Raw genomic sequence first — 115,343 nt, 5'->3', positions numbered from 1 at the left:
TTCATGGTTATACCTCAACTCGATAAACTTGATTTATCTGCGTTACAACCACTTCCTTTAATACATCTGTTGTTCATTAACTTACAATCATTATTCACCATGAATTTTAAAATAAAATTAAATATTCAAACATCATTTCACCATTTATTTCTTTATACTATTATTCTTTTCTGAAACAGAACATTTCAAAATTGAGACGTAAATTGTAGATATTTACGATACTATAGTCCTTGTTAACAAATAGGTAATATGTGGTCACATATAAAAAAACTGAAAGGGTGTAATTATTGAAAACTAAATTATTTTCAGTTTCAGTGATATGTATATTATCCATTATAATAGCAATGCCCTCTTTTGCTTTTGCAGCAACTAACGCTTATAGCTTTACAATGAATCTTCGTATAGTTGATGGAAGTAAAAACGGTCAATATTTTAAATTAAATAAAGGAACTGCAAAATTAAGTGGTACACATTATCAATATAGCTCTGACCCTAGCCCTGTAGGTCCTAACCCCATAACTTATCAATTATGGAATAAGACCTCAGGTAACAGTTTTGGTACAATAAAAGCTACACCTAATAAAAATGGTACTTCTTCTAGTGTGTCAGGTAGCTATTCTGGACTAGGTGGGGGTACTAAGTATTATTTGCAAATTTTTAGAGTTGATGACGGTAGAAATATAAAAGGTTCAGGAAAAATATCAAATTAAAAACTGGAAAGAGCTTATAATTCTTTATAAGTTCTTTCTTTATTAAGATAATATTTTTACGATAGGAGTCTCTAAAATGGTTTATCATTTCAGCGGTTGGATTCTTTACAGTTTTATAATTTTATATATCATTTTGGCACTAATACTAAAATTAAGTTTCAAAAAAAGTTATACCTATCTTTTATTCTATACAATTATGTATGTTTATTTATGTAATGTTATAAACCTCACTCAATTTCCCATTTATGTAGATGATGATCAAAGAGAAGCATTTGGGGGGCAAAATGTTTGGAGAGAAATGAATTTAATCCCATTTAAATATGAATTTACCAAATTGAGCTTTTTTAATATTTTAATGACTGTCCCACTAGGCTTTGGATTACCCTTCTTATTTAGAGCCTCATTTAAGAAAATTTTAATAGCTGGTGTATTAACTGGAATAATTCTCGAATCAGGTCAACTACTAACAGCTTTATATGCAGGATATACTTTTAGATTTGTTGATATTGATGATGTAATCTTTAATATATCAGGGACATTATTAGGATACTTCATTTTATTTAAGTTATTTAAATTAACGTTTCATATCCTTGTGAGAAAGTGGCATATAAAGTTTAATTCCATAGTTAAACATATCAATAATACATAATAACGATTTATCCTGTGAAAAACGCCATTTCAAATCGTTATCCGACTACACAGACACGGGTATGATGAAGCATCATCAGCGGGTCTCTATTTGGCATGAGAATTCAAGGAGCAACAGCCATTTTCGCAGTCAACCTCAAACGAATTTTCACGAAAATCAAAGCAGAAAAGTAACTAAATATGAAAGAAATAGATCACTTCCTGTTCATTATCGTACAGGAGGTGATCTATTTTTGTTAAAAAAACAATAACTCATTCAAAACCGTTAGTCTTTCAGCAGCCTCGCTGAAAGCCGATGCGGCTCCCGTACCGCCTCTGGAAAGCTTAGTGCCTCTCGTTACAACCACGCCCACATTGTACAAGCCATAAAAAAATGTAGACAAACCCCTTTTTGCTTTTAAAAGAAACTGATATATTTTCACTTGATTGTGTAGAGAATAAGAAAAAGCTTTTTTTGGTTCAACAGTACTTTGCTTTTTGGAGAAGCCTTAATAGGACTTAACGCATGCAATGTTACATAACTTGTGTTATAATGTAATTATGTTACATTGGCAAGAGGAGAAGATCTATGGAATATGTAGAAGCCTTTAAGGATATCAATCAAATCAGCAAAATAAAAACATACTTACGCGCTCACTCCAGTCGGGATTATTTATTGTTTGTACTCGGCATCAATACAGGTATGAAGATAAATGAAATGCTTGAAATCACCGTGGCCAGCGTTCTGGATGAAACGGGCAAAATCAAGGAGTTCTATGAACAACGGACGGAAAATGACGAAGTCAATCAAATTTATTTGAACCTGAAAGTCCGTACCGCGTTACAAGAATACCTTAAAGGCTCTAAGGTTATCGAAGGTCAATTTTTATTTCTTTCCCCTAAGACAAAAAAGCCGATAACACGTCAACAGGCGCACCGAATCATCCATGATGCTGTCGAAGGTGCAGGGCTGACAGGCAAATTCGGAGCAAGTTCGATGCGTAAAACTTTTGGCTACCATGCCTATAAACAAGGAGTTTCACTGGCCTTGATACAGAAGCATTACCATCATTCCAGTCCATCGGAGACATTAAAATACATCGGCATATCCAAGGAGAAGAAATTCAATACGAATATTGACGTTAACTTATAAACATCCTGCTATCTTCTATATAACTCTAACCAACATTTTAAGGAGGAATTCCAGTGAGAATTAGAGAAAGTGAACTTCCTGGTATTGGCCAAAAATTCGAAATCATAACGAGAAATGATGAAAAGTTAGTAATCGTCATTCACGATGACGGCCGTCGGGAATTATACCATTTTGATAATGAACATGAGGACGTCATATCGAGCATCACCCTTAACGATCAGGAATCCCGGCAAATGGCTTCCATCATAGGCGGCATGGTTTATAAACCACAAGCACTTGAAACAATTGAAATGTCATTGGGTGACTTGGTGATTGAATGGTTCAAAGTCGAACCAGGTTCAAAGGCCATCAATCAAACGATCGGTTCGATTGATATCAGGAGCAATTATAACGTGACCGTTATCGCCCATTCTAAAAAAGGAAAAAAACAATTGAGTAATCCTGGTCCTGACTCCATCATCGAAACAGGCGACACTCTTGTGATATCCGGTGAAAGAAAAGATATCCGTAACCTGACAAGAGAATTATTGACTGACGAAAGGAGTGACTAAGCTCATATGGACCATTTAGTCTTTGAAGTGGGTACTGCCCTACTTCTAGTGGCATTAGCCGCTCTCGTTGCAGGTAAATTCAAAATATCAAATGTTCCACTATTAATTATCATCGGGATGCTCGTTGGCCCCCATGCCCCGCACTTCGGATTAATTGACCTGCGTTTCATTGAAAGTGATGAAATAATAGCATTCCTCGGTCGTGTCGGTATTTTATTCCTTCTGTTTTACCTTGGGCTTGAATTTTCCGTGAAAAAGCTCATGAAGTCCGGGAAAAATATCGTGACAGGCGGAACCTATTACATTTTAATCAACGTGGGAATGGCCTTGCTGTACGGTTTCCTGCTCGGTCTTCCCTTAAAAGAGGTTCTGATATTAACCGGGATCATAAGTTTTTCTTCAAGTGCCATTGTGGCAAAGGTACTTGTGGATCTTAAAAGGACCGGTAACAATGAAACGGAGCTAATCCTTGGCATCATCATGTTTGAAGATATCTTCCTCGCCGTTTATTTATCAGTCGTATCCGGATTGGTATTAAGCTCTTCTGGTTCCGTTTGGGGAACATTACTTTCTACATTTATCGCGATAGGGTATATGCTGATATTTTTCGTTATCGCCCGGAAAGCATCTGGGGTCCTTAACAAATTATTCAATATAACCTCCGATGAGATTTTTATCATCGTCGTTTTCGCATTACTATTCTTCATTGCCGGTTTCTCGGAAACGATTCATGTTGCGGAAGCCATCGGTGCATTACTGCTCGGCCTAGTCTTTTCTGAAACGGAACATAGCGACAGGATCGAAAAACTTGTCATTCCCTTTAGAGACTTCTTCGGGGCCATATTCTTCTTCAGCTTTGGCTTGAGTATCGATCCGACGACCCTTGGGGGAGCTGTCTGGATGGTTCTTGGAGCAGTCATCATCACCATAATCGGTAACTTTGCAGCTGGTATGATTGCCGGACGCAAATCCGGTTTATCTCACAGAGCTTCCGCAAACATCGGTTTAACGATCGTTTCACGCGGCGAATTCTCCATCATTTTAGCCAACTTAGGCATTGCAGGCGGTTTAATGCCTATACTAACCCCGTTTGCGGCACTTTATGTTTTAACCTTAGCGATTCTTGGGCCGATCCTTACAAAAGAATCCAAACACATCTATAATATCCTAAATAAAGTATTCAAATGGACCCCTCCAAAGGTTCAAAAGGAACAGGGAAAAGAAGTGCAATAGAGAAAAAAGGCCAGACATTGCTGTCTGGCCTTTTTTCTGTTTACCTTCCATAACTTGCTACCATAATTATTATTATACTTGTTATAAAGAAGGCATAAAATCATACCTAGTAGTAGTGTTTGGCCGTATTATTCATAGGCTTGAAGCATCAACAGCACCTATTTACAGTTAATCGCAAAACCTTCCAAAGGGTATCGGAATAAATAGGCTAAGGTTGATCATCCTTGGCTTGCCATTTCTTCACCTTTCCATCATTCCGATTTTGCACTTTGCTGGAGCATTTAAAATTGATTTGCCTCTCCTCAAATTTGTTTTGGTTATTATCACAAGCTTCTACATGCGCGCGGATTACTTTCAATTTCTTTTCTTTTGAGGATTAACTTACATGAACAGAGGGAAAAGAAGAGATAACCTAAGTAACTATTCAGGAGTGATGCCCAGATGAATAAGTCGATAAAATTTTCAAAGAAACTGATTAAAGAAATAAAGGAAGATCGTGTAACCGGACTGGCAGCAGAACAAGCTTATTACTATTTACTGGCACTATTCCCTTTGCTCATTTTACTTCTGTCCATATTACCTTATCTGAACATCGATATTCAGACAGCCCTTAACACGATAAAAACCTTCATGCCTGCGGAAACGATGGAAGTCGTCGAGAAAAATATCATCAACATATTATCTGAACGGAACGGCGGCTTACTGACTTTTGGTTTCCTTGGAACCATTTGGTCGGCTTCCAACGGAATGAATGCGTTCATCCATTCCATGAATATTGCCTATGATGTAGAAGAAACAAGGAATTTCATCAAAGCCCGCATCATTTCCATTGTATTGACATTAAGCCTTGTTGTAGCATTCATCGTCATGTTGGGTCTCCCCGTCTTCGGAAAGGTCATCATTGATTTATTACAGCAAGTCATTCCGATCCCTGAAGAAATGCAAATATTATTCAGCTTATTACGGTGGGTTATCGCGGTTGTGGTCATCTCACTTGTCCTGGCCTTTTTATATCGCTTTGCACCGAATAAAAGTTTTCCCATTAAACATGTCATCCCTGGGGCAGTGACCTCAACTGTACTTTGGCTGGGAATATCACTTGGATTTTCATTCTATGTCAGTAACTTTGCCAACTACTCTTCCACTTACGGCAGTTTAGGAGGCGTGATCATCTTGATGCTTTGGTTGTATTTGAGTGGTCTGATTTTTGTGATCGGCGGAGAAATCAATGCAATTCTACATCGCCAAAATATCATTCCGAAAAAACAGTCCCGCACGATCGTTCATCCTGTCCCGCTTAAAAGGTAAATCATGAATGACAATGGAAGATTGAAAAGCGGCTGTCCCATTTGGACAGCCGCTTTTAATTCATCCCTTATTGATAAACTCTTCATATCTTTCATCATGGGCCAGCCATGCAGCGTATTTCCGCTTCATGTATTTTTCCGCTTCCGCAAATGTATCGAATGTTTTTTTCTGTTGTTTTCCGTTGATTTCAACAATCCATTCCTCTTCTTCATCTTCATAGATGAATATGTCCTGTTTGTCTCTCGTTGAATATAAGCAACCCTCTGGGGAATCCTTTACATTCAATTGATTCTTATGTGCGTCTCGTTTAAGGGGCTCGGCATGGAAGGTCTTTTCGACATATTGGCTATATGCCTTTTCGGACATGGTGCAACCGGCGGCTTTTTGGTGACCGCCCCCATCGTACTTGCCGGCAACCTCAGAAACATCTATATCATCGTGGATTGTCCGGAAGCTGATTCTTTTACTTCCTACCATCAGGATGGCTATATAATCCAGATGCGAGAACTCTTTCGACAGTTCATTACCCAATTCCGAGTGGTATGACTCTGCATGGACCACACCAGCTGTATGGGGACCGACAGTAGCCTGATAGACTTCTCTTTTTTTCCTGTTTATGTACCGATCTACTCGACTCTCTTCAACATTCAGAAGGGTTTGCTCCACTTCGTCAAAAGTAAAACTTTCAGCCGTGGACAGCTTATTTGCGATCTTCATTTCGAATTCCTCTATCGGAATCATGAAAAACAGGTCATTCAATCGTTTTGCCGTTGTATTTTTATTGACTTCCCATTCCCAAGTATCGTATTGACGAACCAATTCAACGAATTCAGCGACAATGCTTGAAGGTTCCAGCAATTTATTTTCAACTGCATACTGATAGAATAATGATGTCGCTGCCGTCTGTTTACCATCTTCCTGTTCGACAGTTACAGATGCCCAATCATGTTCGTTTAAATGCAGTGCTGACTTATGATGATCAATCAGCAGTGCCTTGCCTCCATCTTCCACAAACTGAGTAATCATTTTTTCGTTATCTTCATCAACCGATAAATCAGTAACGATCAATGTATCTTCAATCTTAGCCTGCTCAAGAAATGCTCCTACATTCTGATTAAGGCGGCCAATTGAATTATAACTAACCACTACTTCTTCTCCGAATGCCAGCTTAGCTACAATGCCGCAGCCGACTCCATCTAAATCATTATGTGTAAAGAGATGGTACACACAAACCCCTCCTAATAACTAATAAAATTACTTTTCCCTAAAGTCATGAATTTCAATTGCAATCTTTACAATTGTAGCATAATCATATCCGCATATTTTATCATGCTTCCATTACGTGATGCTTTTGTTCGTTTTTTTTTTTGAAATTCCCTAATTATTCTTTATTTCTCAAGATTTATACCTTAAAACACATTACTTTGAAATCGAGGTATTTCCAATCTAACAATTAAAAAAGCCGCAGGAATGTTATTCCCTGCGGCTTCCTTATGTGAAATCACTGTTCTATTAATTTTCCAAGGTTGGCCATTTCAATGGCACTAACCGCAGCTTCATAGCCTTTGTTACCCGATTTTGTTCCTGCACGTTCAATGGCTTGTTCAATATTCTCAGTTGTCAGCAAACCGAAGATAACCGGTACACCTGTTTCCAATGAAACGGAAGCCATGCCTTTAGCTGCTTCATTGCAGACATAATCATAATGTGAAGTGGCACCCCTGATTACCGTTCCAAGACCGATTACAGCATCATATTTACCTGTATTCACAAGTTTCTTAGCAATTAACGGAAGTTCAAAAGCACCCGGGACCCACGCGATGTCAACATCATTCTCATCAACGCCATGACGCTTAAGGCCATCCAATGCCCCTCCTAAAAGCTTGCTTGTGATAAACTCATTAAATCTTCCTACCACGATTCCGACTTTCAATCCTGATCCGATCAATTGTGCTTCAATAGTTTTCCCCATGTCCAATTCCTCCTAATTTTAAAAAACAATATCATTTTTTTCACGTTAAGATTTAATTCCTAATAATCCTTCAAGCTTTCGGGATGTTCAGTTCAAGTTCCTGTTTCCCAATTGAATCATTTTGTTCAAGATACCGAATCAAATCGGCTATCGTAATGAATTTCAGGTTAAATTTATCAGCGATGACTTCTAAATCGGATACGCGGGCCATCGATCCATCTTCATTCATGATCTCACAAATGACACCCGCTGGAGCGGCACCGCATAACTTCGCCAAATCCACCGATGCCTCCGTATGTCCTGCCCTCCTTAATACGCCGCCTTCTTTAGCGACTATCGGAAAAGTGTGACCAGGCCTTTGGAAATCTTCAGCGACAGAATCATCATTAAGAAGTTCAAGGATGGTCAAGGACCGTTCAAAAGCACTGATTCCTGTAGAGGTGCTTTTATGATCGACACTTACCGTAAAAGCAGTGCCATGATGATCGGTATTTTCACCTACCATAGGATGCAGTTTCAATTTCGCTGCCAGTTCTTCAGTGATGGTTGTACAAATCAAACCACGTCCATGAGTCGCCATGAAATTAATCGCTTCCGGTGTCGCCTTTTCGGCCAACACTACAAAATCCCCTTCATTTTCACGGTCTTCATCATCGGATACGATTACTACCTTGCCAGCCTTCAAATCTTCTATTGCTTCTTCTATTGTATGGAACATCATTACACCGCCCTTTTATTAGAATCCATGCTCTGCCAAAAACTCTAAATTCAGTCCTGGTTTTGGATTGCCATTTTTCATTTGATGTATTATATATTTCCCTATCATGTCGTTTTCGATGTTAACGATATCGCCAGCCGCTTTTTGTCCCAATATGGTGTCCTGATGAGTCAATGGAATCAATGATACAGTCAAAAGGTTCCTTTCGATCCCAAATATCGTCAAGCTCGTTCCATCAATGGCCACGGAACCTTTCGGAATGCAGAAGGTACTAAGCCCTTCTTCCAATTGGATTACATAATATACGGCATTTTCTTTCCGTTCTTTTTTTATGATCGTTCCGGTTCCGTCGATATGACCTGAAACAAAATGACCGCCAAACCTTCCCTGTGCACTCATTGCTCGTTCGAGATTAACAGGTGATCCCAATTTTAACGTCCGGATCGTGGAAGCTTTGACCGTTTCCGGCATCACGTCGACCGTAAACAAACTTTTCGTGAAGGATGTTACCGTTAAGCAGACCCCGTTGACTGAAATACTATCCCCCAGATGCACATCTTCAAGGATTTTTTCAGAACGAATCGATAACTCCATACTGCTTTTTCCTTTTTTCAAGGAATGTACGGTACCGATATCCTCAATGATTCCCGTAAACATGTTTTTCCCCCTTTTATAAAATATAAAAAACCCCTTAGGATGACCTAAGGAGTTAGCAGGAGAAATGAGTGAAAAAAATTGTATACCTAAAAAGCCTAATAATTTCATTTTCGAAAAATTAGGCGTACGTATACACTTGGGTTCCACACGTCCTTCTCCCATCCAGACTGTACTGTCGGCTTTGGAATCTCACCAAATCCTGCCTTTATCAGGCTCGCGGGCTTAGAATTTCTTCATCACCGCCGGTTGGGATTTTCACCCGACCCCGAAGGACTAAAATAATATGAATCTTTGAATATTTTATCACCATAAAGTGAAGATGTAAAATTTCTAACCTTAAATGGTTCAATTGTTACAGGAACTTCCTCTCTTTATGGAAAAATGACCCCCAAGTACCCCCGATGTGCTCCGAAAAGGTTAGCCAAGCTAAATATGTGGAATAAGGTTAGAAGGATCACAAATCATACAAGGAGGAAGCCCATGATTATTTCCATCATTAACTTGATTTTCTACCTGTTCGTCGTCACGATGAATTTTTTAGCCAATTTCCTGCCATTGAACGGCCAAACATCGGGAGAGATTTCCGATAAACTGGATGTCCTTTTCACTCCTGCCGGTTATGTATTTTCCATATGGGGCTTGATCTATTTCTCGCTTGCCACCTGGGTATTCAGGCAGTTTTTAAGTAAACATCAAAACAGCCCTGCTTATAAGGCATCCTTCCCTTGGTTCGCTTTAAGCTGTGTCCTGAATGGCGCTTGGCTTTTGGCTTGGCACTATGAACGCTTTTTGTTATCCGTATTCATTATCATTGCCCTGTCGGCTACTTTAATGGTCATTTATACAAGAATGAAAAAAGTGGAGCATGCTGCTTTCGACCTATTTCCGTTTTCTGTTTATACAGGCTGGGTAAGTGTTGCAGCCATAGCTGACATTTCTTATTACCTCACCTATATCAAATGGGACGGTTTTGGGGTTTCCCGTATAACCTGGACGATCGTCCTGCTGATTGCAGCAACAGCCTTGGCCTTTGTCTTTGCAGGTAAAAACCGGGATTGGTGCTATCCTCTCGTATTCGTTTGGGCATTCATAGGCATCGGGATACGAAATAGCGACGCCTATCCGATAATCACAGACATTTCTTATATCCTGGCTGCCATCACTTTTATCGTATCCATCACCATCTTCATTAATAATCGGAGGAACAAATGAGGGATATGTTACCCTAAAATGCTTGCTTAAGATCTTGCCAGATATCCCCCCAAGCCTCAAGGCCAACTGAGAGACGGACCAGCTGGTCACTGATGCCCATTTGTTCCCGTGAATCTTCAGGAACGGCAGAGTGCGTCATGGTAGCGGGATGCTGGATCAATGTTTCGGCATCACCTAGACTTACGGCAATTTTGATAAGTTTCAATTTATTGAGGAATTCCTGTGCATCCTGTTTTGTGCCATGCAGTTCGAAAGAGATAAGGCCGCCGCCATGTTTCATTTGTTTTTGCATTATATAATGATCCGGTGAAGCTTCATCACCTGGATAATAGACCTTTTTCACCTTTGGATGTTTCTTAAGTTCTTGAAAGATTGCCATTGCATTGGCCGAATGACGGTCCATCCTGACAGGCAAGGTCTTTAGCCCCCGTAATAGTAACCAGGCATCGAATGGTGAAATGATTCCACCGATATCCTTCTGTGTAGTCCCGGCTACCTGATTCATGAATTCCTTCTTACCGACGACAAGGCCTGCAACGACATCACCATGCCCGCAAAGATATTTCGTAGCGCTATGAAGGACGATATCACAGCCATATTCAAGCGGTCTCTGTAGGTAGGGAGTCGAAAACGTATTATCGACTACGACCGTCACATTATATTCCTTCGCAACTCTCACCACCATCTGTAAGTCAATCATTTTCATCGTCGGATTGATCGGGGTTTCTACATATATACAGGTCGTTTCCGGCCGGATCATTTTCCTTACTTGTTCTTCTGAATCCATTTCACAAAAATCATGTGTGATGCGGTATTTATTTTTCATTAGCTGCAGGAGGCCAAATGTACAACCATATAGCCCCTGTGAGCACAGGATGTGGTCATCTGTTTTTGTTAATGCAAAAAGCACTGCTGAAACGGCAGCCATGCCTGAACCGAAAGCAAGGCCAGCTTCCCCGCCTTCCAAAGCGGCAATCTTTTCTTCAAGCACTTGTACCGTTGGATTTCCTAGGCGAGAATAAATGTATCCTTCTTCCATACCGGCAAAACGCCTTTCCCCTTGCTCGGCATTTTCGAAAGTGAATGTTGAGGTTTGGAATAAGGGTGTTGCCAAGCTTCCTAAATGCTTCTTCGAGTCATATCCTTCATGGATGACTGCCGTTTCAAACTGTTTATACTTTCCTGTCATACCGTCTCCTCCTAACCTATGTCTATTGCTATCATATGTCAAAAAACCACATAAAGGAAGCGTTTTCATTCATGATTATCCCCCATTAACGAACTCCTGAATTTAGTATAATTTCACAATCGAATATTTATAGTATCAAATGCTATGAGGGGATATTATCCTGAGCTTTATTGGATCATTTCAGCCCTTTTGCCGAGGCACCCATCGTTAAATTTGATTTAGCAAAAACAATCACTTTTCTACTGGGAATCCCACCATATTCAGAAAGTGGAAAAGCATGTATTGGGAATTCTGTACAATAAGCAACTTTTTAATTTTTAATCTTAACGGGCATTGGCAAAAAAAAGACAGCCGCCATGGCCGTCCCTTTTTTCGTATCATTCATCGACTACGATGTTTCCACCATAGAAGGTTACTCTCGTTAATGGAATCTCCAGTTCACGACCCATTTTTTTCAACTCTCGCTCTTCTCTTTCCGTTACGATCGAAATGACAGTGCCATCTGCACCTGCTCGCCCAGTTCTCCCAGATCTATGGATATATTGTTCGATGTTGTCAGCCATATCAATATGAACGACCGCAGTAAGACCTTTAATATCAAGCCCCCTTGCCGCTACATCCGTTGCTATCAGCATTGGGGATTTTCCGGAACGAAGCTTACGCAACGCTTTCTCCCTGTCGACTTTATTGGATTCACCGTGAAGCACGCCCATTTCAATACCCTTATAACTCAGCTTTTCATGCAAGACGCTCAGCTCTGCTATATCATTCAGAAAGGCAAGGGCCTTCACATCTTTAATTCTTGTTATTTTCTCGAGGATTTTGGACTTTTCCCGTCTCTCAACAACAAAGTAAAGATGGTCCACCTTTGATTCCATTTTTTCATGCTTATCGACCTTGATCATTTCGGGTTCATTCATGAATCCCCGGGCGGCTTTTTCCGTTTCCTCCGGCAAGGTCGCTGAAAACACCATGATTTGCCGGTCTTTTAGCGTTGTTTTGATAATATTATTGATCGTTCCCATATGCTCTGGAGTGATCAATTGGTCACCTTCATCAAGTACTATCGTCTTAACTTCATGCATCTTCAATTTCTTTTGGGCAATCAATTCGTAAATACGCCCCGGTGTTCCAGCAATCACCTGGGGACGCTTCTTCAGTTTGTCCAACTGCCTTTTCACATTAGCACCGCCGATGAATGCTGCACCCGTAATGCCGCTTCCCTCTGACCAAATGCGAATCTCTTCATTGATTTGCATGACCAGTTCTCGTGATGATGCCAAAATCAAAGCTTGGGGCGATTTCTTTTCAGGATCTATCTTTTCTAATAATGGCAATAAATATGCTAATGTTTTTCCCGTACCAGTCGGTGATTCAGCCATGATGTCTTTTCCCTCGACAATCACCGGAATCGCTTTCGTTTGAATCGGGGTAAGTTGTCCGAATCCGGACTTCTTCCAGACCTCTTGTATATATGGTTTTCTATCGTTCACTAATTCAGGTAATTCGCTCATATCGTTCTCCTTTAAAATATAACTTTTCCTATCTTTCATAGTACCATTTATTCTTGTCCAGTAGCCAACGGAATACGAATTGTAACCGTCGTCCCTTTGTTTAACTCACTTTCAAAATGCATTTCCCCGTGAAGTCGATGAACGATTTTCCGGCAAATTGCTAGCCCGATCCCTGTACCCTTTTCCTTCGTCGAATAAAAAGGCTCACCAATCCGTTCAAGGCGCTCGGGCACCATACCCATGCCATTATCACTCACGCTGACTACAGCTTGTCCATCGCTGGTTTGCAGCGATATATCAATTTTTCCATTATCCTCAATCGCTTCAATGCTGTTCTTGACGATATTGATTATCAACTGTTTAATTTCAATTGGATCAGCCATAATATAAATCGGTTCGGCGGTTTTAACCCTGAACCCCATTTCGATATTATTCAAATTCGTTTCTGCTTTCATCAACGTGAATACCTGTTGTAAACTGTCGGCAAGATCGATCCTGCGGAATGCTACATCCTGTTTCTTCCCAAGAATCAAAAGTTCACTTGAAATAATATTAATTCGGTCAATTTCCTTCAACATGATATCAGAATGCAGCGGGTTTACCTCCTGCGTCATATCCATTAACTGTACGAATCCTTTTAACGATGTCAGCGGATTCCTTATCTCATGTGCTACCGCTGCAGCCAGATGTCCGATTACAGATAGCTTTTCAGACATGATCATCAATTCCTCTTCGCGCCGCAATTCAGTAATATCCCTAACGATTGCATATACTCCCAGCATTTCCGCGTGAACGATGATCGGTAAAAAAGTTACACGGATTATCCGTTCTTCATCACTGCCATTCTGAATGGTCGTTTCGAATTTTACAGCCTCCCCTTGAAGGGACTGTTTAAAGAATACAGATACTTTATCACCTTCATTCCAGTTAAGGAGATGATTCGCATTCTTGCCTTTCAAATTGTCACTGTTATGACCTAATAGTTTTTCAGCTTCAGGGTTTATCGAAACGACATTTCCTTCGAGATCCAGCTCAAGCACACAATCCGGGTTATGCTTGAACAGTGACCGATACTGTTCATCCTTCAGAATGAATTCCTGTTGGGACCTCAACATTTTCCCCGTCCAATACCTGATTATGAAGTATAGGAAAAGCCCGGTTATGAAAATGAACATCCACCCTTTGGAATGTTGGAACATTGCATATATCTGAACATCTGCCCTTGCCTGTGTCATAGAGATGTAATCCGTAACGAAAATCCATAAGACCCCAATGATTATATATATAAAAGCCACTTTACATGCAATTTTATGAGATTGGTTCATATTTTTTCCTTTGTATTGTTTTTTGGTTTATTATTCCCAAATCACTCAAAAAAAGCCCTCATGTTTTCAACATAAGGACTCTATCGGTATTGTACCATATATATTGCATTCATTGTTTTATATCGCTAAAAAAACCAGCAGCATTTTAACTGGACCTTCAATGATCAAGAGAGGTTTTTAATGGCTTGATTGAATTCTTCTTCTATATCTTTTGTAGGCTTGGCCGATAATAAGCTGAAAACGACTACCGCTATTGAACCAGCGATGAAACCAGGTATGATTTCGTATACTTCAGCGAACTTATCGATCATATCCCAGACGATCACGGTTGCCGTTCCGACAATCATTCCCGCCAGTGCTCCCCATTTCGTCATCCGTTTCCAGTACAGGCTTAACAGAATGACAGGACCGAAGGCCGCTCCAAAGCCAGCCCATGCATAACCCACCAATTTAAGGATCGTACCGCTTGGATTAAAAGCCAACAATAGGGCAATGGCAGATATCGCCAATACACCAAACCGGCCTACCAGAACTAATTCCTTATCAGATGCATTCGGCCGAATGAACTGCTTATAGAAATCATCGGTCAAAGCACTTGCCGAAACTAAAAGCTGTGATGCAATCGTACTCATTACCGCTGCTAAAATAGCAGCCAACAAGAAGCCTGTAATTAAAGAAGGAAACAGTTCTTTAGATAAAATGATGAAGACGGACTCAGCATTTTTTTCCCCTAAAGGACTGTTTGTCAGGTTAAAATAAGCTATCCCCACCAATCCAGTGAACATCGCTCCGACGATAGCAAAAATCATCCAGCCCATACCGATCCGGCGTGCACTTTTCAATTCTTTAACAGATGAAACCGCCATGAATCGAACGATAATATGAGGCTGCCCGAAATAACCAAGCCCCCATGCCAGAAGAGATATGATTCCAATGGTTGATGTTCCTTCAAAGACATGCAATAAATTCGGGTTGATCGATCTTATTTCATTGAAGGTAGGATCCCAGCCACCAATATTTACAATCGTGACAACTGGCACTAGAATTAAGGCAATGAACATGATTGTACCTTGTACGAAGTCGGTCCAGCTAACAGCTAGGAATCCGCCAAATAATGTATAAAGAATAACAACACTCGCCGTCAGCCAGATGCCCCACCGATAATCCAAATTGAAAGCGGAGCGGAAAAGCTCACCGCCTGCTACCATGCCTGAAGATGTGTAAAAGGTGAAGAAAATTAAAATGACCGATGCTGATACCACTTTTAAGACCCTGGAGCCATCTTTAAACCGATTCCCCAAAAAATCGGGAATAGTAATCGAATTGCCGGCCACTTCCGTGTAAGTCCGAAGTCTTGGTGCCACGAATAACCAGTTTAAATAAGACCCTGCACAAAGGCCGACGACAATCCAGCCAGCACTTAACCCGCTTATGTACATAGCACCGGGAAGACCCATCAACAGCCAGCCGCTCATATCGGAAGCTCCTGCACTCAATGCAGTTACAGCCGGGCCCAAGTTCCGGCCGCCAAGCATGTAATCGGTTAAGTTGGCCGTTTTCCGATAGGCAAAATAACCAATTAACAGCATGCCTGCCATGTATATTCCAATTGATATTATAATTCCATAATCCAAAAATGAATCCTCCTATTTATAGGTTAATTTTCATCTTGTAAGCTTATCAGAAAAAAAAACATATGTTAAGAAGTTCTTGCACCTTTCAACGATTTCACTTTCAATATAATTAAGAAAATTCTTTTTATTAGATTAAATTATTAGGAGGAATACGCCATGCAATCCTATATCAATCAGCCAGATGGAGTCTTTCCCTCTGTTTGCTCTCTTGACTGTCCTGATCAATGCGGTTTACTGCTGCACAAAAAAGACGGGAAAATCATTAAAGTTCAAGGAGACCCTGATCATCCAGTAACAAAAGGGAATATTTGCAACAAAGTCCGAAACATGACCGCTCGCCTATATGACCCCAATCGCTTAAAACAGCCATTAAAGCGCATCGGTCCGAAAGGAGAAGGGAATTTTGCTCCAATCAGCTGGGAAGAGGCCATTGACACAATCACTTCCAAATGGAAAGACCTGATTGAAATGCACGGATCGGAAAGCATACTTCCCTACAGCTTTTACGGAAACATGGGCAACCTCAGCGCTGAAGGGATGGATCGCCGTTTTTTCCACAAACTCGGTGCAAGCACGCTCGAGCGTTCCATTTGTAATGCGGCAGGCTCAGTCGGATACAGCTATACAATGGGTGGTTCATTCGGCATCGATCCAGAAGAAACGATTCATACAAAGCTTTTCATCATGTGGGGCATTAACGCTGTGAGCACAAATATGCACCAAGTAACTCTTGCCCAGCAAGCCCGAAAAAACGGGGCCAAAGTAGTTGTCATTGACGTACATAAAAACCAAACCGGCAAGTGGGCAGATTGGTTCATTCCGATTCTGCCTGGCACCGATAGTGCGCTTGCCCTCGGATTAATGCATATACTATATGCCGAGAATCTAGTCGACCAGCCCTTTTTGGATGAATACACAGTTGGTGCTGCCGAATTGCGCGAACACGTCCGCCAATATGACCCTGCGACCGTCTCCGTGATCACTGGCGTTCCAATTGATGACTTATATGAATTAGCCAGGATGTACGGCACCACAAGTCCATCATTCGTTCGGATAGGCAATGGCCTGCAGCACCATGACAATGGAGGCATGGCGGTACGTACCATCGCCTGCCTGCCTGCACTTACCGGCCAATGGATGACCGAGGGGGGCGGAGCCATCAAAGGGAATTCTGGATATCTGGCTTTTAATACAAATGCCTTAAGACGTCCTGATTTATTGCATAATAAAGCTACCCGGACCATTAATATGAACCAAATCGGTCAAGCTCTCCTGGAAAAGGAAAACCCGATTCGCTCCATGTTTGTGTACGGCTCTAACCCAGCACTTGTCGCTCCGAATGCAAATAAGGTGCAGGAAGGCCTAATGCGGGAAGATCTATTCACAGTTGTACATGATCTATTCTTAACCGAAACGGCCATGTTTGCCGACCTCGTCCTTCCTGCCACATCATCTTATGAAACGGAGGATTTTTATAATTCATACTGGCATAATTACGTGCAAATACAAAAACCTGTAGTCGAAAAATATGGCGAGTCGAAATCGAATGTTGAATTGTTCAAGCTGTTAGCTGCTGGAATGGGATTTGAGGAACAAGCATTTAGAGATTCTGAGGAAGATATGATACGTCAGGCGCTGGATTTTCCCGATAATCCGCATTTAGAAGGCATCACCTATGACTCCCTTTCAAGGAATCAATTTGTCAAAGCCAAGATGCAGCCGATGTTCCCAGGAAAACTCCCGACACCAAGCGGTAAAATCGAACTTTATTCCGAACGGATGAAACAGGATGGATACGAGCCTTTGCCAACATATACGCCAATCATAAAAGACAGCGACCTGCCATTTTTATTCATTCCGGCACCTAATCACAATTTCTTGAATTCAACCTTTTCAAATAATGCCAAACATATCTCCATGGAAAAGGAACCGAAACTGCACATGAATGCCGCTGATGCCAAAACAATGGGGATATCCTCCGGAGATATGGTTAAAATCTGGAACGATCGCGGTGAATGTTTGCTTACCGCTGCTCCCGGTGAAAATGTGTTACCCGGCGTTCTTGTCAGCCAAGGCTTGTGGCAGAATACACCTGAAACAAAACAACACATCAATTCCCTTACCCCAGATCGCCTCGCAGATATGGGTAATGGCGCCGTTTTCTTTTCAGGACGGGTTGATCTTGAAAGAGTCCAGCAAAAGTAAATCAATGTTTAGCAATCTTTGAATATATCTCCGGTTTCGGCATTTTATCTGCACTTTCCGGAGTTATATCTCCGGTTTCGGATTATATCTCCGATTCCGGCATTTTATCTGCGATTTTCGGATTATATCTCCGATTCCGGCATTTTATCTGCGATTTTTGAAATATATCTACGATTTCCGGCATTTTATCTGCGATTTCACAAATAAAGGCTGTTCCACAAGGAACAGCCTTTTCGTCAAGCTATTTACTCTTCATCAAACCAGCCTGTTGGCTGGATATCCAAGTTGTTATTGATTTGCTTCACTTCGGTGTAAGCTTCGTAACCGAAAGTTCCCAGTTCGCGTCCATTTCCACTTTGCTTGAACCCTCCCCAAGGAGCTTCGTTATAAGTCGGATGATATGAGTTTATCCACGTGATGCCTGCACGCACTTTTTTTATGACACGGTACGCTTTTGCGATATCATTCGTGAACACCGCTCCCGCTAAACCATATTTCGTATCATTGGCCAGTCGAAGTGCTTCCGCTTCATCCTTGAACTTTTGAACGACAAGCACCGGTCCAAAAATTTCTTCCTGCACAATCCGCATGTCCGGTGTCGTATCAACAAAAATAGTAGGTTCGACAAAGTAACCTTTATCCAAGCCTTCTTCTTTTATTCGATTTCCACCGACGATTATTTTGGCACCTTCTTCTTTTCCGATTTGGATATACGATAATATTTTGTTCATATGGGCTTCTGAAACAATAGGACCCATCTGACTGCTTTCATCAGAACCTGAACCTACTTTGATCTTTTTCGCCTTCGCAGTAAGACTTGCAATGAACTGATCGTAAATGGACTCTTCCAACAGTAAACGAGAACCTGCTGAACACACTTGTCCTTGATTACAGAAAATCCCGTATAGAGCATAATCAACGGCAGTCTCAAAGTCAGAGTCGGCAAATACGATATTTGGCGATTTCCCGCCGAGCTCCAATGTCACCTTCTTTAGGTTACCGAGTGAAGCCTCCATGATTTTACGCCCTGTTTCCGTCCCTCCTGTAAAGGCCACTTTATCGATTTCCTCATGTTCGGCAATGGCTTGTCCAACAACCGGCCCCGCTCCTAACACAAGGTTTGCGACACCTTTTGGCAATCCGACTTCATCCATGATTTCGAATAGTTTGACCGCTGTCACAGGGGTGATCTCAGATGGTTTGAACACAACGGAATTTCCTGCTGCAAGCGCCGGGGCGAGTTTCCATGCTGACATCATTAGCGGAAAATTCCATGGAACGATCTGCCCGCATACACCGATTGGTTCCCTTACGACCATCGCTTGCTGACCGTCAGGAACTTCAAAAGTTTGACCTGTCGGTTTTGTAGCCAATCCTGCATAATATCTAAAACAGGCTGCTGAATCCGCTATATCATAACGAGCCTCACGTAATGGTTTCCCATTATCCAATGTTTCCAACGTAGCTAATTCTTCAGCTTTTTCTTCTATTTTGTCGGCTATTTTGAATAAAATGCGAGCTCTTTCCACTGCAGGAGTTCCCCACCAACCACCTTCATAGAAAGCATATTTTGCTGCCTCGACCGCTGCATCCACATCTTCCTGTGTTCCTTCCGCAGCTTTGGCAATAACTTCCCCGGTGGCCGGATTCAATACATCCCTCTTCTCTCCTGAAGTCGAATTCACCCATTCCCCATTGATGAACATCTTTAAGTCCAGTGCTCCCGTTCCCTCTTTTTTCGTGTTATTTTGCAAAGTTTCCTGCATGTAAATTCCTCCTCGGTTTTAAGTTATCTACCTATATATAAGATATGAGCAAGATTCATGCCAGTTTGAAATGATAGGTAAAACACGTTTTTTTACCCTTTCCTGTCTCATTTAAATTCAACCGTGAATTACCTATTCATTTTTGCATAACACATGGCCAATCCTTCATCTCAACCTCTTTCAAGATTCACAGAAAAATAAACCTGCAGCTCAAAAAAAGAGATGAGCAGCTGCTCATCTCTTTTTTGATTAATTTCGGTTAATAATGACCAGTTTCATTTCCGTCATTTCTTCAATGGCATATTTTAACCCTTCGCGGCCAGTCCCGCTTTTTTTGACTCCGCCATACGGCATGTTGTCGACACGATAAGTTGGGATATCATTAATGATAACACCGCCGACTTCCAATTTTTCTGCGGCAGAAAGAGCCAGATTGATATTTTCTGTGTAAATCCCGGCCTGCAATCCGAATTCGGAATCGTTGACCAAGTCAATCGCTTCCTCAACAGAAGAAACCTTATTGATCAAAACAATGGGAGCGAAGACTTCCTGACAAGATACTTTAAGCATTGCATCCACTTCCAGCAACACAGTTGGATGCAGGATATTCCCTTCAGATTTACCTCCTGCTGCAACGATCGCACCGTGTTGTTTAGCTTCCCCGATCCAATCCAGGCTTCGTTGTACATCACCAGCACTGATTAATGCCGAAAGGTCCACAGACGGGTCCAAAGAATCTCCTAGTTTCAAGCCATTCGTTGCTTCTATAAATTTTTTGACGAACTCATCATATACCTCTTCATGAACATATGCGCGCTGTAATGAAATACAGACCTGCCCTTGAAAAGCGAATGCTGCCGATACACAGCGTTGGATGATTTTATCGATATTGATCCCTTTATCAACGATGACAGCCGCATTCGAACCTAGTTCAAGACTCACTTTCTTTAATCCTGCCTTATTACGGATCCCGATTCCGACAGCCGGACTTCCAGTAAATGAAATGCTCTTCACCCGTGAATCGGTGACTAATTTATCACCAATAACCGAACCGCTTCCGGTAACTAAATTAAACGCACCTGCCGGCAATTCAGTTTCGGCTAATAGTTCAGCAAGAAATAGCGAAGATAGCGGTGTTTGGCTCGCAGGTTTCAGGACAAGTGTATTTCCGGCAGCAATGGCCGGGCCTACTTTATGGGCAACCAGGTTCATCGGAAAATTAAAAGGGGTAATCGCACCCACAACGCCTAGAGGTTCACGGACTGTGTATCCTATCCTTCCTTCTCCGTCAGCTGTAGCATCCATCGTCAATGTTTCCCCATGAATCCTTTTTGCTTCCTCTGCTGCAAATTTATATGTGGCAATCGTCCGGGATACTTCAACCATTGCCGTTTTGATCGGTTTCGCTGCCTCTTTAGCAATAATTTCAGCTGCCTCATCTTTGCGGCTCTCCAAAAGGCTCGCAAGCTTTTCAAGTATTGCAGCGCGTTTATGACTAGGTAAAGCTGCCATTGTTTTTCTAGCTTGATAGGCTGATTCTATTGCCAACTCTACATCTTCAAGGCTTGCCGAAGGAATCTCCGCTAGAACTTCCCCGCTATAGGGAGACTTTAGTGTCGTGAACTTTTCAGCTTCTTGCCATTTACCATTAATGAATAATTTCTTTTTCAGCGTTTCCGTCATGACCATCACTTTCACCTCTTATAAAATTTCTTTTTCGACAGCAGTAAATGTCTCATCAAGGATTTCAATTATTCTTTCGACTTCCGATTTAGTAATGATTAGAGGCGGTGCGAATACGAGTGTATCTTGGTCAAACGTAACAGACCGGCAAATCAAACCATTCTTCGCCGCTTCAGCAACCAGTCTTGGAGCAAGCTGTGTCTCAAAGCCTTCGCCTGTTTGTTTGTCCTTTACGATGGAGATGCCTCCAATTAATCCAAGTGCCCTGACATCACCAACAATCGGGTGTTTGCTTTGAAGCTTCTTAAAGCCGGCAAGCAACTCTTCACCACGCTTCTTCGAGTTTTCTATCAAGTTTTCACGTTCAATTATTTCAATATTTTTCAAAGCAACCGCACATGCCATAGGATGGCCACTGTATGTGTAGCCGTGTAAAAGCGTGCCTTTTGAAAGGGCAATGAAATCCTGATGCATCTTATCATTCAGGACGACCCCGCCTAACTGTGCATATCCGCTCGTCACACCTTTTGCGAAGCACATCATATCAGGTACAACACCAAAGTGTTCAATCCCAAAATAAGTCCCTGTTCTTCCGAAACCTGTAATGACTTCATCCGTCACCATTAAAATGCCGTATTCATTACAAATCTCCCTTACTTCCTTAAAATAGCCTTCAGGAGGAAGGTTCACGCCACCAGCCCCTTGAATCGGTTCAGCAATAAATGCCGCAATCGTTTCCGGCCCTTCCTGTTCTATAACCTTACGCAACTCCTCAATGGAGGAACCGTCCACATGGTAAAAATCCGGTGCAATTGAATTCGTGAAGTCTCGGAACGGCTTCAGGCCAGTCGCACTTGTAGCTCCCATTGCCACTCCATGATAGGATTTCGAGCGGGAAATGATTTTTTGACGATTAGGCTGCCCTTTCAAAAGCCAGTAATGACGAGCAAGTTTGATGGCCGTATCATTCGACTCCGATCCACCTGAAGTGAAGAAAACTGCATTCAGATCCCCAGGAGCGATGGAAGCGATTTTGGCCGCCAACCGGATTGCCGGCTCATTGCTGAAAGTGGCGAAACTTGAGGTGAAAGCTAGCTTCGTCATTTGTTCCTTCGCGACTTCAGCCATCTCTTCTTGTCCATGTCCAATATTCACATTCCAAAGTGAAGCCATGCCATCAATGACAGTCCTGCCCGTGACATCCGTAAGATATATTCCCTTCCCTTCCTTAAAGATGAAACTTGGACCATCTGCCTGCTGTTGCTCGATTGCCGTAGTCGGATGAATAAAATGCTTTTTATCCAAATCGATTAATTCCTGAATATCCGTCGTTTCTTTGATCATGTAAAAAACACCCTTCTCTTGTAGTGGATTTTTTCAAGCTAGTTTATTTTTTTATTTATATATTTAGATATAGCAAGATGCATGCCAAATTATATGAGCCTTATATTAAAGGCATTCAGGTTAAAATGATTCATATATAAATCATTAGGAGTTTGTGTTGATTCGAATATAAATCGTTCGATTCATATTCGAATCACCCAACACCCATTCATTAGAATAACTTTGTCCCCCTCTTTATTTACTAATTGATGTTACAAAACCTGACACACTATGTTGAATTTTCGGAAGATTTGTATTATTATCATGTTAATATTTTTTAGCCCTCTTGAGCCGCCATGTTAATCTAAACGAAAGAAGTTGATATATATGCAGGTAGGATTTGAACTATACCAAAAACAAACTATGAAATTGTCATTAACCCCTGAATTACAGCAATCGATCAAGATCCTTCAATATTCGACCCATGAACTAATAGGTTTCCTAAACCGACAGGCTTACGAAAATCCCGTTCTCGAAATAAGCTTTAAAGACCCCCTCGCATCACTTTCTGAATCTAGCATTCGTACACCTAAAATAAATTCTCTGAAACGGTCCTCTAAAAGTAAAAGTTTCAACGGAGACAATGATTACAATCCAATCAACAATTATTCAATCAACACAGAAACATTGGAAAGCCATTTACTGGAACAAGTGAGTTTACTAAGTTCATTGAAAGCAATTGAAAGGAGGATTCTCCAATTTTTAATTGGGAACTTAAATGAATATGGATTTCTTGAATTGGATACCAATTGGACTGCCTCGCATTTTTCCATGTCCGTCGAAGAAATAGAAAAAATGATTCAAGTTTTGCAATCCCTTGACCCGATTGGAGTCGGGGCTAAAGATCTGGCCGATTGCTTACTCATTCAGCTGCGTGAGCATGAGGATCGCAATGAATTGGCGGTTAAGATCGTTAAAAAGCACTTAACGGACTTAGCAGAAAAACGCTACAGGAAAATTGCCGCCCTATACAAAGCGACCATTCAGGAAGTACAAGAAGCGTCGGATTTCATCCGTACGTTAAACCCGCGTCCCGTCAGTCACTTTTCCAATGATTTGACTCATTACATCATTCCGGACGTTTACGTGGAAAAAGAAAAAGAAGATTTTCTGATAACGGTCAATGATAGCTGCACACCTAAACTTTCCATCAGTCCTTTCTACAAGGACCACATCGCTCTGAATCCTGTCAATCCAGCTAAAGATTATATAAAAGGGCACATAAATGATGCCCAATTACTTTTAAAAGGAATCGAACAAAGGCAAATGACACTTTACAAAGTGGCAGCGACAATCGTGGACGAGCAGCAAGAGTTTTTCATGAAGGGAATCACGGGGTTAAAACCTATGACACTGAAAGACATTTCGGAAAAACTTCAGGTTCATGAATCAACAATCAGCAGGGCGACGAGCAATAAATATATCCAGACACCGCATGGCCTCTTTAAACTTAGGAACTTCTTTACTAGAGGGGTAAACCGCGCGAACAGCCAAGCAACCGAATCAACGACCACCATCAAAGAAAAAATAAAGGTCTTGATTGCCGATGAAGATAAGATAAAGCCTTTTTCAGATCAGAAACTTTGTCAAATATTCGAAAATGAAGGGATGAAGATCTCCCGCCGCACTATTGCAAAATACCGTGAAGATCTCGGTATACCGGGATCTTCAAAACGGCGTAGATTTTAAATTCAAACCAAATTTTGTGTCCATATTACGGAATGTTATATTTTGAAAGACTCTTACAAAGGATGTATCTATCGTAAGGGTCTTCTATTTTTTCACTGCTTCATTTCATTTTTTATGTAAAAAAATCAATTCCTTTCAACAAAAAACCCCTGAAACAGGGGCTAGAATCATAATATATAGTTTTATTTATTACCCCATTTATCTTTGAAAATAAGTTCATCCATCGGCCTTCTTTTTTCCCAATTAGCAAGTTCAAGAATGGGTTTATCCGGATATTGATCCGTATAGCCAATCGACAGGAGTGCGACGGGTTCTATATGCGGCGGAATCTCCAAAATATCACGAATATCATTTTTCTTATAAAAGCTTACCCATCCCATTGCCAATCCTTCCGCACAGGCAGCCAGCCACATATTTTGAATCGCGCAGGCTGTGGATAGGATATCCGTTTCCGGAATGGAGTTCCTCCCTAAAACATGGGAGCCGCCCCGTGTCGGATCGCATGTAACACAAATGGTGTAAGGTGCTTCTTTTAACCCTTCCACTTTCAAGCTAAGAAACTTATTTTCTTTATCTCCTTCATAATGAATAGCTAGTGCCCTTCTTTCTTTATCCGCTGCCCATGCCAAACTGTTCTTGGTTTCCTGAGATGAAATCACGATGAAACTCCAAGGTTGCATGAACCCTACAGACGGCGCATGATGTGCAGCATCCAAAATTCTGCGGAGTATATCCTTTGAAATGGGCTTAGGCAAAAAACTCCTGATATCCCTTCGGTTATAAATGGCTTTATATACGGCAGCTTGTTCTTCATTAGTAAACATAGTTTCCCCCCAAGTTTCCGGCTTTATCTAAACATACATACAATTTTATAGGTAAACCCTTACAATTAAAAGCGAGTTCCAGAAATCCAAGGATTCAGCTCGTTCCGTCCACAACAAGATTCGCTCTTTCTTTAGGCCTTTGCGCACCCACATAGAGATCTTCATGCACCATCCAATTATCCTCCCACATTTGCCGCGCTTCTTCACCATCCCGCTCAAGCCCCCGTTTCAAACGCTGATCGCGGGTACATTCCACCCAAATCGTAAAATCATGGTACCCTGCCAATTCTTTACGGATGGAATATGTTCCTTCTATAATAACAAGGCCTCCAGCAGGAACATCATGCCATTCGGCCATAGTGTCCGTTTTCCAATCATACCTTTGATACCTTGCATCTCGCCTATTCGTAAGCGGTTTCAGAATTTGATTTAACACCCGTTCCCAATCATAATCCGCACCAACCTGCTTTTGGGATGGAGGCAGTTGGACCCTATCCGATGATGGCAAATAAAAATCATCCATATGAACGACCGCGCTACCCGGACACTCAGCTTGGATACGGGAAGCGAGTGTACTTTTTCCAGATCCGCCCCGGCCGTCTATGGCCAATATATATGGAGATCGTTTTTTGGAAATTTCGTGAATTTCAGCTATAAGACTGCTAATCGTATACTGTCCATCAAGTGTTGGAAAATTCATGAGCATTCCTCCTATACTACTTATTTCTATTCATCCTCCCTGAAATTCCTTCCTTGAGAGGATAAAATGAAAAAAACTAGAAGAAGGTGCTGGCAATGTTATTGAATGATTATCGAATTGAGTACGCCATTCCGATTTGCGATCGAAATCGACATCGAGTCAGCAAATAAAATGGCTCATCGGCTGCATTCTGCCAATTCGGATTTGCCGAAGAAAATGAATTGGCAGATGCCCATCTGTTTCTAGCAGATTTCCCTGAACTTCAAACTTTGTTTTCCAAATGAATACTAAAGGTCACCCCCCAACCGGTTTTCCTTTTCTGCGAGCATCACGGCTATCTTATCCTGGATTGCCGTAATTCCTTTATCTTCTACAAAATTATTCAAGATGATCGAAAATATGACTTTTTCCCCTCTTTTGGTCGTAACATAACCTGATAAGGAGCTCGTTCCTGAAATCGTCCCTGTTTTAGCGCGAACATTCCCGGCTGCATATGTCCCTTTCATCCTCTTTCTTAGCGTACCGCCCACCATCCGATTTTCGTTGCCTGCAATCGGCAAAGCATTCAAGTAAGCAGGAAACCACGTTTTTTCCTGTACGGCATACAGCAGCTTCGTTATTTCATTCGCTGGAATCATATTGACTTGGGAAATTCCAGATCCATCACGCATCATGATCGTTTGCATATCGAGACCCATACTCTTCAGCTGATTTCGAGCAACCTTCAAACCATCCTTCCAGCTTCCCTCCCCTTCTGCCTCTTTGCCCATTTCCTTCACCAAAACCTCGGCATGGCTGTTATTGCTCAATTTCATGAAAGGAATAAGCAGTTGTGAAAGCGGCATGGACTGATGAGTGGCAATCATGTCCGCTCCTACTGGCGTTTTCCCTTTTTTCCTTTTTCCCAACACTTTAATTCCATGTTTATTCATTGAGTTTTCAAATAGGCTCAGGGCATATTCTGTGGGATCTTTCACCGAGATCCACTCTTTGGTCACCCCGGCATGCTCCGGAATGGTTCCCGTCACCGTAATGACTTGTGTGCCATGAGACCGTTCGACTTCAATTTTCTTATTGCCGTCTTCCGATTCAGTTTTCGTTTTGTTGATGACCTTCACATAATCCGTTTCCGGCTTCAGCTTCACCGTTGCCTTTTTACCAGCCTTTTTCCCAGGGGATATCTCCACAATGATGGTACCGGTATCGTAGTCTTCATTCGGGGAAGCAGTTAAAGCTGAAACGGCCGCCCCGTAATATTCCTGTTCATCGCTCCAAACTAAATCTTGGGAATAGCGAACATCGTCATACCAAGAATCATCGCCTATAAGATCCCCATGAACCACCTTAACTTGTTTGTGCTTCAGTGAGGCTGCCAGCTCATCGAAATCCTTTTCCAATAATGTTGGATCTCCTTTTCCTTTCAGGTACACATTGCCCTGCAGAACATGGCCAACTTGTACTCCTTTTATGTATAGTTCCGTTTGAAAAGCATGATCTTCCCCTAAAGTTTCCAGCGCAGCTGCTGCAGTCAATAGCTTAAGGTTCGAAGCAGGACGCAATCTCGTTTGCGACCCCCGTTCATAAATCATTTCCCCCGTTTCAGCTGAACGGATGGAAATTCCCGTTAATGCGCCAGACAATCCCGGCGATTCATCCAATATTTGTTGAATTTCCTGCCCTAGGTTTCCATCATCATTCGCAGCTTGCATCGATTCTCCATTAAAAAAACAAATCAAAAACAGGAAGAATATAAAACTCAACTTCCTTTTGTATGTCAAACCTATCACTCCCACTCTAAAAGCTCACCACTTCTATCTTGTCCAATTTACAGTCATATAAAAAGAAAAGATCCACTAGAAGTCCTTATATATACATACTCAGGAAACTGGAGGATTATTCGGCCGCCACTCCACGGAATCGATAGGAACCCCGACTTCATGATTTCTTGGCACAAAAGGATAATAGGAAACTTTCTTGTCGGTTAATCCGTATAAGTATAAAGACATAGTAAGGAGTGAATATATGTATTCAAAGATACAGCCACCAACCAAGAAAATTTCCAAAGAATCAGTGAAGGTTTGGCGGATTACTGAAGCCATTACCAATCTCATTATCCTCGCCGTCCTTGGCATCCTATTATTTGTTGATGATTATTTCACTTGGAAAGAATGGATTGGATGGATTTTAAACGGACTTATCGTATTATCTTTTTTTCATGCAATCTGGTCCATCTTCATTGAACCGATCTTATTGCAAAAGTATTGGCGTTACGACGTGAACGAAGAATTCATTCAAACAAAACATGGAGCCTGGAGTGAAACGCATGAACTCATTCCGATGACGAAGGTCCAATCCGTCGAATTGAACCAAGGACCGTTTTTGCGAAAATATAACCTTTATTCCCTTAGCATCGGAACAATGGGGGACTCTCATGACATACCTGCCATCCCCGAGAAAGAAGCATATGAATTACGAGATAAAATTGCCCATTTCGCAAAAATTAAGGAAGTGGATTAATGATGGAAGAACATACAAAACGATTACACCCTTTCAAAATCCCTTTCGAGTTTTGGAAATTGCTGAAAGGAAATGCGTTTTTCATCATCATGCTTTATGTCCTGAATTTCGGTTCTGAAAAGACGTATATGAAGGTACTCCAAATCGGTTTTCTAGTTTATCTGATTTGGAAAGTCATTTCCATCATCCTAAAATGGTATACGTATAAATACCAAATCAAAGAAGGAACCATATATATTACTTCAGGGCTTATCTCGAAATCGTATCGAACGGTCCCGCTTCATAAGGTACAGAATGTTCAGCAACGCACGACGTTATTTCATAAAATTTTCAGTTTAACCTCTTTAACATTCGAAACGGGGATGACTGGTGATCAGGGTACCGTACCTTTTGAGGTGATTTCCCGAAGAGAGGCCGAACGGCTTGAGGGGGAATATGCTTCAAAACAGGAAATTCCGGTTATCGAAGTGGATATTCCCGAAGAACGAATAGCAGAACCAACCCATGGAAAAACGATCCATTTCACACCAACCAAACAAGATGTGCTGAAAGCTTCCTTTACATCACTCAGCTTCCTTGCTCTTATCCCAATATTGGCTACGTTATATAATACACTCGATGATTTTATCAATTTGGAGAATGCCGAAGGGTTTCTTGCCAAGTTATTGGATACGTGGTGGATCATAACCATCGTTCTTGCAGGCCTCATATGTGTCGCAGTTGCCTTCGGAATCGTTTCCACATTCGTCAAATATGGAAAATATGAAATTTCATCCGATCACGAGCGCATATATATAAAGAAAGGTGTACTGGATGAATCCGCTTTTTCCATTCAGAAAGAAAAAGTACAAGCTGTAGAAATCACCCAATCAATCATTAAAAGATTGCTAGGCTTGGCAGAAGTGAAACTGGTAAGTGCAGGAAATACGGGCGATGAAGAGCTGGAAACGAATACACTCTATCCTTTTTTATCGATTGAACGGGCATATGGGATGGTAGAAGAGATTTTACCCGCTTACAAAGTGGAACGGTCAATGAAGCCGCTATCGAAACAGGCCTTCAAAATCCGAATGCTGCGGCCCAGCTTTTTCTGGATTCTCACAACATTGGCGATCTATTATTTCAAACCCTCCCTATGGTATATCTCGCTGATTTTACTCGTCCTCATTTATTCATTGAGAATAATGGATTACAAAAATAGCCGTTACTTGTTAAATGATGAGTTCATTCAGTTCAAATCCGGAAGTTTGGAAACATCACTATTCATTACCAAAAGAAGCAAGGTCATTCAAATTGAGGTGGAACGTTCGAAGTTGCAAAAGCTTTTCGGTCTTGCCACAATTGAAACGATCAACCGCTCCAAGCCTGTACACCATACAAAGCTCCAAGATGTAACCGTTGAATATGCAGACGAGTTTTACACATGGTATATGGGCAGGACAAAAAATATCCAAGTCGAATAGCAATCAATGAATGAAAGAGTTGACCATGGCAGTCAGCTCTTTTTTTATCCTCTATATCCCCCACTCATGTCAAAATTAATATTGGGAATTTTCTAACTTAAACTTTAAAAAAGACAAAGCAGACCGAAATATCTTAGAGAACCTAAATTATTTTGAGGAATATAAGGAGAATTGTCCAAATGAAAAGACTGACAGACTGGTATTTTAATTCGCTAAAAAAACAAATTTTGATTCCTTTTTTAGCTTTGATCATGATTGCATCCATTATCGCGAACACATTCAGCAATTTCGACGAAATAAAAAAGATGATGAACGATATGGTAAACGAGGTCACACTAATGGAGAGCAATGCAGAAAGATTAAATTCGATCAGTCAGGAAACTGCGGCAGGAACTGAAGAAGTATCAGCTTCCGTAGAACAAACGAATGCTTCCATGGAACAATTAAATGCCCTGCCTAGTGAATTGGATGCCCTATCCCAGGAAATGCACAAAGAAATAAAGAAATTCACATTCTAATCAAAAAAAGGGACGGGTCCTAAGGGATCCGTCCTTTTTTACCTTACGATTTATAGAGTTCTTCTACTGTTCGTTAGCGTTTCATCGGTTTCAGTTATTCCTGAGTAAGAAGAACTGGTTTTTCTCGCATCCGAATCGACTAACACAAGCAGCTTGCCACTCTTTACATCCGCTTCATAACGATTAGCTTCGTCTTCAGGTATGCCCATACCGATTAATGTACCGGCCAATCCTCCTGTACCAGCACCTACTGCCGCTCCGGCTAATGTTGCAGCAAGCGGCCCAGCTGCCAGTACCGGTCCGATTCCCGGAATAGCCAGCGCACCCACACCAGCTAATAATCCGGCAGCACCGCCCAAAATACCTCCGGTCGCCGCACCAGCTGCGAGCCCCTCTTCAACTTTTGTACCCGTTTCTTCATTCACTGTATTTAATTCTTCTTTATCTTTAGCTACCACCGAAATATCTTCACGATCATACCCTTGGGCCTGTAATGATTCAACAGCCTTTATGGCTTCTTCTCCAGTTTCATATACACCAATTATACGTTTATCCATATCTATCATCCTCCTTAAAGAATGTAAATTGTCGCTCCCCCTTTACATACCCCAGGGGATGAAAAGGCTAAACGTTATTTAACAGGAAAATATTTTTGAGTTAACCCTTACTTAGAAAGGGTATATATAATAATAGTATGCACATTTTTAGGGGGTTTTCTTTTTGCTCATCGATTTACTTAAAGATTTAGTATCTATTGACAGTTCAGCGAAAGCAGGAGCTAACCAAGCAGTTGATTACTGTGCGGACTGGCTTAAAAAACAAGGGCTTACCGTGAATGTGATCGTAAATAACGGTTATAAAATGCTTGTTAGCGAGATTGGCAGCGGAGATAAAACCGTAATTTGGAATGGCCATGTCGATGTTGTCAGCGGAACGCCGGATCAATTTTTCCCTGAGGTTCATGAGGGAAACTTATATGGACGCGGGACAGCCGATATGAAAGCGGGAGTTGCAGGGATGATGTGTGCATTTACCGAACTGAAAGATAAGGACTTAGGTTTGAAAATCCAGCTACAGATCGTATCGGATGAAGAGATTGGCGGGTTGAACTGTTCCGGATATTTAGCGAAACATGGTTATAGAGGGGACTTTGTAATCTGTGCTGAACCTACGCAATTGGGAATCGGACTCCAGGCAAAGGGTGCCCTTCGTCTCGATATTGAAGTATCCGGCAAATCCGCCCATGGAAGCCGTCCATGGGAAGGCGTGAATGCAATTGAAAAGGCCTATGATCTCTATCAAAAAATAAAGGAACTTCCTTTCACCCGGGATCATACTCCCCTTTACTCTTCCCCATCACTTAACCTAGCAAAAATAAAAGGCGGGGATGTTTATAATAAGGTACCGGATGCCTGTTTGCTAAGTCTTGATATACGTTATCTTCCTACGCAAACAATGGAAGATATCATTGCTCAGATCGAAAGTGTGACAGGAAATAATGTCCACCTTAATATGTATAGTAAACCTGTAAAAACCGAAGAGTCAGACCCATTCATCACTCTGCTCCGCCCGATTATCGAAAGGAACACAAAGCAGGACGCTGTCATTTTTGGGCAGCACGGCTCCGCAGATACCGTGTTTTTTGCGGCATATGATATCCCAGCCATTGAATTCGGTCCAAAAGGTGAGAACTGGCATGGAGATAGGGAATGCGTCAACCTTGAATCAGTAGCAGTCTATCAAAAAATGCTAGTCGATTTCGCTTCTGAATTTGTTTTAAATTAATCCAAATCATGAAAAAAGCCGGCATCACATAGATGTCGGATCAGTTTGTAGACAAAAGGAATTCAATTATAAAACACAGTTGATTGGAACGGAAGGTTGCGAGACTCCTGCGGGAAAAGCGCGTTCAAGGGAGACCCCACAGGCGCAAAAGCGCCGAGGAGGCTCCCGGACCGCCCGCGGAAAGCGAGTGCCTGGAATGGAAATCAACGTTCGAATTTTTACATACTCTCAAAAAAACTGTAGACAAACTCGATTTTCATCGAGTTTGCCTACAGTTTAAGCCGGCATCACATAGATACCGGCTTTTTTCATGCTCCGAATATCCTTTCCTACTAAAATAAATGGCACTCAATTGTTCATTATTGCGTTGGTTTTTTACAAAATATACAGGACTTTTAATTCAGGGAATGCATATCCATATTCTACCTCATTAAACAGTATACGCCATAACACCAACACTATTTACCAAAAATACGCTTATACTGACATAAAAAATAATATATTTACAATTAATAGATAAGTCCTTTTGTCCTAGTTTATATTACATTTATTTATCAAGGGAAACCTTTTTGTAACACAATTACTATTCCAGCGAAACATTGTTGTCATAAATACCTGTTATTCTAAGTCTACGATTTAAAACAAAGGAGACTATTCATTTTGAAAAAAATACTACTTCCACTTTTCACTGCTTTCTTCCTGGTATTTAGTTTTTCCGGAGTTTCATCGGCTGCTACTACTACATACAAAGTTAAAAGCGGCGACACACTATGGGGTATCGCCAATAAACATAATATAACAGTCAATCAACTCAAAAGTTGGAACAACCTGAAAAAAGATAACATCCATCCAAAACAAGTTTTAAAGGTCAAGAAAACATCGACTTCTGCTAAACCTAAAGCTACAGCTAAAACATCATCATCCAAGAAATATAAAACGATCACCGTGAAGGCAACAGCTTACACTGCGAACTGCAAAGGTTGCAGCGGTATTACAGCATCAGGTCTTAACTTAAAGAAAAACCCTAACGCAAAAGCCATCTCAGTCGACCCTAAGGTCATTCCACTAGGAACAAAAGTTCATGTAGAAGGATACGGGGATGCCATTGCTGCAGATAAAGGCGGCGCAATCAAAGGGAATAAAATTGACGTCTTCTACTCTTCTCACTCCAAAGCTATCAATTGGGGCAGAAAAACCGTTAAAGTAAAAATTTATAAATAATGATAAGCGCCAGTCTGAAACCTAATTCAGGCTGGTCTTTTGTTTTTCCCATTCTTACAAACACCTAAACAACCAGATTACCTTCAAACGGAATTATTTACTGAAATTTCAGTCAATGTTATGATTAGTACATCTTAATCAAAAGAGAGGTGTGCACATTGAATATTGTCATTATAGGGGCCGGGGCACTCGGCTCCTACTTTGGAGGCAGGTTGCAGCAGGCGGGGCAGCATGTTCAATACCTTGTCCGAAAAAACCGCGCCAAACAATTGAAAGAAAATGGCATCAGCATAACCAGCCCACATGGAAACTACCAATTTAACGACCTTCATATCACACAGAACGTAAATGATATTGAAAAGGTCGACCTTGTGATTCTCGCCGTAAAAGGTCAGCATCTGCAGGGCACCCTTACAGATTTAAAGGTCCTTGTTGAAAAGGGTGCAAAGGTCCTCCCGCTCTTGAATGGATTGGAACATGTATCCATTTTACAGGAAGAACTGGGCGATGAAGCCGTCTTGGGAGGAAGTGCCTTCATCATCGCCACTCTCGATGAAAAAGGTCATGTCATTCACTCCAATGATAATCACGATTTAATCTACGGCCCGCTCCATCCATCACAAAAAGAGATTTGTGATGAATTCGAACAGGCGGCCGGATCAGCTATCATGAAGGCTGGCAGAACGGAAAACATATTGATCAGGATGTGGATCAAATACATGTTCATCACCGCTTTCTCCGGTGTGACAACTGCCTCCAACCTCCCTATCGGCACGATACGGAGATTCCCTGAAACCAATGGATTGCTGGAAAAGGTCCTTGTTGAAATGAAGGAGCTCGCAAATGCTTATGGCGTCGGAATTACTGTGGAGAATATTGCACAGGCGTTGGAAAACATGGCAGGTTTACCTGATGAATCCACCTCTTCCATGCACCAGGACCGCCGGAAGGGCCTTACCCTAGAAGTGGAACATTTACAGGGCGGTGCACTGCGCCTTGCCGACAAGGCCGGTTTGAGACTTCCTGTGATCGGAACCCTTTATGCACTCATAAAACCATTCGAAAATTGATTTTTCCCAATACCGGCGCCCCACCGGTATTTTTTTATTGCAGTTTATTAATCTATCATGGCCCTAATGGACACTTTAATTCCTCTTCCACCCTTCAGTTATTAAAAATCCCAAGACCAAAAAGAACAAAAAGAAAACAATATCACCAAAAGAATATTCTGATTCTTCATTCTGTTACACTATAACCAAGTTAAGAAAGCGCTATCATATAACAAAGGAGAATGCACCTTGAAAATATTAAAAAATCTAACAGTTCAGGTCATCATCGGTATCATTCTGGGTATAACAGTCGGTTTCTTCTTCCCTGCTTTCGGTGAACAGCTGAAGATATTAGCTGATTTATTTATTAAAATGATTAAAATGGTCATTGCACCAATCATCTTCTTAACCGTCGTAATCGGAATTGGCGGTATGGGTGATATGAAAAAGGTTGGCCGCATCGGCGGAAAGGCCCTGCTCTATTTTGAAATCGTTACCACTTTCGCACTTGCCATCGGAATCATCGTAGTCAATCTGCTGGGACCTGGTAAAGGCTTTAACATCGATTCAGTCGAGGGCGGAGATGTATCACAATATACAACAGCCGCTTCCGAAACGGAACATGGCGCCGTTGCTTTCATTTCTAATATCATTCCTGATAATGCCGTTGCCGCACTGGCTGGCGGAGACTTACTCCCTATTCTATTCTTTGCCGTATTATTCGGATTATCAATGGCGGCAATGGGACCGAGAGTGCAGCCAGTCGTATCTTTCTTTCAGCATATTGCCGATATTTTCTTCGGCATCGTCGGTATGATCATGAAAGTATCTCCATTGGCGGCTTTTGGAGCAATGGCTTATACAATCGGTAAGTTCGGCCTTGGTTCTCTAAGCTCTTTAGGACAATTAATGGGTAGCGTATATATTACAATGGCACTATTCATCATTCTTATCCTTGGCTCGATCGCCAAAATCTACGGCTTTAATATTTTCAAGTTCATAGCCTATTTAAAAGAAGAAATCCTCTTAGTTTTAGGAACATCTTCGTCGGAATCAGCTCTACCAAGCGTAATGAAAAAACTCGAAAAATACGGTTGTTCAAAATCGGTAGTCGGTTTAGTTGTCCCAACTGGTTATTCTTTCAACCTTGATGGCACATCCATCTACTTATCCATGGCAGCGATTTTCATCGCCCAAGCTTATGGTGTCGACTTAAGCATCTGGCAGGAATTGACCCTTCTAGGAATCCTGATGTTAACATCCAAAGGAGCTGCCGGTGTAACGGGATCCGGTTTCATTACACTTGCTGCAACATTAGCTGCCTTCCCAATGATTCCAGTTGAAGGAATGGCATTACTGCTGGGAGTCGACCGCTTCATGTCTGAAGCACGTGCCATCACTAATCTAATCGGTAACAGTGTTGCTACAGTGGTCATTTCTAAATCGGAAGGTGAATTCAATCCAAATCAAGCCATCTCAGGCGATATGGGTGAAGTGGCCGTCTCATCGGAAAAATAATCGAATCTTGAATGAAGAGGTGTGTAACTTGCACCTCTTTTTTTTATGTCTTGCTCCCTTTCTATCAATGAATAGCCGATTTTCTATAAATAGCCAATCAAATAAATTTCAGAATCACATAAAAGTGTTTATACTTTTATGTAACAGGTAAAAGTATATAGTTAAAAGTTTTAGTAGTTTGATGGATTTAACCAAATTAGGAGGTTTTATCATGAAGGATTACGGATTATTTATTAACGGTGAGTGGTCGGATTTTGGATTGGATAAAATTGAAGTGAGAAACCCGGCAACGGATGAAGTAGTTGCAACCGTTCCTAAAGGCGGTGCAACTGAAGCGGCGAAGGCTGCAGATGCCGCATATGAAGCCTTTACGGGCTGGGCTGTACTATCAGTCTACGAACGTGCTGAACTAATTTGGAAATGGCATCGGTTGATTGATGATAATAAAGAAGAACTAGCCAAAATCATGACTGAAGAGCAAGGTAAGCCCCTTAAAGAGGCTCTTGGTGAAATGACATATGCAAATGGCTTTTTATCTTGGTTTGCCGAAGAAGGAAAACGGGTGTACGGCGAAACGATTCCTGCTTCCGTATCCAATAAGCGGCTTTTCGTGACAAAACAGCCTGTCGGAGTTGTAGCTGTCATTACGCCTTGGAACTTTCCTGCAGCCATGATTACAAGAAAAGTTGCACCAGCGCTTGCAGTCGGCTGCACAGTCGTCATTAAACCGGCAAACCTGACTCCCATAACAGCTCTAAAAATGGCTGAATTAGCTGAAGAAGCTGGTATTCCAAAAGGAGTCATCAATGTCGTGACAGGAAAATCATCAGAAATCGGCGAAACTTGGCTTCAAGATACAAGGGTTCGTAAATTGACGTTCACCGGTTCTACAGAAGTCGGTAAAACCCTTATGAGGGGCTCAGCTGACACGGTAAAGAAAATCTCGCTTGAACTCGGGGGTCACGCACCCGCCATCGTTCTTGAGGATGCCGACCTTAATAAAGCGGTTGATGGCATCATCAGCTCAAAATTCCGTAACGCAGGACAAACATGCGTCTGTTCAAATCGCATTTATGTCCACGAAGCCATTCAAGAAGCCTTCATCAAAAAGCTCGTTGCCAAGGTCAAAGAACTAAAGGTAGGAAATGGACTGGAGGATGGCGTCGATATCGGTCCGCTTATCGATCAAAATGCAGTTGATAAGGTTCAAAAACAAATTGATGAAGCAATCAGCAGCGGCGCTAAGCTCGAAGCTGGCGGTAAATCAATAAGCGGCCTTTTTCTTGAACCAACCGTACTATCCAACATTGATGACAGCATGCTCTGCATGAAGGAAGAAACATTCGGTCCTCTAGCCCCTATCGCCTCCTTTAAGACTGATGAAGAGGCAATCAAGAGGGCGAATGACTCCATCTTCGGTTTGGCAGCTTACGTCTTCACTGAAAATATCACCAAGGGCATCAAATTCACCGAGGCACTTGAATTCGGTATTGTTGGCTTGAACGATGGACTTCCTTCCGTTCCGCAAGCTCCATTTGGCGGATTCAAGCAAAGCGGGCTTGGCCGTGAGGGTGGACATCAAGGCATCGAAGAATTCCTGGAAGTAAAATATATTTCCTTAGGTTTGTAACCTATTTAGGCGCTTTTGCTCCTTCACTAAGAAAACGAGCCCGACTTAATTGAGTCGGGCCCGTTTTTTCATTCCAATATATCTTCTTCAAGCTTTTCCTCTTTTCGGATCCTGATGAATTTTACGATATTCAATACAATCGTTTTAACAACGGAATAAGTCGGAACGGCCAAAATCATACCGATGATACCGGCAATGTTTCCGGCCACGAGCAATAAGATGATGATGGTAAGCGGATGTGTGTTCAATTTTTTCCCGATGACTAACGGTGAAATGAAATTACCATCCAATTGCTGAATGACCGTTACAACCAGAATGACCAATAACGCCTCGGTCGGTGAATGAATCAATGCCACAATGACAGCAGGAGCGGCTCCGATAAACGGACCTACATATGGAATGATATTGGTTACAGCACCAATCAGCGCGAATAAGAACGCGTAAGGCAAACCAATGATTACATACCCGATGAACGTTCCGATCCCGACAAACATGCAAACAAGCATCTGCCCTTGTATGTATGTAGTAAGCGTCCCTCCAGTTTCCTGAAGTACTGTTAAAGCTGGTTTTCTATAGCGAACCGGAACGAATTTCATAATGGCGGCCGGAAGTTTATCCCCATCCTTCAACATATAAAATAGAATGAAAGGAACCGTTACGACCACTAAAGTAATATTCGTCACTACGCTGAAAACGGAAGATAAACTGTTCGTAATATTACTAGGTAAATCAGTCAAATATTTCTGAAGCGAGTCGCCCACTTCTTTCAGGGAAACATAGTCTTGTTCCATCGTCCACAAAAACCATTTTGAATCAGCTGAATCTTCAATAAACTTCCTTGTTTCATTGAAATATTCCGGGAGGTTATTGATTAAATCCGTAACCTGTTTGGACAGTGACGGGCCAACCAGACCGACCAACAAACTAATCAATCCCAGGAAAAATACATATAGCAATAATATCGACAATCCCCTAGGCACTCTTCTTTTAACCAGGAATTCAACAGTGGGGTTGAACAAAAAGTAGAGAAAACCTGAAATCAAGATTGGAAAGAACAATGTAGATGTAAAGATGACTATCGGTTCAAAAAGAAAAGAAATCTTTGTACCAACATAAAAAAGTAAAGACAATAGTAATAACTCTAACGTCCAAAAATGTAATTTTGTCTTGAACAAATTATCTCCTCCACTATAACCATTCTATTTAACTCCCTATTTCTAAGGATACAACATCATAAATACGAAAAATCCTATGTATGATAATCTCTCATTGTTAGCAGTTTACCATATTTCCATAACTTGAATGAATAATTATATACAAAAATAAAAGAAAAAGCCAAAAGATACAGTTCCCTATCTTTTTAATGGTTAAGCTTCATTTTAAAATATTCTATTTCCAGTGGTGCCGAAAGGTTCATGGGTTTGTTTTCACCAATAAGGGACACGGACCCAAATAAAAAAAACCCCGCTGTATTGGCGGGGTGGTTTTGTGTCTTATTTTTGATCTTGTAGTACTGCTTCAAGCATCGTACCATTTTTAGCTAGGTTTGTATGCCATGAAAATGCTTTTTCAAGAATGTGTGGAGTTTGATGCCCACCAGTTTGCGCAACAGCTTCAGTGAAGTATGCACGAAGTTGTGGACGGTAGTCAGGATGCGCACAGTTTTCTATGATTAACTCTACGCGCTCTTTTGGTGCCAAACCACGTAAATCAGCAATCCCTTGCTCTGTCACTAATACATCCACATCATGTTCAGTATGATCCACATGTGAAACGAAAGGAACGATACTAGAAATTTTGCCGCCTTTTGCATATGATTTCGTTACGAAAATGCCTAGGCGTGAGTTACGGGCAAAATCTCCTGATCCACCGATTCCATTCATCATTCTTGTCCCAGAAACATGTGTCGAGTTCACATTACCATAGATATCACACTCTAACGCTGTATTGATTGAAATCAAGCCAAGGCGACGGATGATTTCAGGATGGTTAGATATTTCTTGTGGACGAAGAACTAGTTTATCACGGTATTTTTCAAGCTCACTGTAAACTTGTTTACCTTTTTCTTCAGCTAATGTAATCGAACACCCTGAAGCGAATTTAACTTTTCCAGCATCGATCAAATCAAATACCGCATCTTGCAGCACTTCTGAATAAACTTCCAAATCTTTAAATTCAGAATCAAGGAAGCCAGCGAATACTGCATTTGCAACTGAACCTACACCCGACTGAAGCGGAGCAAGGCTTTCAGTTAAACGGCCAGCCTTGATTTCTTCACGAAGGAAGTTAATAAGGTGGTTGGCGATTGTTGCAGTTTCTTCATCCGGCGGCACGATTGTAGAAGGTGCATCAAGATCTGTGGAAACTACGATTCCCATTACTTTTTCAGGATCAACCGCAATACCGATCGAACCAAGGCGATCACTTGCTTTAGTCATAGGAATCGGTTCGCGTTCCCCTTGTTTAGCTGGTGTATATATATCATGCATCCCTTCCAATCCTTCTGGATGGGACACGTTCAATTCAATGATTACATGTTTAGCTTCTTGAACGAATATGGCTGAGTTTCCTACAGAAGTTGTCGGAATGATTAATCCATCTTCCGTAATCGCCAATGCTTCGATGATTGCAAAATCTATAGGTCCGACAATGCCTTGACGAACTTGTTCAGCTGTATGAGATAAATGCTGATCCACATAAGTGACTTCATCAGCATTAATTTTATTGCGAATACCTTTATCCGCTTGGAACGGCAAACGTTTGTTTATGATACCTGCTTCCGCCATATGTTGGTCGACTTCCGGTCCTAATGAGGCACCTGTATATACGTCAACTTTGAATTTTTCTGATTTAGCTCTTTCAACTAGAGCCATCGGAATAACTTTAGCGTCTCCAGCACGGGTAAATCCACTCATACCGAGTTTCATCCCATCTTTAATCCATGAAGCTGCTTCTTCCGCTGTAACTACTTTCCCCTTAAATTGTTCGTTGCGAATTTTTTTGAAAACGCTTTCGTTCATACAAAAGACCCCCATTTTTCGCTTTTCTTACACTTAATTTTACCAATCCTGTGTAATCATCACATTCGATTTCGAATGAAAAGCCTTAAATAGAGCATAAACCAGCATTTTTTTTACACAAAGGAGAATCACTAAAACCCCAAAGCCCTTCTAAATTGACTTGCATATGTTTGACTGACCTGGATTTTGGAGTTGTCTTTCATTATCAATAAAAATGTAGAATGAAAATCGGGAAGGATTTCTTGTATATAATTGATATTGACGATGTACGAACGATGCACACGAATGAATAAATCACTAGGTAAAATGAATTCCAATTCACTTAAATTCATTTTATGAAATCCACTCACACGTTCGGACTGAATCTTAGTTTTCCTATTTTGAGCTTCCAAATACATAATTTCATCATATGGAAGCGGTATCCAGCGGTCATCTGTTTTAATGGTCAAGAATGATGTCGGTAAAATTAATGGCTTTGACGGCAAGATGGCCGTTACCGCCCCTAAAGGATTGCCCTCGTCCATGATAGGAACACTCAGCCCATAGTAAGGTACGCCAAATACATTACTTTCAACTTGCACCCCTATTTTTTTACGAACACTCAGCGCTTTATATGTCGCCGTTTTTTCACTGAATAAATCACCCGGTTTTATTCTTAAGTCAACTTGTTTGCTCGGTTGATAATAAATGTATTTTTCTGAATCAGCCACAGAAATTGAAGCATCCTTCGGTACAAACTCCCTGATGATATTCAAAACGGATTCTACCGTAAATTGATCCATTTCCTTTCACCTCTTAAAAGAACATATTAATAATTTCCCTATTATTAAACAGGGCATTCATGAAATAATTCATCGTTTTCTGGAAAACTTACATTTTTTTGAATTCACATTTCGTAAAATAAAGAAAAATGGAAGTAACTAAGCGAAAAACGTCAAAAAAAGCAAAAAAATCGTATTTAAATTTATATCCTTATTCATTATAGTTGGAAAGCTCCCCGATTTCCATGGGGGATTCTAGAAAAAAGTTTCCTTATGACTAACATTTAAACTCCACAGCCGAGGTTGGGCATCAAACGCATAAAGAAGCCGCTCTCCCTATATTGGATAGCGGCCGAAAGGTTATTTTTTAAAACGGGGATTTTGAAACGAGGATTTTATTCGAAGGGATAATATCTCTTCTAAGTTTTTCAGTGGCAATTCCAATAAAAAGGGTCGGTCATCAGGTTGATATACATCCTCTGAAATGAGCGTATTAACGATCTTCTGTTTTTTCGCATTAACAATTCGGACCAGTCTCCCCATTTTCAGCTCCCTTTCCTTAATCTACTGTATCCGGCACATTCGCCGAATTAATCACAGCATCAGATGTCATTCTTTAACGCATCATGACCTTCTTTTCCGGTCCGGATATTCACAACATTCGCCAATTCATACGTGAAGATTTTACCGTCACCAGGCTTACCGGTACTCAAGAATTTCCTTGCTACATCCACAACGTCCTGAACTGGCACCTCACACACAACGATTTCGATTTTCATTCGGTCATGCAATGACATTTCACGATTTCTTCCTCTATATGTTTCCACATAACTTTTCTGAAGACCCGTTCCTTTTACTTCCGATACTGTCATTCCGCTTACCCCAATTTTTGCAAGTTCCGCTTTAAATTGTTCAAACTTGATAGGACGTGTAATGATTTCTATTTTCGTTAAAACTTCGGACATATGAGCCCCCCCCTTTAAATTGATTCGTGATAAGCTTTTTCTCCATGAAGTGTAAGATCGAGCCCCATTGACTCATCTTCTTCACTGACACGCAAAGGCACGAGAAGGTTAATGACTTTCGCAACGATATAAGTGACCACGGCAACGAAAATATATGTCGCGACGATCGCTACAAGCTGCTTCCACAACAAGTTGAAATCGCCATAGAATAAACCATTTGCACCGCTGTCGTTTACAGAAGTGGTCGCGAACAAACCTGTAGCGATGCCACCCCATGTCCCACCGATCCCATGTAATCCGAAAGCATCAAGTGCATCGTCGTAACCCAGTTTATTCTTCAGGAAGAAAACGCCCCAGAAACAAACGGCACCGCCGACGACCCCGATAATCATTGATGATGCAGGCGTTACGAATCCGCAAGCAGGTGTAATAGCTACCAATCCAGAAATAGCTCCTGATACTGCACCCAGCAATGTTGCCTTTTTATTAGCCATATACTCAACGATCAGCCAGCCAATGATACCAGCAGCTGCTGCAACAGCTGTATTAACAAATACATTCATCGCCACTTCATTGATTGTCAGTGCACTCCCGACGTTGAAGCCATACCAACCGAACCAAATTAATGAACCGCCGAGGAATGTTAAAGGAAGATTATGCGGTGCACTGTCACCCGACTCTTTCCTTTTACCTAACATGATCGCTAAAACCAGACCCGCAACCCCTGAAGAAATGTGAACGACGTTGCCACCTGCAAAGTCAAGTGCACCCAGTTCCGCTAACCAACCGCCTCCCCATACCCAGTGTGCAACGGGAGCGTATACGAATAAGGACCAAAGGATCGTGAAAATCAGGAATGCTGAAAACTTCATCCGCTCGGCAATGCCACCTGCAATGATCGAGACTGTTAACACGGCAAAAGTCATTTGGAATAACATGAACAAACTATGAGGAATTGTTTCGCTGTATGGTCCTGGTGCAAAACCTACATCCTTTAAACCAACCCAGTCAAGACCGCCCAGAAATGTATTACCAGGTGAAAATGATAATGAATATCCAATCAGCACCCAAAGAATCGAAATGACAGCCAGTGGCATATAACTATGCATTGCCGTATTCAGGACATTTTTACTTTTTACCATCCCTCCATAAAATAGGGCAATCCCTGGTGTCATTAGCCAAACCATCATCGTCGCCAAAAACATGAATACCGAATCCGCCATTTGCATACTGTTTTTTCCCCCTTATTTTTGTATATGTTATGTTTATTAACACTTAAATGTTATGTTTTTTATCATATACTTAATTTTCTAAAAATTCAACTTAATTTTTATTTTCCATAAAAATATGTAAGGTTATATAACATCAATATGAATAAAGAATCAGAAACTATGGTTTTTTTCGTTTTGAAAATACTTTTCACCACTTTCACGACTCCATTCCCATTACATTCCCCCTCTACTTATGTCCCGTTCTAAAAAAATCCCATTAAAAAAAGGGCCTCCTATTGAGGACCCTTTTAAAAAAAATATCATTAACAGCAACGAGACACTTTCCCACCCTTTGCGTTATACCGCTCATCCTGGGCTTCACAGAAAAATTCTTTCCTGGTTTTCACAGGATCTTCAGGATGATGCATTCTCATATGTGCCACATAAGTATCATAACTCGGCACGCCGACTAGCAAACTGACGAATTGCTTTCTGTAGCTGAGAATTTTAATTAATCTTTTCAACATTGCCTTCCCTCCCTTATGACGACCTTGATACATAAGGTGTTTCATGTAAATCTATTTTCTGGTTCTTCAAGACTTTTATCCATAACCGAATTGCAGAAATCAGAACCGTGATCACAACGATCATGAAGATGGCACATAGGGCAGCATCGACATAATCATTGACGATAACCCGTTTCATCTCGGCAAGGTTAGCTGCCGGAGCAAGAATTTCCCCATTATCATAGGCCTCTTTAAACTTATCTTTATGTGCTAAAAAGCCAATAGCCGGGTTTTCGTGGAACAGCTTTTGCCACCCAGCCGTCATGGTCACTATCAACAAGAATGTAGTAGGTACAAGAGTGACCCATGTGTACGCTTTTTTGCCCATTTTGAAAAGGACCGTAGTCCCAAGCAGCAACGCAATGGCGGAAAGCATTTGATTCGCAATTCCAAACAATGGCCAAAGGGTGTTGATTCCGCCAAGAGGATCAATGACCCCTTGATAAAGGAAGTACCCCCAACCGATTACACAAATGGCAGTCGCAATAATATTGGGCAGCCATTTATTCGTTTCGGCAAAAGGTTTGTAAAAGGTCCCGATGATATCCTGTATCATAAAACGCCCTACCCTGGTTCCAGCATCAATGGTGGTCAATATGAACAATGCCTCGAACAGGATCGCGAAATGATACCAGAACGCCATCAGGGACGCTCCGCCAATCACTTGCGAGAAGATATGGGCCATGCCGATAGCAAAGGTTGGAGCTCCTCCAGTACGGGATATAATGGTCTCTTCCCCAACATCGTCGGCAAGGCCTGTAATCATCTCAGGTGTCAAAATGAAACCCCAATCGGATATCGTAGCGGCCACTTGAGCAGGCTCCGTTCCCACAACGGCACCCGGGCTATTAATGGCAAAATAGATACCAGGAGTCAGTACACAGGCTGCTATCATCGCCATGATGGCTACAAAGGATTCAGTCAACATCGCCCCGTATCCGATTGGACGTGAATGGGATTCGCGTTCGATCATTTTAGGAGTTGTACCTGAAGAAACGAGTGCATGGAAACCTGATACCGCCCCACAAGCTATCGTAATGAATAGGAACGGGAATAAGTTTCCGGAAAATACGGGTCCTGTTCCATCAATGAATTGAGTGACAGCAGGCATTTCAAGGCTCGGCATGACAATAAAGATACCAAGTGCAAGTCCGATGATCGTACCGATTTTCAAGAATGTACTTAAGTAATCACGCGGTGCCAATAACATCCATACAGGCAAAACAGAGGCAACGAATCCGTATACAATCAACATGATGGCAATCGTTTCCCCACTGAATGTGAACATCGGCGCCAATGTAGCGCTCTCTGATACAAAGCGACCGAAATATAACGCGAGCATCAATAGTATGATTCCGATAATCGATCCTTCGCCAACCCGTCCCGGCCTTATATAGCGCATGTAAATGCCCATAAGCACAGCGATCGGTATGGTCGAGGCAATCGTGAACATCCCCCATGGACTTCCGACGAGCGCCTTTACGACAACCAGGGCAAGTACCGCTAATAAAATGATCATGATACCCAGGATACCGATCATCGCTATCAAGCCTGTAATCGGTCCAATTTCCTCCTTGATCATCTCTCCCAATGATTTGCCGTTACGGCGCATCGAACCGAAGAGAATGATGAAATCCTGTACGGCACCAGCCAATACAACCCCGACTACAAGCCATAGTGTCCCTGGCAAATATCCCATCTGCGCTGCAAGGATGGGACCAACAAGAGGGCCAGCTCCAGCAATCGCTGCAAAATGGTGGCCAAACAACACCCATTTGTTTGTAGGAACATAATCTTTCCCATCATTATTCGCTTCCGATGGAGTCTGGCGATTGTCATCTAGCTCAAACACTTTCCGTGCAATGAATTTACTATAAAAGCGGTATGCAATTGAATAAACACAGAGTGCCGCAGTGACAATCCACATGGCATTGATGCTTTCCCCCCGGTTTAGCGCGACGAAACCAAAACTCACCGCACCCAACGCAGATATGATCCCCCAAAGAATGACTGACTTAAGCGCTTTCATTTTTTTCCATCTCCTCTCTATTGAACTGGTGTGCAACTATAAAAAACCTCATTTATAAGGGGCCAGGGCTATATTCCTCCCCTAACCCATTAAATTTAAAGAATTTTATATATATTCTGAATTATATGTTACCATAAGGTTTTTTAGCAATAGCAAATTGGTCAATTTGTAAAGTATTTTCCATTATTTTGTCGATATTTCCCTCTGTTCCCACCAAGATGGAATTGGTGATTTTCACGCTTTAAAAAAAACGCATTTGGTGAAAAATCCACATTTTTGAAGGTGCATCTTTAAATGAATGGAAGGCAATCCCCAAGTTTAAAGTCGTTATAATGGGACCAACACAAAAAATGTGCGCCCTGACGGCACACATTCTTTCTTCATCCAATCTGGTTTCCCCTTAATGAACTGCGAAATAGTTCGTAATAAAAACCTCTCTGCCGCAACAATTCTTCATGGGATCCCTTTTCAATGATCCTTCCTTCATCAAGTACAAGGATTTGGTCACTTTGCTGAATTGTATTCAATCTGTGGGCAATGACAAAACTTGTCCTTCCCTCCATCAAACGGTGTAAAGCCTCCTGGATTTTAAGCTCTGTAATCGTATCTATGCTACTTGTCGCTTCATCCAAAATCAAAAGAACGGGATCGGCTAAAATAGCCCTGGCAATCGATAATAGCTGGCGCTGTCCCTGGCTTATTCCACTGCCATCCTGATTCAAGATGGTATCATACCGATCCGGCAGTTTCATGATAAAGGAATGGGCATTGGCAAGCTTGGCTGCATTCACCACTTCTTCATCTTCGGCATCCAGTCGACCGTAGCGGATATTTTCACGAATCGTACCTTGAAACAAAAAAGAATCCTGTAAAACGAAGCCCATATGCTTACGGAGACTGGACCTCGTCACCTGTTGGATATCCTGGCCATCAATCAATATCCGGCCGCTGTTCGGCTCGTAAAAACGGGCAAGAAGATTAATGATCGTAGTCTTACCTGCCCCAGTGGGACCTACAAGCGCGATGGTCTCCCCTTTTTCCGCACGGAAATCAACATCATATATCGTTTGCTCCTCATCATTATACGAAAAGGAAACACCCTCAAATTCCACATCACCACGGACATCACGAAGTTCAGAGGCCTGTTTCTCATCCACTTCCTCTTCTTTTTCATCAAGTATGGTGAAAACCCGCTCCGCACCGGCAACAGCTGAGAGAAGTGTATTGAATTGGTTAGCCAGGTCATTGAGTGGACGGGTGAATTGCCTTGAATACTCGGTGAAAATGACAATGACCCCGATGGAAACCGTCCCTATGCCACTCAGCGCCAAAAACCCGCCTACAGCGGCTATTACCGTGAAGCTTAAGTTGTTCAGTAAATTCATCAATTTCGGAATCAGCCCAGAGTATGATTGTGATAGGAAGCCAGCTTTCTTTAAGTTTTCACTCCGGATGACAAAATCTCGGATCACTTTATCTTCCTGTGAAAAAGCCTTTACGATCCGTTGTCCGGAAATCGTTTCTTCTATAAACCCATTCAGTTCTCCAAGATTCTTTTGCTGTTCTTTAAACAGCTTTCCCGTCCGGTTCGTTATCCACCTCAGCCCGAAGAACATAAGAGGAACGATTAATAATGTTAAAACAGTTAATAAAGGGCTCAAATACAGCATAACTCCGATTGTCCCGACCAGTGTCAGCACACTGGAAAAAATCTGGATGACTGAACTATTCAAAGTGGAACTGACATTTTCTATATCATTCGTGACCCTACTCATCAATTCCCCATGCTGACGCCGGTCAAAAAAGGGAATGGACAATTGGTGAAGCTTTTTGAACAATTGATTGCGCATTGCATAAACCGTATCCTGCGCGATTCCGATCATCCAATAATTCTGAAGCCACATGGATAAGGAATAGAATATATAGACCCCGAGAAGTCCGAAAAGAAGGCTGATCAGCCCCCCGCTATCTCTTGTGACAATATAATCATCAATGGCCATCCCAACAAGAAAAGGGCCAAGCAATCCCAAAACCGAGCTTATCAGTACCATGAAAAGGACACAATATAGCAGGCTTTTATTCGTTGCTAAGTAGGGAATGATCCTCTTTATCGTATTCCAGGAGTTGACCGGTTTAGTCATTGTCTTATCGGGAGATATTCTTCGACTCAAGAGAAATCCCCTCCTCCCCAAACTGTGAGTGAACGATTTTTCGATAAAGATCGCTTGTTTGCATCAAATCCTGATGTTTCCCCAGCGCAAGCACTTGACCACTTTCCAGCAACAATATTTTGTCCGCCTCCATGGCTGTACTGATTTTTTGTGTAATGATGAGCGTTGTGCATGTATAGTCCTTTAAAGCGGCAAGCAATTTACTTTCCGTTTTCAAATCCAGCGCACTAGTACTATCATCCAGAAGGAGAATCTTTGGTCTACGCACCAATGCTCTTGCGATCGATAAGCGCTGTTTTTGCCCTCCGGAAAGATTCACACCTTTTTGCCCTAACTTTGTCTCATATTGTTTCGGAAGTTTCATTACGGTCTCATGCACCTGAGCATGCATGGCCGCTGTCACGATTTCCTCCATCGAGGCATCTTCTTTTCCCCAAGCGACATTATTTTTTATTGTTCCTGAAAAAAGCAGGGCCTCTTGCGGTACATAGCCGATCCTTTTCCGCAGCGAATTCAAGGGAATATCCTTCACATCCTGGTCATCAATTCGAATGGAGCCGCTTTCAACTTCGTATAATCTCGGAATCAGCTGAAACAGTGATGTTTTCCCTGATCCTGTCGCTCCTATGATGGCAAGCGATTCTCCCGGATCGATGGAGAAGCTCAAGTTTTTCAATATCGGGGTATCGGTTCCAGGATAGCGGAAAGATACATCCAGAAACTTGATGCCTCCCCCATCGAAGGCCCCACTCTTGCTTTCCGCCTTGCCTTCATCAATATCTATCGGGGTTTCAAATATTTCCGTCACACGTACCGCTGAAGCCTTCGCACGGGAAATGACCATGATCAACCATGAAAAAACGGAAAGGGATGCCGCAATCCTCGTGGCATAGTTGACAATCGCCACAACCTCCCCTACCTGTATATCTCCCGTTGTTATAAATTCGCTTCCAAGCCAGAGAATGATCAGAATCGCCACATTCATGACAAGCATCAGCACAGGCATCGTCGTTTCAATTAAACGAAGGGAAGTCACAGTCTTTCTTTTCAACTCTTCATTCGCATCGTCAAATCGGCCGATTTCATGCTCCTTACGAAGAAAAGCTTTGATCAAGCGCATGCCTATCAGGTTCTCCCTCATGACGCCATTGACATTATCGAGTTTATTCTGTACGAGCTTAAACAGCTTGGCCGCTCGTTTCATCACCCATCTAAGGAAGAAGACAAGAACCGGAATTGAAATGACCAAAACAAGGGATAGTTTCAAATCGACCGTAATAGCCATTATCGCCCCGCCGATTACAATCAATGGCGCCCTTGCCATGATACGCAGGCCCATAAAAACCGTATTTTGAAGTTGGGTCACATCATTCGTCATCCTTGTTATCAACGAGGAAGTAGGGATATTATTCAAATTCGCAAAAGAAAACGCCTGTATTTTACCAAAAAGGCTTTTCCTTACATCATGTCCAAAGCTTTGACTTACATGTGATGCCGTAAAGGAATTAACGATCCCGCCAAGGAATGAAAAAACGGAAAGCCCAACCATGACACTTCCCCATTTAATCACTACCGATAAATCTTTCTGCAAAATGCCATCATCAATTATTTTTGCTATAAATAGAGGTTGTAACAGCTCTACCCCTAGCTCGACAATCATTAAGGATAAAGCAAGAATGATCAAAAGCCAGTAGGGCTTAAGAAATGAGGACAAATTTTTCATCTATGACACCCTTCAATTCTTCATATGTAGATACCATCTTTTCATCCTCTCATTATACATTTTTATACAGATTTTTTAAAAGATTTTAACTATTATATAGGATTGGTAAATATATTGAAATTTTTTTAATAAATACCCTTGACAAATTACAGGAAATAAGCGAAAATTCTAATTGATAATGATTTTCAATTTCATTATCGATCTCTGAAATTTGATAAGCAATTACGATATTCTCTTATCGTACCCTTTTGATATTGTACATAGCTACAATGTCGCCCCGGCTTCTCTGTGCCTAGTAAAATTATATGCTCATTAGCGAATGCAAGTCACTAGAATATTGCCCCCTCTTTATTCAAGTAATTTATTCACGTTGGAAGCATATTAGGCAGCCGGGGATTATTTTTTTAAAACTATTAAACTTACATATATGATTAAAGGAGCAGGATGATCATGAAACTAGAAGATATCATTAAAGAACGGCGCAGCATCAAACGATTTAAGGACATTCCTGTTCCTATTGATACCATCCAATCATTATTGGAAACTGCAACATGGGCACCGAACCATAAAATGACCCAACCATGGCGCTTCGTCGTGGTGCATGGTGATAGCCGTTTAAAACTCGCGGAAGCAACCAGTGCATTCATGGCAGGCAAAGAGAAGGACCCTGAAAAGAAAAAAGCGGCCGGTCAGCGAGGATATAATAAACTTATAGGTGTACCGATGTTTGTCGCGGTGATCATGGAAGAGAATCCGAATCCCATGACACGTGAAGAAGATTATGCGGCCACAAGTGCATTGATCCAGAATTTCAGCCTGCTTGCCTGGGAACAAGGAATTGGGATGATATGGGAAACATACGGCATAATACACAGCATGGAGTTTCGTGAAGCTTTAGGCGTGAAACCCGGCGAGAAGATCGTCGGCAGCCTTCACGTCGGCTATCCCGATATGATTCCCACTCCACGTCCAAGGAAAGAGATCGATCAACTCCTGACAATTATGGACTAACATAAAAGGAAAGCCTCCAATCTTCTATTAGAAGGCTCAGACTGTAGACAAACTCGATAAAAATCGAGTTTGTCTACAGTTTTTTTATGGCCTTTACAATTTGAACGTGGATTGTAACGTAGGGCACTCGCTTTCCGCGGGCGGTCCGGGAGCCTCCTCGGCTTACGCATGCGATGTCTCCCCTAGACAAGCTTTTCCCGCAGGAGTCTCGCACCTTACACTTCAATCAACTTTGTTTTAAACATATAGATCTTATTCCTACAGTCTTTTTTGTATTATATAGAAGTATTAAACTTGAGGTGATAAGGATGCTTTCTAAACATGATTCTATTCAGCAAGATCAACTCGAAGTGATTACTTTAAATCAATTGGTGCCAGTGAATCATTTGGCTCGTATACTTGATGCTGCCATTAACACCTCTTTCATTTATGATTTGGTGAAAGATATGTATTCAAAGGTTGGACGCCCCTTTTTATCCGTTTCAAGAGCGTCAACTCCGTTCTCCTCCAATTGCTTTAGCCACTTGACAAATGGGTAATATTGAATTAAAACAGACGCGCTGACCCTCTACAGCGCGTCTGTTAGCTTGGAATGATTATCCCCACACGGTCATTGCCACTTTCATAAAGAACCAGATGAAAAGTCCAGCCGTATGTATAGTGACTAAAAGATTACTAACAAAAAACCCCCTTCTAAAAGGAGGTCACTGAACTATTATTCTCAAAAGAACTCGTGATATAATGCCTGAATTGCCGTCTCTTCGTTATGCCCTTTCACACCGAACATCATGCTTACCTCCGAAGAGCCCTGGTTAATCATCTCAATATTCACCTTTGCTTCGGCCAAGGCTCTTGACGCTCTTGCCGTTGTACCGACATTATGGCGCATTCCTTCCCCTACAACCATGATCAAGGCAAGATCATGCTCCACATTCACTTCATCAGCATGAAGCTCTTTCTTGATCCGTGAAATGATTTTCTTCTCGGCTTCACCCTTCATCTGGTCCTGCCTTAGAATAAGCGTAACATCATCGATGCCTGATGGAATATGCTCATATGAAACTCCATAATCTTCGAGGATGTGCAGCAGTTTCCGGCCAAAACCAACTTCCCTGTTCATCAAATATTTGCTAATGTAAATGCTGCAAAATCCTTTATCACTTGCAATACCAATGACCGGCCCGTTCGTATTATCCCGTGTACTCACAATGCGGGTCCCTTGTGCCGCCGGATTGTTCGTATTCTGGATATGGACAGGTATTCCCGCACGGAATGCTGGAATCAGCGCCTCATCATGAAATACCGAGAAACCTGCATAAGAAAGCTCACGCATTTCACGATAAGTTAATTCCCGGATTCCCTTGGGATTGGAAACCACATTTGGATTCACCGCATAAACGGCATCCACGTCCGTAAAGTTCTCATACAAATCAGCTTTGACCCCATTCGCAAGAATCGAACCCGTAATATCGGAACCGCTTCTTGAGAAGGTTAAAACATCACCATCTAACGTATAACCGAAGAACCCTGGGAATACTACGATTCCAGGCTCATCACGCAGAGCATATAACCGATCATAAGACTCTGGCAGCACCTTGGTAAATCCACCTTCATCCGTTACGATCAAGCCAGCCTTCTTCGGATTTATATACTGCGCCTCTACCCCGCGGCTTTGGAAATAACCCGCGACCAGCTTCGCATTATTATCCTCGCCACTGGCCTTCAAGGCAGCCAAATAGCGCTTCGGGTTAGTCTGGTCTGCATGCAACAGTGCCATTAAATTTTCATGGATCCCAGTGATGACACTCTCGGATATATCCAGTTCTTCAGCAATGCTCGCATAGCGGGATACGACATCTTCTATCAAATGCTCTCCGTTATCCCCGCGCAGCTGCTGTTCCGCAGCTTCAATCAATAAATCCGTCACCTTTATATCATCGGAATTGCGTTTCCCTGGAGCTGAAACGACTACAATTTTCCTCTCTGGATCAGAAACAACAATTTCGAACACCTTTCTCAACTGTTCACCTGACGCAAGTGAACTTCCACCAAACTTCGCAACTTTCATCTCGACATCCCCTATTTTCGTAAATATTCTGTCATAATTAGCTCTCCCTATTATTACGCTTTTTCTCGAAACAATCAAGTGGAAATTCCGTTATAGGAGGACATTTGTATTTTTAAAACGGACAAAGAGACAAGACCATTGATCGAGAATGGCTAAAAAACTAAAAAAGACAACGGGCATTTGCCCATTGTCTCTCCTATTCTTTAGCGATTATCCACGGTTTCCGGGTATAGGTCATGGTTCATCAAGCGGTAATCCGCCATTTCCTCATACTTCGTACCTGGTTTCCCATAATTCGTGTAAGGGTCGATGGAAATTCCGCCCCTAGGTGTAAACTTGCCCCAGACTTCAATATATTTAGGATCCATCAATTCGATTAAATCATTCATGATGATGTTCATGCAGTCTTCATGGAAATCACCGTGATTGCGGAAGCTGAATAAATAAAGTTTCAAAGACTTGCTTTCCACCATTTTCACACTTGGAATATAGCTGATGTAGATGGTCGCAAAGTCCGGCTGGCCCGTTATCGGACATAAGCTAGTGAATTCCGGGCAATTGAATTTGACGAAATAATCCCGGTTCGGATGCTTGTTATCGAATGACTCAAGGATTTCAGGCGCATAGTCGAATGTATATTTTGTTCCTTGATTCCCAAGCAGTGTGATATCTTTTTTTAATTCTTCTTCTTTTCTTCCAGACATTAAAAGTCCTCCTAATCCCACGTTTCAGGGAGATTCATAAAATGGGCCTCTATATAACAAAAACCATATCTCCTCAAAGATATGGTTGATTCGCGAAAAATATCAAAGCCATAGTTTTTTTAAGAGGGTGATGCTATGAACCTCTCCCGTTTACCGGGAAATATTTTAAAATTGTCATAGTAAATATAGAAAAAAATATCTAATCTGTCAATCATACTTTTTAAATTTGGTTTGATTCCTGCATGCATTCAGCTTAAAATGTAGAAGAAGTTTATCCTACATGAAGGAAGAGATTACGTCAATGTGGATTTTTGCAGCCCTCATCACTAGTTTATGTTTCGGAATCAATAACAGCATTTTTAAATGGAGTAGCGGAAAGGGTTACTCAAAAGTACATATCCAATTTTTCTTTTATTTTTCAGCTTTTATTTTGGCCATATTTTATGGAGTGTTTGTGGATGGTTTACAGTTTAACTGGCTGTCCATCATGCTTGGTGGAGCCATTGGGGTACTGAACGCTAATGGTAATATCCAGATGGCAAGCGCCTTTGAAAAAGGGCCGGCAAGCTTGACATCCCCATTAATCGCAGCGAATGCAATATTCCCCATTCTCTGTGCAGCTTTAATTTTTCACGAACATATTTCTACTTTGCAGTGGACTGGAATCGTCTGCATGTTTCTTGCTACATTAGTCATTCAGTATACACCTAATGCTAAAGGTAACCATCAATATGTCCCTTGGATGATGCACACATTATTATCCATTTTATCTTTTGGTGTGCTCGGCATTCTTATGACGACATCAACACGTCTTCATTTAAATTCCCTTGATATCCTGGTATCAATGTATGGAGGCGGAACTCTTTATCTTCTTTCGGCTCTGGCCTTTAAAAAGGAAAAAATCAAGCTACAGGAAGTCAAAATCGGTTCCTTAGTAGGCCTTTTAAGCACTATAGGCTATGGATGTTATTTCTTTGCGTTGAACACCGGCATCGCAAGCATCATCTTCCCTGTCGTCAGCCTGAACTGTTTAGTTGTCGTATTCGCAGGATGTTATTTATTCAAGGAAAAACTAAAAAACTATCAAATTGCCGGCGTACTTGCAGCATTAATCGGCATTATCTTGACTAAAATATGAATTTAGTTCATTTACAAAAACGACCTGGCTGTCATGAGTACAAGCCAGGTCGTTTTTTATTTTGCCGGGGAATAGAGTGGTCAAAAAAAAGTGTTGACACTTCCTAAAAAATATCAGATAATTTTGAATATTAATTCGTTAGGTTTTACCGCTTTTGAAATGTTTGAAAAATCCTCTGCCACGGGTATTAAAGAAATAGGTACAACCACCTCATTTAATTCTGAATTAGGAAAGGAAAGATGCATAATGGTAAAAGTTACAGTAACAGTTGATTTTCAAGGGAAATCTTATCAAACTAACGTACTTACTAAACCGGATACAGATCATGAAGTAATTTTACAACAAGCGCTTCATCAAGTTGAAAAACAATGGAAAGCATAAAAAGGCAGGCATCGCAATAGATACCTGCTTTTTTAATACCATTTCATATGCGCGATTAAAGAACCTCTTACAGCAACTCCCTCACTTTTAATTGCTTTTTCCAAAATAAACTAAAATTGAGACGTCAGTGTGTGCGTTAACCTCTTAATCTGAATAACAAGTAATTTAGAGTTGTACCTAAGGATTACATTATAAAAGACTTATAAAAAAAGATGGTCTTTTTAAGGACCGTCTTTTTAATGTTCTTTTAAACTAAATTTCTTATTAATGGCATGGAACGCTCTTGGAGGCTATCTGAAAGCAGGCTATAAGAAATGACTTTCTTCTTGTACTGTTTAACTACATCCACGTGGTCATTGTAAATGTACACAAATAACCTAACATCCTTTTTGCTTCTTTTAGTATCTATGACCAATGGAGTCCCACTGTTCTCTGGATGTAAAAACAATTGCTCGTTCCCTGGGAATATATGTTTTTTTTTCAAAAATCTAGCGTTATTAAAATAATTAATAACTTGAATTTTTTCTTCACCTTCCAAACGTTTTCCGTCTAAGGTTACGATCGCATTCTCGTCACTAATTTCTGAGTGTATTTTAAATTTGCTGATAATCCAATTAACTGCATCGGTCGGAAGACAGGAAACCAATATTTTTAACAAACTTAAGATAATTGTCAAAATCAAGACCGGCAATGTCAAGTTCATCATCTCCGCTACGTTTATAAATACTTATATCGCTTATTATATCAAAAGGTCTGACAGTTTTTCTTAGAAAATGTGTACGTTCTATTAACGTTTTACTTTTGTAAAACTTTACACTAGAACGCACGGCCGCGCTTCGAAAGGGGAAAATTTTTCTTTTATAAATATAATGTTCCGAAATGGTAATACTAAACAAAATGGGTTCATCCACATCTTCAAAGTATGAAGTGGATAGAGCGGTATATTATTAATTAAATACAAAAAACTGGGCGTCATCAAGACGCCCAGTTTTTCCGGAATGGATTATTGATATCCCCAAACCATTGTTAGCAATGTACCGAAAATTGTAACCAATGCAACGAACAATCCGTAATAAACGTTTGTGTAAATCGATGCTTTATCTTCAGACTCTCCTGCATGCATGAACATAACAAATTGAAGTGCAGCTTGCATGAAAGCTGTAACAAGTAGGATGATCACAGCCATTTTAAGTGAGAGATCAAACACAATAACTGATAGTGCGACCAAAGTCAGAACTAGCGAAAAAGCAAATCCCATAACTTGGCCCCGTGGGAATAGTTCTTTCATATTACATCATTCCTTTCAGGTAGACGAAACTGAAGATGAAAATCCAGACAACGTCCAAGAAATGCCAGTAAAGTGAAAAGATGAAAGCCTTGTTTGTTGTCTGTGGAGTCATACCGCGCTTTTTAATCTGCATGACGATGAATGTTCCCCAGAATAAACCAAGTGTAACGTGAGCTCCATGCGTACCTAGTAATGTGAACAAACTAGATAAGAAAGCACTTGTTTGAATCGTTGCTCCTTCATGTACATACTCCACGAATTCATAAATTTCGACTCCTAAGAAGCCTAAACCAAGAATAAGGGTGATAATGAAGAAACCAATCGTTGCTTTCTGCCTGCCAAGTCTCATTGCATTGATTCCAAGACCTATGGTAAAACTACTAGTTAAAAGAAAGATTGTTTGAAACATTAGTGTTGGGACTTTAAAAAGATGTTCCCCTGTTGGACCATTTCCAGTACCACCAACTAAGACAAAATAAGTGGCGAACAGTGTAGCGAAAAGAGCTATTTCTGCTCCTAGGAAAATCCAGAATCCAAAAATCTTTAAGCGATTTTCTTCCGTGCTATATTCTAGTGGCAGCGAGTTATCTATTTTCATTACTTAGCACCTCGCAATTTATTTTCAGTTTCTTCGATCTCTTCAACAGAGATATAACGTCCGTGATCTTTTTCGAATGAACGGTGAATCATACAAGCAAAGATACCGATCGTTGCAATGATTGCAATGATCCACATGCTGAATACCAATGCAAAGCCCCAAACGAAGAAGATACAGCTCATGATAAACGGCACGCCACTGTTATTTGGCATATGAATCTTTTCTACTTTACCGCCAAATAATTTAAAGCCTTTTTTCTTTGAATCCCAGAATGCTTCTGTAGAATCAACTGTTGGCACAATTGCAAAGTTATATTCAGGGATTGGTGTATGTGTAGCCCACTCTAGAGAACGTGCATCCCATGGATCGTTTGAGATATTTCTTGATGCATAACGAGTACTCCAATAGATATTGTACACAATAAGTGCAAAACCTATTGCTAAACCAATCGCTCCAACGAAAGAGAGCATATTCAATGGACCATATCCTGTTGCTTCAGAGTACGTATACATACGACGTGCCTGCCCATCTAAACCAGTGATGAACATCGGGAAGAATGTTACATTAAAGCCGACTATAATGAACCAGAACGACCATTTTCCAATTTTTTCGCTCAACATGAAACCGAACATTTTTGGCCACCAGTACGTAAAACCGGCAAGTACGGCAAATACAGTACCAGGGATTAAAACGTAATGGAAGTGAGCTACTAAGAACATTGTATTATGGTATTGGTAGTCAGCACTTGCCATGGCAAGCATAACCCCTGTTACCCCACCGAGCGTGAAAATCGGAATGAAAGCTAAAGAGTATAGCATTGGAACGGTAAATACGATTTTACCTTTCCAAAGTGTGAACAACCAGTTGAAAATCTTAACACCAGTCGGGACGGCAATTGCCATCGTGGTAATCGAGAAGATACCATTAACCATTGCACCGTGACCCATTGTATAGAAATGGTGAGCCCATACAATGAAAGATAGTGTAGAAATAGCTACCATGGAGATAACCATTGAATTATACCCGTACAGGTTACGACGTGCAAATGTCGAAATGATTTCACTGTAAATACCGAAAGCCGGAAGAATTACTATATAAACTTCAGGATGTCCCCAAACCCAGAACAAGTTCGCCCAAAGCATATCGCTACCGCCATTGGCCATCGTAAAGAATTGAGTTCCGAATAGACGATCCATTGTCATCAACGCAAGTGCCACTGTCAATACAGGGAAAGCGAAAACGATAATGAAGTTAGTGATCAAGATAGACCATGTGAACATTGGCATTTTCATTAAGTTCATACCAGGTGCTCTCATTTTCAAGATGGTTACGATAAAGTTGATACCAGTCATTAATGTACCGATACCTGCTATTTGAAGTGAAATCGCGTAATAGTTCGAACCGACTGATTCACTGAAATCATTACTTGCCAGCGGGAAGTAAGATGTCCAGCCTGCATCAGGAGAACCACCAACTACGAAAGAGATGTTAAATAGCATTGCCCCCATGAAGAATAACCAGAAGCTTACCGCGTTCAGACGTGGGAATGCTACGTCACGCGCTCCAACTTGTAATGGTGTAACAATGTTCATTAACCCAATGATAAATGGCATAGCCATAAACAGGATCATGACGACCCCGTGTGTTGTAAATACCTCATTATAATGCTGTCCATCCAAAAGACCGTTATCTGGAATAGCCGTTTGAGCACGCATCATAAGAGCATCAACGCCACCACGGAAAAGCATAAGCAGTGCTGCCAAGATGTACATGATACCAATACGTTTATGGTCAACCGTTGTTAACCACTCACGCCATAAGTAACCCCATTTTTTAAAATAGGTAATTCCGGCAACAACCGCAATCATGGTTAAGCCAATGGCAATCATGGATGCATAAATCGCGGGACTTGGATGAGGTACGGCAAATCGATCAAAGTAATCCATACTTTTGTGACTCCTTTCAGGAAAATATTCCTTATCTTGTAAACCTAGTTGTTTTATCGAACGAAATTAATTCTTAGTGATCATGACTCATGTTGCTGTGTTCTGAATGTTCCTCGTGTGAATCCTTGGAATCATTTTCTTCAGTATCAGAAGATCCGTGATCATGACCAGCATTTTCCCCTTCAGGAGCTGGTGAAAACTCTAAGTGAGTTCCAGTGTAAGTGGATTGTCCCACATGACCAGGTTTTAATAATTCATTGAATTTTTCCTCAGTAATCGGTTTAGCAGTAGCTTTAATTTCATCTACCCACTTATCGTATTCTTTTGCAGACAGTGCATTAACGTTGAACGTTTGCTGAGCAAAACCTGAACCACTGAAGTTTGAATTTCGACCCATATACTCACCTGGTACATCAGCTGCTAAGTGCAACGTATTAACCATGTCCGACATCGCGTATTTTTGTCCTCCAAGTTGCGGAATCCAGAAACTTGAGATTGGACCGAATGAGTAAAGTTTAAATTCAATTGGTCGGTTAGTAGGTATAAACAGATAGTTGACCGTTTCGATATCCTCTTCCGGATAACTAAAATGCCATTTCCAGTTGGAAGATGAAGCGTAAATAACTAAAGGTTCTTGATCTCCGTACCCTTTAGGTGTTGCCTCAACTTCATTTGTTGTTTTAACAGTAACAACGGATAGGAAAGCGACGATTAAAATTGGAATCGCAACCCAAATTATTTCAAGAACCTTACTTCCTTCTATATGAGGCGGTTCATAATCATCACGTTGTTTGGAAGCACGATATTTCATTATCATGAAGATATACAGTACCATAACGACAAGGACGACAAAGGACATTGTCCATATCGAAATCATAATAACATCTGCTTGTGTTGCAGCTACTGGCCCTTTAGGGTCCAAGACCATTAATGGGTTATCGCAACCGGTTAGCACAGTGGCAATTGTAAAAAGTATAGTTAATAGAGCCCATTTTATTTTCATAGTACTACCCCTTTCTTACATAATAAAATTCCAATTGGTAATTATTCGGACAAAGTGTTACCATGTTCACAAACCCGACATACCAATATTAATCCCAAGTGTAAAAAAAGACAATATAAAGTGACATCTGTCACATAAAGTTCAATAAAGAGCAGTAAGAAGATGGTAAATGAACAGAAATGTTCGAAAATCTTCAGCAAATGAAATATAATAATTGTTTAATAAATTACCTATGGAAAATTCACTTATCAGTACAGGATTGCTGACAGTATCGGTCACTTTCCGTTTAATATTACTCTAATATAATGAAATAATTTTTTCACATTATATTCACCGCGTTTATTGCCTCAAGACTTATAAAGATTATGAATTAAATTACCTATCCTGCTAATTAGGTTTCTATCGTTGGAAAACATGATTTATAGCGGATTTTTTTAACTCGGCCATGGAAGTTGGTAAATGGTAGCCGCATTGTACACGATGTTGTTTCCATGCTTCCATACCCTTATGATCCTACACTGGTCAATATTATATATATATAAGGAAATAACGAGTGTGAAATGTAATTGGCTTTATTCTCCTCTCAATACTTATTGCCCTGTCAGTATTCCTAAACAGCCGTATAGCAGTAGTCTTGGGTGAAGTAATTCAGGGGTCAGTCAAACTAGTTAAAACTAGTCAAGTTGTTTATCAATCAATATCAGTAGGACAGGACAGAAACCATTTTACAAAAAAGTACATTTGGTGGTTCAATAAACTCCGGCTTTTGGAAACTCACTACTCAAAAATCAACGACATCCCTTTTGTATCTTCAAGGAAAAGTGCATAAAAAAACCACAAAAAAAGGACTTTTTAAAAGTGTCCTTTTCTCGTGGATATAGTTCAAAATCAAAGTGAAAACTTCCTGGCGTTCAGGCAGTTTTGTTTGAATGTCCAAGCACATCGTATGTATTTCAAATACAAAGGGTTACTTGAAATATTTTTTTGGTACATGACGAGTGCAGTATATTGTATTGAATTTAAAAGGAGCCAACTAATAATTAATCCAAGTCCTCCACAAAATGAAAGCGCATTCAATCATTCGGATCACTTTGACTCAAATTCTTTAGACAGGCGTTCATCCATGTTAGTAAATCTGATGATAGAATGCAAGTTCATTATGCTATATTCCTCGTTTTAGTTACTGAATTCTGTACTTCTTTTTGTTTGAGTGTTAGCCTTTGACTTCATTTTTATGATTTTAGTCGTTTCCGGTACAATTCTTTCACCTTTATGTGTTTTCATTACCATTTCTTCTGTCAGGACAAAAAATATACCAACTAGAAAAATTGCAGCTGCGCTTAGTGTGATGGCGATTCCAACGGCGGTAAATATATAATCTTTATTGTAATCGCTTACAAAGAAACTTAAAGCAAAAATAATAATTCCGATTACACAACCTGTGCCCGATACCCATTTCACTGCATCTAACATCTTCTGATTAGCTTCCATAATTTCATCCCCTTTCTTTCTATTTTATGACATTTCACAAATTTGTCAAATCTTTTCTATATTTTAACATATTCACAATGAAAACCTTGACAAATAGAACGTGCTACTATTAGCTTTTAGGTATTCAAGACTATATGAAAAATCTGCAAAACAGTGCAAATACACTACCTACTTTTTCCTATATTAACCTTTTCTATACTACTAAAAACTTCTCGACTTCCAATTAAAAGCCCCCTGATGATTAATCAGGGGGCTAACTACTTTCTATGGTTTTTGCAAGGTTAACGTTACCGTTTTCTCTTCAGTACCCCGATATACTTTAACCTTTACTTTATCGCCGATTTTCTTATCTGTATATAAGTACTTCCTTAATGCAGCGGCTGTATTTATTTTCGTTCCATCAATTTCAACGATGATATCCTGTTGCTTAAGCCCTCCATTCGCCGCAGCCGATCCCGCTTCTATACTCGTCACCATTACACCGGACTTTACGGCTTCAGGAACATTTTGAATGTAATATTGCGGCAGTTCTTCCATACTGGCCAAGCTGACTCCTAAATATGGACGCGTGATTTTTCCATTTTCAATCAGCTCCGTAACAATCGGAATCACATCATTGCTTGGTATGGCAAACCCTAAGCCTTCCACACCGTTTTCGGAAATCTTCAAGCTGTTTATGCCAATCACTTCCCCAGCGGTGTTGATCAAAGCACCGCCGCTATTGCCAGGGTTGATCGCTGCATCTGTTTGAAGGACATCAAGTTCCCACTCCCCATCCGAGGTATCGACTGAAATGGAGCGTCCGGTCGCACTGACGATCCCTTGTGTAACCGATCGTGAAAAATCAAGTCCAAGTGGGTTGCCAATTGCCAATACTTCTTCACCTGGACGCATGCTATCAGAATTACCGAATTTAATTCCCTCCGGTGCTTTCGAAGCATCAATTGTCAAAACCGCTAAATCCGTCAAAGCATCCGCGCCGACAACCGCTGCTGTTGCCTTTTGTCCATCATACAATGAAATTTCGACTTCCTTAGCTCCTTCAATAACATGATTGTTCGTGATGATATAGGCTTTCCCATTAGCTTTTTTATATATGACCCCTGAGCCAGTGCCGCTCTCAACCGTTTCGCTCTCCGTGCTTTGCTGCTGGTACGGGTTCTGGTTTTGCATCTCCTGTAAATTCACGACCCCTACAATTGATTTGGATGCTGATTCGACCATCTCTGCCCTATCATTTGAATCCGTACTTGTCGATAACTTTTCCGCCGTGACATTTTTATCCTTTTCAACACTTTCCGTTTGCTGTACACCTGCCGTTTCTGTTGCCTCATTCACTGAACTTTTCCCTTGATCTATAAAATCCCCGCCAAATAGAAATACAGACGATGTAACCATAGAAGCAACCGCTCCGGAAACAAGACTGGTTATCCAAAGAGATTTACCCTTTTTCCGTTCTGCCTTGACTCTGACTTGCTCATCACCATTATAATTCTCCATCTTTACCCCTCCTAGGATTGTCCTTTACTTGGCTCAATCATAAACAGTAAATATTAAAAAATTCTTAAGAAAATAAAGAATAAGGTGACCTTTTTAAAAAAATTAAAATTTTATCGAATCCTGTTACTTTGCCGCACCACAAAATAAAAAGGCCTCTACAGGGGCCTTTAATCCGAACATTCAGTTATCCTTACATGACTTCATAAACTTCTTTAGTCTTCTTATTCACGCCATACCAGCCCCAAGTGGTTTTATGGCCACTTTTCTGACTAGGTTCATCCACCTCGAAAACATGAAAAATGTAATCTCCCTTTTCGGAATCATGATCATGTTCGATATGCAAATTCGGGAAATTTTCCATGTCCACATAATCCTTCACAAGCTTCTCCGCCTGAGATTTACTTAATGTACTGACCGAATCCTTGCTTCCTTTGCCTTTTGTTTCCGTTGCCGCCTTATCTTCTACTTTGGATCCGTCCTCAGTTGCTTCCTCCACCGGTTCGTCATTCCCCTCTACAGTTTCTATCGTGGCGGAGTTTGATACCAGGTGCATTTCCCCCCCCTTTGAAACCATTTGTTTACCTTCCCGGTATTTTGCTTTATATGCGGTTGCTTTTTCAAAATCGCTTTTGGCCGAACCAAAATCCTGTTCGTCGTAATTCTTCATCCCACTTGCCAGAAAACCTGAAAGATCCATTAACTCCCTTGCTTCCGGTGTTTTTGCTTCTTTATAAGCTAATTCAAATGCCTCATGGGCTTCTAAATAATTTTCCTCATTCAACTGACTTTTCCCTAAATCCATATTGGAATCATAATTCCTTGTTACGCAGCCTGAAGCAATCAACACAAAAAAAATAACCATGATTGACCTCTTCACTATGTCACCCCTCACTTTTCCATAATATTCTGTAAATCCATCTTAAACCATTTGATAAGAAATCCGATACCTCTATTTCCTATCTTTTTCATTAAGGAAATGTTTACGTTCATGATTAACTTTTTACAAATAGTGGTACAGAATAGATAAACGCTTGAAAGGATGATGTGCAGAATGATGCAGGAAAAACAGACCTACCATGTCGATTTGGTCAGCGGCGACGTACTCGGACAAAAACTTGAAGAGAATCCAAGCTTCACTATACACGCAACTGATGAGGAACTTGCAGAATTGAAACAATGCTTGGAGGAACACCGGACAGATGACCTGGAGGCATATGCCCGTTCACATGTGCCCTACCTTCTCTATCATCATGACCGGGCAAATGATAAATACGATGCAGCCATGAAAAGACTTTATGCCCTCATTTATAAATTAGGGGATGAAACGGCACGAAACCATATTGAAGAAATCGGCATATTGAAAGATAACAAATTCGAGGGAAAAGAAGAAGTGCAAAAGTTCAAATAACAAATAGGAACAGAACCTAAAATCAAAGGTTCTGTTCTTTTATGATCAAGTTCAATCAAATAGCCTTCCTCCCCCCCCCAATATAAGGAAAAAGATTCCATTTTGTGATTCATTATACAGTTTTATACGCAGGTTCCTTTCAATCTACATATTTATCTTTCAAATAGTCTGAACCTACACCACCAATAACCATCAAAGCTAATGGTAAAAACTAGAAGAATATTTCCATTACTACAATCATCAACGAATCAAGATAAAATTAAAAGGCATGAGCCCGGTAGATTACCGGGTTCATGCCCTCAAGGCTGCATAATTAAATAATGTGCCTAACTTTTTGGGTTCACTTCAATGAAAGATCCTTTTTATTCACAAATTTAGTTTACTTATTTTTCTCCTAAAATAGCGAGTGGACTAAATACTTCATAATGAATATGGTCTTTCGATACACTCCATTTATTCAGGGACTCATTGATTGCTTCCATAAAAGGAATAGGTCCGCAGAAATAAAAATTAGCTTCTTTTGATGGAACGATAGATTGCAGGAAGTCTAAACCCACGTATCCTTCTTTATCAAAATGTCCAGAGGTTCGATCGGCTTCTGTTGGTGCACCATAGACTGCATATGATTTTATATGTTGGTGTTCATTCACTATTTGTTGCAGATGATCTTTAAAAGCATGTGTTTGACTATTGCTTGTTGCATGGATAAACGTAACCTGACGTTGTGGTTGCTTTTCTATAATGGTATTTAACATGCTAAGCAAAGGTGTAATTCCAATACCCCCACTAATTAGAACAACGGGTAAATCAGTGTTATCCAGTTCGAAGTCACCTGCAGGAGCAGAAAATTGCAGCATATCTCCAACTTGCAGCTGTTTATGCAAATAGTTAGATACAATTCCAGATGGAGCATCTCCATGGGCATCTTCACGTTTAACACTAATTCGGTAGTAATCTTTACCAGGTGAATCTGAAAGACTGTAATGGCGTATGTGCGTATATTTCTCGCCAGGAATTTCAGCCTTAAGTGTTAAGTATTGCCCAGCATGATAGGAGGCAATGGGGTTTCCGTCTGTAGGCTTTAGATAAAAGGAGGTTACCACATCACTTTCTTTTATCTTTTTATCGATATTGAAACTTCGATATCCTTCCCATCCACCAGGCTGATGTTCTGTTTCCTCATAAAGGTTTTTTTCAATATCAATAAAGGCATCGGCAATATAGCCATAGGCCTTTCCCCATGCCTCTATGATTTCATCTGTGGCTGTGTCACCCAACACATCTTTAACTGCTTGAAGCAACGTTTCACCTACAACCGGATACTGTTCAGGCTTGACCCCTATGGCACGATGTTTCTCAGTAACTCTTTTAATTACCGGTTTTATCGCTTCAAGGTTCATAATATGTTCACCTGCAGCATAGACAGCATATCCCAAGGCCTCCTGTTGAATTCCTCTTTTTTGGTTCGTTTGGTTAAAAAGATTATACAAATCAGGAGCTTTTGAAAATAGTAATTCATAAAATCTCTTTCCTATTGGTTTACTATGTTCCTTGAGAACAGGTGCTGTTGACTGAACGATTTCTATGGTCTTAGCATCAAGCATGTTAAAATTTCCTCCTCAAATTTCAGGGATATATACTTTAAATAGCATTCCCGCTAAATATTGGAGTAAACATGATATTTTGGCCCTTTTCACTTATCACTAACCAACCCAAACTCCTTACTAAAGGCGGGCTTCCGCCCATTTGGAGATTTTGAACTCCCTTAAGATAATTCAAAGACACCATACCTATTAGTACGGTGTCTTTTTGTTATTTTAGTATCCTTGTTAACTTAAACTGACCCTTTATATCAATAAGAACAGTAGCAGAAAAAGTGTTATAGGGTCCAATTGATAAGCAATCCTGCTTGTGCTAACCCACCACCGAAACCATATAATAAAATCTTCTCACCATTATTTAGCTTTCCTTCACTTACTCCTTGATCTAAAGCTAATGGTATTGTTGCTGAAGAAGTATTTCCATATTCCACCAAGCTATATAAAGTACGCTCAATTGGAAAGCCACTTCTATCACATATTGACTCAATCATTCTTAAATTTGCACTATGCGGAACGAACCAATCAACATCATTCAAATGCAAATCAGTATTTTTCATCACAGTTTGCATTCCTTTTGGAACAGTAGTAACAGCCCATTTATAAACCTCACGTCCATTTTGAACAAGATTACCACTATTATTCAAGTCTTCACCATTTATACGTGTCGATAGGTTTGTACTATATAAATTTTTTCCGCCTTCTCCTTCCGAATATAAATGTGAAGAAATAAAACTTGGCTGTTTTTCATCATATTCTACAAGAACTGCTCCTCCACCATCTCCAAATAAAATACAAGTGGCTCGATCTTCATAGTCCATAATTTTAGATAAAGTATCAGCTCCAATAACAAGAACTTTCTTGTTTAAACCAGATGTTACTAATCCATTAGCTACATGCAACCCATAAGTAAATCCTGCACAAGCTGCGTTTAAATCAATAGCTCCAGTATTCTTAATACCTAGCTTTGCTTGGACTAAAGAAGCTACACTCGGAGTGTTAAAATCAGGTGTAAAGGTACAGACAATAATCATATCAACATCTTCGACAGATTTATCATACCGTTCCATTAAATCCTTTACAGCTTTATAACTTATATCACTAGTAAACTCTTCTTCATGTGCAATTCTTCGCTCTTTAATACCAGTACGTTTAACAATCCATTCATCATTGGTTTCAACCATTCTTTCTAAGTCCTTATTTGTTAAGCTTTTTTCTGGAACATAAGAACCTATCGCAGTAATACGTGCTTTGGATTTGAACATAAAATAACCACCTCGTGTTATGAATTGCATCAATTTTATAACTGATATTAATACCTGGTACTAATTATAAAGTAAAAAAAATCTTATGCAACTACCGGTCACTTTAGAACCCAAAGGAAAAGAGCTGAACGACAAAGAACGAGGTCCTTGCTCACCCCCCAGTAAGAAGAAATCCATTCATTCTTTTCTAATCTCTTTAAAGACTTATACCGATTTAACACTCTCCTTTAGGTAAGTACCTATACTAAAAGTGCATACTTACGTACTTGCAGAGTGCACTTTATACTTAAGATAAATAATAATTAAGGAGGAGAAATCTTTGAAAACTCTTGTTATCGTATCACACCCAAGTCTAGAAACATCCGTCATAAATAAGCGATGGGTAGAAGAGCTCAGGAAATATCCGGAAAAGTATACATTACACGAATTGAATAAGGTTTACCCTGACGGATACATTAATGCGGAAAAAGAACAGCAATTAATCGAATCGCATAGTAATCTTGTTTTACAGTTCCCTTTTTATTGGTTTAATTGTCCGCCTCTCCTAAAAAGATGGCTTGACGATGTTTTTACATATGGTTGGGCTTATGGTTCAAATGGAGGCGATAAATTAAAGAATCGCAAAGTTGCTTTAGCTGTATCTGCCGGAATTAACAAAGAAGATTATAGTGAAGAGGGAAGTTATCGCTATACACTTGAACATTTATTATCTCCCTTTGAAACTACCTTCCTATACTGCAATGCAGATTATCGTTCATTCTTTGCGTTTTATGGTGCTGAAAATGAGCCGTCCGCAAGCGAATTGGAAAAAAGCGCACAAGATTATTTGAATTTTGTCGACAACCTTTAATAGGCAGTTCCATTAAAGAAGTATTTCCTTGTTAGGGAAATACTTCTTTTGAATTAATCAAAATAGCTACACCTACGGCTGTACAGACTCCTGAGCTGGCAAGCTGTTTTTTTCTCCCCACTCGCACATCAAATTTAACAATGGAATGAGAGATAGACCACGTTCAGATAATGAATATTCTACTTTTGGGGGTATTTGGGGAAATTCCTTGCGTATGATAAGGCCGTCTGCCTCCAACTCTTTTAACATGATGCTTAGTGTTTTAAAGGAAATGGTACCGATACTTCGCTTCAGCTGATTATGCCGCATAACCTTATTTTCAGACAGCCAATACATTATGATCATTTTATATTTGCCGCCTATTAAGGACAACGTATATCCAAAGCCAGTGTCATTTGGTTTCACGCCAGTCGGAACACAGGTTTCACGCATAAGTTTACACTCTCCTTTAGATAAGTATAGGATATGAATGTTCATACTTTACAATAGATCATTATCAATCTTATTAAAAGGTAAAGTAAGTTCCCTATAAAAATTGACTATTGTGGTCAATGTTTATACTCCAACAATGAGGGAGCAAAAGGTCCTACTGCCCCCATTTTAGCGAAAGTAAAAAGAGTTCATTATTATTAAGTAAAATGATGAAGTTGCGCAAATTTATATCCATGACCCGTCCCTTTTAAAAAAGGAAAGATCCTGTTGCATATCCAACAGGATCTTTATCAATATTCAACAATCCCAATGATAGGTTTCTTGTAGATTAACGTAACGGATTCATTTTAGTGTTTTTGTTTGTAATAGGTTACCGCGAGCGCAAGGGCCAGCACTGTTCCTTTGACGATATCCATCGCATAATACGGAACGGACATCATGATCAAACCATTTTGAAGGATTCCGATCAGGACTGCACCGACAAAGGTTCCAAATGCATTCGGTTTTCCCGCTCCTAAAACGGAGGAACCAATGAAGGCTGCTGCAACGGCATCCATTAAATAGGGGGACCCTGAATTGATTTCCGATGTCATGACCCTTGAAGCTAGGACAATCCCCCCGATTGCAGCTAATAGAGCTGACAGCAGATAGGCAAGGATTTTGTATTTATTGACCGATATCCCGGAAAGTCTCGCCGCTTCCTTATTTCCCCCAATAATGTACATATAACGACCGTGCTTCGTATAAGTCAAAAAGATATGGGTCGCAATCACAATGACTGCCATGATCAGGATTATCCATGGTACCTGGCCAATTTTGGCGAAAAATGGGCTGATCAGTCCTGTTGCGAATGTCCCGTCGGGCATGACCATATTTTGCGAAACCGTTGCCCCTTTTGTATAAGTAAGGGCAATTCCCTGGATAATGAACATGGTAGCCAATGTCATCAGCATGTCGGGAATTCTCAATTTAACGATCATGAATGAATTCAAAGCCCCTACGACAAGTGAGGCGCCGATCGCAGCTAATATGGCGATTAATGTATCCTGCGAAAACCAGACAAACATTGATATGACGATGGCATTGGCCAATGATGCGACGGAGCCGACGGAAAGGTCGAAGCCATCCACGGTCAGGGATATCGTAATGCCAATCGCAATGATGGTCACGATTGAAATGGAACGCAGGATGTTGATCAGATTATTCGTTTGAATGAAAGATGGATTGGACACGGCAAAAATTACAATCAGAATGATAATCGTCAATATTGTGCCGTATTTATAGAAAAAGTCGAATAGTTCCAGCTTTTTCTTCGCTTTCGCTGTCTGTGTAACAGGAATGGGTATGCTCATCCTATTTTCCTCCTGTTGAATAGAATAGTAGTTCTTCTTCATTCGTTTTGCTCGTTTCTAATTCGATGACAGTGCTCCCGTCATATAGCACATATGTCCGGTTGGTAATGCCAATGATTTCGGAAAGCTCGGATGATGCATAAATGATCGCTTTCCCATTCCTTGCAAGCTTTGCAATCAATTCGAATATATCCTTCTTGGCTCCAACATCGACCCCTTTCGTTGGTTCATCGAATATGTATACATCCGCATCGGCCATAAGCCATTTTCCGATGGCAACTTTTTGCTGGTTACCACCTGAAAGGTTTTCGACATTCACTTCTCCTGAAGGAGTTTTAATGCCGAGACTTGCGATCATTTCCTTCGCCTTTTCCTTTTCCGCCTTACGATCCACGAAGCTGAACGTCTTGCAGAATTTGCCGAGACTGGCTGCGGTCAAGTTCGCCGAGACTGATTCCTGAACGAGGACCCCTTCTTTCCTGCGTTCCTCAGGTACAAGTGCCAGACCGCTTTTTACTGCTTCGTGCGGTGATTTCAAAGAAAGCTTTCGACCATTCAGGATTACTTCCCCCGCTTTGATCGAAGTATGACCGAAAAGGGTTTTACAGAGTTCCGTTTTTCCCGCCCCGACTAACCCTGCCAAGCCGATTATCTCGCCTGCTTTAATATTCAGACTGACATCCTTGACTTTCTCGGCATCTGACAATCCGTTCACTTCCAGAATGACGTCTCCGATCGAAGCATTGACTTCTGGAAACTGGTCATCCATGGCTTTACCGAGCATATTCTCTACCACTTCGTTACGGGTTATGTCCTCCTTCTTTCGACAAGTGACACGCTCCCCATTTCTCATGATCGTAATTTCCTCACAGATTTCAAAAATCTCAGGCAGACGATGTGAAATGAAAATGATTCCCACGCCTTTTTGCTTTAATTCATTTACAATTCGAAAAAGTTCTGTCGTCTCCGTATGACTTAACGGAGCAGTTGGCTCATCGAGAATCAGGAATTTGCATTCTGTCGAAACGGCTCTTGCTATCAGGACCATCTGTTTTTCAGCCAAGGTAAGGTCTCTTACCAGCTTTTTCGAAGGGACACGAATTTTCATATCTTCAAGAATATAAGAGGCTTGTTTGTGCAGCTCTTTCCATTGGACCTTCTGTTTTTCCCCCATGTTTTGGACCATATCATTCAACATTACATTTTCCCCAACCGTTAAGTAAGGGATGAGGGCTGTATCCACTTCCTGATAAACAATTTGAATGCCTTGTTCCTGAGCCGCTTTTGGCGAGCGGATATCCCGCCTCACCCCATCAATAAAAATGTCACCTGAATAATGAACATGGGCTCCCGATAAAACTTTCATTAACGTCGATTTCCCTGCTCCGTTTGCACCGACCAATGCGTGGGCTGTCCCTGATTGTACGGAAAAATCAACTTCACTCAGCGCCTTCACCCCCGGAAATTCAATCGAAATCTTCTTCATTTCTAGTTGCGTGCCCATGTCCATTCCCCCTTATTGAACAGACACTCCCTTCTACTTGAAAGAGAGTGTCTCTTTTTACTTTTTATAATGATCCTTCAAAACTTTCATCCAATCTTCTTCAAATTCCGTAGATTCACCCCATCCATCGACAATACCAGACAGATTTGCCATGTTTACCGCTTCTTTTGAAGCTTGGACTTGCTTTTGTGAAATAAGTGAAGCCTCTAAGTCATAGGTTTGCGGCGTATCTTCGCCCGCCAATTTTTTAGCCAATATCCTCATATTAACTGCACCGATCAACTTGGGATCGACTGCTGCCGTGTAGGACCATGAGCTATCTGCCGATTGGATTTCCTGGAGATCTGCGTTAGATACATCAATTCCATATATCTTCACTTCATCTCGGCCCGCTTCTTTAATCGCCCGGGCTGCACCGATGGCAAAGGCATCCCATGTTGCGAAAATGGCATCCAATTTACCTTTAGGGTATTTATTCAGCATTGCGGCTACAGCATTTTGTGTCTGAACCGAAGTATCGGCAGATGCCACTCCGAATCTTTCGACTTCTTTAATCCCAGGATTTTCTTTTAGTTTTTCCTGATAGACTGCATTTCTTCTTACCATTGGTGGGAAACCATCCACCCAAAGATATGCAATTGCCGCTTCACCTTTCTGCTCTTTTATCAGTTTATCAAAAGCCAGTGTTGCCAACGCTTCATCATCCTGTGAAGTTAATGTCACACCATCTATTTTAGATAGATCGCTTATTGAATCGAACGTGACAACGCTTTTACCTGAATCAACCAACTTTTGAACGTCATTCACAGTTGCTGCATCATCACCATGGGAAATGATATAGCCGTCGTAATCTTCCTCCAATGCCTGCGCTATCGCATCATGAAATTTAGCCGTATCACCATTGGCTGTATATGTATCCACTTGGAAACCGAGTGCTTCTCCTTCTTCCTTCGCCCCCGCCAGGTATTGGGCCGTATGATCATCACCGCCAATTTTACGGATCACTTTGATCTTGGCTCCATCCCCATCTGCAAATCTTTCCGGTACATTTTCAAATGATACTTTTTCTTCTTTCTTCGATTCTGTGGAACTCTGCCCAGTAGAGCAACCCGTTAAAAGCAAAGCCGAAGCGATGGCTGAAATAAATATCCCTTTAATAGACCTTCTCATCTTGTTTTCCCTCCATGTTTTCTAATTAGTCTTATCAGTTAAGTCGGTGTAAATCCCAAAATAAAAACCTCTCTAATATAGAGAGGTTTAATCGGCTGTTTTGCAGACTTGTCCCTCTCTTATCTGTCAAAACATTTCTGTTTTGCAGGATTTAGCACCAATTCCTAATGGAACGGTTGCTGGGCATCTTAGGGCCAGTCCCTCCGCCACTCTTGATAAGAGATATATTGTGTTACGTTTTCGTAATTATCACTTTATAGGGATATAGTCGTAAAGTCAATAGATTTTTGAATATTTGAAATGTTCCCCGTTATTTTTTATTTTCTTTGAAGCTGGGCTAGACGCTTTTTCTCGATTTTTTCAAGCCTCTCCAACTGCCTTAATTTCACTTCGAACAAAGTGATCGGGTCACGGTAAACTTCCGGATTTTCTTTCATATGCTCCAATGCAGCCTGGAAGTCTTTTATCTCGGTCTGCGTTTGTTCAATCGTTTTTTGAAGTAAGGCAAATGAACTGCGATAGAAAAGTGCGATGTCCCGATCCAAAGATTTTTCAAACAATCCAAATTGGGTAAGGAAACGTTCCGTGATCATTTCCGCAACATCCAGGTAATCTTCACTTTCCAGATATTTCTTATAACGATTGTACATATTGGCTTTATTTTGCGGTATCGCCCCAAACAGCTTCCCTGCTCCTTTAAGCAGCAATTGTGATGGAGTCCTGCGCAAAAGGATATTAACGTTTTCGATGCGGATACTGCTTGTCATCCGATCGGCATCACGGCGCCAGTCATCCAATACCCTGAAGTCACCTGCAAGCGTAATCCGTTCTTCTTTGTATAATTCATTGAATCCGGCACTCATCTCATCCATAAACTGCTGGCTTTGTGAGAACTCCATTTGGGAACTGGCAATCCAGTCTTGAAGAGAACGGTAATATTGAGGCATGATCTTATCAGAAATGAAGTTTTGAATCCGCTCATTCATTTCTTGGTTTAACTGTACATGGACCTGACTGAAATCACTGCTTTCCGTTAATGATTTAGAGCAATCCCTCAATAATTCAGGAATTTTAGAAGAAAGCTGATTTTTCACTTCATCCTTAAGCAGACGATACGACCTTATGATATTTTCACTTTTTTCTTTTTCCAAATCAGCCAGTTGATTGACCGCCCCATTCAGTTTGACTTCCATCTGTTCATTCCAAGAGATGGAATGCTCGCATTTCCGCTCATTGGCTGCCCGTTTTTCTAACAGATAAGATAAAGTTTTACGAATGAATGCAAGGATTTTTTCAGATCTTCTTTCCTTCCAATTATCCTCTTGATAATTCGATTGAAGGAAGGCTGAAAGGTCCTTCAATTGCTGCTTGCTATCATACAGTTTGGAGAAAGCGAATACTTTCGCATTCGGGAAATATGCATTCACTTTATCCCATGTTTCGTCTTCCATCCGGACTGCCACCTGATCACTGTATATCGTATCCATTTTATTTAACAAGAAATGAATCGGCAGTTTCGGAGCCATCATTTGAATTTCCAATAACAGATCCCGTTCACTGCCGGTGAAAGGCGCCCGGGCGTCAAGAACGAACATCAGTCCATCACTGCCATGTAAATAGCCTTGGAAATCTGATTCCACGCTTTTTTCCCCATTGAACCCCGGTGTATCCAATAATCGCAGACCATTATTTCTTAGGTAGTCACTTATGATTGTCACATCAACAATAGTCCCGCGCTGGCGGCGTGTTTCATCCAATTCAGTTAGCTCCATGACAACCTTTCTATCTGTATCGGTAATTTCAAGGATTTCCAAATCATCCCCGTCTTTGACACTGACTAATGACGAATGATCTTCAGCGGCAATGCTCTCGCCAACAATTGACTGAATGAAGGATGTCTTGCCATTTCCTGTACTTCCTACAAGAAGAAGATTGAAGTTTTCGGTATCCTTAAGCCCCTCGACCATCCATTTAAGCTTATTGCCAACCATTAAATCATTATCTTCAGCCCACTGGATAATGGAATTGAACAGTTTCTCTCCCGCTTCCAGTCCGCCTCCTATTTTAGGCGATTTCGCCAACAGGCTTTCTGCATCCTGAATGACCAGCGCATTGATCGTATCCGGGAAGATTTCATTCCAGGACAACGCGGATGCCGCCGCAAACAGCGAGAGCTCCCCATCTGCGATTTTGAGCCAGTTTTCCAGTAACCTTGGCACGACAGGACTTAAATCTTTGATTAGGTGCGTTCCTTCTAAAAGACCTGCATATGCATCCCTGTAATAGACGGAAAGCTCATCCCATACATCAGCATGGTTCAATTCGATGGTATCTATCAAGTTATTAATCACTCTTAGCCATTCGAAATAAGAATCCGTATATTTATAATTTTTCCAAAGGGCAACCGTCACCTTTTCGAAACGTTCCTGGTCGAGTGTGTAAAGCGAACCAAGGACAGTTGAAAAATAATCCGGATCAATCGATTGGGCAACACCCTGCTGGATATACGTCTTCAGCACATCGAACCAACCCACTGATTCTGTACGGATACTTTCATTAGCCGCTAATACCACTGCACTGTTCCAATCCTTTTGTTCTTCAAAAAAGGCGCGTGCGATTTCCGTGACATTCGGGTAATCCGGTTGAAACTCGACTGCTTCTTTCACAACTTTGGAAGCCAGGTCATTTCTCGATTCCACTATGTACAGCGAAAAAAGTTGCAAAAGAACCTCTGTTTTCAAGACCGCTTCATCCGTATTGACGGATTTATAGATATCCTCTGCGGTAGAGTACATTTCCAGTTCAAAATAAGCATCAGCGATGTTTTTCTTCGCCCATGAACCAAGTTCCCCTTCTATGTTCTCCCATTTAAAAATGGCTGCTTCATAGTCATGATGCTGAAAATATACTTCTCCTTGAGCAAATCGAATTGCAGTTAAATCCGCTCTTTCCTTTTTTTGTTCCACGAGAAACATTTCACCCAAAGCTTGAATCGGGTGCTTCCTTGTATCCTCAATCATCGTTTCATAATATTTTTTTCCGATCAGCCGTTCGTCCATCTTTATTCCCCCGATATATTTCATATTTTCAATTAAAGGATAATCACTGATTCTATAAGCCTTCTAATAGACCTAACTTCAATCTATTGGTTCCTTTAGTTAAAAAATCATTTACAAAACCTTAAAATATTATTTTAGCAAAACAATATGGTAACAACATGTCACCACTCTTACAATTTTAAAACAGAAACAATTGGAACTGTAATGTTTTTAATAAAGAGATACATAAATGTCATTTCCATATTCGAGAAAAAATGTTTTTCCCAGTTTTACCACATATCAGATAGAGCTGGGCGAACCATTCTTTATACCTCTAAATTACCAGAAGCCCAGCCCTTCAACTACCTATAACGGTAAAAAAGCAAAATCACCCTGCCTCGTCCATTACTATATCCCCATTTTTCCGTTCATATAAAAAAGCAGTACCCTCATTCATAAAAGGTAACTGCTCTCTGATAAGCTCCGAACAGTCGTTGTCCTTTGACAAATTAGGATTATACCCCTGTACGCTTACGTTGGTTATTCGGCTTTTTGGTCAACTGGCTTTTAAGCTGTTTCGTTTTCTTCACAACGCCTGTTTCCAGTTTATCTTTACTTGATCCTGCTTGCTTTTGAGCCAGTTTTTGTTTGACTGCATCCGCCAGGCTTAATTTTTTATTTTCAGACATACTGTTGTCTCCTTTAGTGTTCTGCCTTCTATTATAATATAGTTGCGATTAGAAAGATAATAGGGAGTAATATCCTATTCTTCTTGAAAATATCCTCTGGATATAGGAAGTTTCGCCAACGAGGGACTAATTTCCTGCTCCTTTAAAAGGATTAATGATAAATTATATTGACTTCATAATCAGAATTTGCTAAATTGTCTATATATTAAAAAATCTATGAAGAGAAAGAGTAAGATGAGAACCCTGTTCCACAGAGAGTCGACATGTGGTGGAAGTCGATGTCCAAGGCCTATCCGAAAATCATCTCTGAGATGCAAAGCTGAAAATGCAGTAGGCTTTGACGGGTTTCCGCCGTTACAATGGATCACGTATGAATACGTACGTTGACTGAGTGCCGCAGTTTTTTTTTATTGCGGAATATGGGTGGTAACGCGAGCACAAACTCGTCCCTGATTTTCAGGGGCGAGTTTTTTATTTGCACAAAACACTTTAATTAGCCTTTTTCAGGCCAGTCGGCGAGAGTTATCATTTTTTAAAAAAGGAGAAATCACCATGAAAAAAACAGACACATTATTTATCGGCCTTATGCTTTTCTCAATGTTCTTCGGAGCGGGGAATCTCATATTCCCTCCATTTTTGGGAGCATCTTCAGGAACTTCCTTCTGGCCAGCCATTGCCGGTTTTGTTGTAACCGGAGTCGGCCTGCCAATTTTGGTGCTTCTTGCAGTCTCACTTGTTAAAGGCGGGGCACAAACTATCGGAGCCCGTGTACATCCTCTATTCAGCACGTTGTTCATGGTGGTCATCTATTTAAGCATCGGGCCTTTTCTGGCCATTCCAAGAAATGCGAATGTTGCCTATGAAATGGGCTTCAAGCCGTATTTTGGCGACTCAATGAATCAATCACTATTCCTATTCATTTTCACAACCATATTTTTCATCACAGCTTATGCCATTTCATTGAATCCAGAAAAAATGGAAACCTTCATGGGACGCTGGATTACACCCGTTCTACTTCTGTCCATGGTCATTCTCTGTGTCGTTGGGTTCGTAAAGCTTGATGCACCATTCCAAGCTCCAACCGAAGCATATGCTGCAGGAGCATTTTCGAAAGGTTTCATTGAAGGTTACAACACGATGGATGCACTAGCTGCCTTGGCTTTTGGAATCGTCATCCTGACTTCTATCCAGCAAAGGGGGATTTCCGAACGAAAACAATTGACGAGATATACAGTAAAAGCTGGTCTCATCGCTGGTGTTTTGCTTTCATTAGTTTATATCTCACTAGGTGTAATGGGAGCACGCATGGCAGCCGGTGGGTCCTTTGAAAACGGAACGGACATCCTCACTGTCGCATCCACCCTTTTACTTGGAACTGGCGGGAAAGTCCTTCTCGGAATCATTTTCACTTTAGCATGCTTCACCACCGTCGTCGGGTTGACGACTGCTTGCGGACAGTATTTCTCGAAACTTTTCCCCAAGCTGAACTATAAAACCGTCATTCTGATTGTAACAATCGTCGGTTTCATCCTTTCAAATATGGGTCTGAATCAAATTTTGAAAGTATCTGTACCATTCCTTGTGATGGCTTATCCGTTAACGATCGTCCTGATTGTCCTGACATTCTTCAGCCGTCATTTCAAAAACCCGAAGAAGGTTTATCGCAGTGCAATGATTTTCACAGGAGTTTTCGCCTTGATGGACGGACTGAATGCCTTCGGCTTACAATTAGGACCCGTGCAAACGTTGAGTGATGTCCTTCCCCTTTCTGCCTACGGAATGGAGTGGATCATCCCCGCTCTCGTCGGTACAGCCTTGGGCCTGCTTCTCAGTCAATTTGGACAAACGGCTCGAGCTGAAGAGTTGGAAATCGAAACACTATAATAATAAAGGAAGCAGGTGATTTTACGGGTCACCTGCTTATTTTGTACACGCCTGCACTGCTTTATTTTGGAAATCGACATCCACTTTTTGTTATGATGGGGTCAAAGGAGATGATAAGTAATATGTCTAAGCAAACCCGTATTGGTAAAACAGATCTGTATGTAAATCCGATTGGCCTTGGCACGAATGCAATTGGCGGACATAACCTGTTCCCTAATCTAAGTGAGGATACAGGAAGGGATGTTTTGAGAACAGCATTGGAAGAGGGAATCAACTTTTGGGATACAGCTTACATTTACGGTCCTGAGCGTTCAGAAGAACTTATCGGTGAAATCCTTAAAGATAGTCGTAAACGCGAGGATATAGTCCTTGCCACTAAAGGGGCACATAAATTTGCCGATGGCAACATCGTCTTTGATAACTCTCCGGCTTTTCTGAAAAATGCTGTGGAATCGAGTTTAAAAAGGCTCCAAACGGATTACATCGACTTATTCTATATCCATTTCCCTGATGAGGATACCCCTAAAGATGAAGCGGTAGGTGCCTTAAAGGAATTGAAGGATGCAGGCAAAATCAAGTCGATCGGCGTCTCGAACTTTTCGTTCGAACAATTGAAGGAAGCGAATAAAGACGGCTATGTCGATGTGTTGCAATCTGAGTACAATCTATTCAAACGGGAGGCAGAACAAGACCTGCTGCCATATACAGCCGAAAATAATATTTCCTTCATTCCTTATTTTCCCCTTGCTTCCGGTCTGCTCGGCGGCAAATATAATCAGGAATCAACATTCGAGGATGGCCGGGCAAAAAGTCCGCTTTTCCAAGGACAAGCCTTTGTAAGCAACCTGCAAAAAGTAGAAGAAGTCCGGGCGATTGCCAACAGGAAGCATACCGATGTCGCCGATGTCGTACTTGCTTGGTATTTAACTCGGCACTCGATAGATGTACTGATTCCCGGAGCGAAAAAGCCTGAGCAGGTCACACGCAACTTACAAGCATTGGATGTCGATTTAACCATGGATGAAATCGCCGAAATCAGTGCCATTTTCGCTTAACATAGATATGAAAAAAGGCTGTTCAGCTCATGTTGAATGACCTTTTTCTCTTTATCCTGCTCTTTGGTTCATCCTTGTACAAAAATTGACTACTAGGCTCGCTATATTGCTTAGGTACTCCTGTTTTGATATATTTAGTGAATATTCCACCAATTAAGGAAGAGGCAGTCTGATGAAAAAATCTATTGTTATTTTATTTCTTATCTTTGCAAATTTGTTTTGGGCCGGTAATTACATATTCGGAAAATACGTTGTGACCGAACTTTCCCCAATCCAACTAACATTTACGCGATGGCTTATAGCCGTTTTCTTATTGTTTCCTTTAGCCCAATGGATTGAAAAGCCAAATTGGAAGAGTGTATGGAAAGAATGGAGATTGCTGTTAGTCATGGGTGTGCTCGGAATCATCAGTTATAATTTTTTCCTTTATTGGGCTCTGACCTATACAACTTCCATGAATGCCGCTCTTGTCAATTCCATGAACCCTGCCTTAATTGTGCTTTTTTCCGCTTGGCTGTTAAAGGAGAAAATTTCATCCCTCCATGCACTCGGACTTATCATATCTTTATTCGGCGTTTTATTGGTCTTGACAAAAGGACACCTTCTGGATATTTTCCAGCTCACTTACAATAAAGGCGACTTATTGATGATCCTGGCGATTCTCGTTTGGACCTTCTATTCAATAATCGGTAAAAAACTGAAAAACATTCCGATCATCTCAGCCACTGCCGTTTCCGTATTTCTCGGATTGATTCTCGTCGCTCCATTCGCCATTGGCTCGGGAATGAACCTTAATTTAAGCAGTGAAGCCGTCACGGGGCTCTTATATATTGGAATCTTCCCGTCTGTCGGTTCCTTTATTTTCTGGAATATTTCCCTTCGTCATATCAATGCTAGCCAGGCTGGAATTTATCTAAATCTGATAGCTGTATTTACCGCCATTCTTAGCCTGATTTTAGGTCATACTATTACCATCGTCCAAATCCTGGGAGGTCTTTTTGTCTTCAGTGGCGTCTACCTGACAAGCAAAAAGAAAAAGGAATATCCGGCAGATTTCACGAAGAACATGTAAAGAATATCCAGTAATTCTCACCAACTATGCTTTCTTGTCTTTCCCCCTTGTCTATGCACCATGATTTACGTTATCCTTTAAAGTAGAAAATCTGAATGTAAAGGTGTGCTTTAGTTGAGGATCAATAAATATATCAGTGAATCCGGAATTACCTCGCGACGAGGCGCAGACAAATGGATAGCTGAGGGCCGTGTGACGATTAATGGAACTGTAGCTGAGCTCGGCAGTCAAGCTGAACCCGGTGATGATGTTCGTGTAGATGGCAAGTCGATAAAAGTGGAACAGCAAAATGTCTATATTGCACTGAATAAACCGATAGGTATTACAAGTACGACGGAAAAACACATAAAAGGGAATATCGTTGATTTTGTAAATCATCCGCTTCGCATTTTTCATATCGGACGGCTGGACAAAGACTCAAGCGGTCTGATCCTTCTTACAAATGATGGAGACATCGTAAACGAAATCCTTCGTGCAGAAAACAAACATGAAAAAGAATACATCGTAACCGTGGATAAACCACTTACCGCTTCCTTCATTAAAGATATGTCATCCGGAGTAGAGATTTTGGATACGAAAACACTTCCATGTAAGGTTGAACAGTTGACCAAATATACATTTAATATCACTTTGATGCAAGGACTGAACAGACAAATCCGCCGTATGTGCTCCGCACTAGGGTACGAAGTCCGTGATTTACATCGAATCCGGATCATGAACATCCATCTGGACGGACTGGCGATCGGACAATGGCGCGACTTAACCGAGGATGAATTGACGGAACTATTTAAGGAATTAGATTATACTCCAAGGCAAAGATGATAATGAAGATGCCCCCAGATTTCCGGGGGCATCTCTTTTTTAATTTCAGAAGAATTTTCCGCAATAATTTGCTATTTTATTCTTATGTGAGTACTTTTACTCGTGAGTTTCACGCTTTTACTCGTGAATTTTGCACTTTTACTCGTGAGTTTCGCACTTTCACTCGTGAATTTTGTTCATTTACTCGTGAGTTTCACGCTTTTACTCGTGAATTTTGCACTTTTACTCGTGAGTTTCGCACTTTTACTCGTGAATTTTACGCTTTTACTCGTGAATTCCACTTTACTCGTGAGTTTCACGCTTTTACTCGTGAATTTTGCATTTTTACTCGTGAGTTTCACGCTTTTACTCGTGAATTCCACTTTACTCGTTAATTCCACTTTTTCACGAGTAAGGACCAAAATAAAAAGCAACCTGCATTAGGCTGCTCGTTATGGGCTACAAATTATACCCACCATAAATCAGTTGGGCTTTCGTTGATGAGTACAGTTTTCAGATTGGTAACAGCCCGTTGGAATCCTTCTTCAACTGACATCAGCGGATCTTCATGTTCGATGCTGACGACGTAATCATAACCGTATGTGCGAAGGGCGCTCATGATGTCGGACCATTCTTGCAGGCTGTGGCCGCATCCTACAGAGCGAAAGTTCCAGGCACGGCTCTGGATATTTCCATATGGCTGCATGTCGGTTAATCCATACATATTGATGTTATCCTGATCCAAGTATGTGTCTTTTGCGTGGAAGTGGTAGATTGCTCCCGCTTTCCCTAGGATTTTGATGGCCCCGACTGGTTCGATGCCCTGCCACCAAAGATGGCTTGGATCAAGGTTAGCGCCTATTGCATCAGATGTAGCTTCCCGCAGTTTTAACAAGGTGTAGGGTGTGTGGACGAGAAAGCCCCCATGCAGTTCAAGTCCGATTTTTATATTGTGCTCATCGGCAATGGCGGCTGCTTTTTTCCAATAGGGGATCAATTTTTCTTCCCATTGCCATTTCAGCACATCTGTATACTCATTCGGCCATGGGGCGACAGGCCAGTTTGGATATTTGGCTCCTTCGTGATCACCGGCTGTACCAGAAAAGGTATTGACTACCGGGACGTTCAGTAAGGATGCAAGCTTGATTGTTTTAATCAGTGTTTCATCACTTTCTTTAGCGAATGCTTCATCTGGAGAGATTGGATTGCCGTGGCAGCTGAATGCACTGATCGTTAATCCTCTTGTTTGAACGGCTTCGAGGTATTTTTGGCGTTTTTCTTCACTTTCCAGCAGTTCATCGAGCGGACAGTGGATATTGCCTGGATACCCGCCTGTACCGATTTCAACTGTTTTTAATCCGGAATCTGCGACATAATCAAGCATATCCTCGAATGATTTTTGAGCAAATAGCACTGTAAAAATCCCTAATTTCACATGCCCCACCTCACCTTTTCATTAATTTATGCTCATGACCTTCCCACTTGCCGAGCTTTGATAAATGGCTTCGATTATTTTCGAAACTTTCATGGCTTCCGATGGTTTTACCAATGGTTCTGCCAACCCCAGGCAGCTATTAATAAAGTTCTCTGCCTGCTGCAGGTCTGGTGTATCCTCCCCTGGCATCCATACTGCCTCACTATTTAAAAGCATGCCGTGCTTAGCCTGATTCAAGACCAGCGGGAACACATCAAGTCCGCCCTGCGTTCCGGATAAACTTAAAACAGTTGCTTCTTCACGGATATTCGCGGCCCAAGATGTTTCGAATAATAAAGATGCTCCGTTGGCAAATTTGATATATGCCGTGGCATGGTCATCCACTTCAAATACAGAGGCATCGAAATTCCCCCACAAATTGACTTGATCGACACCCTTACTGACATAATTATATGTCGAACCTACGATTTCAATCGGTTCTGGGTCATCCATCAGCCATAAAGCCAAATCAAGCAAATGGCAGCCGTAATCGATCACGCTTCCCCCGCCTTGCAATTCCTTGCTTGTAAACACTCCCCAGCCAGGAACTTTACGTCGTCTGATTGCCTGTACACGCGCTACATATGGTTCACCGATTTCACCGGCCTGAATCATTTTCTTTGCAGCCTGGGCTTCCTTCATGAAACGGTAATGATAAGCGGTCGATAAAACTTTACCCGATATGTTTGCAGCCTCGGTTATTGCTAAACATTCCTCAGTTGTAATGGCCATTGGCTTTTCGCATAACACATGTACACCCGCTTGCAGAGCAGCAATGGAAATCTCCGCATGGAACTTGTTTGGCGTTGCAATCGTAACAGCATCCACTTCGGCAAACATTTCTTCATAATTGGTGAAAACCTTCTCGATATGAAATTCACGCGCCACTTCTCGCGCCTTCATTTCATCTATATCATGAATGGCGTATAAAACCACTTTATCTTGAAATTTTTGAAAAGCTGGAATATGCCTTTTTTGGGCAATTCCGCCAGCACCGATAATACCCATTTTTAATTTGTACATGATGACTTTTAACCCCTTTATAAGCGGATGATTTTTCGGGATGCATTTGATTCCATCGCGCCAAGAATGACTTTTAATGATTTTAATCCTTCAACTCCTGAGACAAGTGGCTCCTCATTGTCCACCACACATTTTACAAAATGGCTGATCACTTCGGAATCATGCTGTCCTTCTGAGTCATTAGTCTGGATGCTTCCTAATTGGATGGTTTCTGTCTTTCCATTATCATGATGGATGATCAGTGAGTATTTCGGATCGTCTTCAAGGCGCAATACCGCTTTTTCCGCATAAATGACCGTAGCATTGTCTTCTTTTGCATAAGACCAGCTGGCGGTAAGCGTACCGATGATACCGCTCTCCGTCCGGAGGATACAGGCCGCACTGTCATCAACGTCTGTATTTTTCTTGGCAGTCGTTTCCACAAAGGCTCCCACTTCAACAAATTCTTCTCCAAGGATATACCGTAATAAATCAGCTTTATGAACACCTAAATCGCCCATTGCGCCAATGACTGCCTGATCCTTTTTAAAAAACCAGCTTTCTATTCCGTCCACGCTCCAGGTTTCCGGCCCGGAATGTCCAAAAGCCGTCCGGAAGCTATAGACCTTCCCTACCTCCCCGCTCTCAATAAGCTGCTTCGCTTTTTGATGAGAGGGAACAAAACGCTGATTATGACCAATCATTAGTATTTTGCCGCTTTTCACTGCTGCTGCATTCATTTTTTCAGCGTCTACTAAAGAAGTAGCCATTGGTTTCTCACAAAGGACATGCTTACCAGCTTCCAAGGCCGCAACTGTGATGCGTGCATGCAGGTAATTCGGGGTACATACACTGATCGCTTCAATCTCCTCATTCTTCAAAAGTTCTATATAATCAGTATATGCTTGCGCGCCATACCTTTGTGCTGCTGCATTCGCCCGGTCCGGTACAATATCACAAACGGCAATGATCTCCGTTTCCTGATGTGCATCATACTCCGGAAAATGCCTGTTTTTTGCAATACTCCCACATCCAATGACTCCTACCTTCACTTTGCCCATTTTGTTCTCTCCTTCACTTCAGCTCTTTGCCTGAGATGGATTCCAACGGTTCGGCTTTCCCGTAGTTCGTTACGATTCCAAACTCCGGCTTGACCCAATTAACGGCATTCTTAATCACTCGTTGAATCTCGGGATTATGGTAGGTAGGATATGTTTCATGACCTGGACGGAAATAGAAAATCCTCCCTTTTCCCCGCTGATACGTGCAACCGCTTCTGAATATCTCCCCGCCTTCAAACCAACTGACGAATATCAATTGATCTGGTGCAGGAATATCAAAATGTTCCCCGTACATCTCTTCCTTCTCAAGCTCTATATATTCTCCGATTCCATCAACGATAGGATGACTTGGATCAACAACCCAGAGCCGTTCCCTTTCATCCGCCACCCGCCATTTCAAATCGCAAGTCGTGCCCATTAATCGTTTGAAGATTTTTGAAAAATGTCCAGAATGGAGGACGATGAGACCCATTCCCTCGAGTACTCGCTTGTGAACCCTTGCAATGATTTCATCCTGAACTTCATCATGTGCAACATGCCCCCACCAAAGAAGTACATCGGTTTGTTTCAGTGCTTCTTCGGTTAATCCATGCTCTTCTTCATCGAGAGTGGCGGTTCTCACCTCGACCTGCCCACTTTGTAAAAAGCTGGCAATTGCACCATGGATACCATCCGGATATACTTTTGCTACTTCAGGCTTTGTTTTCTCGTGGCGAAACTCATTCCATACTAGGACTCTCATGAACATCCTCCTCCATTCAAGATTCATTTCATGGCAACTTGCTTTGCCTGTTTAACTATTACCTATTTATTCTTAACGCAAACGTTTGCGTTAGAGAAGATCAAATTATAAGAACATACTTTATGATGCCTTCAAAGTATGATTTTTTAAAAATAATAGTGATAATCTATATTGTAAATTTATGTTAGCAAAAATCAAGCTTTAATTGGTAAAACATTTCTACATTTTTCTTTTAATTTCCTTTTCGACAACAAAATGCGACTCCCGCTTTATGATTTTGGTAGGAATGCTAATACTCTTTTCCATCATTTCCGGATTTGCAATTAGATCGAACACGCATTTTGCCGCCTCATATCCTAACTGATACGTATGGATATCAACCGTTGTCAGCGGCGTACTTAAAAATTCTATGAATTCTGAGTGGTTAAAACAGACGACGCTTATTTGCTGTGGCACTTTCAAGTTCTTTTCAGCCAACACTCCAAGCAAGAGAACACCCAATAAAAGATCCATAACCAAAAAAGCGGTTGGTGCCTCTTTCAATTCCAGCAATTCGTCAATCGCCTTTATTCCATCCGTTCGATTTAAAGGAATCAATTTGATATATTCCTGTCGTATATCCAACCCGGCCTGTTCCATCGCTTGTTGAAAGCCTGTCAAGCGGTCCTGGATCACCTCAAACTCGGGACTGCCCCCTAAAAAGGCAATTCGCTCATGTCCAAGACTGATTACAAACTCCGATACTTCCCTGGCCGCTTGAACATTATCGTTATCAATGAATGTGATACCGCTCATGTTCGTGCTTGGCTTCCCGATCAAAACGAACGGGAAGCCCTGCTTTAATAAATACGGCACCACTTTATCGTCCTTTTTAGAGTACAAAACAATCATGCCATCCACTCTTCTGCCCTGAACCATCTTCACGACATCCTCAAAGATGGCATCCTCCGTCTCGCCGGTTGTCAGAGAAAGACTGTACCCTTCTTTATTACAGAAATCCCCGATGCCCCTAATCACTTCTGGAAAAAAGGGATTATAAAGTGATTCCCTTGCCGAACTTTTCATGACGATCCCAATGGCCTTAGTTGACTTCGTGACTAAGTTCCGGGCATTTTCATTCATATGATAGCCCATTTCCTTTAATACCTTGCGTACTTTACGCTTTGTCTTTTCACTGATTGTCGGGCTGTTATGGATTACACGCGATACCGTTGATGGAGCGACATTCGCTTTTTTGGCAACGTCTTTTATAGTAACAGACAAATTCATCAACACTCCCCGTTCACCGCACATGGTTTAATATTCCCTATATTTAAATAGTTATTTAACGGCTCCATCTGCAATTCCTTTGATAATTTGCCTCTGAGCAAAAAAGTACGCAATGATGACTGGAATGATGGATAAAGTAAGTCCAGCCAAGGCAAGATGCCATTGCTTCGTATATTGACCGAAAAAGAAGAATAATTTAAGCGGAATGGTCTCCGATCCCGCTCCGCCAATAACAAGGGATGGCAGCAAATAGTCATTCCATATCCAAATGACATTTAAGATACCAACTGTAATCGACATCGGTTTTAATAATGGAAATATGATATACCAAAATACCTGAAACCGGTTAGCACCATCAATCTTTGCTGCCTCATCAAGTGAGATGGGAATCCCTTTTAGGGTACCATGATATAAGAATATGGAAAGACTGCAGCCAAAACCTAAATACATGAAAATCAGTCCGGCCTTGTTCAACATCCCAAGCTGTCCGAATTGGGCAACGAGCGGTATCATCACAGACTGAAACGGAATTAGCATGGCTGCTACAAACACGAAGAAAAGAAGGGAACTTATTTTACTTTTGTTTCGGGAAAGAGCGTATGCTGCCATCGCAGAAAAAATGATGATGATGACTACACTGACGCCCGATATCAATAAAGAATTGAATAAAGTCCGGAGGAAATCCAATTGCTCGAAAGCTTGAGTGAAGTTTTCGAATGTCCAGGTTTCAGGCAGTCCCAGTGTATCGGCAAATATATCCCGTTTCATTTTAAAGGCATTTACAAGCATTAAATAAAACGGAGTGAGCCATAATATGGCCAAAATGAATCCGATGAATCCAATTAGCCACAATTTCCATTTTCCCCTCATTACAGCTCAACCTCCCGTTTTTTATTGAAATAGACTTGTGTCAGCGAAACGACCGCCACGATCACGAAAAAGATAACGGCTTTTGCCTGTGCATATGCCATATCGTTTTCGGTGAAGGCCGATTTTACAATGTTCATCGCAACCATTTCAGTTGAATTATAGGGAGCTCCATTCGTCAAAGAAAGATTTTGATCATAGATCTTGAACGAGTGTGAAAGCGTCAAAAACAAACTGACGGTAAAAGCAGGTGCCACTAGTGGAAAAGTTATATGGCGAAAGCGCTGGAAGCTGTTAGCTCCATCAATTTTTGCCGCTTCGATCAAGTCTTCAGGAACAGCCTGCAGATAGGCAATATAAATGATCATGATATATCCGGCCATTTGCCATGATGTTAAAATGATCAATCCCCAAAAACCTGTATCAGTCGTTGATAACCATCCATTAAATGCTTCGATCCCAGTCAAATCACCAATCGCACCGAAGACCTTAATAAAAATGAACTGCCAAATAAAGCCGAGAATCAAGCCGCCAATTAAATTGGGCATAAAGAAAACTGTCCGCAGTATGTTGCTTGATTTAATTTTCGAAGTCACGATGAGAGCCAAACTTAATCCGATGATATTGATTACCACAATTGCCGCTACGGAAAATTTAATGGTGAACCAAAATGTATCAAGGAACCCTTTATCCGTAAACAAGTCTATATAATTCTTAAGACCGATGAAATCCGGCGTCCCTAAACCGTTCCAATTCGTAAAGGAATAATAGAATCCGTAGATGAGTGGCACGATCACAACCAAAATGAGTGCAGCAAGAACAGGTGTCAAAAACAGCCAATATGCGGCATCCCGATTTCTCAACGAAACCGACCTCCTTGAAATGATTTAATAGTTTTTGGTTTTAGATCATGACTGGGTTATTTGATGAATCCCTTGTCGAGGCAATTTCCCTATGCGACTTTTCTATAACAAGGAACAACCAATCGGCACACTTTTCATGCCGATCGGTCACTTGCATTTCCCAATACTTATTTGCTATGAATCTTCTCCCAATTTTCAATGTTCTGTTGGACAAGTTCCTCCCAAGTCAATTTACCGGTTACGTATTTTTGGACACTTGCCCCAAGATCATCATTCCAACCAACCGGATATCCATTAAACACCCAACCAATCGTGTTTCCTTCTTGGGAGTATTTATAAATTTCTTTTGAAATTGGATCGGCAATTTTTTCCACATCATATCCTTCATATGCAGGAATGAATTTAAAGTCTTCCAAAACGGCTTTTTTCCCTTCCTCGGATGTATACATCCAGTCGAGGAACTTCTTCGCTGCTTCCTGTACCTTTTCATCCGATTTCTTGTTCACTGCCCAATAGTTCGGTACGCCGACCGGCATGCCTGCAGAGTCTCCATTTGGAATCGGGATGATGCCAATTCCCTTTTCAGCTAACTCAGGGTCCATATCATACACTGTGTTATACACCCAGTTGCCTTGCTGAATGATCGCAACCTTTTCAAGTGAGAACAGCTCTTCCACTTGTTGGGAGTAATCGAGGCTTGCTGTCGGCTGGACGGAATATTTATTTTGGATATCGACCAGTTGTTTAAACTTGTCACCATCCGTGAATTTAACCGTTGGAGCCTTGCTTGCCTCTAACACATTCCCATCAAACTCCGGTGCTAAGAAAACATTGGATAAATGGTTTCCTGTCACCCACTTCTCTTTGACCGGATAAGCGAAAACTGCATCGATTTTCAATTTGTCCTTTTGTGAATCCATTTTCTTAACTGCCGCCTCTAAGGCTTCATAACTTGTAATTTCATCAGGATTAATTCCGGCTTCTTTAAATATCCGTTTGTTATAAATCAAGCCGTATCCTTCCTGGTTAAATGGAAGTCCAAGGACTTGCCCGTCCTCTTTCACGCCATCCAAAGTGCCATCTAGTGCTGCTGCAGCAGCCTTCGTATCCTTTAAATCTGTTAATCTATCTTTATATTGTTCGACATCTACCGGTCCGCCAATGTTAAAGACCGCCGGCTCCTCACCTGAAGCGAACTTTGCCGTAATGGCTGATTTATAATCATTTCCGCCGCCAACTGTCGATACCTTGATCTTTACATCTGGATTCTCTTTTTCATATTGTTTTGCCAATGCCTCGAATTGCGACTTGAATTCTACCTTGAATTGAAATACATCCAGCGTCACGACATCCTTTGAGTCGCTGTTTCCACCAGTTGAAGAAGAGCATCCAGCCAAAATCACACTAAAAATTAATAAAACAGTAAGAATTCCCCCGTACCATTTTTTACGTTTCATGCCTACCGACTCTCCCTTTTTCATAAGATTCATGCAATTTTAAGAAAACGTTTGCATAAAATAGTAAAATAAAAGCCTTTCATTCTACTAAAATCATAGTCTATCGTACTTCTTTTACATCACCTCCTCACAAAACCCTTTGCAAACGTTTACATTTATGCGCTTTATATTACCACCAAATTCCATACTTTACAATAAAATTGTAGTATATTGTAAAAAAAGGATGTTAAGAACTCTCTTAACCTAATTATATGATTCAGAAACCTATGATTATTCCTTTATCCGATTATTTATTGTACGGGCCATTTTCATTCGTGGCATTACCTACGAAAAAAGGGAAACCCGTCGGTCCCCCTCTTATCACTTCAATATCATCTTCACATTGGATGAACCGTATTCATCCTTCAATTCATAATATTTATCGCTTGCTTGTCCAAATTCTTTAAACACACCGCTAATGATCAATTCATTCGTTTCCTTATCAACGACACTGTACTTGATATTGCTTTTCCCGAACTTTCTGTCATCCACTTTTAAAAGGATCATCTTGGACACCTCCACATTTAATGGCTGCACTCCTCAGGTTGTGTGTTTTCTTACTTACATAATATAACAAAATATTAGGAATTTACAGATTTTTTTCAATGCAAAATAAAAAAGCCTAATAGGCCTTTTCATTCGCATATACCATATATGCCTCGCGATAATTCGCATCAGGACTTCGAGATATCCAGGAATCCTTCACCAAATACGTCCCTAACATCATGTATGGCTATAAAAGCATTGCTATCCGTCGCCTTCACTATTCTCTTTAACTTTAGTACCTCTTGCTTACTTATAACGATATATAAAATATCCTTGGATGCTTTTGTATAGTATCCATGACCGCTAAAAACAGTGACCCCCCGGTCCATCAATTCGGTTACTTGTTTTGCAATCTGGTCGGCTTCATTTGAAATGATGGTAATCGCTTTTTTCGGGTTCAATCCCTCAATGATGAATTCCATCGTTTTTGTTCCAATATAAAGCATAAGGATAGTGAGCATCAGGCCTTCTGCACCAATAATGAAATAAGATGAGAACGCAACGATTAAATCGAAAAACAGAAGTCCATAGCTTAAGCTCCATCCCAAATACTTATTCGTAATCCGGGCCAGTATCGTCGTACCGGCAGTAGTGCCTCCAACACGAATGATCATGCCAATTCCTGCACCGGCAAAAACCCCGCCAAATATCGCATTGATGACCAATTCATCTGAAGATATCGTCCAACTTTCGGTTAAATGAAGGAAAAGTGAATTAAATGCAACGGCTATGATTGTATATACCGTTGTCATTTTCGACAAATATTTATAACCGACGATGAGCAGGAAAGCGTTAATGATCAAACTTAACAGCCCTGGTGACCATTCAAAAAGATAAAATAAAATGATGGTTATCCCCGTGACTCCCCCCTCACCAAGTTCATTGGGAATGACGAAAAGATTTATTGCCAAAGCGAAAATAAAAGCTCCTATTAATATAAAGAAAACATCTAAAGAAATCTTTTTCATATTTATTACCCTTCCTTTATGTAATGGTTAATGTGAATTCGGTAATTTCACTGCTCTATAGTAACATGGAATTCCATTTAATCCTTCAAAGATTTGAAGGTTTAACAAAAAGACTACCTTGAAAGTTAGATTATCTTCAATGAACGGGCTTAATACATACAAAGGCACTAATTTTCACTAAGCTCTTTTATACATTAGCTTAACAAAGCCGCTGCCCAATCAAACATCATTAGCCTCCTTCTCCTTAAATTTATTTTTATGTTAGTTTCATGTTCCTCGACTTGGTTCAAATAACCAAACAGCACGCTTTTGATAAATGAATTTTTTTGACCTTTGATTACTCCCAGATTGGATTATTAATTTATTATCAGTCCCTTTTCAAAGCTTGACAGTTTCATTGAGTCATGATTAGAATATTTTATATGTTAACCTATATTTATTTTAGTTAACATATAAAAAAGGAGAATGGGCATGCACAGTGAAAAACAATTACCTTGTTGGGAAGAAAAAATAAAGAAAGAACTGGCTTATTTAGAAGAGATATCGCAAAAACGTGAACTTGTATCGACGGCATTCGCCGACCAGCCATGGCTTATGATCAATGGGTGCAGGATGCTAAATCTAGCTTCTAATAACTATTTAGGTTATGCAGGGGATGAGCGGCTGAAAAAGGTGATGGTGGATGCAATACATACATATGGTGCAGGAGCAACAGCTTCACGTTTAATTATTGGCAATCATCCCCTTTACGAGCAAGCGGAACAGGCTCTTGTCGATTGGAAGAAAGCCGAGGCAGGACTTATTATCAACAGTGGATATAACGCGAACCTTGGTATTATATCCACCCTGCTGTCCCGAAACGATATTATTTATAGCGATAAATTGAATCATGCAAGCATTGTCGATGGAGCTCTTTTAAGCCGTGCAAAGCATATACGCTATCGTCATAATGATTTAGATCATTTAGAGGCATTTTTAAAAAAAGCACCAATTGAAGCACGTAAATTAATCGTGACGGATACAGTCTTCAGCATGGACGGTGACTTTGCTTATCTCGAAGACCTCGTTCGGTTAAAGGAACGTTATAACGCAATGTTAATGACAGATGAAGCACATGGAAGCGGCATTTACGGTAAAAACGGTGAAGGTTATGCCAGTCATCTCCAACTTCAAAATAAAATAGATATCCAAATGGGAACATTCAGTAAAGCGCTCGGTTCATTCGGTGCCTATGTCGTCGGAAAAAAATGGCTAATCGACTATTTAAAAAATCGCATGCGCGGATTCATTTATTCAACTGCACTTCCCCCGGCCATTCTCGGTGCCATAACAACAGCGATTGAACTTGTACAGCAAGAACCAGAACGCCGCTCACTGCTCCAAACACATTCAGAACACTTTAGAGAAGAACTCACATATAACGGGTTTAATATTTGCGGAAGTCGATCACAAATTGTTCCTATCGTCATCGGGGAAAACGAAAAAGCGATGGAATTTGCCGCACGTTTGCAGAAAGAAGGAATTGCAGCTATTGCTGTCAGGCCGCCGACCGTTCCTGAAAATGAGGCAAGAATCCGGTTTACCGTAACAGCTCTCCACGATAAAAAAGATCTTGATTGGGCAGTTGAAAAGATTTCAATCATTGGAAAAGAAATGGGTGTTATTGAATGAAACAGCCGAATTTAGTCATGCTTCCTGGCTGGGGAATGGAAAAAGGTGCGTTTGAACCGTTAATCAAACCGCTGTCAGATGTATTTCACCTTTCATTTATAGAATGGAGAGATATGAAAGCACTAAATGAATTTGAAGAAAGAGTCATAGACAAAATCGCTTCCATCGATGGTCCAGTTTATATACTGAGCTGGTCATTAGGATCACTAGTATCACTTGAACTTGCAAGTTCGTATCGAGAAAAAATAAAAGGTTTTATCCTTTTTGGTGCAACAAGTCGGTTTATAACAGGAGAGAACTATTCATTTGGCTGGGATCCACGAATGGTCGAGCGCATGAAGAAACAACTACAGCGCAATAAAGAGAAGACTTTGGCTTCTTTCTATGAAGCGATGTTTTCCGAGGCTGAAAAAGAAGAAGGTTTATATCATCAATTCATCAAGACAATTCAAAGCGAGTTTCATGGAGATGATGTGTTTTCGCTTCTTATTGGCTTGGATTATTTACTTCATAAAGATGCTAGAGCAAGACTCGACCGGATTGAAGCCCCATTTATATTGCTTCATGGGAGGGAAGACAACATTTGTCCACTCGAAGCCTCATCTTTCATAAAAGAAAACCTGGGTGGGAAAGCCGAGTTTCATATTATCGAAGGCGCTGGCCATACTCCATTTTTCACAAGACCACAGGAATGTATGCAGCATATAAAAACATTTATTCAAAAGGAGTACATTCATGATTGATAAACGATTGTTAAGTAAGCGGTTCAGTGAACATGCGAAAACATATGATGCGTATGCCAATGTTCAAAAAAACATGGCAAAACAATTAGTGGATTTGCTTCCTAAAATAAACACCAACCATGTAATCAATATTCTTGAAATTGGCTGCGGCACTGGTTACTTAACCAGGTTACTCGTCAAAACATTCCCTAACGCCGCTATTACGGCTGTTGATTTGGCACCAGGAATGGTCGAATTGGCAAAAGGAATGACAGATGAAGAACGTGTTACATTTTTATGTACTGATATCGAAGAAATGGCGCTTAATGAAAATTACGACTTGATTATTTCCAATGCAACGTTTCAATGGCTGAATGATCTTCCTGCAACCCTTGAAAAACTGATTACACGATTAACGGCTGAAGGAAGCCTCATATTTTCAACGTTCGGAATAGATACCTTTCAAGAGCTTCATTTGTCATATGAACAGGCGAAGGACAAGCTTCAGCTAGCCATTGATAGCTCACCAGGTCAAATGTTTTATTCTCTAGAAGAATTATCCAAAGTTTGTGAAGAAGCAATCTCTTTTTCATCAGCAGTTCCAATCGAGATAACAAAAATGGAAAAGCTTGAACTGGAGTACTTTCAGACAGTACGTGAATTCTTCACTTCAATTAAAAAGATTGGTGCGGCTAACAGCAACAAAGAAAACTACTGCCAGCGCCCTTCCTTTTTTCGAGAGTTAATCAACATATATGACAAAGAATATCGAAATGAATTAGGTGTGAAAGCAACCTATCACTGTTTGTTCTTTAAGATAAAAAAATATGATCAATCCGAAGATAACTCTGGGATACAAGCAAAATACTATACATAATTGCAGGCCTGATTGACCAGGTTCCAATTCTAGCTATTTCTGCCGCCGCCTCTCCTAATTCCTTTGGAAAGGCGGCGACCATTTACTGATCAACTCATGAGAGTGTGTTTTATAACTTCATCCAAAAACCTTGCCATCTGTAATATTGACCACTCTATCACATAAATCTAACATTCTTTCATCGTGCGTTACCATGATGGCCGCTTTATTTCTTGACTTCACCTCATGAGCAAGCATTTCAACAACATCCCTGCCTCTTTTGGAATCAAGACTTGCGGTTGGTTCATCCGCTAAAATGATTTCTGGATCATTCATCAGCGAACGGGCGATGGCTACACGCTGCCGTTCACCGCCCGACAGTGCTTCTGGCAAGTGACCTGCCCGATGTCCAAGTCCAAGGTGGCTAAGCAATTCGTCCGCTTTTTTCATAGTTTTTTTATCTCGCTTGCCAACCAGTTCAGAAAGTAGCAGAAGCTGATCCCTTACGGTGAGATATGGCACAAGATTCGACGATTGGAATACAAACCCGATCTTTTCAAGGCGCACTCGAGTCAATTCTTTTGGGGATAGTGTTGTAATATCCTCATCATTCAGCAGTAAGCGACCTTTGCTCGGAGATAGTAACGCACCTGCTATGGAAAGAAAAGTACTTTTTCCTGAGCCTGACGGACCCATGATAGCAACAAATTCCCCCGCTCTCACATTCAGGGAAATATTATCTAGGGCTGTCACCTTATTATCGCCTTCCCCATAAATCTTACTGACGTTTTCAAATAATAGCTTATCCCCCATCATGATACCCTCCCAATTGCTTCGATCGCATCTATCTTCGCTACTCGATATAGTGATAGCAGTGAACCCAATACGGATACAACCAAAAGTAACACGGAATATTTAATGACCAAATCGGTACTCAATTCAAATGGCATTCCCTCTGGCATGATTAAAGTGACGCCATATGTCAGTGCAACACTGATGGCTATGCATGTCACGGCAAGCAGCATTACTTGACCAACGATACTTTTTGCCAGGTAGCCAGTATTGGCTCCGAGTGCTTTAAGGACTCCAAATTGATTCGTCTTCTGTAAGGTAATCACATAAAAGAATACAGCCAAAACAAATGCTGCTATGACAAACAAGAAGGCAATCATCATCGTCAATGTACCCTGTTCCTCTTTGAACCCTGGTATACTCTGAAGTGATTCATCTTTCGAAATGAGCATTAGGTCTTCAGGCAATGATTCACGCACTTTCTCTTCTGCCTTTGAATCCATTTGCACGGCTATGGTGCTGATTGAATCATTCCCTTGATTTTTCAATGCTGGGTTAATCTCCTGCCATCCCTTAACATTCATGTAAACTACCGGTGAATGGCTGTAAGACTGCTTTTCAGTAAAACCAACAATGGTGAAAACCTTACCTGATAGATCATCTTTAAGTGAATCACCCAATTTATAACCCACTTCTTTTAAAGAACGATCTGCAACTACTTCACTTTGTTTCTTATTGTCATAGTTCGTTCCTTCTATTACCTTCGGTGCTAAAATACCACTGGCATTGGTCGCAAAAATGGTGACATCCGTTTTCTCCGATGAGCCTACTTTATTCAATGTGATCATCATTTGCCCAAGTCCTTCGGCTGCTTTAACATCAGATGAAGCCCGGATTTCATCTAGCTTTTCCATGGATATGATCGATCGGTTCAATTTATTTTTAGAGTCATGCTCCATAACGAAATAGTCGGCCTTCATATTTTGTATGGATGAAGCATTATCTGAAGAAAGTCCATTAGCTAATCCTGAAATGATAAAGACAAGCAAAGCGACCAATACCATAATCAGTCCAATCAGCAGATAACGTAACTTTGAATGCTTTAGTTCACGTATTGCTAAAAACATCATTTCATCTCCCATTCCTTTTGTTTACCGATCAAGACCTACTTGAATCGGTATGACTCGATTGTAAACAATCATTATGAATGGAAGATGAACAAATGATTACATAAGGGGCAACCGGATATAAAAAGTGGTCCCCTTGCCAAGTTCGCTTTGAACTTCAATCGTTCCGCCATGTAGTTCAACCAGCTTCTTCGTTATCGAAAGTCCTAATCCGCTGCCTGTTTCACTCCTGTTCCTCACTTTGTCGACTTTATAAAAGCGATCAAGGATATAAGGGAGGTCTTCTTCTGGAATTCCCATACCCGTGTCCGCAATCTTCACTTCTACAATGCCATCTATTTTCTTGATTTGAATAACAATCGAACTACCGGTATCAGAGTATTTAATACTATTGGTTATCAAGTTAGTCCATACTTGTTTTAATAGTTTCTCATCAGCAGAAATGATGGTTGATGGTAAATCCATTTCAATCACCATATCTTTTTCACGCCAATTCCATTCCAGCATGAACATCACTTGCCTTATTTGTTCTGCTAAATCAAAACTAGATCGTTGCAGCGGGTCATCCTCTTTATCCAAGGAAGCAAGCATTAGGAGCTGCTTACTCAACAAGGACATACGCCGGCTCTCTTCTTCAATAATAGACAAGTACTGATTTCTTTGTTCCTTTGTTAATTCCTCCGATTGAAGGGTTTGAGAAAAACCTTGTATAGATGCTAGCGGAGATTGAATTTCATGAGAAACATTTGAAACGAATTCCTGTCTCATATCATCTAACCGCTGTATGCTTTGAGTCATTTTCGAGAAATGTTGAGCCAAATCCCCAATTTCATCACTGCGGGTAACATTCAATTCACTACTATAATCCCCATCAGCAATTCTTTTTGTGGCTTCTGTTAATTTCGTAATTGGCTTTACAATGAAACGCGTGTTAATAATAACAAATAAAAAACTGAGCAGGAGCGTAAGTACGAGCAAAACAGAAAGGTAAAAGCGGAACTCTCCAAACTGCAGTTCTATATTCGGCCTTACAAACAATGCATATTTCTCGCCATCCACATTAATTGGGACCCCAATGCTATTAACTAATACATCTTCAAAAAATCCGGTAATAAATAACCCATTATTATAATTGGCTATCCCTTGATAGGTTTTCCCGTTCAAAACTCCTGAAATCGTGTCTGAATCCAAACTCGTTTCCCGAAACGGCTCCCCATATAAAGTCCCTTCACCCTGCTCATTAAATAAATACATTTGATAGTGCAATCCTGCTATATGATTTAAATACGCATCAATATCCTGACCTGGATTTTCTTCATATAAAGAGACGATTTCACCAGCAACTTTGCTTATCTTCTCGCCATTGTGTGGTTTCTGAACCTTATGATAATAGACATTGGAAATTAAAAAAGCGATGACACTAGCAAGCACCATGATCAAAATGGTTTGAATAACAATCCTGAAATAAAGTGTTTTCACTTCTTATTGACCTCCAGTTTATAACCTAAGCCACGGACTGTCGTTATGACAAAATCATCGGTCCGACCGGCAAAACGTTCCCTTAACCGTTTAATATGGACATCAACCGTCCGATCATCCCCTTCAAAATCAGCACCCCACACCAATTCAATAAGCTGCTCACGCGTAAAGACCTGATCAGGAAAACTCCCCAGCTGAGCCAGCAGCTCAAATTCCTTAAGCGGCAGGAGCAGCGTATTCCCCTTTATTCGCACTTCGTAACTTTTACGGTCAATCACAGTTTGATTCAATGAGATGGACTCAGAATTCACCATACGGTACCTTCGCAATAGCGCTTTTATCCGAAATAGAAGTTCCCTTGGCTCAAACGGCTTCACGAGGTAATCATCCGTACCCGCAAAGTACCCCTTTTCCTTATCGATAAGTTGATCTTTAGCTGTCAATAAAATGACCGGCAGATCATATTGATCCCGGATTTCCTTACAAAGATCCAGTCCGTTTTTAAAAGGCATCATAATATCGACAACCGCCAGATGGATCCGTTCCTTCTCCAGTAGCAAGGAAGCTTCATTCCCGTCCTTCGCTTCGAATACCATATACCCTTCCTTTTCCAAGTGAAATTTAAGCAACTCCCGAATATGCCGATCATCATCCGCAATTAATATATGTATCAAAGAAACCACATCTCCACTTCTTTTATAGCCCTAGCTAAACTTACAATAGCAATAATTTATCCTGTAAAACAACAAATACTAATTAAATCACCAGTTCCTTATAAACTAGTTTGCCACTAATATACAGCACCCTCTTATTTTTTATTAAAAGATAAAGTAAAAAAGCGAATAGAATCTCTAAAAACCCTGTCCGCTTTTTTCCTAGAGTAAATCCATATTCACACTAGTTCAGCGGAAGAGAATTATAGTTCCAAAAATCATCGTTTTCAATATGACTGTCCATAATGAAAATACCCAAAAGGCTGTTTAAAAATGTAATGATTTTTTTAAAAAAAGGTTTAAAATATTCTGAATATAAACTATAATTGTTTTATTTTAAAACATCTAGGAGGGTCACTATGGGAGTAGTAGAGAAAATCAGCGGATTTGCTGGTAAAACGTTTACCTTATGGGTCATTATATTTGCAGTTATTGCGTATATCTTACCTAATAAATTTATATGGATTGGAGCCTATATTGTCCCATTATTAGGAATTGTCATGTTTGGCATGGGACTTACATTATCAACAGCGGATTTTAAAGAAGTTTTCCGACGTCCGAAAGAAGTGGCACTAGGAGTAGCAGGACATTTTATCATTATGCCATTATTGGCATTTGTATTAGCATTAGGGTTCGATTTGCCCAAAGAAGTGGCTGTTGGGGTTATTTTGGTAGGATGCTGCCCTAGTGGAACAGCTTCCAATGTCATGGTGTTTCTTGCGAGAGGAAACGTTGCGCTTGCAGTTGCCATTGCTTCTGTTTCCACTATTCTAGCGCCTATCGTAACTCCCCTGCTTATTTTGCTCTTTGCAAGTAAATGGGTTGATATCAGTATTGGATCATTATTCATTTCCATCATTCAAGTGGTGATCATCCCACTGATGCTTGGATTCATTGTTAAAAAGTTTTTCGGTAAACAGGCAGAAGCTGGGGCAAAGGCTCTGCCTCTAGTATCTGTCATTTCTATCGTTCTGATCGTATCTGCCGTAGTGGCAGGCAGCCAAGCACAGCTGGCTAAAACAGGTTTGCTCATTTTTGCAGTCGTCGTTCTTCATAATGTTCTTGGTTTTCTTCTCGGCTTTTTCTTTGCTCGTTTATGCGGGATGGATTTAGCGAAACAGAAAGCTGTCGCAATGGAGGTTGGTATGCAGAACTCTGGTTTAGGTGTAGCTATAGCAACAGCCCACTTCTCGCCTTTGGCCGCTGTACCTAGTGCTATTTTCAGTGTTTGGCATAATATATCAGGTTCCGTTCTAGCCTTTATTTTCAGTCGCATGAAAGATAAAAAAAATACAGGGACAAATAATTCGATAAAAACAGACGTATCATAATATCGTTGGATGAATAAAAAAAGCCGATTGAATAATCGGCTTTTTTTATTGTGAATCAACCATCCTCATCTTTGAAATTCAAAGGAAAATATCAATGATTGTGGGTTCGATTCATATTGCATATTTTAAGCTTTCATACTTAATAGGCGATTTTCCCATTCCCCGATAGATGAACTGACTGCCCTTGTTGGGAGTATTTTTTTGAACTACCTGCTATACTACTAGATAAAAGTAAGTTATAAAATTTGCTAATGATTCGGGTTATAGTAATTGATATCATTTTAAGGATGAGGAATATAATGTCACCAAAAATAAAATCGTCAAGAAAAATTGCTAAATATTCACTAATGATCATGGGAGCGGGTTATATTGCAACCACTCCATTTCAAGGTACGTTGCCGCTGGATTTATTACATGGAGGGTTTGAGGCAGGATTAGTTGGTGGTCTAGCCGATTGGTTTGCAGTCACTGCATTATTCCGGCACCCGCTCGGATTACCGATCCCCCATACAGCGCTTTTGCCCAACAATCGTAAAAGAATGACAAATGCACTTGTTTCGATGCTAAAAAATGACTGGCTTTCTAAGGAAAGTATTCAAGACAAAGTAAAACATATTCCTTTTACAGAAAAATTGATCCCCATTTTAGTAAAAGAGGTACAAAGTGATACTTTTAGAAAAGTCCTGATTAAACTCATCAAGCAATTGATTTGTTATATAGATATAGAAAAGATTACACCTTTCGTTGCAAAAAAAATTGAAGCATCACTTTCTAACATAGACATGGGAAAGATTCTTCATTTAGTAAGTTCACAGTTACTTAACGAACAATTCGATAAGAAGGCTCTGGATCATGTTTTGAAAAAAGCGGAAGATTGGTTAAGAAAAAAACAAACCAGCCAGCGACTTGGCACTGTTTCCATGGATGTACTCAGCAAGATTGAACTGGAAGGTATGCTTCAGTTTGCCGTTAAATCCATTCAAAGTCTACTTAACGAAGAGAAACTTGGGAATATCATACAAAACCTTTTATTAAGTGTCGTAAATAATTTACAAAACGAGAAAGAACCGAATAGAGAGGCTTTAATCTTATATATCCGTAAAGAGATACAAGGCATTAACCATAACCGGGAACTGTTAGAAGGAGTTGAAAAATGGAAAAATCAACTTCTGACAAAATGGGAACCAGAAGCAACAATTATGGGATCTCTACAACAAATTCAACAAGATGCGTTAGATTTCGTAGAAGATGAACATTTCATGGATACTTACCTGACTCCAATGATTCAGCACGTACTGGACAACATAAAAGAGAATAGCACGCACATCGATAATTGGATACAGAAACAAATTACTGTTCTCATTGAAAAAAATCATACGCAGATCGGTAATCTTGTACAGGAAAATTTAGATAAGCTAGACAATGAAACACTGATTGATATGATGGAAAATGGTGTAGGAAAAGACTTACAATGGATTCGTGTGAACGGAGCGGTCTGTGGTTTTATAATAGGGCTTATTCTAACAGGTGCGCAGGCACTGCTTAAGCTGTTATAATCAAGACACCTTCGACCGATATTGCAACGGAATAATACTGTCATTACTAGCTCAACTGGGGCTGAATCGTTGCCTTTAGTTTGATAACCCTCATAAAAAATGCCCTTAACTTCAAGGGCTTTTTAATGGGGAAATTAATCTAATGAATAGGGTTTCCTCTCCTCGATTATCTCCACTTCATCCCATTCCACAGATTTGGAGTACATATATTTATCTGTTCGTTCAAACCCCATCTTTTTGGCAAGTTCAGTGTTTGTTGTATCCAACAATACTTTTCCGGTATTTCTTTCTTCTGATGCTGGAAACAACTCTCCCTTATATTTTGCCTTTGTATTTATCTTAAATAAATTTTCTACCTCTTCTACAGAAACATTTTTGATATAGATATTTTCATCTAAATGTTTGAAACCTTGAGATAGATCAGCCTGTTTATGACTTATTAATCTTATAGACTTATCTTCCAGTAGATTAAAACTATACTCGCTACCATTATGCATTGCATACTTTCCTTTCCTTTTCTTATCATAGGTTCCTCCATTTTCAAACTTTATCAAGTATTCAATAATTCTTTATGTAATTTTTCAGCTTTATGTAATTCTTCTAATAATGGATTTTGATAGTCACTATAACTATCCATATAAGCCCTTTTGCCACCAATTATATTTAATTCTCTTATATCTTTATTATTCTCCAATGCTTTCAATGCATTCTTATATCTTATATATATAAGTTGTAAAACGCCGCTAGTAATTTCATTATAATAATCATTTTCAAGATTATTTATTACAACTTTTATTTGATTGATTAACTGCATCTTAATATCCATTTTATTCTCCTATATATAGTGCAATAATTATAAATCGCATTTGAAACGAGAAAATTTAATCTATTGAATAGGGCTTCCTCTTCTCGATTATCTCCACTTCATCCCATTCCACAGATTTGGAGTACATATATTTATCTGTACGTTCAAAACCCATCTGTTTAGCAAGTTCAGTGTTTGTTGTAACCAACAATACTTTACCAGTTGTTCTTTCTTCTGATGCTGGAAACAGCTCTCCCTTATATACAGCATAGGGATTAATAGAATATAATTCTTTAACTTCATTTACGCGTACTATTTTCGTGTAAATATTATTTTTATAATAAGTAAAGCCATTGCCCATATCTTTTTTATCATTGGTTATTAATTCAATAGCTCCCACTGTATCCGATTCTATGAATCTATACTCTTTCCCATTATAGATAGTATACTCACCTTTTCTAATCATTTTTCCACTCACTCCATTATTTAATTCTCCATCACCTAAATTCAAACTGCTTCGCTTCCCGTTTAACATAGCATAAAATGGACTCTGGACATAAAAAAACCCTATAAAGGACTTTTATAAGGGTTTTTTTATGTTCATATGAGGGATTTACATCAATCCCCATACTCTTCTTTAATTGCTTTATCTGCACAAAAACTATGGAATTGCTTGATTAATTCATCGATATCTTCTTTTCTTGTGATTTTCTCAAGCCATTCTTTAGGAATGTCGTCCATTTTATAGTACATACCTGCCATTGTTCCTGTAATGGCACCTACTGTATCCGTATCATCCCCTAGATTCACTGCTTTTAAAACGGCTTCGCTAAATGAATCTGAATTTCCTAAGCACCAAATGGCTGCTTCTAACGTATGAACCACATAACCATCTGACTGAATTTCTTCTTGTGGTAATGAAAAGAAATCTTCTTCAAAAATTCTTGAATAGGATTGCAGCTCTTTTTGGTATATATGATCTTTATCAAAATTCTCATCAAAAAGTTTTTTTGTTTGTCTTATTGCATCTTCAGGAGAGTTATTATAATAAAGTCTAAGTAAAAACTCGACATAAATAATGGAACCTACCACAGAACGCGGATGTGCATGGGTTACTTCCGTATATTTTTTAATGGTTTGGGTTTTTTCAATGAAATTAAAGCTATTAAAAAGGATAAATGCTACTGGAGCGATCCTCATCAACGCCCCATTCCCATTATCAAACATTGCATTTCCGCCACATTCTTGCGCTGGCGTTCCATTTTTAAACTTGGTTATGGCTTCACTGGTCGTTCTGCCAATATCGAACATTTCATGATGCGGTGTCCAATAACCAGATTCCATATACTGAACGAATTTTTGCATTAGCTCCGCTGAATCGCTTTTTTCAATTAAGTTTTCAATTAAACATAAAGTTAACGAAGTATCATCCGACCAGGTACCTGGCGGCTGATTATAGGTTCCATATCCCGTTATATCATTAATAGTGAAAGTCCCTCTTTTTTTAAATTCAACTGGAACACCAAGCATGTCTCCTATAATGCCGCCATACATACTCGGTAATACTCTTTTCTTAATAGCTAAACTCATAAAAATCTTGTTATCGTCTTCCCATCTGTCTACCATTCTTCTGCCTGCCATTCTTTACACCTACTTTTTGTTTAAGTACTATTTTCTTACCTTCAGTACTCCTTGCTCAATTCAATGTACTACTGATTGATTAAAGTAACACTTTTGTTTTATAAAAACTAACACCTATACTACAAAATCACTATAATGTTTTTCCATTTCATAAAAAAACCTTGAATGGCCTTAAGCCACTCAAGGTTTTATTTTATTCTAGCAACATTCGGTTTCCTGTGTCATTTTTTATAACTGATCCAGATCTCTACTTGTCCACTTTTCTTATCTTCAAATGAAGTGACTTCTCCCCAAGCTCTATTATAAATTAATGAGTCTCCTTTTTTAATATCTGGTTTTCCTAATATCTCTTCTACCCATTTATCATGTATCTCTTTCTTTTTTTTAGCTTTATAATTAGCCCAATTATTGTAAGTATTTTTCAAACTTTCATCAGCATTGTCGAGTTCAATACGAGAAACTTTATCATTTTGAAAATTAACTACAACCCAAAAATAAATTCCATCTAACATAATTGCGTCTTTAAAAACAAACATATTATTCAGTATATCGCTTGATAGTAGTTCATTTTGAAAATTTATACAAAAAGCCTGTTTATTTGTATTTCCATTAAGTATTTTTCCTTTCACTAAAATATCACCTGTTAATCCATTCAAATTAAAAACCTCATTTTCATTTAATAGAATTCATTATTTTACTATATTCTTCAAAGGAGATTTCAGAATTATAGTTTTACCTTTAGATGAGAAAGCTTCTTTTTTCTTTTGCAGTTTAAAAAGGGTACGGGGTTCAAGCTCACAATATTAATATAGAGCGGATAGGTGAATAAATGTTCCAACCCGAATCTATCTATGATTAGCCAGGTTTTAAAGTCACGACTCTGAATTGCCATAATTGTATTTACTACAAATCCTTAGTATTTTTGAACAGACGAAAGGTGAGCCTACAATAATGTATGCCCACCTTATCTAATTTTTCTTTTTCATTTAATTTTCTATTTTAATGCTAAATCCTATTAATTCAGAAGTTCCAAAATTGTTTTATAAAAATAATCACATGCCTCATCTTCTGAGTCAAATTTCTTTAATTGTGATTTCACACCACGTTCACTATAATAAACTTCCCAAATATTATCTTCTTTATTTAAGCAAAATGCCTCATTAGGTAATCCCCCATTTAAGTTATATAAATCTTTTGGAACATTAGCATTAATTAACATTTGTTGTAATTCTTCTTTTTTCATACTACTTTCCTACCCTTCCAATTATTCCTTGCTCTATAAAATTTTTTACTGATTGGTTGAGTTCATACTGAACACCCATACCTGGTTCATCAAACCATGGAGCAATTTTCCCGGCCTGCACTTCTATAGGTTTCTTCACAACATAGAGTTTATAAGGTTTTAAATATGTTTCAGGAGCTAATGCACGCATTTCATAGGGAACACCATACGGTGAAACAAAAGTTCCACCCTCATAACCAAATCTATCAATAATTGTGCCAGGCTTTAATATCATGGGTTCGGGTTCACCTAATACGCCACGGTTAGGGGGCCAAATAATTTCACCCTCGGGAGTATAATATTCGGGTTTAGATTTGACAAGCTCATAATTTCCACCATTAATAATTGGTTTTGGATAATTAACCTCTATACGTCTCTCTCTATCCAGCGCCTTCCACTCTTCTCTTGACATTGTTCTTTCACCAGGTTCTGGTCTGTAACCTCTAGTTTCAAGACCTTTATCTGTACCCTTAGGAATACTCTCCCCTGAAACACCCTCTACTTTGCTATCCTTAACCGTAAATTTCTGATAGGCTTCCTTAATTGTCTGCTTTTCCATCATAACTTGGCGAAGGGTTGGTCCTCCTGCAAGGGATACTTGTTCCATACTTATCCGTTTAGGGATTTCTTTTTTACCTAGTTCTTCACCTATATTTTTTAACGTGGCTTTTCCAGATCTCGCTATGTCTGTTATTGTAGCTTTTGCATACTGAACCTGCTTTTGCGCAAATTCCTTGCTGTAAGGGACGAACTTTGTACCACTTGCTACTTTATCAGCGATCTTCGCCGCACCAGCCACACCGCCGATTCCAAGTGCCATCAACAGGCCGTTCTGGCGCTGTTCCTCGGTTAGCTGGTTGCCGAACATGTCTTTGCCGGTGGCCGCTTCGCCAAGGCCGTTGGCTGCGAGGAGTCCATATATTCCGTATTCGGTTTTCTGGAGGAGGCTAAAGCCTTTTGTCGTTTTATAGGCATCGAGCGCGTGGTTCGCTGCGTTGAGTCCTTTGGCGGTTTTGTAGATGGCGCTGCCACCCTTGATGGCCCGGCCGGCCCAGCCGACGACGGGGATGAATCCAGCGGCTGCCATGGCGCCGGCGGCGATTCTTTCAGCATCAGACAGCTTGCGGCCCGTTACTGGATCGACTCCGGTTGAGGCCCTGATTGAATCATAATATCCCGTGAATTCCCCTGTAAAGGTTTTTGTAGTATCCCAGGCTTTTTCGTACCATGGGCGGTTTTCGAGTTCTTCCATTTCTTGTTCGATTTTCCGGGCTTCGGCTTGTTGCTTTTTGAAGGTCTGATAGTCTTTCATCTGACCGGCAACTTCATCCTTCACTTGATAGACGTCACTATTCTTGAAGGCCGATTGGTTGAAGGTCATCGGCGAAACGTTGCCGTCCTGTTTGGTGGCATCAAGCAAGGCGCGGAAGAGGCCAACGGCCACGTTTTCCTGCCCGACGGACACATCATATTCCTCGACCAATTGCCGGTCGACATTCTCGACTTTTGTCACGGTGTCATCCAGCCTCTGTCCCGCCAGCGTGATTTTTTCATTAAATTCCTTTTGGTCGAACATATCAAGAGGCAGGATATCGTCAATGCTGTCGAGGATCCTTTGGAGATCGTTCGCTTGTTCATCGACAAGCGACTTCGCTTGGTTGATGCCGTTCGAGACTTCCCCATCTAAAAAGGGAACCTCGACCACCGTATTTCCGGAGAGGTCCGCCTCTTCCAGACTGGCCGGAATGCCTTCCAAAAAACTGATCTGGGTCGTGAATAGTTCCATCCAGGCGTCAGCAACCTCGATTTGCGCTTCATAGAAGCTTTTGATGGCGGCGGCACCGGCTCCTTGAAACTCGTTGTCCAAGCCGACGATGCCCTGAAATTCCTTTTTCAGGGCTGCGACTTCCTTCTTTAGTTCTTCATATTGCTTGGCGCGCGACTTGGTTGCGGCCGTTAATGTCTTGGCTTCATATATTTTCATCGCGTAGGATACCCATGTGAAGACGTATGGGCGATGGCTTCATCCTGTTCTTTTAATAAGTCAATGTTGGCACGGGTATCTTCCACATTTTTCTGGACGATTTTGATATATTGCTCGAAGACCTTCTCCAGGTTCGTTTCCCGGTCGATCCATTTCGAGGTGAATTCCAATTTATTGTTGCCAAGCTCGCCTGCCGGCAAATTTCCAAGCGTGACTGTACCAAGTGCCGTCTTCACCTGATCGACTTGCTTCGTTACGGCAGGATGATTCAGTTTGATTGTCGTCATTAAAACAACCACCCTTTTAAATATGATATTTTACTTTCCAACTGATCTATGACGGCTTCCCCTTTACCTAAAAGAACATCCGCTTCATGTGCTATGGTGCCTGCTGCACTCAGAGCCTTTTTTTCTATATTAAGCATCATGATTTTACCGTCGATTTTCTCTTGATAGTCGTCATAATCATCATGAATGATCGTTGACATTGCCTTGTATGCATCACTGCGGGCATCTTGAAAGTCTTCTGCACGGTTTCCCGTCCAGCTTTTTGCCAAATCCGGATTTTTAATTTTAGCAATTTCCCCCAGACAAGCATTCTGTTCGTCTTTGATTTGTCTTTTTGCCTGCTCCAAACGATTGATTTTTTCATTCACATCGGACATTTTACTGGAGAGGGCTGAGTGAATTTCACTCAATGAATTTGCATACACTTAAAAAATCACCTCAAACATACTATTCTCATTATGTAGACTGTCATATTTTTCATATTTTTTATTATAAGGATTATAGTCTTAGAGTTAAATAGGGATAAATAAGCTATTTATGCTAGGTATTTAGGGAATTCATCCCATAGGCACGATTTCCAGATTGGACCTTTTACCCCTAGTTTTCCATTTTTAAACACAAAGAGAGGGTGCAAGCTGCACCCTCTAAATATTTACTGCTTTATTTGAATTCCTTTTCGTCAAATAAATGCGGAACTTTCACCTTTTTCCCTTTTTTATGATTTGGATCAAGTTTTTTAGCTTCGATTTTAGCTTGATCATAGACGGCGGTGCCGACAATTTCAGCAACATCTTGAAGCTTTTCTTTTGAGATTTTATCAATGGTATCATCAGGAGTATGATACCAAGGCTCTGATGGACTATGGATGAATAAAGCAGCGGGAATCCCAGCCTCAGCAAAGGATACATGGTCACTTCTCCCGCCTTGTCCATATGGAGTCGGCTCGCCATTCAGTCTTGTACTTGATGCCTGGGCCAGCTCGGTTACAAGGTTCATTTCTCCATCATTAGTCAAAATGACCAAATCTCCGGCATCCCTGCTTCCCACCATATCGAGATTGAAGTTGGCAATGGTCCGCTTGATATCATCATCAGAAAGGTTGTTCACATAATGCTGTGAACCTAGCAATCCATTTTCCTCGGCTCCAAAGGTGACAAAGCGAATTTCCGTATCTGTAGGAAGATTCTTCAGAACACGCGCAAGTTCAAGGGTGACGGATGTTCCTGATGCATCATCATTCGCTCCGGGTGCTCCTGCTACGGAATCATGATGTCCAGTAATATAAATAATATCGCTCTTTGTTGCTTTATTGTTCTTTGTTGCTTTTTTCGTTGCCACTACATTATAAGAGGTTTTTTCTTCGGAATAAGCTCCTTCGATTTTTAATGATGCTGTCAATTTAACTCCGGCATTCAATTTTTCCAGAAGGGCTTCTCCATCCTTTTTGGTTATCGTGACAGATGGAATATACTTGTCATTATCCTCTCCGAGTGTCCCGTTTAATTCCCCATCTGCATTATTGAATAGGATGACTCCCGCTGCCCCTTTTTCTGCTGCATTCAATACTTTCTCTGCAAAAGTGAGGCTCCCTCTTTGTATAAGGGCAATCTTCCCTGAAACGTCGGTTTCCTCTAGCTCTTCTTTCGTTCCTAAACCGGCATATACAACTTCACCGGATAGGTCCCCATTAACTGAATAGGTTAAATGGCTCGCTTGGATTTCCCCATCAAATCCGGCAACGGACAGTTCGACCAGATTTGGGTCTGTATAAGATAAAAAATTGAACTCTTCGATATCGGCTTTATATCCATAAGATTTGAATTGCTTTTTGATGAATTGGACGGCTTTATACTCAGAATCCGTACCCGCCACCCGAGGTGTTTGTGAGAGGTATTCAATATTCTTGTAGATTTTATCGGCATCGATTTTTTTAATGACTTGCTTGTCCGTGGATGGTGCAGATAGCACCGGCGATGAATGTGGCGTTGCTAAAGCGGTGGTTGTCCCGGCTGTCCCGAGTGTCAATGCTGCGATTAAGGTTACCGATAAAAATTGTTTTTTCATAGATTGCCTCCCAGTTTAATAGATTCCCCCATAATTTTACAATACATAGAGAATACTAACTAGGTAGGTTTATCCCTATTCATACAGATCTAAAGTAACGAATTTACAAATTAAAGAAATTAACAGGAAATTTGACCTGCGCCAAAAGTTATCTATCATTCTATATTTTGTCATATTATATAAAAATAACTGGAATCCAAACAGGATTTTCGCTCTTTTTCGGGAAAATAATACAGAAGAGATAGAATTTTTACAGGGAGAAGGCGCAAAAATGTCGATAACTAAATTCGTGATGCCGGAAGTTATTTTTGGAAAAGGTTCGATTGAACAAGCTGGCGAGGCCTGCTTGCGGTTGGGTGCCAAAAAGGCGCTGATAGTCAGCGACTCCGGGGTTGCCAATGCTGGCTGGTTAGATAAAGTCATTAAATCCTGCAAAGATGCAGGCCTTGCTTTTGCTACCTTCATTGAAATGACGACCAATCCGAAGGACAGGGAGATCGAAGCCGGCTGTTTGGCATTTAAAGAACAAGAATGTGATGCCATCATCGGTTTGGGAGGAGGCAGTGCTTTGGATGTCGCCAAAGGGGTAGCCCTTTTAGTAACGAATGGCGGCATCATCAGTGATTATGAAGGTGTTGATAAAGTCCACTCACCCCTCCCACCCATGGTGATGATCATGACCACTGCAGGATCGGGTTCGGAAGTATCTCAGTTTTCTGTGATCGTCGATTCATTCCGCGAGAAAAAAATGACGATCATTTCAAAATCACTTGTCCCCGATATTGCAATAGTCGACCCTGGTACCTTAACCACCTTGGGACCGGATTTGACCGCAGCTACGGGAATGGATGTTTTAACCCACGCCATTGAATCCTATGTTTCAATCGCTGCGACGCCTTTGACAGATGTACAAGCCAAAAACGCGCTTTTCATCGTTTCCCGCCACTTACGCCCCTCTGTTGCATCCAGGCATAATGAGGAAGCAAAAAAAGCGATGGCAATGGCGAGCCTGCAGGCTGGACTGGCTTTTTCCAACGCCATTTTGGGAGCTGCCCATGCCATTTCACATGCCTTAGGCGGCAAATACCTCCTTCCGCATGGTGAAATCAATGCGATACTCCTTCCCCATGTCATGGATTTCAATCGAATTGCCTCACCAAGGCGATTCAGCGAGATTGCAGACATCATGGGCATCGATACACGGGCATTGACAGAGCAGCAAGCAGGAATGGCAGCCATACACTTCGTAAGGGAATTATCCCAGGATATTGGAGCTCCCAAGAGTTTAAGTGATGTCGGCATTACGCAAGAAATGATAGACCCCATAGGGATGACCGCTCTTGAGGATGCCTGCATGATCACAAATCCTCGTGATATGTCATTAGAACAGATTAATCAGCTGCTTCTTACAGCCCTTTAAGAGGTGAAAAGCATGAACAAACTTGAATTGATAGATTTAATGACAGGTGTGAAATCTTCAAAGAAAACGTATTACACGGAACTTAAGAAAACCGTGGATCAACTGAAGAAGAAGAATATGCAGCTTGAAATCATGAATGACATCACTAAAAATATGAATATGGACATCGACATCCAAGAGATTCTCCGAAATGTTATTTCAAAACTTAAGCAGCTCATTACATTCGATGACAGTCATTTTGTCATATTGTATGAGGAAGAACCTGCCCTGCTTCATATCTGCCCTAATGGTCACTGTGAACTTGAAATGGATGCCAAAAACTTGTTACACCCTTTTCAGGATTTCTCGTCCGCCTTGAAAGAAAAACAGCCGATTCAGGTGGAAGTTAAACAGTTACCGGACTTCCGAGAAAAGGAACGTCTATTATCCCTTGAGATCGAATCACTTCTATTGGTCCCTTTATACGGAAAAAGTAAAAAAATCGGAATTTGGACGTTTGGCAGGAAGAAAAAGAAAACATGGCATAAAGATGAACTCGAATTTCTTGAACAACTATCCAATCAGCTTGCGTTAACTTTGGAGAATGCCCAGCTTTATAAGGAAGTTCTTCATTCCAAACAGGAGTGGGAGGATACATTCAAGGCAGTTGAAGACATGATCATCGTCTTTGATCACAAAGGAGCGGTCTATCAATCCAATGATTCAGCCAGGGACTTTTCCGACCAGATTCCTTTAATTGAAAAATCCAAAAATCTGATTCAAGATACCTTTTCATTTAATAAGCCAGGGTTTCAGGAAATTCTCCTTCAGCATGATACCATCCTGGAAATGCATGCCTACCCGATTCAGAATAAGGAGCATCAAGTATATGGGGTCATTGCTTATTATAAAAATGTCACCGAAAGAAGACAGATGGAAGTCCAGCTATTACATGCCGGTAAACTTGGGGCGATTGGTGAAATGGCAGCTGGGATTGCCCATGAATTGAATAGCCCATTAACGGCCATTCTTGGTAACTCGCAAATTTTATTACGTAAAACCCCACAGGATAATCTGGATCATATGCTGTTAAACGATATTAAGATTTGCGGAGATCGATGCAGGCAAATAGTGAAAAGCCTGCTTACCTTTTCAAGGCAGGATGAGTATAGATTCCACTATTACTCTATTAACGAAGCCATTCACCAGGTTTTGAACCTTTTGAAGTTCCAACTTGGGAAGAAGCAAATCTCCCTCCATCTTACCCTTCAGGAAGACCTTCCTTTCATAAAGGGCAGCCAGCCGCAAATAGAACAGATCATCATCAACTTGCTATTGAATGCCAAGGACGCATTGGATGAGTCCGCCCAAACGGAAAAATCTATTGCGATCACTACCTACTCAGAAAACAAGTTCATGGTGGTTCGGGTGACTGATAACGGAACGGGGATTGAAAAAGAACGCCTGCCCTTCATTTTCCATCCCTTCCATACGACTAAAGACCGTGAAAAAGGTACAGGCTTGGGGCTGTCTGTAAGCCTTGGCATCGCCAAAGATCATGGTGGGAAGATCGACGTTTTGAGCACACCAGGACAAGGAAGCACTTTTTTCCTGAGGCTTCCCTTACAAGCAGAAGAAGAAAGGGGATGATAATGTGGTTCATTTACTTGTGGTAGACGATGAGAAAGAGGTTGGGACTTTTCTTTCCCGCCTTTTTACGATGAAAGGTTATCTCGTACAAGTTGTGAATAGCGGGAAGGATTTTCATGAGATCGATTGGAATCAGCAGCGTTTTGATGTCGCAATGATAGACCTGAAGCTTCCGGATTGTGATGGACTTTCCCTCCTGCAGCATCTAAAACAGCTGCAGCCGCGTTGCAAGGTACTGATCATGACCGGATACAGCACCGTCAAGACCGCTGTTGATGCAATGAAACTTGGCGCGAGTGATTATATGGAAAAACCCTTTGTAGATATTGAAGTACTGGAAAGGCAGATTGACAACCTTTTGAATGAAAATGAAGATTTGAATCAGCATTTCATCCATAAACTTGCCGAGGATTCAGGACTCATTGTCGGCGAAAGTCCTTTAATGAAGAATTTGATTGAAATGGCTTTCAAGGTGGCCCAAAAATCCGTCAATGTATTAATCGAAGGAGAAACCGGAAGCGGTAAAGAAGTGCTTTCACGCTTCATTCACCTTGCCAGCCCCCGAAACCATGAACCTTTTATCGGCATCAATTGTGGAGCGATCTCTGAATCCCTGCTTGAAAGCGAATTATTCGGTCATGAAAAGGGTGCTTTCACCGGAGCGACCCATCTGCGAAAGGGTTTTTTCGAAATTGCCGGAAACGGGACGCTTTTTCTTGATGAAATTGCGGATGCGAGTCCCGCCATCCAAGTCAAATTGCTTCGAGTTTTGGAAACGCGGGAATTCATGCGGGTTGGCAGCAGCGGGACATTACGGACGAACGCCCGGTTAGTGGCGGCCTCCAATGAAAACCTGCAGCAGGCAGTGGACAAAAATAAATTCCGGGAAGACCTATTTTACCGGCTGAACGTCGTGACTCTCGATATCCCGCCTTTAAGGAACCGAAAAGAGGATATTCCCTTGCTTGTCCGTCACTTGATTGAGAGGAATGGCCATGGAGATATCTCTTTCTCCAATGAAGCCATTGAAAAATTACAGCAATACAACTGGCCAGGCAATATACGCGAACTATCTAATGTGGTCATGCGCACACTAACTCTCGCAGACCATAAGTCGGTAATATCCGCCAATGATATCTCTCTGTCTAACAGCCAGATCACCCCTGACAAAAACGTGTCCACTAATGAGACTCAGTCAACTGAAAACCTTCTTGAAGAATGGCGAAAAAGGCTAGTGGCTGACTTTAATGAGAAGGATGAACTGATGCTTGAAGAAGTACTTACGGAAATCAAACAGCTTCAATCGACAATTGGAAAGGAGCTCGTCATGCAGGCACTGCAAAAAACCTACGGCAACCGGAATGAAGCAGCCAAACGCTTGCAAATATCCATAAGGAAATTACGTTATATATTAAATGAGAAGAACCAGACATAATAAAAAGGAGGATGCCCCGTTCCGAGGCTTCCTCCCTCTGTTCCTATTCTAGCGTCAATACGATGCGTCCGTTGATTTCCCCCTTTTCCATCATTGAAAACACATCATTTATTTCATCAAGTTTCCTCGTCTCTATATTCGTTCTGACTTTACCCTCAGCCGCAAATTGAACAGCTTCCTGTAAATCTTTTCTCGTGCCGACGATTGACCCTTTTACAGTTACCCCATTTAGTACTGTATCAAAAATCGGGATTGGAAGTTCATCATTCGGCAATCCGACTACGACAAGTGTCCCGCCCCTCTTGACTGAACTGTAAGCCTGTTCGAAAGCTTTTTTCGTAACCGCTACAGAAATGGATGCCTGCACACCGCCAACCTTATCCTTTATAGCCTGTACAGGATCGGTCTTCAGTCCATTAACCGTGTAATCCGCCCCAAGTTCCGTTGCCAGATCAAGCTTATCATCTTGAATATCGACAGCAATCACATTAAAGCCCATCGCTTTTGCGTATTGCAGAGCAACATGTCCCAATCCGCCAATTCCATAAACAGCTACCCAATCACCAGGTTTTGCTTCCGATACTTTAAGAGCTTTATAGGTCGTTACACCTGCACAGAAAATTGGTGAAACCTCCGCAAAGTCAAGCCCTTCAGGAACCTTCACCACATATTTGGCGGGTGCTTTACAATATTCAGCATACCCGCCGTCCACGGAATAGCCTGCATTCAATTGATCCAAGCAAAGCGTTTCCCTTCCAGTCAGACAATATTCACAATCGCCACAGGCCGAATAAAGCCAAGGGATCCCAACACGG

General features: G+C 40.8%; 102 protein-coding genes, 3 pseudogenes, 3 riboswitches and 1 other annotated feature (1 of these 109 running past the window's edge). Of the genes and pseudogenes, 36 read left to right on the top strand and 69 right to left on the bottom strand.

The genetic code is table 11. From position 1 onward, the window contains the following. Positions 1-287 precede the first annotated feature (287 nt). Positions 288-710 carry a hypothetical protein gene (locus AC3ISB_RS02795; protein ID WP_336863759.1) on the top strand — a complete coding sequence of 141 codons (423 nt, stop codon included), beginning with the start codon at positions 288-290 and terminating at the stop codon, positions 708-710. Between the two features lie 76 nt (positions 711-786). Continuing rightward, entirely contained in the window at positions 787-1,359 is a 573-nt protein-coding gene (locus tag AC3ISB_RS02790) for a VanZ family protein (RefSeq protein WP_350301144.1), read from the top strand. Between the two features lie 235 nt (positions 1,360-1,594). On the opposite strand, the gene AC3ISB_RS02785 is transcribed toward AC3ISB_RS02790, so the two are convergent. Continuing rightward, the gene (locus AC3ISB_RS02785) at positions 1,595-1,741 is read right to left on the bottom strand and encodes a hypothetical protein (protein WP_489275495.1); all 147 of its coding nucleotides are present in this window, start codon (positions 1,739-1,741) and stop codon (positions 1,595-1,597) included. A gap of 185 nt (positions 1,742-1,926) precedes the next feature. Between AC3ISB_RS02785 and AC3ISB_RS02780 the strand changes: the two genes are divergently transcribed. The 4 genes from AC3ISB_RS02780 to AC3ISB_RS02765 all read left to right on the top strand — a co-directional run bounded on the left by AC3ISB_RS02780 (position 1,927) and on the right by AC3ISB_RS02765 (position 5,582). Beyond that, on the top strand, positions 1,927-2,490 hold the full coding sequence (locus tag AC3ISB_RS02780) for a tyrosine-type recombinase/integrase (RefSeq protein ID WP_098370482.1): 564 nt from the start codon (positions 1,927-1,929) through the stop codon (positions 2,488-2,490). Positions 2,491-2,543: 53 nt separating this feature from the next. After that, positions 2,544-3,041, top strand: a complete 498-nt coding sequence (locus AC3ISB_RS02775; RefSeq protein ID WP_098370481.1) for a cation:proton antiporter regulatory subunit — start codon at positions 2,544-2,546, stop codon at positions 3,039-3,041. 6 nt (positions 3,042-3,047) lie between these two features. Continuing rightward, the gene (locus AC3ISB_RS02770; RefSeq protein ID WP_098370480.1) at positions 3,048-4,274 is read left to right on the top strand and encodes a cation:proton antiporter; all 1,227 of its coding nucleotides are present in this window, start codon (positions 3,048-3,050) and stop codon (positions 4,272-4,274) included. Positions 4,275-4,715: 441 nt separating this feature from the next. Continuing rightward, positions 4,716-5,582: a YihY/virulence factor BrkB family protein gene (locus AC3ISB_RS02765; protein WP_098370479.1), complete on the top strand. Its 867-nt coding sequence runs from the start codon at positions 4,716-4,718 to the stop codon at positions 5,580-5,582. Positions 5,583-5,642: 60 nt separating this feature from the next. Here the strand turns inward: AC3ISB_RS02765 and AC3ISB_RS02760 are convergent, their stop codons facing one another. The 4 genes and pseudogenes from AC3ISB_RS02760 to ribE form a co-directional block, all read right to left on the bottom strand. Continuing rightward, a complete protein-coding gene (locus tag AC3ISB_RS02760) occupies positions 5,643-6,809 on the bottom strand; it encodes a DHH family phosphoesterase (RefSeq protein WP_098370478.1) in 1,167 nt (388 codons plus the stop codon). Positions 6,810-7,083: 274 nt separating this feature from the next. Continuing rightward, positions 7,084-7,554 carry a 6,7-dimethyl-8-ribityllumazine synthase gene (gene ribH / locus AC3ISB_RS02755; protein ID WP_048685088.1) on the bottom strand — a complete coding sequence of 157 codons (471 nt, stop codon included), beginning with the start codon at positions 7,552-7,554 and terminating at the stop codon, positions 7,084-7,086. Positions 7,555-7,633: 79 nt separating this feature from the next. Continuing rightward, positions 7,634-8,272, bottom strand: a pseudogene (gene ribB / locus AC3ISB_RS02750) (3,4-dihydroxy-2-butanone-4-phosphate synthase); the annotation flags it as partial. Positions 8,273-8,290: 18 nt separating this feature from the next. After that, entirely contained in the window at positions 8,291-8,929 is a 639-nt protein-coding gene (gene ribE, locus AC3ISB_RS02745) for a riboflavin synthase (RefSeq protein WP_144527892.1), read from the bottom strand. Between the two features lie 146 nt (positions 8,930-9,075). Further along, positions 9,076-9,206, bottom strand: a riboswitch (FMN riboswitch). Positions 9,207-9,409: 203 nt separating this feature from the next. Between ribE and AC3ISB_RS02740 the strand changes: the two genes are divergently transcribed. After that, a complete protein-coding gene (locus AC3ISB_RS02740; protein WP_489275493.1) occupies positions 9,410-10,141 on the top strand; it encodes a TspO/MBR family protein in 732 nt (243 codons plus the stop codon). Positions 10,142-10,154: 13 nt separating this feature from the next. Here the strand turns inward: AC3ISB_RS02740 and megL are convergent, their stop codons facing one another. The 4 genes from megL to putP form a co-directional block, all read right to left on the bottom strand. After that, positions 10,155-11,330, bottom strand: coding sequence for a methionine gamma-lyase (gene megL, locus AC3ISB_RS02735; protein WP_098370474.1), 1,176 nt, complete (start codon positions 11,328-11,330; stop codon positions 10,155-10,157). 377 nt (positions 11,331-11,707) lie between these two features. Continuing rightward, positions 11,708-12,844 (bottom strand): DEAD/DEAH box helicase, encoded by a 1,137-nt coding sequence (locus AC3ISB_RS02730; protein WP_098370473.1) that lies wholly within the window; start codon positions 12,842-12,844, stop codon positions 11,708-11,710. A 47-nt stretch (positions 12,845-12,891) separates the two neighbouring features. Next, positions 12,892-14,169 (bottom strand): ATP-binding protein, encoded by a 1,278-nt coding sequence (locus AC3ISB_RS02725; RefSeq protein ID WP_144527891.1) that lies wholly within the window; start codon positions 14,167-14,169, stop codon positions 12,892-12,894. Between the two features lie 164 nt (positions 14,170-14,333). Continuing rightward, complete coding sequence (gene putP / locus AC3ISB_RS02720; protein WP_098370471.1) at positions 14,334-15,803, bottom strand: sodium/proline symporter PutP; 1,470 nt, start codon at positions 15,801-15,803, stop codon at positions 14,334-14,336. 156 nt (positions 15,804-15,959) lie between these two features. Here putP and AC3ISB_RS02715 point away from each other — a divergent pair, with 156 nt between their 5' ends. Further along, a complete protein-coding gene (locus AC3ISB_RS02715; RefSeq protein WP_489275489.1) occupies positions 15,960-18,008 on the top strand; it encodes a molybdopterin oxidoreductase family protein in 2,049 nt (682 codons plus the stop codon). A 245-nt stretch (positions 18,009-18,253) separates the two neighbouring features. Here the strand turns inward: AC3ISB_RS02715 and AC3ISB_RS02710 are convergent, their stop codons facing one another. From AC3ISB_RS02710 to AC3ISB_RS02700, 3 genes are all read right to left on the bottom strand, one after another. After that, positions 18,254-19,774, bottom strand: a complete 1,521-nt coding sequence (locus AC3ISB_RS02710; RefSeq protein ID WP_098370469.1) for an aldehyde dehydrogenase family protein — start codon at positions 19,772-19,774, stop codon at positions 18,254-18,256. A 249-nt stretch (positions 19,775-20,023) separates the two neighbouring features. After that, positions 20,024-21,457 (bottom strand): aldehyde dehydrogenase family protein, encoded by a 1,434-nt coding sequence (locus AC3ISB_RS02705; protein WP_098370639.1) that lies wholly within the window; start codon positions 21,455-21,457, stop codon positions 20,024-20,026. 18 nt (positions 21,458-21,475) lie between these two features. Next, complete coding sequence (locus AC3ISB_RS02700) at positions 21,476-22,801, bottom strand: aminotransferase family protein (RefSeq protein ID WP_489275488.1); 1,326 nt, start codon at positions 22,799-22,801, stop codon at positions 21,476-21,478. Between the two features lie 366 nt (positions 22,802-23,167). Between AC3ISB_RS02700 and rpoN the strand changes: the two genes are divergently transcribed. Further along, positions 23,168-24,529 carry an RNA polymerase factor sigma-54 gene (rpoN, locus tag AC3ISB_RS02695; RefSeq protein ID WP_098370467.1) on the top strand — a complete coding sequence of 454 codons (1,362 nt, stop codon included), beginning with the start codon at positions 23,168-23,170 and terminating at the stop codon, positions 24,527-24,529. Positions 24,530-24,711: 182 nt separating this feature from the next. Here the strand turns inward: rpoN and bluB are convergent, their stop codons facing one another. The 3 genes from bluB to dacB form a co-directional block, all read right to left on the bottom strand. After that, positions 24,712-25,353: a 5,6-dimethylbenzimidazole synthase gene (gene bluB, locus AC3ISB_RS02690; protein WP_098370466.1), complete on the bottom strand. Its 642-nt coding sequence runs from the start codon at positions 25,351-25,353 to the stop codon at positions 24,712-24,714. 94 nt (positions 25,354-25,447) lie between these two features. Then, on the bottom strand, positions 25,448-26,053 hold the full coding sequence (locus AC3ISB_RS02685) for a uridine kinase family protein (RefSeq protein ID WP_489275486.1): 606 nt from the start codon (positions 26,051-26,053) through the stop codon (positions 25,448-25,450). Positions 26,054-26,340: 287 nt separating this feature from the next. After that, entirely contained in the window at positions 26,341-27,762 is a 1,422-nt protein-coding gene (gene dacB / locus AC3ISB_RS02680; protein ID WP_430095831.1) for a D-alanyl-D-alanine carboxypeptidase/D-alanyl-D-alanine endopeptidase, read from the bottom strand. A 313-nt stretch (positions 27,763-28,075) separates the two neighbouring features. Here dacB and AC3ISB_RS02675 point away from each other — a divergent pair, with 313 nt between their 5' ends. The 3 genes from AC3ISB_RS02675 (at position 28,076) to AC3ISB_RS02665 (ending at position 30,551) form a co-directional block, all read left to right on the top strand. Then, positions 28,076-28,570 carry a PH domain-containing protein gene (locus AC3ISB_RS02675; protein ID WP_098370463.1) on the top strand — a complete coding sequence of 165 codons (495 nt, stop codon included), beginning with the start codon at positions 28,076-28,078 and terminating at the stop codon, positions 28,568-28,570. Beyond that, positions 28,570-30,033 (top strand): PH domain-containing protein, encoded by a 1,464-nt coding sequence (locus AC3ISB_RS02670; protein WP_489275484.1) that lies wholly within the window; start codon positions 28,570-28,572, stop codon positions 30,031-30,033. Before AC3ISB_RS02675 ends, AC3ISB_RS02670 begins: the two co-directional genes overlap by 1 nt. A 179-nt stretch (positions 30,034-30,212) precedes the next feature. Then, complete coding sequence (locus tag AC3ISB_RS02665; RefSeq protein WP_489275483.1) at positions 30,213-30,551, top strand: hypothetical protein; 339 nt, start codon at positions 30,213-30,215, stop codon at positions 30,549-30,551. Positions 30,552-30,601: 50 nt separating this feature from the next. Here the strand turns inward: AC3ISB_RS02665 and AC3ISB_RS02660 are convergent, their stop codons facing one another. Beyond that, complete coding sequence (locus AC3ISB_RS02660; protein WP_098370460.1) at positions 30,602-31,108, bottom strand: general stress protein; 507 nt, start codon at positions 31,106-31,108, stop codon at positions 30,602-30,604. 163 nt (positions 31,109-31,271) lie between these two features. Between AC3ISB_RS02660 and AC3ISB_RS02655 the strand changes: the two genes are divergently transcribed. From AC3ISB_RS02655 to AC3ISB_RS02635, 5 genes are all read left to right on the top strand, one after another. Further along, on the top strand, positions 31,272-32,336 hold the full coding sequence (locus AC3ISB_RS02655) for a M20 family metallopeptidase (protein WP_489275482.1): 1,065 nt from the start codon (positions 31,272-31,274) through the stop codon (positions 32,334-32,336). A gap of 660 nt (positions 32,337-32,996) precedes the next feature. Next, positions 32,997-33,557, top strand: a complete 561-nt coding sequence (locus AC3ISB_RS02650) for a 3D domain-containing protein (RefSeq protein ID WP_098370458.1) — start codon at positions 32,997-32,999, stop codon at positions 33,555-33,557. A gap of 149 nt (positions 33,558-33,706) precedes the next feature. Next, positions 33,707-34,627 carry a ketopantoate reductase family protein gene (locus AC3ISB_RS02645; protein ID WP_377412539.1) on the top strand — a complete coding sequence of 307 codons (921 nt, stop codon included), beginning with the start codon at positions 33,707-33,709 and terminating at the stop codon, positions 34,625-34,627. A gap of 228 nt (positions 34,628-34,855) precedes the next feature. Then, positions 34,856-36,124, top strand: a complete 1,269-nt coding sequence (locus AC3ISB_RS02640) for a dicarboxylate/amino acid:cation symporter (RefSeq protein WP_144527881.1) — start codon at positions 34,856-34,858, stop codon at positions 36,122-36,124. Between the two features lie 211 nt (positions 36,125-36,335). After that, positions 36,336-37,754 carry an NAD-dependent succinate-semialdehyde dehydrogenase gene (locus AC3ISB_RS02635; protein WP_489275479.1) on the top strand — a complete coding sequence of 473 codons (1,419 nt, stop codon included), beginning with the start codon at positions 36,336-36,338 and terminating at the stop codon, positions 37,752-37,754. Positions 37,755-37,822: 68 nt separating this feature from the next. Here the strand turns inward: AC3ISB_RS02635 and AC3ISB_RS02630 are convergent, their stop codons facing one another. From AC3ISB_RS02630 to AC3ISB_RS02590, 9 genes are all read right to left on the bottom strand, one after another. Then, on the bottom strand, positions 37,823-38,929 hold the full coding sequence (locus tag AC3ISB_RS02630) for an AI-2E family transporter (RefSeq protein WP_489275478.1): 1,107 nt from the start codon (positions 38,927-38,929) through the stop codon (positions 37,823-37,825). Between the two features lie 318 nt (positions 38,930-39,247). Further along, a complete protein-coding gene (scpC, locus tag AC3ISB_RS02625; protein WP_141992690.1) occupies positions 39,248-40,774 on the bottom strand; it encodes a succinyl-CoA:acetate CoA-transferase ScpC in 1,527 nt (508 codons plus the stop codon). 131 nt (positions 40,775-40,905) lie between these two features. Continuing rightward, positions 40,906-41,556, bottom strand: coding sequence for a LytTR family DNA-binding domain-containing protein (locus AC3ISB_RS02620; protein WP_098370453.1), 651 nt, complete (start codon positions 41,554-41,556; stop codon positions 40,906-40,908). 581 nt (positions 41,557-42,137) lie between these two features. Continuing rightward, the gene (locus AC3ISB_RS02615) at positions 42,138-42,500 is read right to left on the bottom strand and encodes a P-II family nitrogen regulator (RefSeq protein ID WP_098370452.1); all 363 of its coding nucleotides are present in this window, start codon (positions 42,498-42,500) and stop codon (positions 42,138-42,140) included. A 14-nt stretch (positions 42,501-42,514) separates the two neighbouring features. Next, positions 42,515-43,729 (bottom strand): ammonium transporter, encoded by a 1,215-nt coding sequence (locus AC3ISB_RS02610; RefSeq protein ID WP_144550419.1) that lies wholly within the window; start codon positions 43,727-43,729, stop codon positions 42,515-42,517. A 305-nt stretch (positions 43,730-44,034) separates the two neighbouring features. Then, the gene (locus tag AC3ISB_RS02605; RefSeq protein WP_098370450.1) at positions 44,035-44,238 is read right to left on the bottom strand and encodes a YbdD/YjiX family protein; all 204 of its coding nucleotides are present in this window, start codon (positions 44,236-44,238) and stop codon (positions 44,035-44,037) included. 13 nt (positions 44,239-44,251) lie between these two features. Then, a complete protein-coding gene (locus tag AC3ISB_RS02600; RefSeq protein ID WP_098370449.1) occupies positions 44,252-46,306 on the bottom strand; it encodes a carbon starvation CstA family protein in 2,055 nt (684 codons plus the stop codon). A 380-nt stretch (positions 46,307-46,686) separates the two neighbouring features. After that, on the bottom strand, positions 46,687-48,447 hold the full coding sequence (locus AC3ISB_RS02595; protein ID WP_339202304.1) for an ABC transporter ATP-binding protein: 1,761 nt from the start codon (positions 48,445-48,447) through the stop codon (positions 46,687-46,689). A gap of 4 nt (positions 48,448-48,451) precedes the next feature. Next, a complete protein-coding gene (locus AC3ISB_RS02590; RefSeq protein WP_489275475.1) occupies positions 48,452-50,200 on the bottom strand; it encodes an ABC transporter ATP-binding protein in 1,749 nt (582 codons plus the stop codon). A gap of 450 nt (positions 50,201-50,650) precedes the next feature. On the opposite strand from AC3ISB_RS02590, the gene AC3ISB_RS02585 reads away from it, so the two are divergent. Both AC3ISB_RS02585 and AC3ISB_RS02580 read left to right on the top strand, forming a co-directional pair. Further along, positions 50,651-51,211 carry a nitroreductase family protein gene (locus AC3ISB_RS02585; protein WP_489275473.1) on the top strand — a complete coding sequence of 187 codons (561 nt, stop codon included), beginning with the start codon at positions 50,651-50,653 and terminating at the stop codon, positions 51,209-51,211. A gap of 308 nt (positions 51,212-51,519) precedes the next feature. After that, positions 51,520-51,687 (top strand): annotated as a pseudogene (locus tag AC3ISB_RS02580) (transposase); the annotation flags it as partial. 245 nt (positions 51,688-51,932) lie between these two features. Here AC3ISB_RS02580 and AC3ISB_RS02575 read toward each other — a convergent pair. Both AC3ISB_RS02575 and queF read right to left on the bottom strand, forming a co-directional pair. Next, a complete protein-coding gene (locus tag AC3ISB_RS02575) occupies positions 51,933-53,279 on the bottom strand; it encodes an aspartate kinase (protein ID WP_144527874.1) in 1,347 nt (448 codons plus the stop codon). A 203-nt stretch (positions 53,280-53,482) separates the two neighbouring features. Continuing rightward, positions 53,483-53,983, bottom strand: coding sequence for a preQ(1) synthase (queF, locus tag AC3ISB_RS02570; protein WP_061461394.1), 501 nt, complete (start codon positions 53,981-53,983; stop codon positions 53,483-53,485). Positions 53,984-54,087: 104 nt separating this feature from the next. Further along, a riboswitch (PreQ1 riboswitch) is annotated at positions 54,088-54,133 on the bottom strand. A gap of 130 nt (positions 54,134-54,263) precedes the next feature. Between queF and AC3ISB_RS02565 the strand changes: the two genes are divergently transcribed. Both AC3ISB_RS02565 and AC3ISB_RS02560 read left to right on the top strand, forming a co-directional pair. Beyond that, a complete protein-coding gene (locus tag AC3ISB_RS02565) occupies positions 54,264-55,121 on the top strand; it encodes a DMT family transporter (protein WP_260398002.1) in 858 nt (285 codons plus the stop codon). Positions 55,122-55,211: 90 nt separating this feature from the next. Beyond that, positions 55,212-55,502: a BA3454 family stress response protein gene (locus AC3ISB_RS02560; RefSeq protein WP_098370443.1), complete on the top strand. Its 291-nt coding sequence runs from the start codon at positions 55,212-55,214 to the stop codon at positions 55,500-55,502. 247 nt (positions 55,503-55,749) lie between these two features. Here AC3ISB_RS02560 and AC3ISB_RS02555 read toward each other — a convergent pair whose 3' ends face one another. The 8 genes from AC3ISB_RS02555 to AC3ISB_RS02520 all read right to left on the bottom strand — a co-directional run bounded on the left by AC3ISB_RS02555 (position 55,750) and on the right by AC3ISB_RS02520 (position 64,190). After that, positions 55,750-56,205 carry a YfmQ family protein gene (locus AC3ISB_RS02555; protein ID WP_489276841.1) on the bottom strand — a complete coding sequence of 152 codons (456 nt, stop codon included), beginning with the start codon at positions 56,203-56,205 and terminating at the stop codon, positions 55,750-55,752. Between the two features lie 300 nt (positions 56,206-56,505). After that, positions 56,506-56,790 (bottom strand): cytochrome aa3 quinol oxidase subunit IV, encoded by a 285-nt coding sequence (gene qoxD / locus AC3ISB_RS02550; protein ID WP_076370787.1) that lies wholly within the window; start codon positions 56,788-56,790, stop codon positions 56,506-56,508. A 1-nt stretch (position 56,791) separates the two neighbouring features. Continuing rightward, on the bottom strand, positions 56,792-57,388 hold the full coding sequence (gene qoxC / locus AC3ISB_RS02545) for a cytochrome aa3 quinol oxidase subunit III (protein ID WP_098370441.1): 597 nt from the start codon (positions 57,386-57,388) through the stop codon (positions 56,792-56,794). Next, positions 57,388-59,334, bottom strand: a complete 1,947-nt coding sequence (gene qoxB / locus AC3ISB_RS02540; protein ID WP_480339812.1) for a cytochrome aa3 quinol oxidase subunit I — start codon at positions 59,332-59,334, stop codon at positions 57,388-57,390. The genes qoxC and qoxB overlap by 1 nt, the downstream gene beginning before the upstream one ends. Positions 59,335-59,407: 73 nt before the next feature. Next, entirely contained in the window at positions 59,408-60,337 is a 930-nt protein-coding gene (gene qoxA / locus AC3ISB_RS02535) for a cytochrome aa3 quinol oxidase subunit II (RefSeq protein WP_489275470.1), read from the bottom strand. Positions 60,338-61,513: 1,176 nt separating this feature from the next. Next, positions 61,514-61,828: a hypothetical protein gene (locus tag AC3ISB_RS02530; RefSeq protein WP_179891008.1), complete on the bottom strand. Its 315-nt coding sequence runs from the start codon at positions 61,826-61,828 to the stop codon at positions 61,514-61,516. Between the two features lie 264 nt (positions 61,829-62,092). Continuing rightward, a complete protein-coding gene (locus tag AC3ISB_RS02525) occupies positions 62,093-63,328 on the bottom strand; it encodes a S1C family serine protease (RefSeq protein WP_489275468.1) in 1,236 nt (411 codons plus the stop codon). A gap of 190 nt (positions 63,329-63,518) precedes the next feature. After that, positions 63,519-64,190: a DUF309 domain-containing protein gene (locus AC3ISB_RS02520; protein ID WP_141992700.1), complete on the bottom strand. Its 672-nt coding sequence runs from the start codon at positions 64,188-64,190 to the stop codon at positions 63,519-63,521. Between the two features lie 189 nt (positions 64,191-64,379). Here AC3ISB_RS02520 and AC3ISB_RS02515 point away from each other — a divergent pair, with 189 nt between their 5' ends. Together AC3ISB_RS02515 and AC3ISB_RS02510 are read left to right on the top strand one after the other, a co-directional pair. Further along, complete coding sequence (locus tag AC3ISB_RS02515; RefSeq protein WP_076370771.1) at positions 64,380-64,736, top strand: hypothetical protein; 357 nt, start codon at positions 64,380-64,382, stop codon at positions 64,734-64,736. A 211-nt stretch (positions 64,737-64,947) separates the two neighbouring features. Beyond that, positions 64,948-65,049 (top strand): annotated as a pseudogene (locus AC3ISB_RS02510) (IS3 family transposase); the annotation flags it as partial. Between the two features lie 70 nt (positions 65,050-65,119). On the opposite strand, the gene hmpA reads toward AC3ISB_RS02510, so the two are convergent. Both hmpA and AC3ISB_RS02500 read right to left on the bottom strand, forming a co-directional pair. Beyond that, the gene (hmpA, locus tag AC3ISB_RS02505) at positions 65,120-66,340 is read right to left on the bottom strand and encodes an NO-inducible flavohemoprotein (RefSeq protein WP_489275465.1); all 1,221 of its coding nucleotides are present in this window, start codon (positions 66,338-66,340) and stop codon (positions 65,120-65,122) included. A gap of 275 nt (positions 66,341-66,615) precedes the next feature. Continuing rightward, the gene (locus AC3ISB_RS02500) at positions 66,616-67,599 is read right to left on the bottom strand and encodes a ketoacyl-ACP synthase III (RefSeq protein WP_144550401.1); all 984 of its coding nucleotides are present in this window, start codon (positions 67,597-67,599) and stop codon (positions 66,616-66,618) included. 319 nt (positions 67,600-67,918) lie between these two features. On the opposite strand from AC3ISB_RS02500, the gene AC3ISB_RS02495 reads away from it, so the two are divergent. Next, complete coding sequence (locus tag AC3ISB_RS02495) at positions 67,919-68,449, top strand: NAD(P)H-dependent oxidoreductase (RefSeq protein ID WP_489275463.1); 531 nt, start codon at positions 67,919-67,921, stop codon at positions 68,447-68,449. 72 nt (positions 68,450-68,521) lie between these two features. Here the strand turns inward: AC3ISB_RS02495 and AC3ISB_RS02490 are convergent, their stop codons facing one another. From AC3ISB_RS02490 to AC3ISB_RS02465, 6 genes are all read right to left on the bottom strand, one after another. After that, positions 68,522-68,881 carry a winged helix-turn-helix transcriptional regulator gene (locus AC3ISB_RS02490; RefSeq protein ID WP_098370430.1) on the bottom strand — a complete coding sequence of 120 codons (360 nt, stop codon included), beginning with the start codon at positions 68,879-68,881 and terminating at the stop codon, positions 68,522-68,524. Positions 68,882-69,228: 347 nt separating this feature from the next. Further along, positions 69,229-70,233: an ABC transporter permease gene (locus AC3ISB_RS02485; RefSeq protein WP_098370429.1), complete on the bottom strand. Its 1,005-nt coding sequence runs from the start codon at positions 70,231-70,233 to the stop codon at positions 69,229-69,231. A 1-nt stretch (position 70,234) separates the two neighbouring features. After that, positions 70,235-71,737, bottom strand: coding sequence for a sugar ABC transporter ATP-binding protein (locus AC3ISB_RS02480; RefSeq protein WP_489275460.1), 1,503 nt, complete (start codon positions 71,735-71,737; stop codon positions 70,235-70,237). A 57-nt stretch (positions 71,738-71,794) separates the two neighbouring features. Next, positions 71,795-72,907: a sugar ABC transporter substrate-binding protein gene (locus AC3ISB_RS02475; protein ID WP_480339806.1), complete on the bottom strand. Its 1,113-nt coding sequence runs from the start codon at positions 72,905-72,907 to the stop codon at positions 71,795-71,797. Positions 72,908-73,023: 116 nt separating this feature from the next. Next, a riboswitch (SAM riboswitch) is annotated at positions 73,024-73,129 on the bottom strand. Positions 73,130-73,224: 95 nt separating this feature from the next. After that, positions 73,225-75,966, bottom strand: coding sequence for a GTPase domain-containing protein (locus AC3ISB_RS02470; RefSeq protein WP_489275458.1), 2,742 nt, complete (start codon positions 75,964-75,966; stop codon positions 73,225-73,227). A gap of 494 nt (positions 75,967-76,460) precedes the next feature. Then, positions 76,461-76,634: a hypothetical protein gene (locus AC3ISB_RS02465; protein ID WP_164468807.1), complete on the bottom strand. Its 174-nt coding sequence runs from the start codon at positions 76,632-76,634 to the stop codon at positions 76,461-76,463. A 207-nt stretch (positions 76,635-76,841) separates the two neighbouring features. Next, positions 76,842-77,088 (top strand) — a binding site (T-box leader). Positions 77,089-77,186: 98 nt separating this feature from the next. Here AC3ISB_RS02465 and brnQ point away from each other — a divergent pair. From brnQ to rluF, 4 genes are all read left to right on the top strand, one after another. Continuing rightward, a complete protein-coding gene (gene brnQ, locus AC3ISB_RS02460) occupies positions 77,187-78,518 on the top strand; it encodes a branched-chain amino acid transport system II carrier protein (RefSeq protein WP_489275456.1) in 1,332 nt (443 codons plus the stop codon). Between the two features lie 122 nt (positions 78,519-78,640). Next, positions 78,641-79,573 carry an aldo/keto reductase gene (locus tag AC3ISB_RS02455; RefSeq protein ID WP_141992706.1) on the top strand — a complete coding sequence of 311 codons (933 nt, stop codon included), beginning with the start codon at positions 78,641-78,643 and terminating at the stop codon, positions 79,571-79,573. A 172-nt stretch (positions 79,574-79,745) separates the two neighbouring features. Further along, entirely contained in the window at positions 79,746-80,645 is a 900-nt protein-coding gene (locus AC3ISB_RS02450) for a DMT family transporter (RefSeq protein ID WP_098370425.1), read from the top strand. A 114-nt stretch (positions 80,646-80,759) separates the two neighbouring features. After that, the gene (rluF, locus tag AC3ISB_RS02445) at positions 80,760-81,467 is read left to right on the top strand and encodes a 23S rRNA pseudouridine(2604) synthase RluF (protein ID WP_480339802.1); all 708 of its coding nucleotides are present in this window, start codon (positions 80,760-80,762) and stop codon (positions 81,465-81,467) included. A gap of 176 nt (positions 81,468-81,643) precedes the next feature. On the opposite strand, the gene AC3ISB_RS02440 is transcribed toward rluF, so the two are convergent. The 11 genes from AC3ISB_RS02440 to AC3ISB_RS02390 form a co-directional block, all read right to left on the bottom strand. After that, a complete protein-coding gene (locus AC3ISB_RS02440) occupies positions 81,644-81,868 on the bottom strand; it encodes a hypothetical protein (protein ID WP_489275453.1) in 225 nt (74 codons plus the stop codon). A gap of 44 nt (positions 81,869-81,912) precedes the next feature. After that, positions 81,913-82,881 (bottom strand): sugar phosphate isomerase/epimerase family protein, encoded by a 969-nt coding sequence (locus AC3ISB_RS02435; protein WP_098370423.1) that lies wholly within the window; start codon positions 82,879-82,881, stop codon positions 81,913-81,915. A 21-nt stretch (positions 82,882-82,902) separates the two neighbouring features. Continuing rightward, positions 82,903-83,943, bottom strand: coding sequence for a Gfo/Idh/MocA family protein (locus tag AC3ISB_RS02430; protein WP_098370422.1), 1,041 nt, complete (start codon positions 83,941-83,943; stop codon positions 82,903-82,905). Positions 83,944-83,960: 17 nt separating this feature from the next. After that, a complete protein-coding gene (locus AC3ISB_RS02425; RefSeq protein ID WP_098370421.1) occupies positions 83,961-84,983 on the bottom strand; it encodes a Gfo/Idh/MocA family protein in 1,023 nt (340 codons plus the stop codon). Between the two features lie 13 nt (positions 84,984-84,996). Next, positions 84,997-85,725: a ThuA domain-containing protein gene (locus AC3ISB_RS02420; RefSeq protein WP_141992709.1), complete on the bottom strand. Its 729-nt coding sequence runs from the start codon at positions 85,723-85,725 to the stop codon at positions 84,997-84,999. Positions 85,726-85,944: 219 nt separating this feature from the next. Then, positions 85,945-86,988: a LacI family DNA-binding transcriptional regulator gene (locus AC3ISB_RS02415; RefSeq protein ID WP_214788283.1), complete on the bottom strand. Its 1,044-nt coding sequence runs from the start codon at positions 86,986-86,988 to the stop codon at positions 85,945-85,947. Positions 86,989-87,045: 57 nt separating this feature from the next. Continuing rightward, entirely contained in the window at positions 87,046-87,864 is an 819-nt protein-coding gene (locus tag AC3ISB_RS02410) for a carbohydrate ABC transporter permease (RefSeq protein ID WP_076370711.1), read from the bottom strand. After that, positions 87,864-88,724, bottom strand: coding sequence for a carbohydrate ABC transporter permease (locus AC3ISB_RS02405; RefSeq protein WP_098370419.1), 861 nt, complete (start codon positions 88,722-88,724; stop codon positions 87,864-87,866). The genes AC3ISB_RS02410 and AC3ISB_RS02405 overlap by 1 nt, the downstream gene beginning before the upstream one ends. Before the next feature lie 167 nt (positions 88,725-88,891). Next, the gene (locus AC3ISB_RS02400; protein WP_141992710.1) at positions 88,892-90,181 is read right to left on the bottom strand and encodes an ABC transporter substrate-binding protein; all 1,290 of its coding nucleotides are present in this window, start codon (positions 90,179-90,181) and stop codon (positions 88,892-88,894) included. Between the two features lie 360 nt (positions 90,182-90,541). Further along, positions 90,542-90,727 carry a hypothetical protein gene (locus AC3ISB_RS02395; protein WP_063235290.1) on the bottom strand — a complete coding sequence of 62 codons (186 nt, stop codon included), beginning with the start codon at positions 90,725-90,727 and terminating at the stop codon, positions 90,542-90,544. A 167-nt stretch (positions 90,728-90,894) separates the two neighbouring features. Further along, a complete protein-coding gene (locus AC3ISB_RS02390; RefSeq protein WP_098370417.1) occupies positions 90,895-91,734 on the bottom strand; it encodes a YitT family protein in 840 nt (279 codons plus the stop codon). Between the two features lie 471 nt (positions 91,735-92,205). On the opposite strand from AC3ISB_RS02390, the gene bioF reads away from it, so the two are divergent. Genes bioF through bioC form a run of 3 tightly spaced genes read left to right on the top strand, consistent with a single transcriptional unit; the run spans position 92,206 to position 95,004 of the window. Then, a complete protein-coding gene (gene bioF, locus AC3ISB_RS02385) occupies positions 92,206-93,405 on the top strand; it encodes an 8-amino-7-oxononanoate synthase (RefSeq protein WP_480339798.1) in 1,200 nt (399 codons plus the stop codon). Further along, complete coding sequence (locus AC3ISB_RS02380) at positions 93,402-94,148, top strand: alpha/beta fold hydrolase (protein WP_452452810.1); 747 nt, start codon at positions 93,402-93,404, stop codon at positions 94,146-94,148. Before bioF ends, AC3ISB_RS02380 begins: the two co-directional genes overlap by 4 nt. After that, a complete protein-coding gene (gene bioC, locus AC3ISB_RS02375) occupies positions 94,141-95,004 on the top strand; it encodes a malonyl-ACP O-methyltransferase BioC (protein WP_489275447.1) in 864 nt (287 codons plus the stop codon). Before AC3ISB_RS02380 ends, bioC begins: the two co-directional genes overlap by 8 nt. 117 nt (positions 95,005-95,121) lie before the next feature. On the opposite strand, the gene AC3ISB_RS02370 is transcribed toward bioC, so the two are convergent. From AC3ISB_RS02370 to AC3ISB_RS02355, 4 genes are all read right to left on the bottom strand, one after another. Then, on the bottom strand, positions 95,122-95,799 hold the full coding sequence (locus AC3ISB_RS02370; RefSeq protein WP_489275446.1) for an ABC transporter ATP-binding protein: 678 nt from the start codon (positions 95,797-95,799) through the stop codon (positions 95,122-95,124). Next, on the bottom strand, positions 95,796-96,902 hold the full coding sequence (locus tag AC3ISB_RS02365; RefSeq protein WP_430095764.1) for an ABC transporter permease: 1,107 nt from the start codon (positions 96,900-96,902) through the stop codon (positions 95,796-95,798). Before AC3ISB_RS02365 ends, AC3ISB_RS02370 begins: the two co-directional genes overlap by 4 nt. 99 nt (positions 96,903-97,001) lie before the next feature. Next, complete coding sequence (locus AC3ISB_RS02360) at positions 97,002-98,381, bottom strand: sensor histidine kinase (RefSeq protein ID WP_430095761.1); 1,380 nt, start codon at positions 98,379-98,381, stop codon at positions 97,002-97,004. Further along, positions 98,378-99,055, bottom strand: a complete 678-nt coding sequence (locus tag AC3ISB_RS02355) for a response regulator transcription factor (RefSeq protein WP_141992717.1) — start codon at positions 99,053-99,055, stop codon at positions 98,378-98,380. Before AC3ISB_RS02355 ends, AC3ISB_RS02360 begins: the two co-directional genes overlap by 4 nt. 398 nt (positions 99,056-99,453) lie before the next feature. Between AC3ISB_RS02355 and AC3ISB_RS02350 the strand changes: the two genes are divergently transcribed. Together AC3ISB_RS02350 and AC3ISB_RS02345 are read left to right on the top strand one after the other, a co-directional pair. Further along, entirely contained in the window at positions 99,454-100,425 is a 972-nt protein-coding gene (locus AC3ISB_RS02350) for a bile acid:sodium symporter family protein (RefSeq protein WP_098370410.1), read from the top strand. 299 nt (positions 100,426-100,724) lie between these two features. Beyond that, a complete protein-coding gene (locus AC3ISB_RS02345; protein ID WP_480339793.1) occupies positions 100,725-101,981 on the top strand; it encodes a DUF445 domain-containing protein in 1,257 nt (418 codons plus the stop codon). Positions 101,982-102,115: 134 nt separating this feature from the next. Here AC3ISB_RS02345 and AC3ISB_RS02340 read toward each other — a convergent pair whose 3' ends face one another. From AC3ISB_RS02340 to AC3ISB_RS02295, 10 genes are all read right to left on the bottom strand, one after another. Further along, positions 102,116-102,535, bottom strand: coding sequence for a hypothetical protein (locus AC3ISB_RS02340; protein ID WP_489275444.1), 420 nt, complete (start codon positions 102,533-102,535; stop codon positions 102,116-102,118). Further along, complete coding sequence (locus tag AC3ISB_RS02335) at positions 102,532-102,807, bottom strand: hypothetical protein (RefSeq protein WP_144550372.1); 276 nt, start codon at positions 102,805-102,807, stop codon at positions 102,532-102,534. The genes AC3ISB_RS02340 and AC3ISB_RS02335 overlap by 4 nt, the downstream gene beginning before the upstream one ends. A 55-nt stretch (positions 102,808-102,862) precedes the next feature. After that, the gene (locus tag AC3ISB_RS02330) at positions 102,863-103,297 is read right to left on the bottom strand and encodes a hypothetical protein (RefSeq protein ID WP_230301277.1); all 435 of its coding nucleotides are present in this window, start codon (positions 103,295-103,297) and stop codon (positions 102,863-102,865) included. A 107-nt stretch (positions 103,298-103,404) separates the two neighbouring features. Further along, complete coding sequence (locus AC3ISB_RS02325; RefSeq protein WP_489275442.1) at positions 103,405-104,427, bottom strand: ADP-ribosylglycohydrolase family protein; 1,023 nt, start codon at positions 104,425-104,427, stop codon at positions 103,405-103,407. Positions 104,428-104,648: 221 nt separating this feature from the next. Further along, positions 104,649-105,083 carry a hypothetical protein gene (locus tag AC3ISB_RS02320; RefSeq protein WP_489275440.1) on the bottom strand — a complete coding sequence of 145 codons (435 nt, stop codon included), beginning with the start codon at positions 105,081-105,083 and terminating at the stop codon, positions 104,649-104,651. Between the two features lie 359 nt (positions 105,084-105,442). Further along, complete coding sequence (locus AC3ISB_RS02315) at positions 105,443-105,670, bottom strand: hypothetical protein (protein ID WP_141992725.1); 228 nt, start codon at positions 105,668-105,670, stop codon at positions 105,443-105,445. Position 105,671: 1 nt separating this feature from the next. Next, complete coding sequence (locus AC3ISB_RS02310; RefSeq protein WP_489275438.1) at positions 105,672-107,693, bottom strand: T7SS effector LXG polymorphic toxin; 2,022 nt, start codon at positions 107,691-107,693, stop codon at positions 105,672-105,674. Beyond that, positions 107,690-107,980: a YwqI/YxiC family protein gene (locus tag AC3ISB_RS02305; RefSeq protein ID WP_101221982.1), complete on the bottom strand. Its 291-nt coding sequence runs from the start codon at positions 107,978-107,980 to the stop codon at positions 107,690-107,692. Before AC3ISB_RS02305 ends, AC3ISB_RS02310 begins: the two co-directional genes overlap by 4 nt. Then, positions 107,980-108,405, bottom strand: coding sequence for a DUF5082 domain-containing protein (locus AC3ISB_RS02300; protein ID WP_260398000.1), 426 nt, complete (start codon positions 108,403-108,405; stop codon positions 107,980-107,982). The genes AC3ISB_RS02305 and AC3ISB_RS02300 overlap by 1 nt, the downstream gene beginning before the upstream one ends. Before the next feature lie 235 nt (positions 108,406-108,640). Further along, positions 108,641-110,044, bottom strand: a complete 1,404-nt coding sequence (locus AC3ISB_RS02295) for a M28 family peptidase (protein WP_144550358.1) — start codon at positions 110,042-110,044, stop codon at positions 108,641-108,643. A 271-nt stretch (positions 110,045-110,315) separates the two neighbouring features. Between AC3ISB_RS02295 and AC3ISB_RS02290 the strand changes: the two genes are divergently transcribed. Genes AC3ISB_RS02290 through AC3ISB_RS02280 form a run of 3 tightly spaced genes read left to right on the top strand, consistent with a single transcriptional unit; the run spans position 110,316 to position 114,528 of the window. Then, a complete protein-coding gene (locus tag AC3ISB_RS02290) occupies positions 110,316-111,464 on the top strand; it encodes an iron-containing alcohol dehydrogenase (RefSeq protein ID WP_489275435.1) in 1,149 nt (382 codons plus the stop codon). Between the two features lie 12 nt (positions 111,465-111,476). Then, a complete protein-coding gene (locus AC3ISB_RS02285; RefSeq protein WP_141992730.1) occupies positions 111,477-113,093 on the top strand; it encodes a sensor histidine kinase in 1,617 nt (538 codons plus the stop codon). Positions 113,094-113,097: 4 nt separating this feature from the next. Next, positions 113,098-114,528: a sigma-54-dependent transcriptional regulator gene (locus tag AC3ISB_RS02280; RefSeq protein ID WP_489275434.1), complete on the top strand. Its 1,431-nt coding sequence runs from the start codon at positions 113,098-113,100 to the stop codon at positions 114,526-114,528. Positions 114,529-114,571: 43 nt separating this feature from the next. Here the strand turns inward: AC3ISB_RS02280 and adhP are convergent, their stop codons facing one another. Next, positions 114,572-115,343, bottom strand: partial view of an alcohol dehydrogenase AdhP gene (gene adhP / locus AC3ISB_RS02275; protein ID WP_063235775.1) — the 3' portion only. 242 nt of this gene lie beyond the right edge of the window; only the last 772 of its 1,014 coding nucleotides appear in the window; its start codon lies beyond the right edge, outside the window; it ends in the stop codon at positions 114,572-114,574.

The sequence above is a fragment of the Peribacillus sp. GL_122 genome (assembly GCF_057835005.1).
Note: the sequence above shows the minus strand (reverse complement) of the source record. Positions and strands in the feature narration are given on the sequence as shown.

Coding starts and splice junctions, on each gene's coding strand:
- hmpA (WP_489275465.1), bottom strand. CDS start 66,340: ATGCTTGATGCTAAGACCATAGAAATCGTTCAGTCAACAGCACCTGTT.
- AC3ISB_RS02315 (WP_141992725.1), bottom strand. CDS start 105,670: ATGAAAAAAGAAGAATTACAACAAATGTTAATTAATGCTAATGTTCCA.
- AC3ISB_RS02565 (WP_260398002.1), top strand. CDS start 54,264: ATGAAGGAAGAGATTACGTCAATGTGGATTTTTGCAGCCCTCATCACT.
- AC3ISB_RS02660 (WP_098370460.1), bottom strand. CDS start 31,108: ATGGATAAACGTATAATTGGTGTATATGAAACTGGAGAAGAAGCCATA.
- AC3ISB_RS02305 (WP_101221982.1), bottom strand. CDS start 107,980: ATGACGACAATCAAACTGAATCATCCTGCCGTAACGAAGCAAGTCGAT.
- AC3ISB_RS02420 (WP_141992709.1), bottom strand. CDS start 85,725: ATGAGAGTCCTAGTATGGAATGAGTTTCGCCACGAGAAAACAAAGCCT.
- AC3ISB_RS02615 (WP_098370452.1), bottom strand. CDS start 42,500: ATGTCCGAAGTTTTAACGAAAATAGAAATCATTACACGTCCTATCAAG.
- AC3ISB_RS02575 (WP_144527874.1), bottom strand. CDS start 53,279: ATGAAAGTTGCGAAGTTTGGTGGAAGTTCACTTGCGTCAGGTGAACAG.
- qoxD (WP_076370787.1), bottom strand. CDS start 56,790: ATGAAAGAACTATTCCCACGGGGCCAAGTTATGGGATTTGCTTTTTCG.
- AC3ISB_RS02605 (WP_098370450.1), bottom strand. CDS start 44,238: ATGTTGAAAAGATTAATTAAAATTCTCAGCTACAGAAAGCAATTCGTC.
- AC3ISB_RS02705 (WP_098370639.1), bottom strand. CDS start 21,457: ATGACGGAAACGCTGAAAAAGAAATTATTCATTAATGGTAAATGGCAA.
- AC3ISB_RS02350 (WP_098370410.1), top strand. CDS start 99,454: ATGGGAGTAGTAGAGAAAATCAGCGGATTTGCTGGTAAAACGTTTACC.
- AC3ISB_RS02685 (WP_489275486.1), bottom strand. CDS start 26,053: ATGAATTTTCCAACACTTGATGGACAGTATACGATTAGCAGTCTTATA.
- AC3ISB_RS02725 (WP_144527891.1), bottom strand. CDS start 14,169: ATGAACCAATCTCATAAAATTGCATGTAAAGTGGCTTTTATATATATA.
- AC3ISB_RS02730 (WP_098370473.1), bottom strand. CDS start 12,844: ATGAGCGAATTACCTGAATTAGTGAACGATAGAAAACCATATATACAA.
- AC3ISB_RS02335 (WP_144550372.1), bottom strand. CDS start 102,807: ATGGATATTAAGATGCAGTTAATCAATCAAATAAAAGTTGTAATAAAT.
- AC3ISB_RS02590 (WP_489275475.1), bottom strand. CDS start 50,200: ATGAAAAATTTGTCCTCATTTCTTAAGCCCTACTGGCTTTTGATCATT.
- AC3ISB_RS02485 (WP_098370429.1), bottom strand. CDS start 70,233: ATGAGCATACCCATTCCTGTTACACAGACAGCGAAAGCGAAGAAAAAG.
- AC3ISB_RS02520 (WP_141992700.1), bottom strand. CDS start 64,190: ATGGTTATTTTTTTTGTGTTGATTGCTTCAGGCTGCGTAACAAGGAAT.
- AC3ISB_RS02515 (WP_076370771.1), top strand. CDS start 64,380: ATGATGCAGGAAAAACAGACCTACCATGTCGATTTGGTCAGCGGCGAC.
- AC3ISB_RS02480 (WP_489275460.1), bottom strand. CDS start 71,737: ATGGGCACGCAACTAGAAATGAAGAAGATTTCGATTGAATTTCCGGGG.
- AC3ISB_RS02430 (WP_098370422.1), bottom strand. CDS start 83,943: ATGTACAAATTAAAAATGGGTATTATCGGTGCTGGCGGAATTGCCCAA.
- scpC (WP_141992690.1), bottom strand. CDS start 40,774: ATGAACGAAAGCGTTTTCAAAAAAATTCGCAACGAACAATTTAAGGGG.
- AC3ISB_RS02600 (WP_098370449.1), bottom strand. CDS start 46,306: ATGAAAGCGCTTAAGTCAGTCATTCTTTGGGGGATCATATCTGCGTTG.
- AC3ISB_RS02410 (WP_076370711.1), bottom strand. CDS start 87,864: ATGAGGGGAAAATGGAAATTGTGGCTAATTGGATTCATCGGATTCATT.
- brnQ (WP_489275456.1), top strand. CDS start 77,187: ATGAAAAAAACAGACACATTATTTATCGGCCTTATGCTTTTCTCAATG.
- AC3ISB_RS02715 (WP_489275489.1), top strand. CDS start 15,960: ATGCAATCCTATATCAATCAGCCAGATGGAGTCTTTCCCTCTGTTTGC.
- AC3ISB_RS02490 (WP_098370430.1), bottom strand. CDS start 68,881: ATGCGTGAAACCTGTGTTCCGACTGGCGTGAAACCAAATGACACTGGC.
- dacB (WP_430095831.1), bottom strand. CDS start 27,762: ATGCAAGCTGCGAATGATGATGGAAACCTAGGGCAGGAAATTCAACAA.
- AC3ISB_RS02395 (WP_063235290.1), bottom strand. CDS start 90,727: ATGATCCTTTTAAAAGTGGATGACAGAAAGTTCGGGAAAAGCAATATC.
- AC3ISB_RS02380 (WP_452452810.1), top strand. CDS start 93,402: ATGAAACAGCCGAATTTAGTCATGCTTCCTGGCTGGGGAATGGAAAAA.
- qoxA (WP_489275470.1), bottom strand. CDS start 60,337: ATGAAAATAAAATGGGCTCTATTAACTATACTTTTTACAATTGCCACT.
- bluB (WP_098370466.1), bottom strand. CDS start 25,353: ATGTTTACTAATGAAGAACAAGCTGCCGTATATAAAGCCATTTATAAC.
- AC3ISB_RS02635 (WP_489275479.1), top strand. CDS start 36,336: ATGAAGGATTACGGATTATTTATTAACGGTGAGTGGTCGGATTTTGGA.
- AC3ISB_RS02665 (WP_489275483.1), top strand. CDS start 30,213: ATGAAAAGACTGACAGACTGGTATTTTAATTCGCTAAAAAAACAAATT.
- AC3ISB_RS02780 (WP_098370482.1), top strand. CDS start 1,927: ATGGAATATGTAGAAGCCTTTAAGGATATCAATCAAATCAGCAAAATA.
- AC3ISB_RS02790 (WP_350301144.1), top strand. CDS start 787: ATGGTTTATCATTTCAGCGGTTGGATTCTTTACAGTTTTATAATTTTA.
- AC3ISB_RS02400 (WP_141992710.1), bottom strand. CDS start 90,181: ATGAAACGTAAAAAATGGTACGGGGGAATTCTTACTGTTTTATTAATT.
- AC3ISB_RS02765 (WP_098370479.1), top strand. CDS start 4,716: ATGAATAAGTCGATAAAATTTTCAAAGAAACTGATTAAAGAAATAAAG.
- AC3ISB_RS02470 (WP_489275458.1), bottom strand. CDS start 75,966: ATGGACGAACGGCTGATCGGAAAAAAATATTATGAAACGATGATTGAG.
- bioF (WP_480339798.1), top strand. CDS start 92,206: ATGCACAGTGAAAAACAATTACCTTGTTGGGAAGAAAAAATAAAGAAA.
- AC3ISB_RS02670 (WP_489275484.1), top strand. CDS start 28,570: ATGATGGAAGAACATACAAAACGATTACACCCTTTCAAAATCCCTTTC.
- AC3ISB_RS02585 (WP_489275473.1), top strand. CDS start 50,651: ATGAAACTAGAAGATATCATTAAAGAACGGCGCAGCATCAAACGATTT.
- ribH (WP_048685088.1), bottom strand. CDS start 7,554: ATGGGGAAAACTATTGAAGCACAATTGATCGGATCAGGATTGAAAGTC.
- AC3ISB_RS02465 (WP_164468807.1), bottom strand. CDS start 76,634: ATGTCTGAAAATAAAAAATTAAGCCTGGCGGATGCAGTCAAACAAAAA.
- AC3ISB_RS02310 (WP_489275438.1), bottom strand. CDS start 107,693: ATGAAAATATATGAAGCCAAGACATTAACGGCCGCAACCAAGTCGCGC.
- AC3ISB_RS02325 (WP_489275442.1), bottom strand. CDS start 104,427: ATGGCAGGCAGAAGAATGGTAGACAGATGGGAAGACGATAACAAGATT.
- AC3ISB_RS02555 (WP_489276841.1), bottom strand. CDS start 56,205: ATGAACTTGACATTGCCGGTCTTGATTTTGACAATTATCTTAAGTTTG.
- AC3ISB_RS02675 (WP_098370463.1), top strand. CDS start 28,076: ATGTATTCAAAGATACAGCCACCAACCAAGAAAATTTCCAAAGAATCA.
- AC3ISB_RS02295 (WP_144550358.1), bottom strand. CDS start 110,044: ATGAAAAAACAATTTTTATCGGTAACCTTAATCGCAGCATTGACACTC.
- AC3ISB_RS02700 (WP_489275488.1), bottom strand. CDS start 22,801: ATGATCAAAGAAACGACGGATATTCAGGAATTAATCGATTTGGATAAA.
- AC3ISB_RS02370 (WP_489275446.1), bottom strand. CDS start 95,799: ATGATGGGGGATAAGCTATTATTTGAAAACGTCAGTAAGATTTATGGG.
- rpoN (WP_098370467.1), top strand. CDS start 23,168: ATGCAGGTAGGATTTGAACTATACCAAAAACAAACTATGAAATTGTCA.
- AC3ISB_RS02770 (WP_098370480.1), top strand. CDS start 3,048: ATGGACCATTTAGTCTTTGAAGTGGGTACTGCCCTACTTCTAGTGGCA.
- AC3ISB_RS02455 (WP_141992706.1), top strand. CDS start 78,641: ATGTCTAAGCAAACCCGTATTGGTAAAACAGATCTGTATGTAAATCCG.
- AC3ISB_RS02345 (WP_480339793.1), top strand. CDS start 100,725: ATGTCACCAAAAATAAAATCGTCAAGAAAAATTGCTAAATATTCACTA.
- megL (WP_098370474.1), bottom strand. CDS start 11,330: ATGACAGGAAAGTATAAACAGTTTGAAACGGCAGTCATCCATGAAGGA.
- ribE (WP_144527892.1), bottom strand. CDS start 8,929: ATGTTTACGGGAATCATTGAGGATATCGGTACCGTACATTCCTTGAAA.
- AC3ISB_RS02620 (WP_098370453.1), bottom strand. CDS start 41,556: ATGGATCAATTTACGGTAGAATCCGTTTTGAATATCATCAGGGAGTTT.
- AC3ISB_RS02285 (WP_141992730.1), top strand. CDS start 111,477: ATGAACAAACTTGAATTGATAGATTTAATGACAGGTGTGAAATCTTCA.
- AC3ISB_RS02500 (WP_144550401.1), bottom strand. CDS start 67,599: ATGTTCAAATCCAAAGCACGTATTACTGCGATAGGTTCTTATGTTCCA.
- AC3ISB_RS02610 (WP_144550419.1), bottom strand. CDS start 43,729: ATGCAAATGGCGGATTCGGTATTCATGTTTTTGGCGACGATGATGGTT.
- AC3ISB_RS02365 (WP_430095764.1), bottom strand. CDS start 96,902: ATGTTTTTAGCAATACGTGAACTAAAGCATTCAAAGTTACGTTATCTG.
- AC3ISB_RS02290 (WP_489275435.1), top strand. CDS start 110,316: ATGTCGATAACTAAATTCGTGATGCCGGAAGTTATTTTTGGAAAAGGT.
- qoxB (WP_480339812.1), bottom strand. CDS start 59,334: ATGGATTACTTTGATCGATTTGCCGTACCTCATCCAAGTCCCGCGATT.
- AC3ISB_RS02390 (WP_098370417.1), bottom strand. CDS start 91,734: ATGAAAAAGATTTCTTTAGATGTTTTCTTTATATTAATAGGAGCTTTT.
- AC3ISB_RS02740 (WP_489275493.1), top strand. CDS start 9,410: ATGATTATTTCCATCATTAACTTGATTTTCTACCTGTTCGTCGTCACG.
- qoxC (WP_098370441.1), bottom strand. CDS start 57,388: ATGAAAATAGATAACTCGCTGCCACTAGAATATAGCACGGAAGAAAAT.
- AC3ISB_RS02710 (WP_098370469.1), bottom strand. CDS start 19,774: ATGCAGGAAACTTTGCAAAATAACACGAAAAAAGAGGGAACGGGAGCA.
- AC3ISB_RS02525 (WP_489275468.1), bottom strand. CDS start 63,328: ATGGAGAATTATAATGGTGATGAGCAAGTCAGAGTCAAGGCAGAACGG.
- AC3ISB_RS02530 (WP_179891008.1), bottom strand. CDS start 61,828: ATGGAAGCTAATCAGAAGATGTTAGATGCAGTGAAATGGGTATCGGGC.
- queF (WP_061461394.1), bottom strand. CDS start 53,983: ATGTCTGGAAGAAAAGAAGAAGAATTAAAAAAAGATATCACACTGCTT.
- AC3ISB_RS02475 (WP_480339806.1), bottom strand. CDS start 72,907: ATGAGAAGGTCTATTAAAGGGATATTTATTTCAGCCATCGCTTCGGCT.
- bioC (WP_489275447.1), top strand. CDS start 94,141: ATGATTGATAAACGATTGTTAAGTAAGCGGTTCAGTGAACATGCGAAA.
- AC3ISB_RS02450 (WP_098370425.1), top strand. CDS start 79,746: ATGAAAAAATCTATTGTTATTTTATTTCTTATCTTTGCAAATTTGTTT.
- AC3ISB_RS02595 (WP_339202304.1), bottom strand. CDS start 48,447: ATGACTAAACCGGTCAACTCCTGGAATACGATAAAGAGGATCATTCCC.
- AC3ISB_RS02425 (WP_098370421.1), bottom strand. CDS start 84,983: ATGGGCAAAGTGAAGGTAGGAGTCATTGGATGTGGGAGTATTGCAAAA.